Genomic DNA, 114,710 nt, shown 5'->3' with positions numbered 1-114,710 from the left:
CGCTTCCCCCATTTCCCCCCATTTCCCCCATTGCCAGCCAAGGCCACCCCGCGCTAGCCTGCCCTTATGTTCACGATCGAGCACGACTTCGACGCCACTGTGATCACCCTCATCGATGAGGGGCATGAAGGCCTGATGGAAGACATCACCATCCTCGCCTTCGATGATTGCGTGACCTTGGAACAGCTTGACCCGATGACCGAAGAACCGGTCCGCATCACCCTGTCGATGACGCAATTGCGCGACCTTGCCGCGGCACTTGACCTGCCCGAAGGCAGCTACCGGATTGACGCAAGGCCCCCCAAGGGCTGATCCACCGCGTCAGTCCAGCCGAAACCGCTTGTCCCGCGACGCGGCCCCCCGCACCAGAACCAGCCGCCCCTTCGCCACGCCCAAGGCATGGGCCAAGGCTTCCGCTACCGCCGCCGTGGCGCGGCCCTCTTCCGGCGGGGCGTTCACCGCGATCCGCCAGACACCCCCCTCCAACACGCAAGAGGAAACCCGCGCGCGCGGCGTGGCCTTCACCACGAATTCCGCCCCCGGCACCGCCAGCGCCGCATATTCGCCCTTCTTCATCGCCTCTGGCCCTTCGCAGCCCCAGCGCCTAACCTGACGCCAAATCCCCCCACCCGAAAGCCCCCCGAAAGCCCCGCATGACCACCGCCTTCTATTCCGACGAACGCTGCTTCTGGCACCATGGCGGCAACTATGCCCTCACCCTGCCCGTCGGCGGGCCGATGGGCGGCCTCGTCCAGCCCGGCGCGGGCCTGCCGGAAAACCCCGAAACCAAACGCCGCCTGAAAAACCTGTTAGAGGTGACGGGGCTTCTCGCCTCCCTCGCCAGCCGCAGCGCGGCCCCCGCCACCCGCGAAGACCTGCTCCGCGTCCACCCCGCAAGCTATATCGACCGCTTCCACGCCCTCTCGCAGGATCAGGGCGGCGAGCTTGGCCCCCGCGCGCCCTTCGGCAGGGGCGGCTATGACATCGCCACCCTCTCGGCCGGCCTCGCGCAACAGGCGCTTTTGGACATCCTGTCGGGCGCGGTGACCAATGCCTATGCCCTCACCCGCCCGCCGGGGCATCATTGCCTGCCCGACCGCCCCAATGGCTTTTGCCTTCTGGCCAATATCGCCATCGCCATCCGCACGGCACAGGCGAAAACCCCCTTCCGCCGCTTTGCCGTGATCGACTGGGATGTCCATCACGGCAACGGGACCGAGGCGATCTTCCTTGACGACCCCGAGGTGCTGACCATCTCGCTGCATCAGGACCGCAACTATCCCACCGATACCGGCGGGGCCGAGGTGCGGGGAAGCGGCGCGGGCTTTGGCACGAACCTCAACATCCCGCTCCCCCCCGGCACGGGGCACAAAGGCTATCTGGAGGCTTTCACCCGCCTCGTCCTGCCCGCCCTCCACGCCCACAGACCTGACGCCATCATCATCGCCTGCGGCTTTGACGCCGCCGCCCTTGATCCCTTGGGCCGGATGCTCGCCACCGCCGATACCTTCCGCCAGATGACCCGCCTCACAAGACAGGCCGCCGAAACGCTCTGCGCGGGCCGTCTTCTGGCCGTCCACGAAGGCGGCTATTCCGAGGCCTATGTCCCCTTCTGCGGCCATGCCACCATCGCCGAACTGGCCCAAAGCCCGATCGACGCGCCCGACCCCTTGGCCGCCACATTGGCCGCCCGGCAACCTGACGCCCGTTTCGATGCCTTCCTATCCGCATGGATCGACGATCTCGACCGCCTCTTCACCTCTGCCTGATCCCTCCGAAACACCCCTTGCCCCTTCATCTTGGCCCAAATACTCAAAAACGATCCGAGCCGGCGCGCGGCACGCGCGAAGGCGAGACAAAAGGAATGCGGGCCGCATGGCCCGCGCCGCAAAATAACCCCGTTTCCCCCCGCGCCACGCCCGGGAAAGAGGCCCCATGACCCAAGACGCCTTCGCCTTCCTGTCCATGCGCCAATCCTACCCGTCCAAGGCGCTGCAAGCCCCCACCCCCGACCGCGCCGCGCTGGAACCCATCCTGCGCGCCGCCTTGCGCGTGCCCGATCACGGCAATCTGCAACCGTGGCGGCTGGTCGTGGGCTATCGCGACGCCCTTTCCATCTGGGCCGATCTGGGCGAGGCGCGGGCCCGCGAATTGGGCGATGACCCCCTCCGCATCGAAAAAGGGCGCGGGCAATTCGACCGCTCGCATTGCGCCGTGGTGGTGATCGCCGCGCCCAAACCCGCCGAGAAAGTGCCCGACATCGAACAGACCCTTTCGGCAGGCGCCCTCTGCGCGGGCCTCGTCAATGCCGCAACGGCGGCCGGATGGGGCGCGCAATGGCTGACCGGATGGGTCAGCCATGACCGCCCCTTCATCACCCGCGCCTTCGACTGCGCCCCGCAGGAATGGGTGGCCGGGATCATCCATATCGGCAGCAAAGGCGCCCCCGCGCCCGACCGCCCGCGCCCGGACATCGCGCAGGTCGTGCGATGGGCCTGATCCTTTCCTCCTTCACCGCCGCATTGGCGCAATGGTCAGACGCCCGTTTCCGCCGCGTGGTCGTCATCGCCGTGGCGCTGACATTGGCCCTGCTCATCGCGCTTTACGCGCTGATGCTGGGCGCGATCCAATGGTTCATCCCCGACACGACCACCCTGCCGATCCTCGGCCCGGTGGGCGGCCTTGATACGCTTTTGTCGATCGGATCGATCCTTCTGATGCTTGCGGCATCGGTTTTTCTGATGGTTCCTGTCGCCTCGGCCTTCACGGGGCTGTTTCTGGAAGATGTGGTGGATGCGGTCGAAGACCGCCATTTCCCGACCCTGCCGCCCGCCCGCGCGCAGACCTTCGCCGAAGGCCTGATCGGTGCGGTGAATTTCTTCGGCATCGCCCTTGTGGCGAATATCCTCGCCCTCTTCCTTTGGCCCTTCGCGGGGCCGCTGGTGCCGGTCCTGTTCTGGTCGCTCAACGGCTATCTTCTGGGGCGGGAATATTTCACCCTCGTTTCCCAGCGCCGAATCGGGCGGGGCGAGGCCAAGGCGCTCTGGCGCGCGAACCGGGCGCGGATTTGGGGCGCGGGCATCCTGATGGCGGCCCCTCTGTCGATCCCCCTCGTCAACCTTTTGATCCCCGTCTTCGGCGTGGCGACCTTCACCCACCTCTTTCACCGCCTGAACCATCGGTGATCCAGCGGAGCGGCCTGCGCCGCAAGCCTTTTGGCGTCGTCGTCGCGTGCCGCGCCTCCTCCGGGGTTAGGGGGCCTTCTGCCCCCTCTTGGCCATTCGGCCAATTCACCCCCGAGAGTATTTTTTGCCAAGATGAAGGGGCAAGGGCAGGCCGTTAAGGTTAACGCGCTGATTTTTATGCAGTTTCTGTCTTCAGATTTCCGCAAGAGGGGACAGAACGGCCCCGGACCCCGGAGGAGGCGCAGCACGCAACGACGACGCCAAAAGGACTGCGCGCAGCGCGCCGCTGTGTTTGCGGCGGTCCCGTCAGTCGGTCATCACGCCGCGCCAATCGATATCGCGCACCGAAATGACGCCGGAGGTGATGATCCCCGCCAGCGCCAGCCAGACCAAAGCCGCGATCCAGGTCGTCATCTTTGCCTTGCGCGCCACGATATGGGTGGCCGGTGCGCCTGCGGGCGTGCCGGGGACCACGCTGCCGGCATCGCCTTGGCTCACAAAGCGGATCGGCAGCACGATGAAAAAGACCATGAACCAGCTGACGGCATAAAGGACGATGGCCGAGGTGATGCTCATGGCGTCAGACCTGTTCCAGTTCGACAAGGCAGCCGTTGAAATCCTTGGGATGCAGGAACAGCACGGGCTTGCCATGCGCGCCGATCTTCGGCTCTCCGCTTCCCAGCACGCGCGCGCCTGCGGCCTTTAGCCGGTCGCGGGCGGCAAGGATATCGTCCACCTCATAGCAGATGTGGTGGATGCCCCCGGCGGGGTTCTTTTCAAGGAAACCCGCGATGGGGGAATTTTCGCCCAAGGGATAGAGGAGTTCGATTTTCGTATTGGGCAATTCGATGAAGACCACCGTCACCCCGTGATCGGGTTCGTCCTGCGCTGCGCCGACCTTGGCGCCCAGCGTGCCACGATATTGCTCGGCCGCGGCGGTCAGGTCCGGCACGGCGATGGCCACATGGTTCAGGCGTCCGATCATCTGTCACTCTCCCGCTGCGTCGCTTGATTTGGGTTATGGGTGCGAGGGGCGCGGGGTGCAAGGGGCGCTTGGGTCGCAGGGGGGGGGGCTTTACGGCATCTTAAGGGCTGTGTCGCAGGCTGGCCCTCTGCCCCAAGGAAGGAGAACCGCCATGCAGATGACACCCCCACCGCCCCTGCCGCCATCGCCCGTTTCCCTGCCCTTGCGGGATGCCGTCAATCAAAGGCTGGTCACGCTTTATCCCGGATAGGGTGGCCTAGAGCGCGGGGTCCGATGCTACGCGCACCAGACGCGACAGGTCGGACAGCCGTTCCTTCTGCCGTCCGGCGGCGTCGAAATTCGCAGGCGACAGCCAGGCGGCAAAGGCCTCGCGCAGGGCGGGCCAATCGCCATCCGTCACCGCAAACCATGCGGAATCGCGGTTCCTACCCTTGATCACCATATGGTTGCGGAACACCCCTTCGAAGGAAAAGCCAAGCCGCTGCGCCGCGCGCCGGGACGGCAAGTTCAGCGCGTTGCATTTCCATTCATAGCGGCGATAGCCATGGGAAAAGGCCCAATCCATCATCAGGAACATCGCCTCGGTCGCCGCGCGGCCACGCTGCAAAGACGGCGACAGGCAGATATGCCCCACCTCGATCGTCCCATGGTCAGGGGTGATGCGCAGGAAAGAGGCCACGCCCGCCGGATGGGCCGCCCCTTCCGGCGTGATCGCCCAAAAGACCGGGTCGCGGCCTGCCGTCGCCTCTTTCGCCCAGCGGTGATAGGCGGCGGCGGAATGGAAGGGGCCATAGGGCATGTAATCCCACAGCGCATCATGCCCTGCGAAAGCGGAAAAAAGATCGGCGGCATGGGCATCAGCATCCAGCCGGTCCAGCCGCACATGGCGCCCGATGAGGGCGGCTGCATCCGGCCAAGCGGCCGGTGTCCAGCCTGCAAGAATGTCACCTGTCATGATATGCCCCCCACCCGCGGGGCCACTCTGCCCCGCCATGCGGGCGGGCCGCAAGATCAGAACGCAAAGCCTTCGGGATAGTGGTGGAAGCCGTCGAAATCCGCCTTGCCCAAGGGCAGGCCTGCCGCGCGCAGGCTGGCATAGCCCATGGTGACGTGGAACAGGAAATTGGGCATCCCGAACAGATGCAGGAAGCTGACCCCATCCTGTTCCAGATCGGCGAAACCCGCGCAATGGGCGATCACCCGCGCCTCGGCCCCTGCGAATTCATCCGGGCGCATCGCGCCCAAAGTGGCGCGCGCCACGGCCAGACGGGGACCCAGCGCCGTGGGCAGGCCCGGCACTTCGCGCCCGGCAAGGGGGCAGGCCACGCGCAGGGCAAAGCCCGCGGCGGTGGCGAAATGCTGGCGGGCGGGAAAGCTGTCGGCGATAGGGTGGTCCAGCGCCGCGCCCGCGCCTTCGGCCATTCGCGCCACCCGGTCAAGGTAATGCCGAAAGACGGGCACGGAGGCGGTGTAAAGCGGGGGATGGGGCGACATCGGCAACCTCATGAGCGACGGTTGCCAGACTGTCAGGGAATGCGCCCTTTGGCGAGGGCGGCGTCGCCCTAGCCACCGCGCAAGGGTGGGGTTCGACCCCACCCGCCGGCGAAAGATCACTGATCCTTCGGCACCACGCGCAGGCGCAGCTCGCGCAGCTGCTCGTTGGTCGGTTCCGACGGCGCGCCCATCAGCAGGTCCTCGGCGCGCTGGTTCATCGGGAACATGATGACCTCGCGGATGTTCTGTTCATCAGCCAAGAGCATCACCGCCCGGTCAATCCCCATCGCGCAGCCGCCATGCGGGGGCGCCCCATATTTGAACGCCTTCACCATGCCGCCAAAACGCTTGTCCACCTCGGAATTCGGGTAGCCGGCCAGTTCAAAGGCCTTGTACATGATCTCCGGCTTGTGGTTGCGGATGCCGCCCGAGATCAGCTCATAGCCGTTGCAGGCAAGGTCATATTGATAGGCATGAACGGTCAGCGGATCGCCCATCAGCGCCTCCATCCCGCCCTGCGGCATGGAGAAGGGATTGTGCGAGAAGTCGATCTTCCCGTCATCGGTTTTCTCATACATCGGGAAATCGACGATCCAGGCGAAACGGAAGGTATCCGTCTCGGCCAGCCCCAACTCGCGCCCGATTTCGTTCCGCGCGCGGCCTGCAAAGGCCTCGAACTGCTCGGGCTTGCCGCCAAGGAAGAAGGCCGCATCGCCAAGACCAAGGCCAAGCTGCGCGCGGACAGCCTCGGTCCGTTCGGGGCCGATATTCTTGGCCAGCGGCCCCGCCGCCTCCATCCCCGACCCATCCTCGGCCTCACGCCAGAAGATGTAACCCATCCCCGGCAGGCCTTCCTTCTGGGCATAGGCATTCATCCGGTCACAGAACTTGCGGCTGCCGCCCGTGGGCGCGGGGATGGCGCGGATTTCGGTGCCTTCGTTTTCCAAAAGCTTGGCAAAGACGGCAAAACCGGACCCGCGGAAATGCTCGCTTACCACCTGCATCTTGATCGGGTTCCTGAGGTCTGGCTTGTCAGACCCATACCACAAGAGCGCGTCCTTATAGGCGATGCGCGGCCAGTCGGCGGGCACCTTGCAATCGGGGCGGAATTCTTCGAACAGGCCTTGGATCACGGGCTGGACGGCGGCAAAGACATCCTCCTGCTCCACAAAGCTCATCTCGATGTCCAGCTGGTAGAAATCGGTGGGCGACCGGTCCGCGCGGGGGTCTTCATCGCGGAAACAGGGGGCGATCTGGAAATAGCGGTCAAAGCCCGCCACCATGATCAACTGTTTGAACTGCTGCGGCGCCTGCGGCAGGGCATAGAACTTGCCCGGATGCAGGCGGCTTGGCACCAGAAAATCCCGTGCCCCTTCCGGAGACGAGGCCGTGATGATCGGCGTCTGAAATTCGTTGAAGCCCTGATCCCACATGCGGTTGCGCAAGCTGCGCACCACATTCGACCGCAGCATCATGTTGCGATGCAGCTTTTCCCGCCGCAGGTCGAGGAAGCGATAGGTCAGGCGGGTTTCTTCGGGATAATCCACCTCACCAAAGACCGGCATCGGCAATTCGTCGGCGGCCCCCAGCACCTCAAGCCCGGTGACATAAACCTCAACCTCACCGGTGGGGATCTTGGGGTTCACCAGCGCCGCATCGCGTGCCTTCACGCGGCCATCGATGCGGATCACCCATTCGGCCCGCACCTTTTCCACGGCGGCAAAGGCCGGGCTGTCGCTATCGGCCAAAACCTGCGTGATCCCATAATGGTCGCGCAGGTCGATGAACAACACGCCGCCATGGTCGCGCACGCGATGCACCCAACCCGACAGGCGGACCGTCTGGCCCACATGGGCTTTGTTCAACTCGGCGCAGGTGTGGCTGCGATAGGCGTGCATCATATGTCCCCTGACGAGGCTTGTGTGGATCATCGCGCCGATACACCCCTTGGCGCGCACGAAGTCAAGGCCCGCACGGGGTTGGGGGGCATTCCGTGCAGGATTGCACAAGTCCCGCGCGCCCCTGCCCGCTTTCCGCAACCGCGCACCTGCCCCATATAAGGGGCAACCGCAATTCATCCCGAAAGGGCAATGCCATGACCAAGATACCCGGCCTTCACCACGTCACCGCCATCTCTGGCCCACCGCAAGAGAATGTGGATTTCTACGCAGGCCTTCTGAAACAGCGGCTGGTGAAAAAGACGGTGAATTTCGACGCGCCCGACACCTATCACCTCTATTACGGTGACAAGGCAGGCAGCCCCGGCACGATCCTGACCTTCTTTCCCTTTGCCGAAGCAGGCCCCGGACGGGCCGGCCCCGGCATGGCCTCGGCCTATGCCTATGCGATCCCCAAGGGAGAGTTCGACGCCCTGATCGACGATCTCTCGGCAGGCGACCGCCATATCCCAGCGGCGGCCGAACGCTTTGGCCAGCGCGTCATCACCCTGCGCGACCCCGATGGCGCCCCCGTGGAACTGATCGAAACAGAGGGGGCGACCGACCGGCACGGTTTTCATTCCGTGACACTCTGGGAACGCGACCCCGATCCGACGGCGCGCCTTCTGACCGAGGCGTTCGGCTATGAGGTCGTGGGAACCGAACGCGGCGCAGGCGGCGAAAGGCTGCGGCTGAAGGCACCGGGCAGTGATCGCGCGAATATCATCGACATCTGGCGCGCCGATATCCAGACCGCCCCACGCCCCGGCAAGGGGACGATCCATCACGTGGCCTTCCGCGCCAAGACGCAAGAGGATCAGCATCACTGGCAAGACGCGCTGTTGAAATTCGGCCACCGCACGACGCCGGTGATCGACCGGCAATATTTCAACGCGATCTATTTCCGCGAACCGGGCGGCGTGCTGTTCGAAATCGCGACCGACCCGCCGGGTTTTGCCGTGGATGAACCCGTCGAAACGATGGGGTCTTCCTTGATGCTGCCGCCCCAGCATGAACGCCTGCGCGATCGGATCGAGTCGATCCTGCCGCCGCTGAAGGTGCCGGCATGAGGCGCGCAGGTCCTTCGACAGGGGCGGCGACGGGCATCGTGCTGCTGCATGGGCGCGGCGGGTCGGCGGCAGATATCCTGTCGCTGATGGACCATGCCGCGCTGCCCGACGTGGCCGCCATCGCGCCCGAGGCGGCGGGGAACAGCTGGTGGCCCACCAGCTTCCTCGCCCCCAGCGCGCAGATGGCCCCTTTCGTGACCGCGGCGCTGGCGCAGGTCGATCAGGCCATCGCCACGCTGACGGCCGCAGGCATCCCCCCGAACCGCATCTGGCTTGCAGGCTTCTCGCAAGGCGCCTGCCTCGCCACCGAAGCCTATGCCCGACAGGGCGACCGCCTTGCCGGGCTCTTGGCCTTTTCGGGTGCTCTTGTCGGGACAGGCGATGCCGAAGGCGGTCCACAACCGGCCCTTTACGGCCATGGCCCCAAAAGTTTTGACTATTCCGGTCAACGCCCCGGCAAGGTCTGGCTCTCGGTCCACGACCGCGACCCCCATATCCCGCGCCTGCGGGTCGAGGAAACGGCCCGCACCCTCACCACACTTGGCGCTACGGTGGAAACAAGGGTCTACCCCGGCGCGGGCCATGGGATCATGCGCGACGATCTGACAGCCCTGCGCCGTTTCCTGACGTCCTAAACCAGTGCGTTAACCTTAACGGCCCGCCCTTCCCCTTCATCTTGGCGAAAAATACTCTCGGGGGTGAATTGGCCGAATGGCCAAGAGGGGGCAGAAGGCCCCCTAAACCCGGAGGAGGCGCGGCACGCGGCCTCCGACGCCAAAAGGCTTGCGGCGCAGGCCGCTCCGCTTAGGTCCCCACCCAGACCGCAGGGATCAACCCCCGCAGCGCGTTGCCGACCCATAGCCGCACCCGTGGCAGATCATCGGCCATCAGCATCTCTTCCGGCACCGCCATCTCGGCGCGCAAAACCCCTGGCAAAAGCCCCGATGACAGGGGCGGCGTCCGCATCCCCTGCCCCCGGTCGAAAAAGACCGTGGTGATCGTGCCGTCGCAAACCTCGCCCCGTTCGTTCAGGAACACCACCTCGTCCAGCCCCGCAGTCAGTCTGGCCCGCGCCGCGTCATAGGCCGCGCGCTGCGTGGTCTTGACCCGCAACCATGGGTCGGACGATGACAGCCGCTCAGACGCCAACCCGACCCGCCATTCTGCCTTGGCGGGCGGAAGGTCGGCCACCGTGACCTCCACATCGCCCCGCCAACCCAGCGTCAGCCGCACCCGCATTGACCGCTGCTCTTCCACCGCGTCGCGCAAGGCGGCCACCACCGCCCCACGGTCGCAGGCAAAGCCCAATTCCCCCGCCCCCGCCGCCAGCCGCGCCAGATGCAGCGGCAGCCGGGGGAACCGCGCCCCGTCCCAAAGCAGCGTCTCGATCAGCCGGACGTCGCCAGCCGCTCCGCGTAACGGGCTTTCCACAGCGCCTCCTCCCATTCGCCCTCGGCCGTGCTGTCCTGCACCACGCCACCGCCCACGTTCAACGCCACCCGCCCGCCGGGAAACAGCGACAGCGTGCGGATCGCCACATTCCAGACCGCATCGCCACCGGGGGCCATCCAGCCCATCGCCCCGCAATAGACGCCGCGCGCGCGCCCCTCGACCTCGTGGATGATCTCCATCGCGCGGATCTTCGGTGCCCCGGTGATCGATCCGCAGGGAAACAACGCCCCCATCAGCCCCGCCAGATCGGCCCCCGCCACCAGCCGCCCCGTCACCGTCGAGCTCATCTGATGGACAGTCGCGAAGGGTTCCACCGCATAAAGCTCAGGCACCTTGACCGATCCCACCTCGGCGATCCGCGCGATATCGTTGCGCAGAAGATCGACGATCATCAGGTTCTCCGCCCGCGCCTTTTCCGATGCAAAAAGCTCTGCCGCCAGTGCCGCATCCCGCGCGGGGTCTGCATCGCGCGGCGCGGTCCCCTTCATGGGCCGGGCCGAGATCACGCCATCCCTCACCCGAAAAAACAGCTCCGGGCTGCGCGACATGACCACAGGGCCAACCCCCAGATCGCAGAACACCCCATAGCCCACCGCCTGCCGCGCCCGCAACGCGCCGTAAAGGCCCAGCGCCGTGCCCGCCTCCAGCCGCGCCGAAAGGGGAAAGGTCAGGTTGATCTGATAGCAATCACCCGCCGCGATATAGCCCGCCACCTTGGCAAAGGCCGCCCCATAGGCTGCGCGGCTGATCCCGCGGCGCAGCCGCGACAGCCGCGCCTCCCCGGCCTCCTCTGCCGCCCGCACCAGCACGGGCGCGGCCGCCTCATGCCCGTCAAAGACCCCCAGCGCAAGCAAAGGCCCCGGCCGCCGTCGCGGCAGAAGCGGACGAAGCTTCGGCTCCAGCGCATAGCCCGCCTCATAGGCGACATAGCCCGCAACCCATGCCCCGGCTGCCCGCGCGCGATCCGCCCGCGCCAAGGCGGCGCGCAGCTGGTCCGCACGCCGCGCGACGATCACCTCGCGCGGGCGGTCGAAAAGCGCGGGCAGCCCGCCCGGACCATGTTCGAAAAGGATCACGCGCCGCCTCATTAGCCGTCCGAGGGGCCGAGATAGCACCGCCCCCCTGCCCCGACCAGCCCAAGCGCGACACCCTGCCGCCCCGAACCGCCGCCACCACCGCCGAGGACGCATTTTCTGACGCAGAAAATGCCGCGAAATCTGACGCAGATTTCGCCATGCATCGTCTGTCGCCACGCCTGCCACAAAATTCTGCGTCAGAATTTTGTGCGATTTTTGCGTCAAAAATCGCCGATACCCACAACCGCTTGCGCCCCGCGCCCCACTCCCCTAAACCCCCGTCAATTTGCGCGAAGCACGAATCCTCCATCCGCGGCCCCAGTGGCTCGGGATGGCACATGCGGGACAGGACCATGCCGAAAAGAACCGATATCTCCTCCATCATGATCATCGGCGCAGGTCCCATCGTCATCGGACAGGCCTGCGAATTTGACTATTCCGGCGCGCAGGCCTGCAAGGCCCTGCGCGAAGAGGGGTACCGGGTGATCCTCGTCAACTCCAACCCCGCCACGATCATGACCGATCCGGGGCTCGCCGACGCCACCTATATCGAACCGATCACCCCCGAAGTGGTGGCCAAGATCATCGAAAAGGAACGCCCCGATGCGCTTTTGCCCACGATGGGCGGGCAGACGGGCCTGAACACCGCCCTCGCCCTTGCCGATCTGGGCGTCCTTGAAAAATTCGGCGTCGAACTCATCGGCGCGAACCGGCAGGCCATCGAAATGGCCGAAGACCGCAAACTCTTCCGCGAAGCGATGGACAGGATCGGGCTGGAAAACCCCAAGGCCACCATCGTTGCCGCCCCGAAACTCCCCTCTGGTAAATATGACATCGCCTCCGGCGTGGCCGAGGCGATGGCCGCCTTGGAATATGTGGGCCTGCCCGCCATCATCCGCCCCGCCTTCACCCTTGGCGGCACCGGGGGCGGCGTCGCCTATAACCGCGACGATTACGAGGCCATCGTGAAATCGGGGCTTGAGGCCAGCCCGGTCGCGCAGGTCCTTGTCGATGAATCCCTCCTCGGCTGGAAGGAATACGAGATGGAGGTGGTGCGCGACCGCGCCGACAACGCCATCATCGTCTGTTCCATCGAAAACGTCGATCCGATGGGCGTGCATACGGGGGACAGCATCACCGTCGCCCCGGCCCTTACGCTGACCGACAAGGAATACCAAATCATGCGCAACGGCTCGATCGCCGTCCTGCGCGAGATCGGGGTGGAAACCGGCGGCTCCAACGTGCAATGGGCGATCAACCCGGAAGATGGCCGCATGGTCGTCATCGAGATGAACCCCCGTGTCAGCCGCTCCTCCGCGCTGGCCTCCAAGGCCACGGGGTTCCCCATTGCCAAAATCGCCGCGAAACTCGCCGTCGGCTACACGCTGGACGAGCTGGACAATGACATCACCAAGGTCACGCCCGCCAGTTTCGAACCCTCGATCGACTATGTCGTCACGAAAATCCCGCGCTTTGCCTTCGAGAAATTCCCCGGATCGGAACCCAACCTCACCACCGCGATGAAATCGGTAGGCGAGGCCATGGCCATTGGCCGCACCATCCACGAATCCATGCAAAAGGCGCTGGCCTCCCTCGAAACCGGCCTGACGGGCTTTGACGAAATCGCAATCCCGGGTGCCCCCGACAAGGCCGCCATCATCAAGGCCCTGTCGCAGCAGACGCCCGACCGCCTGCGCGTCATCGCCCAAGCCATGCGCCACGGCCTGACGGATGACGAGATTCAGGCCGCCACCGCCTTTGACCCATGGTTCCTTGCCCGCATCCGCGAAATCATCGACACCGAAGCCGCCATCCGCAAGGACGGCCTGCCCGTCACCGCCGATGGCCTGCGCCGCCTCAAGATGCTGGGCTTCACCGATGCCCGCCTTGCCAAGCTCACGGGCCGCGACGAAGGTCAGGTCCGCCGCGCCCGCCGCAACCTCGGCGTCACCGCCGTCTTCAAGCGCATCGACACCTGCGCCGCCGAATTCGAGGCGCAGACCCCCTATATGTATTCCACCTATGAATCCCCCGTCATGGGCGATGTGGAATGCGAGGCAAGGCCCTCCGCCGCGAAAAAGGTCGTCATCCTTGGCGGCGGCCCCAACCGCATCGGGCAGGGGATCGAATTCGACTATTGCTGCTGCCACGCCTGCTATGCGCTGACGGGCGCGGGCTATGAAACCATCATGGTCAATTGCAACCCGGAAACGGTCTCGACCGATTATGACACGTCGGACCGGCTGTATTTCGAACCGCTCACGCTGGAACATGTCCTTGAAATCCTGCGCGTCGAACAGGAAAACGGCACGCTGCATGGCGTCATTGTGCAATTTGGCGGCCAGACGCCGCTGAAACTGGCGAATGCCCTGCATGAAGAGGGCATCCCGATCCTTGGCACCACGCCCGATGCCATCGACCTTGCCGAAGATCGCGAGCGGTTCCAGAAATTGCTGAACGATCTTGGCCTGAAGCAGCCCGTCAACGGCACGGCCCGGTCGCGCGATGAGGCCTTCGCCATTGCCGCCCAAGTGGGCTATCCGCTGGTGATCCGCCCCTCCTTCGTCCTTGGCGGACGCGCCATGGAAATCGTGCGCTCCGACGAACAGCTGGAACGCTATATCACGACCGCCGTGCAAGTGTCCGGCGACAGCCCGGTGCTGCTGGACAGCTATCTGTCCGGCGCGGTCGAGGTGGATGTCGATGCCCTCTCGGATGGCCAGAACGTCCATGTCGCGGGCATCATGGAACATATCGAAGAGGCGGGCGTCCATTCGGGCGACTCGGCCTGCTGCCTGCCGCCCCACCAGCTTTCCGCCGAAACGGTCGAAGAGTTGAAGCGCCAGACCGTCATCATGGCCCGCGCCCTGAATGTGGTGGGCTTGATGAACGTGCAATTCGCCATCAAGGACGGGGTGATCTATGTGCTGGAGGTGAACCCCCGCGCCTCCCGCACCGTGCCCTTCGTGGCCAAGGCAACCGACAGCGCCATCGCCTCTATCGCCGCGCGTCTGATGGCGGGCGAACCCCTGTCCACCTTCCCGCCCCGCGCGCCCTATCCGGCTGGCGTCGGCCCGGATACCGACCTGCCGCTGGCCGATCCGCTGACGCTCGCCAACCCGCAGACCCCTTGGTTCAGCGTGAAAGAGGCCGTCCTGCCCTTCGCCCGCTTCCCCGGCGTCGATCCCCTGCTCGGCCCCGAAATGCGCTCTACGGGTGAGGTGATGGGCTGGGACCGCACCTTCCCCTTGGCCTTCCTCAAGGCCCAGATGGGCGCAGGCACGATGCTGCCAGAGTCGGGCCGGGTGTTCCTATCGGTCAAGGACATGGACAAGACGGCCGTGCTAGCCGACGCGGCCCGCGACCTCGTGGCCATGGGGTTCGAGATCGTGGCCACCCGCGGCACCGCCGATTGGCTGAAGGCCCAAGGGGTCAAGGCGGAAAGCGTGGCCAAGGTCTATGAAGGCCGCCCGAACATCGTGGATCGGCTGAAGAACGGCGACATCGCGCTGGTGATGAACACGACCGAAGGCACGCAAGCCGTGTCCGACAGCCGCGACATCCGCCGCGTGGCCCTGATGGACAAGATCCCTTATTTCACCACCGCCGCCGCCAGCATCGCCGCCGTCGCCGCGATGAAGGCGCGGGGTGAGGGGTATGGCGTGCGGACGTTGCAGGGCTGACGCCCCGTAGGATGGGCAATATTGCCCATCCTACCCAAGCCCCCTCCCCCTTACCCGCTCCTCCGCCCGCACCCGCGCCTCGACCGCGCGCTCGGCCGCATCCGGCCCCTCGCCCGCGCCGAAACTTGCCGCCGTCTCCCCCCAAAGCGGCCTTTCCCCGGCCAATTCCACGCGGAATTGCGGCGCCGTCTCTGCCCCCCGGATCACCCCCGCCAGCCGCGCATGCATATAGGCCCGCAGCACCCGGTTGATGCGCGGCCCATAGCCCAGACCCATCGACCGGAAGAACTTCACCACATCCCTGTCCAGCCGGATGGCCAGCCGCTCCGTCCCGACCCGCGGCTCTTCTTCCGCGATCTCATGCCATTCCGGCGGGATGCGCCCCGTCGCCGCGATCTGGTGATGCAGGTCCCATTCCAGCCGCCGCATGGCATCCGCCATGTAATGGTAATGCACCGCCTGCTTCCCCCGCATCCGCCCCGGTTCCATCGCCGCCTCCCGCGCCCTGACCATCGCCCGACCCTGCGGGACCTCCCTTAACAACCCATTTCCCCACCGCCCGCTGCGTGGCCACAAACCGCTGCACAAAACCCGGCACAAAACAGGGCACATTGACTTTGCGCCGCAAAACCCCCATCTCCCCCGCACGCCCGCCCTCCGCTGCCGCGTGAGCAGCCCGTTTACGGAGCCGGACCGGGCACCAGGTTCCCACCATCACGCAGGGGTTCCGCGTCGTGCAATCGGCGCACCCACTGCCACTGGCTGCCCCAAGGCGCGGCCCCCTTTGGCCTTTTTGAAAGAAGGCCGGAAAGACAAGAAACATGACCACCTTCGCCGATCTCGGCCTTTCGCCCAAGCTTCTGAAAGCGCTTGAAAAAACCACTCTTAAAGACCCGACGCCTATTCAGGTGCAGGCCATCCCCCATGTGATGAAGGGCCGCGATCTGATGGGTCTTGCCCAGACCGGCACGGGCAAGACGGCGGCCTTCGGCCTGCCGTTGCTGCACCGCCTGCTGGACATCGGCCATCCGCCGGGACCGCGCAACGTGCGCGCCCTGATCCTTGCGCCGACGCGGGAACTCGTCACGCAAATCTCTGATAACCTTACGATTTTCACCAAGGGCACGCCTGTCAAAGTGCTCACGGTCGTGGGTGGCGCCTCGCTCAACCGTCAGGCCATGGCGCTGGCGCGGGGGGCGGATGTGCTGGTTGCCACCCCCGGCCGTCTGATCGATCTCTTGGAACGCGGCGATGTCTCGCTTCAGGCCACGGGTTACCTCGTGCTGGATGAGGCGGACCATATGCTCGACATGGGTTTTATCCATGCGCTGCGCAAAATCGCCAAGCACATCCCCCTGAAAAGACAGACACTTCTCTTCTCGGCCACGATGCCCAAGGATATCGAGGAGATCGCCGGAACCTATCTGCGCGACCCGGTCCGCGTGCAGGTGGCCCCCCCGGGCAAGCCCGCCGAAAAGATCGTGCAGGGCGTGCATTTCATCCCCAATGGCGACAAGGCCAAGCTGCTCGAAGACTATCTGAAGAAACACCCGGGCGAGCAGGCGCTTGTTTTCGGCCGGACCAAGCACGGTTCAGAGAAACTTAGCAAATTGCTGGCACAATGGGGATTCAAGGTCGGCTCGATTCACGGCAACAAAAGCCAGAACCAGCGCGACCGCACCTTGACAGAGTTTCGCAATGGCGAACTCGATGTCCTTGTGGCGACGGATGTCGCAGCGCGCGGGATCGATATTCCCGGCGTGCGGCATGTCTATAACTATGATCTGCCCAATGTGCCGGAAAACTATGTCCACCGCATCGGCCGCACGGCCCGCGCGGGGGCCGAAGGCAACGCCGTTGCCTTCTGCGCCCCGGCCGAGATGGGGGAACTTCAAGCCATTGAAAAGGTTCTGAAAAAACAGATTCCGGTGATTGGCGGCGCGCCTTGGGCCGCCGATGTCGTCGCCGCTGCGCCCAAGCCCGGCCAAAACCGCGGGCAAAGGCAGGGCCAAAACCGTGGCCAGAACCAAGGCCCGCGCCCCGGCAAGCCCGGCGGCGCCAAACCGCAATCCCGCCCCGAACACGCCTCGCAGGCCCCCAAGCCGCAACCCCGAACCGGCGCGAAACCTGCCCGCCCGATGGGCGGCGGCCAATCCCCCACCCGCCCCGGCGGCACGGGCAAACCCCGCCGCCAAGGCAACCGTCGCCCCGCCTGATCCTGACCCGACGTTATCGGCGCTTTTCTGCGCTGCCGTTGCAAAAGGTTACTGGAAAAACCCGTGAACCTGTCGCAGGCTGCGCGCAGGGCAATAGCTCGCATTTGATGACCAAATGGCAATCGGTAGACGGTCCGGGTTTTCCCGGCAGGAGGGTGTGATCATGTCGACAACGGTTCGCGAAGACGCTGAAAAGGTTCTGGCCGAGGTGGAGACGGTCACCTCTGCCCTCCTGCCCGCGCCAGTGGCCGACATCGTGCCCCTCGATGCTGCCCCCGCCGACCGTGCCGCCGAAATTCGCCAGCGTATGCAAGAAGTTGACCTGACCAACACGCAATCGATCATCTCTTTCGGATCGGGCGCGCAGGCCGAATTGCAGGTCATCTCGCAAGACATGCTGGCGGGCGTGAAAAACAAAGATGTCGGCCCCGCGGGCGATGCCCTGCGCGAGATCGTAACCACCATCCGCGGCTTTTCCACCGATGAACTGGACCTGTCGCGCGAACGCAGCTGGTGGGACAAGCTGACAGGTCAGGCCGCCCCCATCGCGAAATTCGTCGCCCGCTACGAAGAGGTGCAGGGGCAGATCGACCGCATCACGGAAAACCTTTTGAAGCATGAACATACGCTGTTGAAGGACATCAAGGCGCTGGATCTGCTCTATGAAAAGACCCTACGCTTTTACGACGAACTCGCCCTCTACATTGCGGCGGGCGAAGCGAAGTTGACTGAAACCGACCAGATCACCATCCCCGCCAAAGAGGCCGAGGTTGCCGCCGCCCCCGAATCTGATCAGGTGAAACGGGCGCAGGAACTGCGCGACCTGCGCGCCGCGCGGGACGATCTGGAACGCCGGGTGCATGACCTGAAACTGACCCGTCAGGTCACGATGCAATCCCTGCCCTCGATCCGTCTGGTGCAGGAAAACGACAAAAGCCTTGTCACCAAGATCAACTCCACCCTCGTTAACACCGTGCCGCTTTGGGAAACCCAATTGGCGCAGGCCGTGACGATCCAGCGCAGCAAAGAAACCGCCGAGGCGGTGCGCGAAGCCAATGATTTGACGAATGAATTGCTGAAGTCGAACGCCGAGAACCTGCAACAGGCCAACCGCGTGGTGCGCGAAGAAATGGAACGCGGCGTCTTTGATATTGAATCCGTGCGCGCCGCCAATGAAACCCTGATCGCCACGATCGAGGAAAGCCTCCGCATCGCCGATGAAGGCAAGGCCCGCCGTGCCGCCGCGGAAACCGAGCTTGTGAAAATGGAGGGCGATCTGCGCGACACCCTCTCTGCCGCCCGCGCCCGCACCACGGGCGCGCCCCCGCCCGCCTGACCCTTTTCCCACCCCCTCCCCTCCAGCCGAAGCCCGAAACCGCATCATGAAGCCCTTTACGCCCCTCGCCGCGCTTGCGCTGGCAGGGCTGACCGCCTGTATATCCACCACCCCACCGGGGCCGACCCGTCAGGTCACCCCCGCCGTCAACGTCACCGCCCCCAATGGCGTCAGCGCGGCCTCGGCGGCGGCCGCGGCGCATTACGGGCGCGTGCAGGCGCAACTCTTGTCGCAGGGCCTTCTGCGCACCGATGGCGGCGGGCCCGACACCCCCTTTACCGACAGGATGCTGGCGGAAAACTTCATCCGCATCGCGCTTTTTGACGAATATACCCGCACCGCGGGCGGCCCCGTACAGCGCGTCACCGAAAGCCGCATCCGCAAATGGGCGGCTCCGGTCCGCGTCGGCCTGCGCTTTGGCGCCTCGGTCCCGCCCGACCGCCGCGCCGCCGATACCGCGCGCGTGGCGTCCTTCCTCAGTCGCCTGTCCTCGATCACCGGTCATCCCATCGCCTTGGACGACCGCGCACCGAATTTCTTTGTCCAGATCGTGTCTGAAGACGAACGCCGCGCGCTGGGGCCGCAGATTCGCGCCGCCCTTCCCGGCCTGTCAGCGCCTGAGGTGGCGGCCATCACCGATATGCCCCGCTCCACCTATTGCCTTGTCTATGCGATGTCGGCGGGGGATGGCGCGACCTATACCCGCGCCTTCGCGGTGATCCGCGCCGAACATCCCGATCTTCTGCGCCTCTCCTGCCTGCATGAGGAAATCACCCAAGGCCTTGGCCTGGCCAATGACAGCCCCTCGGCCCGCCCCTCCATCTTCAACGATGACGAGGAATTCGCCCTTCTGACCCGGCAGGACGAGCTGATGCTCAAGATGCTCTATAACCCCGCCCTGCGCCCCGGCATGACCCAGACCGAGGCGCGCCCCATCGTGGAATCGCTTGCGACCCGGCTTCTGGGCGGCGAAACTTGACTCGGTTCCGGGGCAGGGCCAAGCGACCGGCAAGGAGGCTGTAAGATGGTTTTCGATTTCCTGAAGGGTGAATTCATCGACGTCATCGACTGGACCGATGACACCCGCGATACGATGGTCTGGCGGTTCGAACGGCGCGGCAATGCGATCAAATACGGCGCCAAGCTGACCGTCCGCGAAGGGCAGGCCGCCGTCTTCATCCATGAAGGGCAATTGGCCGATGTCTTCGGCCCCGGTCTTTACATGTTGGAAACCAACAACATGCCGGTGATGACCACGCTGCAGCATTGGGATCACGGCTTCAACTCGCCCTTCAAGGCCGAGGTCTATTTCATCTCCACCACCCGCTTCAATGATCTGAAATGGGGCACCAAGAACCCCATCATGGCGCGCGACCCGGAATTCGGCCCGGTCCGCCTGCGCGCCTTCGGCACCTATTCCATGCGCGTCGCGGACCCGGCGAAATTCATGCAGGAAATCGTCGGCACCGATGGCGAATTCACCGCGGATGAGATCAGCTTCCAGATCCGCAACATCATCGTGCAGGAATTTTCCCGCGTCATCGCCAGCGCGGGCATCCCCGTCCTCGACATGGCCGCCAACACCGCCGATCTGGGCAAGCTGGTCACCACAGCCATCGCCCCGCAGGTCGGCGAATACGGCCTGACCCTGCCGGAATTCTATATCGAAAACATCTCCCTGCCCGAAGAGGTGGAAAAGGCGCTAGACAAGCGCACCTCGGTCGGCATCGCCGGGGACCTTAACAAATACATGCAGTTTTCCGCCGCCGAGGCGATGGGCAAACCCGGATCGGCGGGCGATGCGATGACCGCCGGCATGGGCGCCGCGATGGGCATGGCCATGGCACAGAATATGGGGCCTTGGGGCGCGCCCGCCCCGGCTGCTGCGGCCCCGCCGCCGCCGCCTCCCCCCCCCGCCGCGCGCCAATGGCACATTGCCGAAAATGGCGCGACCAAAGGACCTTTCTCAGAGGCCGACCTTGCCGCGATGGTGGCCAATGGCAGCCTGACCCGTGCCACACAGGTCTGGGCAGCGGGGATGGAGGGCTGGAAACCCGCCGCCGAAACCGATCTCGCGCGGATTTTCACCCAAGTCCCGCCCCCGCCGCCGCCCGGGGCCTGATCCATGCCGGATGATCGTCAGAACTGGCCCTGCAATCAATGCGGGGCCGATCTTCGCTATGAACCGGGCGCGACCGATCTCGTCTGCGACCATTGCGGCGCGCGGCAGCCCATCCCCGAGGCTCCGGGTGCCCGTATCCGGGCGCTGAACGAGATCGACCTTGCCCTTGGTCTGTCGGATGACGTTCCGCCCGCACAGATGGAAGAGGTCCGCATCACCCCCTGCCCCTCTTGCGGGGCACAGGTGGAATTTCAAGGCGCGGCCCATGCCCGCGAATGCCCCTTTTGCGCCACCCCTGTCGCCATCGGCACGGGCGAGGAACGCCGCATCAAACCGCAGGCTGTGTTGCCCTTCGTCCTGAATGAAGTACAGGCCCGGCAAGCCATGACGAATTGGCTGGGCAGCCTCTGGTTCGCGCCGAATGGGCTTCAGGAATATGCCCGCAAGGGGCGGGCGATGAACGGCCTTTATGTCCCCTATTGGACCTTCGACGCCGCCACCCGGTCGCATTACGCAGGCGCGCGCGGTGATCATTACTATGAAACCCGCACCGTCATGCGCAATGGCAAGCGGGAAACCGAACAGGTCCGCCGCACCCGTTGGTCCCCCCGTTCCGGCTGGGTCGCACGGCGTTTTGATGACGTGCTGATCCTTGCCAGCAAAAGCCTGCCGCGCGGCTATACCGACAACCTTGCCCCTTGGGACCTATCGGCCCTGCAACCCTTCCGTGGCGATTTCCTCGCCGGTTTCACCGCCGAGGGCTATACTGTTCCCCTCGCCGATGGCCACGCCACGGGGCGCGAGGTGATGGAGGGCATCATCCGTCAGGACATCCGCGCCGATATCGGCGGCGATGAACAACGCATCGACAGGGTGGAGACGGATTGGAAAGAGGAAACCTTCAAGCACATCCTTCTGCCGATCTGGATGGCCGCCTACAAATATAACGGCAAAAGCTACCGCTTCGTGGTGAACGGTCAAACCGGCAAGGTGCAGGGCGAACGGCCATGGAGCGCGTGGAAGATCGCCTTCGCGGTTCTCGCCGCGCTGATCGTCGGCGGTATCGTGCTGGCAGTGACCCAATCGCGATAGGGGCGGAAACTGACGCAGTTTCCGCGCCGATTTTTGCGCGCAAAAATCGGATGGCACCGTAGTCCTCAATCTGAAACTGCGTCAATTTCCGGCGCGATTTCTGTGTCAGAAATCGGATGGCACCGTCCATCCCCAATCGGAAATTGCATCAATTTCCGCAGCGATTTCTGAATCAGAAATCGGATGGCACCGTCCGTCCCCAATCAGAACTTGCGTCAATTTCCGCAGCGATTTCTGAATCAGAAATCGGATGGCACCGTCCGTCCCCAATCGGAAATTGCGTCAATTTCCGCAGCGATTTCTGTGTCAGAAATCGCCCCCGACTCATCAAATGGTTAATGCACGAGAACGCCACCGTGCGTGGCCACAGAATGCTGCACAAAACCCGGCACAAAACAGGGCACAACCGTTTTCCCCCTTCTCCCCGAATTAATTCAGCGTTCTCGGGCACTTGGACCAGAACCCAAAGCCCCGCTTGACACGCCCCCGCCCCCGCCCCATCACCGCCCCGACGACTGCAACGGGGGCCCCCATGATCGACCTCACCCGCACCCTGACCGAGGCGCGTATTCCCGAACTCCCCAACCCCTATTTCGGGAAGGTCCGCGATTGCTATGATCTACCCGATGGCACCCGTATCCTGATCTCCTCCGATCGCATCTCGGCCTTCGACCGCATCCTTGCGGCCATCCCCTTCAAGGGCCAAGTTCTTACGCAGACAGCAAAATTCTGGTTCGAAGCGACCGCAGACATCTGCCCAAATCATGTGATCTCTTACCCCGATCCGAATGTGGTGATCGGGCAGAGGCTTACCATTCTGCCCGTTGAAATCGTGGTGCGCGGCTATCTGGCCGGAACCACCGGCACCTCGATCCTGACGCTCTACAAACAAGGGCAGCGCGCCATGTATGGTCACACCCTGCCCGATGGCCTGCGCGACAATCAGGCCCTGCCCGCCCCTATCATCACCCCGACATCCAAGGCCTTTGACGGCGGCCATGACGAACCGCTCACCGCGCAAGATATTGTTTCTCAAGGACTTCTCACGCAGTCTCAATGGGATGAGGTGTCGGAAAAAGCCCTCGCCCTCTTCGCCCGGGGGCAGGAAATGGCCGCCAAACGCGGCCTGATCCTTGTCGATACCAAATACGAATTCGGCACGGATGGAGAAGGCCGCATTCTTCTGGCCGACGAAATCCACACCCCCGATTCCAGCCGCTATTGGCTGGCCTCCGGCTATGCCGAGGCCTGCGAAAACGGCAGCCGCCCCCCGTCCTTTGACAAGGATGTCATCCGTGCCTGGGTGGCCGCACGCTGCGACCCCTACAAGGACGAAATCCCTGAAATTCCAGAAGAAATGATTGAACATACGGCGCAGGTCTATATCGACGCGTACGAGGCGATCACGGGTCAAACCTTCCTCCCCGACACCTCAGGCGACACCCCCCTCGCTCGCATCCGCGCCAACCTCGCCCCTTGGTTCACCACCTGATTGTTTGCGCTAACATCGCGCGATCCGCTATGGTCCGCGCCACGGATAGGAGGCCCGAATGATTCTCAGCTGTGGCGAAGCCCTGATCGACATGCTGCCCCGCACCACGACGCTGGGCGAACCCGCCTTTTCCCCCTATGCCGGGGGCGCGGTGTTCAACACCGCCATCGCACTGGGCCGACTTGGTGCCCCGTCAGCGTTTTTTTCCGGCATTTCCAATGACATGCTGGGCCAGATCCTGACCGAAACGCTCGAGGCATCGAAGGTTGATACGGGACATTGTGCCCGATCGGACCGCCCCACGACCGTGGCCTTCGTCAAGCTGGTTGATGGTCAGGCGACCTATGCCTTCTATGACGAAAACACCGCCGGTCGCCTTCTGTCGCAGGACCAGCTTCCTACCCTGCCCGACAGCATCTCTACCCTCTTCTTCGGCGGCATTTCCCTTGTGAACGACCCCGCCGCCTCGACCTATGAGGCGCTACAGACTCGCGAGGCGCCGACCCGCGTCACCATGATCGACCCCAATATCCGCCCCGGATTCATCGCAGGAAAAGAGGCCGAGTATCGCGCCCGGATAGAACGGATGATCGGGCGAGCCGATATCGTGAAACTGTCGGATGAGGATCTGCACTGGCTGATGGGCGCCGGCGATGTCTCGACCCTTGCCCGCCAAGTGCTTGAAAAGGGGCCGAAACTTGTCTTCATCACCGAAGGGGCCGCAGGCGCGCGGGCCATCACCGCGACGCAGAACCGCTTTGTCGCCGCAACGCGCGTTACGGTGGCCGATACCGTCGGGGCGGGCGACACGTTCAATGCAGGCGCACTGACCGCCCTGCATGAGGCGGGCGTTTTGACGAAATCCGCCCTTACCGCGATCCCCGATGCCACCCTTGATGCGGCCCTGACCCTTGGCACAAAAGCCGCCGCCGTCACGGTATCGCGCCCCGGTGCCAACCCACCTTGGCGGGACGAGCTGTGAAGGCCGTCCTGCAACGCGTGTCGCGCGCCTCGGTCACGGTTGACGGCAAGGTGACAGGTGAGATCGGCGCAGGCCTTCTGATCCTTGTCTGCGCGATGGACGGGGATACGGATGCGAAGGCCGATCAACTGGCCGCGAAGATCGCCAAGATGCGGATTTTCAAGGATGATCAGGGCAAGATGAACCTGTCCATCCGCGACGTGGGCGGCTCTGCGCTGATCGTTTCGCAATTCACCCTTGCCGCTGATCTGCGCGGCAACCGCCCCGGTTTTTCCACCGCAGCCAAGCCGGAGGAGGGGAAACGGCTCTACGAATACTTCAGCGCAAAGATGCAGGCCGAAGGCATCCCCACGGCCAATGGCATCTTCGGGGCTGACATGGATGTCAGCCTGAACAATGACGGCCCCGTCACGATTTGGATGGATGTCTGACGGCCCTTACTCCGTCCAATCCCAAGACCCGGTAAAGCCGCCCAGCACCTCTTGCACCCGCGCTTGATCGACTGGGCCGCTGCGCGAAAGCCGCGCCACCAGCCCTCGCTTCTTGTCCTCCACCACCTCGGCCACACGTGCCGCGATCCCCGCCTCGGCCAGTGCGGCATCATAGATGCGGGTGATGGCCATGCGGCGAAGGTCGGGCTTGAACACCTTGCCGACTGCCGTTTTCGGCAATTCGGGAAGGATTTCAATGTGTTTTGGCACGGCCGCGCGTTCATGGATATGGGTCTGGGCATAGGCGATCAGCTCATCCACCCCCACCTCTTTGCCCTTCACCAGTTCCACATAAGCACAGGGCAATTCGCCCGAATGCGCATCCGGCTGGCCGATCGCACCAACAAAGGCCACGGCCTCATGCTTCATCAGCCCTTCTTCGATCACCGCCGGGTCGATATTGTGCCCGCCCCGGATGATCAGATCCTTCGCGCGTCCGGTGATAAACAGATATCCATCCCCGTCGATGCGCCCCAAATCGCCCGTCCGCAGGAAGCGCCCTTCGGCAAAGAGATCGCGGTTCTTGTCCACCTCGGTATAGGTCGACCCCTCGAACACACCGGGATTGGCGACGCAAATTTCGCCCACCTCATCCACCGCACAATCACGGAACCCTTCGCCCGTCTTCTGCAGAATGCGCACATGGGTATGCGGGAAGGGCAGTCCGACCGACCCGATCTTCTTCGTCCCCCCCGGCGGGTTGACAGAGACGAGGCAGGTGCATTCCGTCAGGCCGTAACCTTCGACAATCTCGACCCCCGTTGCCTTGAAGAAGCGATTATACAGTTCCACCGGAAGGGGGGCGGACCCGGAAAAGGCGTTCTTCAGGCTGGAGATATCGGCGTCGATGGGCCGTTGCATCAGCGCGGCCAGCGCGGTGGGCACCGTGATCAGATAGGTGCAGCGCCAGCGTTCGATCAGCTTCCAAAGATTGTCGAACACCCCCTCGCCCCGGTATCCGGCAGGCGTTGGAAAGACCACATGCGCGCCCGACGCAATCATCGACATCAGGACCGGATAAGCAGCAAAGACATGAAAGAGCGGCAGGGGGCACATCACGCAATCGGTTTCCTTGAACAAAAGCCGCTGCCCCAGCCAGCCATTATAGACCATGCCAGAAACCTTGTGCTGCGCCACTTTGGGCATCCCCGTGGTGCCGCCGGTGTGGAAATAGGCCGCCACCCGATCGGTCGGATCGTCGGCAAAGGTCAGACGATCGGCAGGATGACGCGCACGTTCGACGTTGAAATTCAACACATTGGCCGTATGGCTGATCGGGTTCTTGGGCCGGATCAGTGGCACGATCCACGATTTCGGCGGGGCGAGGTAGCGGACCAGATCCACCTCTAGCACCGTCTTGACGGATGGGGCGTGCTTCACAGCCTCGGCCACCTTTTGCGGGACATCGGTCTTGGGAAAGGCCTTGAGCGTGACCACGACCTTGGCCTTTGTTTCGCGCAGGATAGCGCTGATCTGTTCCGCCTCCAACAGCGGGTTGATCGGGTTGACGATCCCCGCCACCGCGCCGCCCAGCAAGGTGATCGCCGTTTCTAGGCAGTTTGGCAGGACATAGGCCACGACATCCCGTTCCCCGATCCCAAGGCTGCGGAACAGGTTCGCCGCCTGCGTCACCTGCGCATGCAGGTCGTTCCACGTGAGGGTTTCGGCCTTTTCCTTGGAGCCTGACAGGATTTGATAGCTGATGGCTGGCCGAGTGCCATGCGCGGCCTTCGCGCGGCTAAGGAATTCATGCATCGTGCGCGCAGTGTCGCGCTTTTCCCAAGGCAGTTCCGCCTCGATAGCCTTGACATCCGCAAGCGTGGCGAATTCACCCATCCCATCCTCCCCGTCTCGCCCCCTTGGTTCCTCCCCGGGGGTTTCACATGACTTTGACGGGTCGCCGTCTTCGCAGCAAGGCCGCAGCAAGGGTGAAACGCAACGTCAGACTTGGGTCAGCCCTGACCATCGGTGAATTGCAGCCGCGCGAGACGGGCGTAAAGGCCGCCTTCTGCCACCAGCGCCTCATGCGTTCCGGTGGCGACGATGCGGCCCTGATCAAAGACCACGATGCGGTCTGCCCGTTTCACAGTGGCCAGACGGTGCGCCACGACCAAAACGCTGCGCCCTTCCGACAGGATTTCCACCGCCGCCTGAACGGCCCGTTCCGATTCCGCATCCAAGGCCGAGGTCGCCTCGTCCAGAAGCAGCACGCGCGCATCGCGCAGGATGGCGCGGGCAATCGCCACGCGTTGCTTCTGCCCGCCCGACAGCATGACGCCCCGCTCACCCAGCCAAGTGTCATAGCCCTGCGGCAAGGCAGTCAGGAAATCATGCGCCGCTGCGGCGCGGGCTGCGGCCTCGACCTCGGCATCCGTGGCATCTGGGCGGCCAAAGCGGATGTTTTCGCGGGCCGAAGTGGCAAAGATCACCGGGTCCTGCGGGACAAGGGCGATGGCGCGACGGAAATCGGACCGCGCCATATCGCGCAGGTCCACGCCATCCAGCCGAACCGCGCCCGATTGCGGATCATAAAAGCGCATCAGAAGTTGCAGGATCGTCGTCTTCCCAGCCCCTGAGGGACCGACAAGGGCCACGGTCTCGCCGGGTTGAACGCTCAGGGATACCCCGTTCAAGGCAGAAACATCGGGGCGGGCCGGGTAGCGGAAGGTGACATCATCAAACACCACTTCACCCCGCACCGGACGCGGCAGCGCCTTGGGTTGGGCCGCATCCTGCACGGAATCCTCGGCATTCAGCAGTTCCACCAGCCGCTCTGTCGCGCCCGCCGCGCGCTGCAACTCGCCCCAGATTTCCGACAGCGCGCCGACGGACCCCGCCACCATCACCGCATAGATGACGAACTGCACCAGTTCGCCCGGCGTCATCGCCCCTGCCCGCACATCACGCGCGCCGATCCACAGCACGCCGACGATCCCGGTAAAGACAAGGAAGATCACAATGACAGTCATCAGCGCCCGCACCCGTGTGCGGGTCTGCGCCACGGTAAAGGATTTCTCTGTCACATCGGCGAATTGCGCGCGGGTAAGGCCTTCATGGGTGAATGCCTGAACTGTCTGCACGGAACCCAGCGCCTCGGATGCCGCGCCCGAAGAATTGGCGATCCAATCCTGCGATTCCCGGCTGAGTCCCCGCAAGCGACGGCCCAGAACGATGATCGGCACCACCACAGCGGGCACGATCAAAAGAACCAGACCCGTCAACTTGGGCGAGGTGAGCGACAGCAGAATAAGTCCGCCGATCAGCATCAGCAGATTTCGCAGCGCGACCGAAACCGATGACCCGATCAGCGACAGGATCAGCGTCGTGTCCGTGGTGATGCGGCTGACCACTTCGCCGGTCATCAGCCTTTCGAAGAAGGCCGGGCTCATGCCCATGACGCGATCAAAAACGGCGCGGCGGATATCGGCCACCACCCGTTCACCCAATTTCGTCACGAAGTAATAGCGCACCCCCGTCCCGATCGCGAGAAGCGCGGCAATCGCCAGCGCGGCGCCGAAATACTGGTCAAGGATGGCCACATCCTCGTTGAACCCATCCACCACCCGGCGCACGGCCAGCGGCAGAAGTAGGCTCATCCCGGCCGTGATCACCAGCGCCGCCAGCGCCAGCAAAGTCATCCCGCGATAGGGGAACATAAAGGGGGCCAGCCCCCGCAGCGCGCCCACTTTCTTAGAGCTTGCCCGGGCCTCTGCCTTGTCGTCTTTCGCCATCTGTCATTCCTGTTGCGCGCGACGGGTTTAGGAAAACTATCGCCGGGCGGCAAGCGCCGCGAAGGTCGCGCCCCCCCTTACACCGCCCGAAGGGCTGTGCCAGACTGGTATACGAGGGGAATAGCATGGCACTCACGACCGTTGTTTTCGATGCCTATGGCACGCTGTTTGACGTCACCGCTGCCGCACGCAGGGCGGGGGCAGGAAATGCCGCTTTGGCGCAGAGCTGGCCTGCGCTGGCCGAGAACTGGCGCAGAAAACAGCTGGAATACAGCTGGTTGCGGACGATCAGCGGGGCCTATGCCGACTTCGCCACCGTGACGGCCGATGCGCTGGATTGGGCGATGGAGGCGCAGGGTCTGAACGACCCTGATCTGCGGGAAGAATTGCTGGCGCTGTATGACGCGCTTGATCCCTTTCCTGAGGTGGCCGAAACCTTGGCGCGCCTTAGCGAAAGGGGGATGCGACTTGCCATCCTGTCGAATGGATCGCCCGCCATGCTTGCCTCGGCCGTAAATGCAGCGGGTTTGTCCGGGGCTTTTGAGGCGGTTCTGTCGGTCGACTCCTTGCGCATGTTCAAGCCGCAAGCGGCAGTCTACGCCCTTGTGGGCGCGCGTCTGGGCACCGCACCGCAACAGGTTCTTTTCGCCTCATCCAACGGATGGGACATCGCCGGGGCGGCCCGTTTTGGCTTTCATACCGCTTGGGTGAACCGCGCGGCTGCCCCGCAAGACCGGCTGCCGCAGCGCCCAATGCATGAAATACCTGACCTCACCCACCTGCCCCGGCTGATCCCATGACAAACAGTTTTACCGCCCGTGACGGTGCACGCCTTGCCTATGCTGACGAAGGCGAAGGGCTGCCCCTCCTCTGTCTACCCGGCCTGACGAGGACGATGGCGGATTTCGATTATCTGCGCCCACATCTACCGCCCTGCCGCCTGATCCGAATGGATTATCGTGGCCGGGGGGCCAGCGAATGGACAGGGGCGGCCAGCTATACCGTCCCGCAAGAGGGGCAGGATGCGCTTGCGCTGCTGGATCATTTGGGGGTGGGGCGTGCTGCCATCCTTGGCACCTCGCGCGGGGGGCTGATCGGCATGCTGCTGGCCGCCGTGGCGAAGGATCGAATGATCGGCCTGTGCCTGAACGATATCGGGCCTGAAATCCATCGCCCTGGCCTCACCCGCATCTTCGATTACGTGGGCCGCAATCCGGCGGCAAAGACGCATCAGGCACTGGCCGATGCCATGCCCCGCAACATGCCCGGTTTCGCCAATGTTCCGCCGGACCGGTGGCTGGCCGAGGCGCGGCTGCATTACACGGCCACCGAAACCGGGCTAAAGATCACCTATGATCCGGCCCTGCGCGATGCCTTCCTCGCGGCCTTTGAAGGCCCGCCCGCCGATCTTTGGCCGCTTTACGATGCCTGCGCGGGCTTGCCGCTTGCCCTGATCCGGGGCGCGAATTCCGATCTGCTGACAGAGGAAACCGCAGCCGAAATGCGCCGTCGCCGCCCCGACCTGATCTTCGCCGAGGTGCCAGACCGCGCCCATATCCCCTTTCTGGATGAAGGCGAAAGCCTTGCTGCCATACACGCCTTTCTGAAAGCCTGCACATGACCGATCTCACGATGATCCGCGCCGCCGCCGCCCGACTGGCCGGCCATGCCCGCGTGACACCCTTGCTGCATGCGCCGCTGCTTGATGCCGTGGCGGGGCGGCGCATCCTTTTGAAAGCGGAATGCCTACAACTGACGGGGTCTTTCAAGTTTCGCGGGGGGTGGTCGGCCATTTCGGCCCTTGATCCGGCCACGCGTGCAAAAGGCGTGTTGGCCTATTCGTCAGGCAATCATGCACAGGGCGTGGCATTGGCGGCTGCGCGGCATGGCGGTCCTGCAGTGATCTTGATGCCATCGGACGCGCCCGCTGTGAAGGTCGCCAATACCCGCACCTATGGGGCCGAGGTTATCCTTTATGACCGCGAGACCGAGGATCGCGATGCCCTTGGCGCAAAATTGACGGCAGAGCGGGGGTTGACGCTGATCAGGCCCTTCGATGACCCTCAGGTAATCGCCGGACAGGGCACGGCGGGGCTGGAAATCGCCGAACAGGCCCGCGCGGCAGGGGTGACCGAGGCAACTGTCATCACCTGTTGCGGAGGCGGTGGGTTGTCGGCAGGCATCGCGCTTGCACTTGAGGCAGAGGCACCGGGGATGACGGTGCGCACAGCTGAACCCGAAGGTTTCGACGATGTAGCCCGGTCGCTGCGCGCGGGTCGGATCGAACGCAACGCTAAGGCGACGGGATCGATCTGTGACGCGATCCTTACCCCTTCCCCCGGCGTGCTGACCTTTCCCATCCTTAACCGCCTTTGTGGCCCAGGCCTTGTTGTCAGCGACGATCAGGCCTTGCGCGCGATGGCCCTTGCCTTCACACATTTGCGGATCGTGCTGGAACCCGGCGGTGCAGTCGCCTTGGCCGCAGCCCTCTTTTCGCCCGACCTGCCCGATACGGTGATCTGCACGGCTTCTGGTGGCAATGTAGATCCAGATACCTTCCGCGTGGCGCTAGATCAGTATTTAACCAGATGACACTTTCAAACATAACCCCTCGAAAGTGGGTCACCAAGCAGCAGAAAATTTACCTTTCCGAACATGGCCCCCATATTTCTTCCTGACTTGCGCCTGAATGCTGAAATCTCTGGTCCTCATGGGGGGCCGGCGCTTGTGCTGATCCACGCGCTTGGTACCAGCCTTGCGATCTGGGATGAACTCTTGCCGCTGCTCCCTAAGTCCCTCTGCGTTCTCCGCTTGGACCTGCGGGGGCATGGGCAATCTGACACGCCCGCCGGCCCCTATGCTATGGGGGCGCTTATCCGCGATGTGGAACGGCTGATGGACCATTTCGCGCTGAAAGAGGCCGTGGTTCTTGGCCTGTCCATCGGCGGACTGGTGGCGCAGGGACTGGCGGTAAAGCGGCTTGATCTTGTTCGCGGGATGATCCTGTCGAACAGCGCCGCCAAGATCGGTCGTCCGGAACACTGGCAGGACCGCATCGCCGCTGTGCAGTCCGGAGGAATGGCCGCCCTGCATGATGCCACGATGGAACGGTGGCTGGGGCGGAAATGGAAGGAAAACCAGTCACTTCCGCGTCTGAGTTCAGGCTTTCTCGCAACTGCCCCCGAAGGCTGGATGGGCTGCGCCGCCGCCATCGCAGGCACAGATTTCTACGAAACCACCGCCACCCTGACCCTGCCCACGCTGGCCATCGCCGGGGCGAATGACGGCTCGACCCCGCCCGATCTGGTGCGCGAGACGGCCGACCTGATCCGAGGTCACCGCTTTGCCTTGATGCGGGGGGCGGGCCATATTCCACCGGTGGAAAAACCTGCCGAATATGCCGCCTTGCTGACGCAATTCCTGACGGAGATCGGCCATGCCTAACATCCTTCTTGTCCACGGGGCCGCCCATGGGGCTTGGTGCTGGCACCGTGTGATCCCGGCTTTGCAGGCCTTGGGGCACCGCGCCCGCGCCATCGATCTGCCGTCACATGGAGATGATCGAACAGATCCGGCCACGGTTACGCTGAACAGCTATTCCGAGGCGATCTTGAAGGCCATGGATGGTCCCACCGTTCTTGTCGGCCACAGCATGGGCGGCTTTCCCATCACCGCCGCCGCCGAAGCCGCACCCGACCGCATCGTGGCGCTGATCTATGTCTGCGCATATCTGCCAAGACCCGGACAATCCCTTGCCGAGATGCGCCGCGCCGGGCCGCGCCAACCGCTCGCGGGGGCTTTCCAGATCGACGAAAGCCGCACGACATTCACTTTTGACCCGGAAAAGGCGCCTGCCCTCTTCTATCATGATTGCCCTGCAGAAGACCTCGCCCTTGCTCAACGCCGCCTTTGCCCCCAACCGATCGCCCCGCAGGAAACACCGATCCCCAACACGGGAAAGGCAGAAAGCTTGCCGCGCTTCTACATCCGCTGCACCGAAGACAGGGTGATCCCGCCCGAATATCAGGAAACAATGGCGCAAGGCCTGCCGCCCGACTGCATAAGCATCCTGCCCTGCGGCCATTCCCCCTTCTTCGCTGCGCCAGACGCACTGGCGCAACGGATCGATGCAATCTTGCGGCTTCCCCCTGTCAACTTTGCCTGACAGGCGCTAGCTTCCAGCATGTCATTGGGCAAGGAACCCTGCATGTCCGACCGCCGCGAGAAGCTTGCCCTTGCCTTCATCCTGATCACGATCACCATCGATGCGATTGGCATCGGCCTGATCTTCCCCGTCATGCCCGACCTGATCGAAAGCGTGACGGGCGGAACCCTGTCGCAGGCAGCCGTCTGGGGAGGCATCCTGTCCACCTCTTATGCGGTGATGCAATTCCTGTTCGGACCGATCATTGGCTCACTGTCAGACCGATATGGCAGACGCCCGATCCTGCTGATCTCACTTTTGGTGATGTCGCTTGACTATTTGGTTATGGCGATGGCCCCGACGATCTGGCTGCTCTTGGCGGCCCGGGTCGTGGCCGGGATCACCGCCGCGACCTATTCCACCGCCACCGCCTATATCGCCGATATCACCCCACCGGAAAAACGCGGGGCCCGATTTGGGCTGATCGGGGCCTGTTTTGGGATCGGCTTTGTCGCGGGCCCCTTGATCGGGGGGCTTTTGGCAGCCGTCGATCTGCACGCCCCTTTCTATGCTGCCGCCGCACTGGCCTTGGCCAATATGATCTTTGGTTATTTCGTCCTGCCCGAAACTGTGACCGATGCCACCCGCCGCCCCTTCAGCCTAGGCCGCGCCAATCCTCTGGGTGCGCTGCGCGCCGTGTCGCGCTTGCCGGGATTAAAGCGGGTGCTGACATGTTTCCTAATCCTTGGCATCGCGATGAACGTTTATCCTGCAATCTGGGCCTATTACGGTCAGGCCCGTTTTGGCTGGGACAGCACGATGGTGGGCCTGTCACTGGCCCTTTACGGGATCAGCTTCGCGGCGGGGCAGGCCCTACTGGTGGGGCCATTGATCAAGCGTTTTGGCGAACATCGCGCCGTCCATTACGGCATGTGGGTCGATGTCACCACACTGGCGGCTCTTGGCCTTGTTACGCAAGGGACGCATGCCCTTCTCATCACACCGATCACCGCGCTTGGCGGCGTTGTCACACCTGCCCTGCAAGCCTTGGCCAGCCGAGCCGCCCCTGCCGACGCGCAAGGAGAGCTTCAAGGGGTTCTCGCCTCGCTCAACGCCATTGCGATGATTAGCTCCCCCCTTCTGATGACCAACACTTTCGCCCTGTTTACCGCGCCAGATGCCCCCATCTTTTCGCCCGGCGCGCCTTTCCTTCTGGCCTCAGCGCTTATGGTGGTCTGCCTGATCCTACATGTCTCAGGTCGAGCCAAAGCCTGAAAGCGTCATCAAACAGTCGCAAATCCCCACGCCTTGCCTTCAACCTGCCCCTAGCTTCATCTTGGCAAAAATACTCTGCGGGGGTCCGGGGGTGCAAAACCCCCGGTTCGCCGCCAGAAAAGGGCGGGACATCGTTATGAAACTCAAGGATCTGGAAATCTTCGTTGTGGCCCCTCCCTTTCCCGGTTGGGGCGGGCGCTATTGGATTTTCCCGAAACTGACGACCGATAATGGCATCGTGGGTTATGGCGAATGCTATGCCTCGACCGTTGGCCCCACGGCCATGAAGGCGGTGATCGAGGATGTTTTTTCCCGCCATATGCAGGGCGAGAATCCGGAAAACATCGAATTGATGTTCCGCCGCGCGTATTCGGCGGGTTTCACTCAACGGCCCGATCCCACCGTGATGGGCGCTTTCGCAGGGCTGGAGATCGCCTGCTGGGACATCCTCGGCAAGGCGCGCAATCGGCCGGTCTATGCCTTGCTTGGCGGCAAGATGAATGACCGCATCCGCAGCTATACCTATCTTTACCCCGAACCCGGCAAGGAAAGCGCCGAATTCTGGGTGGACCCCAATGCGGCGGCCGAGGCAGCATTGCGTTTCGTGAGCATGGGTTTCACGGCTGTGAAATTCGATCCTGCGGGCCCCTATACGATCCGGGGCGGCCATGAACCGGCCATGTCCGACATCAGCCGATCGGTCGCTTTCTGCAAGGCGATCCGCGAGGCGGTGGGGGATCGGGCCGACCTTCTTTTCGGGACACATGGCCAGTTCACCACGCCCGGCGCGATCCGCATGGGGCGCGAGTTGGAACCCTACAACCCGCTTTGGTATGAGGAACCAATCCCGCCGGATAACCTTTTGGAATTCGCCGAAGTGGCGAAATCCGTGCGCATTCCCCTCGCCACCGGCGAACGGATGACGACAAAGGCCGAGTTTGGCACTTTGCTGCGCGCGGGCGGAGTGAAGATCTTGCAACCGGCCCTAGGCCGTGTGGGCGGGATCTGGGAGGCAAAGAAGATTGCCGCCATGGCCGAAATCTTTAACGCCGAGATGGCCCCCCACCTTTATGCAGGTCCGGTGGAATGGGCGGCGAATGTGCATTTCGCGGCCTCTATCCCAAACCTTCTGATTGCGGAAACCATCGAAACGGGCGGCGCATTCCATCAGAAGCTGATCAAGAATTCGATCAAATGGGAGGATGGGTATATCCTGCCCCCCGAAGCACCCGGCTTGGGGATCGACTTCGACGAAGATGTCGCCCGCGCCCATCCCTTTACCGGCAGCGGTCTTCATCTGCAGATGCAAGAGGCGCCTTGCGACTATCGCCACGGCAACCGCTTCGAAGGCGGTGCGCCCTCGACGCTGCCGCATAAGACCTGAACCGCGACGTCAGTGCTGGGGCCGCTCTGCCCATCCGGCGAAGATGCGCTCCAGCACCAGAACGGCGTAGTAAAGCAGGATGCCAAGGGCGGCCAAGGCGATAAGGACGGCGAACATCAGGGGGTAATCCCCGTTCGTTTCACCCGACTTGAACAGCGCGCCAAGGCCGCGTCCATGCGGGCTGACGATCTCGACCAGATTGGTGCCGATGAAAGCGAGCGTCACCGAAACCTTCAACGCGCCAAAGAATTCCGGCAGGGTCTTCGGCAATGCGATCTTGCGGAAGATGGTCAACCGCGACGCACCCAAGGACCGCAGGATATCGCGATATTCCGGTTCCAGAGTGGACAGGCCAATCCCGACCGACACGGCGATGGGGAAAAAGCTGATGAGGAAGGCCATCAGCACCGTGTTGAAATCATGCTGCCCGATGAAGATCAGCGCAATCACCGGCACCAACGTGGCCTTGGGAATGGCGTTGAACCCGACGAGCAGAGGATAAAGCCCATCCCGTGCCATGCGGGAAAAACCCATGATCATGCCCAAAAGCGTGCCAAACAGAACCGCAAGGCAAAGGCCGAGGACCGTGCGCCACAGGGTCTGCCATCCCATCTCTAGAAACAGCCATTTGAACTTCCAGAAGGCGGGCGGAAGGTCCGAGGGCGAGGCCATCTTGTAATTGGGCCAGTCGTTGACCCAGACAAGCGCCTCCCACAGGCCAAGGAAAATGAGCACGGCGGCTACCGGGACGGCGATCTTTTGAACGGTTTCCATCAATGCCCCCCGTCCCGGCCCTGCGCGATGCGGATCTGGTCGCGCAAGAGATGCAGCATGTCCTGTGCTTCCTTTGTGTACAGGCTGTCGAGCGTGCGATCCGCTGGCAGATCGACCGTCAGGATATGCTGAGTGCGCGCGGGGCGGCCCGAAAGAACCACCACTTGGTCGCCCAGAAAGACACTTTCGCGCAGATCATGGGTGATCAGGACGCAGGTGAAGGGCTCCTTCGCGCGCAGGTCCCGCATCGTCTGCCACAGATCCTCACGCGTGAAATTGTCAAGCGCACCGAAAGGTTCGTCCATGATCAGGACATCGGGTTTATGCACGATGGCGCGGCACAGGCTCGCCCTTTGGCGCATGCCTCCCGAAAGCTGGCTTGGCCGCTTGTTCTCAAACCCTGCCAGACCCACCAGTTCCAGCAGCGCCATTGCACGCTCCACCCTTTTCGCACGGGACATGCGGGGGGCCACAATTTCCAACGGCAGGATCACGTTCTCAAGGATCGTGCGCCATTCCAGCATGACGGGGTTCTGAAAGGCCATGCCCACCGTGCTGCGCGGGCTTTTCACCCGTTCGCCATGCAGCCATACTTCGCCCTCATCGGGCATCATAAGGCCCGCGACCAGCCGCGTCAGCGTAGACTTGCCACAGCCCGAGGGGCCGACGACGGCGCAGAACTCGCCCTCCGGGACCGACACATCCAGCCCATCAAGCACAGGCAGCGGGCCAGCCTTGGTGCGATAAGCGTGCCGCACCCCCTTTATTTCGATCAGGTTTGTCATTGTTCAGGGCAGGGTCCACGCGAGAACGCAAAAGCGACAGCCGCCCGGCACAAGGGCGGGCGGCTGCGTGTCAGTCTTTATTGGAGCGAAAGGCTGCCATCCGTGGGCAGATAGCTTGCATCGAAATACAGCGCTCCGTCCGGTTCCGTCGTGAAGGCATAGACGGACTTCGTTTGTTCGATCGCCTTGGCAAAGCGCGCGGCATCCACGCCGCCCATGCCATTTGCCTTGACCCAGTCGGTCAGCACGTTGTCGCGGATGGCCAGGCCCAGACGTTCCACTTCCAACGCCTTGTCGGCAGCAGGGTTGCGGGCGATGAGACTGTCCACAGCCGCCTCAGGATCGGCAATCGTGTCTTTCCAACCCATCGCCACGGCGCGCAGGAAGCCCGTCACCGCCGCCGGATTGGCATTGGCAAAATCCGTGTTCACGATGATCGCATTGCCATAAAGGGCCACGCCATGATCGGCCATCAGGATGACCGACAGGTCATCAGCGGGCACGCCCAGACGTTTGGCGTTGATGCTTGAGGTAAAGGAAAAGCCTGTCACAGCTGCAACCTTGCCTTCCGCGAGCATCGGTTCGCGCACAGGAAAGCCCACCGGGTCGACCGTGACGGTTGCCATGTCGATGCCGTTCTCGGCCGCGAAGATCGGGAATTGCGCCCATGCGCCATCCGGCGGCGGCGCGCCCAGCACCTTGCCGGCGATATCACCGGGGCCTTCGATACCCAGCGACTTGCGCCCGATCATTGCGAAGGGCGGCTTGTCATAGACCATCATCACCGCCGTCACCGGGGCACCGGGGTTCTGGTCAAGGAATTTCATCAGACTGTTGATATCGGCAAAGCCCACGGGAAAGGCGCCTGTGGCGACTTTTGGAATGGCGTCCAACGACCCAGCCCCTTCGCTGATCTCGACGCTCAGGCCTTCGGCAGTGAAATAGCCCTTGTCCAGTGCCACGAAATAGGGCGCAGCCGGACCTTCGAACTTCCAGTCCAGCGTGAAGGGCATCGGGGTTTCCGCCATCGCGGCGGTGCTTGTGACGGTCACGGCGGCCACGGCCGCTAGCAGCTTTTTCAGCATCATACTCTCCTCGCTGTTGTCGCCTGACCCTGCCCGAAGCGGCGGCAGGGTCCACGGGCCGCCTCCATTCAATGGCAGAGGCTGGCCCCCTATCCCCGGCAGCTTGCACAAGATTCGGGCATAATCCAACGATTCTGCACGCCATGCAGGCATTTTACGAGGCGAAGTCGTGCAACAGGGAACGATGGCGATCCCGGGAGGATTCGAACCCCCGACCCGCCGCTTAGAAGGCGGCTGCTCTATCCAACTGAGCTACGGGACCGTTGCCCCCTTTTGGCCGACCTCGCCCTTTCAGGCAAGAGATCACGACAGGGGAAGTCACAGGACCTTTGTCATGAAGACGGAATTGGGGTCATCCCAATAGCCTTCGAAAGGCGGGCATTCTGTGAAACCCGCCTTGGCATAAAGCGCGCGAGCCGCGATGAAGGTGGGCTGCACGCCGGTTTCAAGGCTGAGACGGCGATAGCCCATCACACGCGCCTCATCGACCAGATGATCCAGCATCCGGCGCGACAGGCCCCTGCCCCGCATTTCGGTCAGTACATGCATCGATTTGATTTCGGCATGCTCATCGTCGATCCGCTTGAATGCGCCCATCCCGACGGGCATCCCCACATCGCGCATCACGAAGAACCGCACCTCAGGGATGGCCAACTCGGCCGAGTCCATCATATGGATCGACTCGGGCGGCGTGTCGGCATGCATATCGGCGGTGTGCCGTTCGAACAGCAACTTTAGATCGGCCCCTGTCGGGCTTTCCTCGGTGATGGTGACCGACATAGTCGTCAGTGCGTCCAAGCCCCGCGCCGGTCGGTCGCGAAATTCTCACCATAGCCGCGCGCACGGATCACCGGCTTGCGGGCCTTCGGCTCAATCACCTCGAATTCGATCCCTTTGGAGGTGGCATAGGCCTCGGCCGCTTCGCGCGTGTCAAACCGCAATTTGACCTGCGCCTGCGTGTCGTCGCTGGACGTCCAGCCCATCAAAGGGTCCACTTCGCGGGCCGAGGCCGGGGCGAATTCCAAGACCCAACCCTTGGCCTTTGCCGTGCCGGACTGCATGGCGGTCTTTGCGGGCTGATAGATGCGGGCGCGCATGGACGAACTCCTGATCAAGCAGGGGTGTTTTGGCGAAAAGGCGGGACGGATGCAAGCGGCAGGATGACCCATGGCCCTGAAAGCAAGGACTGTCGGTCGGCCACGGGGAGTGTGGGTGGGGTGTGTGCAACCGACCGACAGCTTTGCTGCTTGCCAAACCAGCATCCCCGATTTTCGCATGTTATGCAATCTATGGATGATTCATTTTCGGCAAAACTCCGGAAAATTGATCCGACTTTCTTCACCTTTCAGCAATCTTTCCGCAGCGCCGCTTGCAGGGGAACAAAAACGGATCAAATCTGTCTGGCCAGACCGGCAGCGAGGGAATCGCCGATGCCCCATAACAACGCAAATGCCCTGACCGAACGCCCAGAGGTCCTGACCCGTCCCAAACTGGAAGGTGGGCGGCGCTTTGTCATGCAGACGCCGTTTCAACCGGCCGGTGATCAGCCGACAGCGATCCGGGAACTGACGGCGGGTGTTTTGGCGGGTGAGCGCGACCAGGTGCTTTTGGGGGCGACGGGCACGGGCAAAACCTTCACCATGGCCAAGGTGATCGAAGAAACCCAGCGCCCTGCCATCATCCTTGCCCCGAACAAGACACTGGCCGCGCAGCTTTACGGGGAATTCAAGGGCTTCTTCCCCGACAATGCCGTGGAATACTTTGTCAGCTATTACGACTATTACCAGCCCGAGGCCTACGTGCCCCGGTCTGACACCTATATCGAGAAGGAATCCCAGATCAACGAACAGATCGATCGGATGCGCCATTCGGCCACCCGCGCGCTTCTGGAACGGGATGACGTGATCATCATCGCTTCTGTGTCCTGCATCTATGGCATCGGGTCGGTGGAGACGTATTCCGCCATGACCCAAGATCTGATCACGGGGCAGATGTATGACCAGCGCAAGGTGATGGCCGAACTTGTGGCCCAGCAATATCGCCGCAACGATCAGGCCTTTGCGCGCGGGTCATTCCGCGTGCGCGGCGACAGTCTAGAAGTCTGGCCCGCCCACCTTGAGGATCGGGCATGGCGCTTTTCCTTCTTTGGCGAGGAATTGGAATCCATCACCGAATTCGACCCGCTCACCGGGGCCAAGACCGACACCTTCAAACAGATCCGCATTTACGCAAACAGCCATTACGTGACGCCGCGTCCGACGATGCAGCAGGCAATCAAGGGGATAAAGGCAGAATTGGCGGTCCGCCTTGACCACCTGGTGAAAGAAGGCAAGCTGCTTGAGGCGCAGCGTCTGGAACAACGCACCCAGTTTGATCTGGAAATGCTAGAGGCGACGGGTGTCTGCAACGGGATCGAGAACTATTCCCGCTATCTGACGGGGCGCGCTCCGGGCGAACCACCGCCTACGCTTTTCGAGTTCATCCCTGATAACGCGATCGTCTTTGCCGATGAGTCGCATGTCTCCGTTCCCCAGATCGGCGGCATGTATCGCGGCGACTATCGGCGCAAGTTCACGCTGGCGGAACATGGGTTCCGCCTTCCCTCCTGCATGGACAACCGCCCCCTGAAGTTCGAGGAATGGGATGCCATGCGGCCCCAATCCGTCTTCGTCTCCGCCACCCCTGCGGCGTGGGAGTTGGAACAGACGGGCGGCGTCTTTACCGAACAGGTCATCCGCCCCACTGGCCTTGTCGACCCGCAGGTCGAAATCCGCCCGGTCGAAATGCAGGTCGATGATCTGCTGGACGAGGTGCGCAAAGTTTCCGCCGCCGGATATCGGACCCTTGTCACCACCCTGACCAAGCGGATGGCCGAAGACCTGACCGAATACCTGCATGAACAGGGCGTGCGCGTGCGCTACATGCACAGCGATATCGACACGATCGAACGGATCGAGATTTTACGCGACCTGCGCCTTGGCGCCTTTGATGTGCTGGTGGGGATCAACCTCCTGCGTGAGGGGTTGGATATCCCAGAATGCGGGCTGGTCGCCATCCTCGATGCCGATAAGGAAGGGTTCCTGCGCTCGGAAACCTCGCTTATCCAGACGATCGGGCGGGCGGCGCGGAATGCCGAAGGCCGCGTCATCATGTATGCCGACCGGATCACCGGATCGATGGAGCGCGCGATAGCGGAAACCAACCGCCGCCGCGAAAAACAGACGGCCTATAACCTTGAACATGGCATCACGCCCACGACCGTGAAGAAAAATGTCGAGGATGTGTTGGCGGGCCTTTGGCAGGGCGATACCGATCAGTCCCGCGTCACGGCCAAGGTCGACAAGCCAATGGTGGGGTCGAACCTTGCCGCCCATCTGGATGCGCTGCGTGCCCAGATGCGCAAGGCGGCGGAAAACCTTGAATTTGAAGAGGCCGCCCGCCTGCGGGATGAGGTGAAGCGGCTTGAGGCCGTGGAACTTGCCGTGGCCGACGATCCGCTTGCGCGCCAATCTGCCGTGGAGGAGGCGGCAGAAGCGGCGGTCAAGATGTCGGGCCGGTCCACCGCTGGGCGCGCAGGCCAGCGTGGCGGGAACAAACGGCGGCGCTGATCGGCCTTTGATCTGTGGAAAAGGACCCGGATCGGGTCATTTCGTCGTGGCGCTTGCTGCCAAGGCCGACAACTGATCGGACAGCCAGCGGCGCCGCGCATCCCCATCATTACGCCGGTGCCAATAGGCCGAGACGGCAAAGCGGCGTACCGCCAATGGCGGTTCGGCAAGCTGCAGGCCGAAACCGGGCGCAAAGGCCGTGGCGATCCGTGCGGGCAAAGTGACCAGCGCACCCGATTGCGCCACCGCCGCCAGAGCAGGCAAGAAGGCGGGAAGGCCAAGAATGATGCGCCTTTGCCGCCCCATCCGTTCCAATTGGTCATCCACCACGCCGCGCAGATCACCGCCGGGCGAGACCAGCACGTGATCAGCGGCGCAATAGGTATCCAGACCAATCGACGGTGCATCGGCCAATGCGGCAGGCAGCCCTGCGACCAGATATCCCTCGTCATACAGCACCCGACCCGAAATGGCGTCGGGCGGATCGGGAATAAGGCCAAGGGCTAGGTCGACGCGGCCTTCGGTCAAAGCCTCTACCGCTGCCGCCCGACCCAGAGGCAGAACCGAAAGCGTTAAACCGGGCGCCGCTTGCCGAAGACACGCCGCCAGCCTTGGCACCAGTGCTGCCTGTTCGGCGTCCAGCGCCGCGATCCGCACCACGCCCTCAGCCGCCGCCGGATCGAAGGCCCGCACCGCGCCCAGCGCACCGCGCAGCATCTCGACCGCCTGCCCGACCGGTGTCTCCAACGCCAGCGCCGCAGCTGTCGGCTCCATTCCATGCGGGCGTCGGAGGAACAGTTCGTCCCCGAATACGTCGCGCAGTCGCCGCAGCGCCTGACTGATCGCTGATTGGGTCAGGCCCAATTCCCCCGCCACAAGGGTCGCTTTGCGATGTCGCAAAAGGCCGAGAAAGACCAAGAGCAGGGTCAGGTCCAGCCGACGCAATTCATTCTGACTTAACTCAGACATTAGACGTATTCGTTTTTGTTTTAGTCAGTCCCTGCATATCCCTTGGTCCACAGCTTGAGCAAGAGGAAGACGCAGATGAAAATCGCCATCGTTGGAACGGGGAATGTTGGCGCGGCCATAGCACGGGGCCTTGCAGGAAAAGGCCATGACGTGTCCCTCGGCGCGCGCGATCCCAAGACCTCGGCCGTCACCCGACTTGCCGTCGAAACCGGGGCAACCCTTGCCACCCCATGGGCGGCGGCTCAGGCGGGCGATATTGTCCTGCTCGCCCTGCCATGGGCCGCCGCGGCCGCGGCCATCGCCGATCTTGGCCCGCTTGCGGGCAAGGTTGTGATCGACTGCATGAACCCGCTTGGCATGGTCGACGGCGTGCTTGGCCTGCTGGTCGGCCACAGCTCCAGCGGCGCCGAGCTGGTACAATCCCTGCTGCCGGAGGCGCGGGTTGTGAAAACGCTCAACCAAGTTGGGGCCGAGATCATGGCGGATACTTCCCGCCTGCCCCACCGCCCCGCGCAATTCATGGCGGGCGACGATGGTGCGGCAAAGGCGATGGTGGCCAACCTTCTGCGCGATCTTGGCTTTGATCCCATGGATGCGGGCGGGCTGACCAAAGCGCGCCTTCTGGAACCCCTCGCAATGGTCTGGATCAATCAGGCCCTCTTGCGCGGCAAAGGCCGCGACTGGGTCTTCGCCGCTGTTACCGCCTCGCAACGCTGACCCTTAGGGAGAATGCCATGACCGACATCCTACATGCCTCGTGCCATTGCGGGCGGGTTCAGATCGATCTTCCCGCCACCTCTGCCGGGGTTCTGGCGTGCCATTGCGGTGACTGCCAAAAAATGCATGGAAACTTTAACGCCTTCTTAGCCACCTCAATCAACGACGTCGTCCTTTCGGGGGCGGATGCGCTGGTCTGGTATCAATCTTCCGATGACTCACGCCGCGCCTTTTGCGGCACCTGTGGGGCGCGGGTTCTGAAGGAAGTTACAGCTGCGGGGCGCTGGCTGATCTCAGCCGGATTGATCGATGGCCCCAGTGGCAAGCGCATCATTAAGAACCTGTGGGATCAGTCCGCGCCCGATTGGTACGTCCTGCCGCAGGTGTCCCCATGACCGAGGCGGTTACGATCCTTGTCCGCCGCCGGGTCAAAGCGGGGCGTGAGGCGGAATATGAAGCGTGGCTCACCCGTCTGACAGAAGGGGTCGCGCGCGCGTTCCCCGGCTATCTGGGGGCGGAATTCCACCGCCCCGTCAGGCCAGGTGACGCCTATCGCAGCCTTTTCCGGTTCGACAGCCTCACGCATCTGGAGGCCTTCGAGACATCCGATTTCCGCGCGCGGATGCTAGAGGAAGGGGCCGACCTTTTTGCCGCCAACGCGGTCTGGGACCGCATGACCGGCCTTGAATTCTGGTTCGATCCACCCGTTGGCACCCAGGTCCCGCAACCCAGCCCACACCGCATGGCGCTGGTTCTCATCGGGGTGGTTTTCACGCTGGTCCTGCTTTTGAACCTGACGCTCGGCCCCGTGATGCAGGTTTGGCCTTTACCACTGCGGGTGCTGGCGACCGTCACGATCCAAATCGGATTGATGACCTATGTGATCATGCCCCGCCTCACCCCTCGCATTGCGCGCTTCATTTACCCCAGATCGTCATCCTCCGAACCGTCAACCCATTGAAAGGTGTTCACAATGTCTGCATCCATCGACACACACGGCACGAAGAAAGTGCTGATGATCGCCGCCAATCCCGGCACCTCCCCGACGACAGGCTGGCCCATCGGTTTTTGGTGGGCGGAACTTACCCATCCCTATTGGACCTTTGCCGAAGCGGGGTATCAAATCGATATCGCAAGTCCCAAAGGGGGCGACCTGATGGCTGATGGCTATTCCGACCCCGAAGATGCCAGCGGCTATTCTGCCCATGACATCCTTTCGCTGGGCTTCAAGAAATCCGCCACGCACGCAGCTTTGCTGACGGGGACAAAGTCCATCGCCGAAGTGGATGTCGAAGGCTATGACGCGATCTTTGTTGCAGGCGGCCAGTCGCCCATGGTCACCATGATCGACGACACCGCCCTCCACGCCTTTGTCGCCCGCGCCTATGAGGCGGGAAAGATTGTCGCCATCGTCTGTCACGGCACCTGCATCCTGCTGAAGACCCGCCTGTCGAACGGAGACCTGCTGGTGAAGGGAAAGACATGGACGGGCTTCGCCGATAGCGAAGAAGCCTTCGCCGATGCCTTCGTCGGCATGCGGATACAGCCCTTCTGGATCGAGGAAGAGGCGAAAAAGATCGAAGGAACGAACTTCGTCACCGCCAATATGTTCAAGCCTTTCGCTTTGCGCGACGGCAACCTCATCACCGGGCAGCAACAATATTCCGGCGCGGCAGCGGCGGAACTGGTGGTGCAGGCCTTGGGTCGGTGAACGCGCCCTGATCGAAAAACAGGCAAAGTGGCGGGAAAACAGGCGGGGCGCAGGCAAGCCCCCCCACTCGACCCGCCGCTTTCATTTGCAGCCCTGCCTTGGCCTGCTACTGCTGGACCAAACAGGGAGCCTCAATGTCCATCAAGGCCAGCATTCACCATCTCACCCATTACATCTATGACCGCCCGGTCACCTTAGGGCCACAGATCATCCGCCTGCGCCCTGCCCCGCACAGCCGGACTAGGGTTCTTTCGCATTCCCTTAAGGTTCACCCGTCCAATCATTTCGTGAACCTACAGCAAGACCCATATGGCAACTGGCTGGCCCGTTTCGTCTTTCCCGAACCGGTGACCGAGTTGAAGATCGAGGTGGACCTTGTTGCCGACATGACGGTCTACAACCCCTTCGACTTCTTTGTCGAAGACAGCGCCGAAGACTGGCCCTTCGACTATCCCGCCGATCTGACCGATGATCTTGTTATCTATCGCCGCGCCGATCCCGTAGGGCCAAGGCTTCAGGCTTTTCTGGATGCGACGCCGCGTGACCGCATCCGCACGGTGGATTTCGTCGTAGCCCTGAATGCCCGCATCGCGCGTGAGGTCAATTACACCATCCGCATGGAACCGGGCGTCCAGACGCCTGAAGAAACACTGGGCAAGGCCATCGGGTCCTGCCGCGATTCCTCATGGCTTTTGGTGCAGGCGTTGCGCCATTTCGGTTTTGCCGCGCGGTTCGTGTCGGGCTACCTGATCCAGCTGAAGCCGGATCTCAAGGCGCTGGACGGACCTTCGGGGACCGAGGTCGATTTCACCGACCTTCATGCCTGGTGCGAGGTCTATATCCCCGGCGCGGGCTGGATCGGGCTTGACCCGACATCCGGCCTTTTGACCGGGGAAAGCCATATCCCACTGGCCGCCACCCCCCATTACCGCCATGCCGCCCCCATCGCGGGTGGATTCTCGGCGGTGGGCGTGCCTGAGGTGGACTTCCGCTTTGACATGCAAGTGGCGCGCGTGGCCGAACACCCGCGCATCACCAAACCCTTTTCCGAAGAAAGCTGGCAGGCCTTGGATGCCCTTGGCCGCAAGGTCGATCAGGTTCTGGCGGAAAACGATGTGCGCCTGACGATGGGGGGCGAACCCACCTTCGTGTCCACCGACGATTTCGAAAGCGCGGAATGGAATACCGCCGCTGTGGGGCCAACCAAACGCGCCCTTGCCGACCGCCTGATCCGACGATTGCGCAACCGCTTTGCCCCCGGTGGTTTTCTGCATTACGGGCAGGGCAAGTGGTATCCGGGCGAGACGCTACCCCGCTGGACCTTCTCACTTTACTGGCGCACCGATGGCCAGCCGATTTGGCGGAACCCCGACCTGATTGCCGAAGAAGGCATCGATCAGGGTGCAACCGCCATGCAGGCCGAGGCCTTGATGCAGGAAATCGCAGGCGAGCTGGACATCCCCGCCGATCACGTCCTGCCCGCCTTTGAAGACCCCGCGGAATGGCTTGTGAAAGAGGCGAACCTTCCCGCCAATGTCACGCCCGAGAATTCGGAACTCGAAGACCCCGAAGCCCGCCATCGCATCGCGCAGGTCTTTTCGCGCGGCCTGACGCAACCGGTGGGTTTTGTCCTGCCCGTTCAGCCATGGCAGGGAAAAAGCGGGCGCCGAAAATGGAACTCTGAACGCTGGCGTCTGCGGCGCGGAAAGCTTTTGCTGGTGCCCGGTGACAGCCCCGTGGGCTATCGCCTGCCTTTGGCCAGCCTGCCCTACCTCACGCCCGCGCAATACCCCTATGTCAACCCGATGGACCCGACCATTGACCGCGCGCCCCTGCCTGCCCCGCCACCGCTTGACCCTGCCCCGAAGGCACAGGCACGGGCAAGTTTCGTGGCTGATGGCGCGGCCCAGTCGCGGGTAGAGCAGATCACCACGGAAATCGACGGCCATGTCCGCACCGCTTTGTCGGCCGAGGCGCGGGATGGGCGGCTTTGCGTCTTCATGCCGCCCATGTCGGCACTTGAGGATTACCTCGACCTTCTCAACGTGGCCGAGGCGGCGGCGCTGCGGCTAGGGTTGAAGCTGCATATCGAAGGCTACGCGCCTCCGCATGATCCGCGCCTAAACGTGATCCGCGTCGCCCCCGACCCCGGCGTGATCGAGGTAAACGTCCACCCCGCAGAAAGCTGGGAGGACTGCGTCGCCATCACCACGGGTGTTTATGAAGAGGCACGCCTTACGCGCCTTGGCGCGGACAAATTCATGATCGACGGCAAGCATTGCGGCACCGGCGGTGGTAACCACGTCGTCGTGGGCGGGCGCACCACACTCGACAGCCCCTTCCTGCGCAGGCCGGACCTCTTGGCCAGCCTAATCCTGCATTGGAACCGACACCCTTCGCTGTCCTATCTGTTCTCGGGCCTGTTCATAGGTCCCACAAGTCAGGCCCCCCGCATCGACGAAGCCCGCCATGACGCGCTTTACGAAATGGAGATCGCGCTTGCGCAGATCCCTCCACCCGGCCCTTCGCTGCCGCCGCAGCCTTGGCTGGTGGACCGGTTGCTCCGTAACCTTCTGACCGATTCAACTGGGAACACCCACCGGGCCGAGATCTGTATCGACAAGCTTTATTCCCCCGACGGCCCCACTGGGCGGCTGGGTCTGGTGGAATTCCGGGGCTTTGAGATGCCCCCTGACGCGCGTATGAGCCTTGCCCAGCAAGTGCTGATCCGGGCCCTGATCGCGCGCTTCTGGGTCAGCCCGGCGCAGGGCACCCTCACCCGCTGGGGCACTGCGCTGCATGATCGTTTCATGCTGCCCGAAATGGTCTGGCAGGATTTTCGCGACGTGTTGGCCGATCTGCGCCAGCATGGCTTTGACCTGCGAGAGGAATGGTTCACCGCGCAGGCCGAATTCCGGTTCCCCTTCTGTGGCGAGGTTGAGGTGGAGGGCGCGCATCTGGAACTGCGGCAGGCGCTGGAACCCTGGCATGTATTGGGCGAGACCGGGGCCATCGGCGGCACCGTGCGCTATACAGACAGTTCCACCGAAAGGTTGCAGGTCAAGCTTACAGCCGCCGATCCATCGCGCTATCGCATCCTCTGCAATGGACGCACCGCACCTTTGGTGCCGATCGGGGGCGGCGCGGCCGTGGCGGGCGTGCGCTACAAGGCGTGGCAGCCCGCTTTGGCCATGCATCCGGCCATCCCTGTCCAGGCCCCGCTGACCTTTTCGATCTTTGATACTTGGTCAAACCGTGCGCTGGGGGGCTGCGTCTATCACGTCGCTCATCCCGGCGGGCGCAACTATGACACCTTCCCCGTCAACGGGAATGAGGCCGAGGCGCGGCGTCTGGCCCGGTTCCAACCCTTTGGCTACGGTACCGCGCAAGGCCAGGCGCCACTGCCCGAGGCAGCCTCTGCGGAATTCCCGATGACGCTTGACCTGCGCCGCCCCGTCGGCCTCTAGTCGGGCGATGGATCGCAGTCCGGCACAGCCAATGGCCAGCACCCCCCCGAATGCCGCGGCACTTGGGATGGCGGCCTATAGGCCCCCGCCGGGCATGCAGGATGAGATGATGGATGCCGAAGGGCGCATCCGCCCGCTTTGGCAACCACTTCTCGCTCATCTCCAAGGGATGACGGACGAGGCGCGCGTCCATGCCCTGTCGCGCGCCGATCAGTATCTTAGGGATTCCGGCGTCTTCTATCGCCAATACGGCGCGGGCCAATCGACCGAGCGGGCATGGCCCCTGTCGCATATGCCCGTCCTGATCGCGGAAGAGGAATGGGACAGCATCTGCGCCGCGCTGGCCCAGCGTGCCGATCTTCTGGAACGGTTGATGGCTGATCTGTATGGCCCCAACCGCCTGGTGGCCGAGGGGCATCTGCCCCCTGCCTTGATCGCCGCCAATCCCGAATGGTTGCGCCCGATGGTGGGCATTCAGCCGCGTTCTGGCCATTTCCTGCATTTCCTTGCTTTCGAGATCGGGCGCGGCCCGGATGGCAAATGGTGGGTGCTGGCCGATCGCACGCAGGCCCCATCTGGCGCGGGCTTCGCTCTGGAAAACCGGGTGGCGACAAGCCGCGCCTTTTCCGATGTCTATCAGACGCTGAACATCCATCGTCTCGCCGGTTTTTTCCGACTGTTCCGGGATGCGCTTTTGGACCTGCGCCCCGACCCGGGTGGGCGCGTCGCGATCCTGACGCCGGGACCGTTGAATGAAACCTATTACGAACAGGCATGGATCGCGCGTTATCTTGGCGTGACCCTTGTTCAAGGCGAAGATCTTGTGGTCAGCGATGGGCGGCTCATGGTGCGGACAGTGTCAGGCCTGCGATCCGTCGATGTGCTTTGGCGCAGGCTTGATTCGGCCTATGCCGACCCTTTGGAATTGAACCCGGCCAGCAGGATCGGAACACCGGGTATGGTGTCGGCGCTGCGCGATCAGGGGCTGACCATGGTCAACGCCCTTGGGTCCGGTGTCCTTGAAACCCGCGCATTGATGGCCTTCATGCCCAAACTGGCGCTACGCTTGCTTGGCAGCGAATTGATGATGCCCAATATCGCGACATGGTGGTGCGGAAGTGCAGCGGAACGCAGTCGGGTGTTTAGCGATCCGTCAGGGTTGGTGCTGAGTGCCGCCTTGGGCACAGGCCTGCCCTATGACCGGCAAGAAGACCCCGTTCTCGCCGCGCGACTTGCCCCCGATGAACTGACCCGCATCCTTGAAACACAAGGCGCAGACCACGTGGCGCAAGAGATCGTATCGCTCTCCACAACGCCTGCGCTGGTGAAGGGCAGGCTGGAACCCCGCCCCCTCTCTCTGCGCGTGTTCCTCGCGCGGACCGCCCAAGGTTGGCAGGCGATGCCCGGCGGATTCGCCCGGATCGGCGCCTCGCAAGACCCCACCGCCTTGGCGATGCAACGCGGGGGAAGTGCGGCAGATGTCTGGATCCTTAGCCCGCGAGAGGTCGCTTCCGACACGCTGGTTGAACCCCGCGCGGGGGCCTATGCCCGCCCCGAGCCCGGTGCCCTTCCCTCGCGCGCTGCCGATAACCTGTTCTGGCTGGGCCGCTATGTCGAACGAACCGAGGCGATCATCCGCCTTCTGCGCGCGCGCAACATACGTCTTGCCGAAAGCGGCCAAGCTGCACGGCCGCTTCTTTCGGCGATGGACCGTCTGCTTGCCTCTTACGATGTCGATCCCGCCAGTGGAATTCCGAAGGGACTGCTCAACGTCCTCGACAGCGCTGTGGCAAGTGCCGCGCAGGTCCGCGACCGATTTTCGCCGGATGGATGGAACGCGCTGGCCGATCTGTCGAAATCGATGCGCCGATTGGGCGGCCATCTGCAACCGGGCGACGACGCGGCACGGGCGCATTCCATCCTTTTGCGCAAGTTGGCCGGTTTCTCCGGCCTCGTGCATGAAAACATGTATCGCTTTCTGGGCTGGCGCTTCCTTACGATCGGTCGCTTGCTGGAACGCGGCATGGGCATTTCTGCCATCCTCGCCGACCTGTCCGATCCGGACGCGCCGCCCGGTGCGCTGGACCTCTGCATCGAACTTGGCGACAGCATCCTGACCCATCGCCGCCGCTTTACCGTCGCCGCCTCGCGAGAGACGGTGATCGACCTTCTCGCCCTTGATCCGATGAACCCTCGGTCGATCCGCAACCAGATCGACGGCATGGCCGAACAGGTGGACATGTTGCCGGGCGCGGGGCGGTCGGGAATCCTCTCCCCCTTGGCCCGAGCCATGCTGCGCCTTCAGACCGAGGTGGCGACCAGCCAGCCAGAGACCTTATCCAGCGCAGCGCTTCTGTCGTTGCGTACCGATATGGCCGCCCTCTCGGACCTCGTGACGGAGACCTATCTTCGGTGACGACCTATGATCTGACCTTGAACATCCGATATGCCTTTTCGCCCCCTGCGGGTGGAGGTCGGCAACATCTGCGCATCCTTCCCGCCGCACTTCCCTTGCAACAGGAGGTGCGGAATATACAGCTCGCCATCACGCCGCCCCCGCAGGATCGTCGTGATTTCACGGATTTCTTTGGCACCCGCGTGATCGAGATCGCGCTGCCCGGCGGGCTGACGGATTTTACCCTGACCCTGACCGCCGAGGTGGACCGCCGTCTTCCGGCGCCAAGTCTGGACGTTTCGCCCGCGCTGACCGATCTGGGGGCCGAGATTTCGGCCCATGGCGGGCTCGATGCCGGAGCACCGCATCATTTTCTCGCTGCCTCACCCCGTATCCCGCCAGACCCGGCCATCGCGGAATTCGCCCGGCAAGCCACCCAAGGGGCAGCCACCGTGCGCGCTGCCATCATTGCCCTTGGCGAGGCGCTGCATCAGGCCATGACCTTCGATGCCGCCGCTACCGAGGTGGATACGCAGCCCGACCAAGCCTTTGCCCAACGCCGTGGTGTCTGCCAAGACTTCGCCCAGATCATGATCGCAGGCCTTAGGGCGTTAGGAATTCCGGCGGCCTATGTGTCGGGTTATCTGCGCACCGATCCGTTTCCAGGTCAGCCACGGCTTGTCGGGGCCGATGCCATGCATGCCTGGGTGCAGGTTTGGACCGGGCTGGATGGCGGCTGGCTGGATTACGACCCCACCAATGCCTGCCTTGCCGGGGAGGGCCATATCCGCATCGGCTTTGGCCGCGACTATGGCGATATAGCGCCCGTGTCTGGCATGCTGCGCCTTGGTGGCGGTCAGACAGGTGGCCACAACGTCGATCTGGTCGAAATCGTGCGACCCGCCTGACGCAAGGGTGGGCCACTACGACCAGAGGAGACATGGCCACACGGGCAATCCTGAAATAACATGCAACCCGGACCCGCCCATCGCGAAGGACATTGCCCCATGCGCCATCTTGCAATGATCGCCTCCATGGCCCTTGCCCTGCCCGCAATCGGCTGGGCGGATGAAACACTTGGCACCCTTAATCCCGATGAGATGAGTCTAGACCATGCCATGCGCGAGGCTGTGGAAGGCCGCACCTCCATGACGGTCTGCGCTTCGGGTTACTTGATGACCAAATCAGGCCAGCATGGGATGGCGCGGAACGTCTTTGAAAACTGCGCCGATGACGGCTGGACCGGTGCCATGACATGGATGTCTTACCTTGAGGATAACGGCTTTGGCGGGCCAATGGACCCGGATGCCGCCGCCGATTACGACCGCCGCGCCGCCGAGGCAGGCGACCCGATCGGAATGTTCAACTACGGCCTAGACAAGTTGCGTGGCCGCGGAACGGCGGAAGACATCGCCGAAGGTCGCGCGCTGATTGATCGGGCCGCCGCCTTGGGCCTTGCCGATGCGCGCCGCCTTCAGGGTGCGGATTACGATGTCGAGGAAGTCACCCCCGACGCGGATCGGTGGAAATACGCACCACTTTACTGACCCTAGGTCACCGGAACAGCCGGGGACCCATCAAGGCGCAGGATGCGCTGCGCCAAACGCGCAGCTTCGACCGGAGCATGAGTGACAAGGATCGCGCCGAACCCGTGCCGATCCCGCAGCCCGGCAACAAGGTCCATCATCCCTTCAACCAAGTCTTCGTCCAAAGACACGAAAGGCTCATCCAAGAGCAGCAAATCCGGCCGCGCCGCCACAGCTCGCGCCAGTGACAGCCGCCGCTGCTGCCCCAAGGACAGCCGGTTCGGCGTGTCGCCCCCCCGCCCCTCTAGCCCCACTTCGGCCAAATGCGCCTCTGCGTCTTTTGCTGAACATCCCGCCAGAAGGCGGATATTATCCAAGGCATTGCGCCATGGCAGCAGGGTCGGTTCCTGAAAGACCATGGCCAAACGCCCGTTTACCCGCCGATGGCCTCGGAATTCCGCGTGCAGTCCCGCGATGATCCGCAATAGCGTGCTTTTCCCTACGCCGGACGGGCCGCAGACAGCCAGCACCTCGCCCCTGTCTACATGCAGGTCAAAGGCCCCCAGCACCTGCCGGGGGCCATGAAAGGCCGCATCGATCTGCAGATCAAGAACGGGGGGCATCCCTTTACCAGAACACTCCGGATGGCAAGGCCGACAGATCGCCGACCAATTCCTCCCCCCCCAACTCGGCCATCAAGGCAAGCATCTTTGCCGCCGCCGCCTCATCCACTGGACCAGGGGCGGGAATACCCGCGCGGAAGCCTGCCTTTAGCGCTGCAAACTGCGCATCGGATTTGGCGTTCATGATCGGACGCAGACTGTCCCATGCCGCATCGTCTGAGGCGAGCACATCTTTTGCCGCCCGACTGGCCGCCGCAAGCCCCGCGACCAGCTCTGGTTTTTCACGCGCCAGCGCACCGGGAAGGACATAGCCCAAAAGCGGCGTGTCGGGATCAAGACCCAGCGCGGCACCCGCCTCGGCCACCGTGATCAGGGGGCGCATGCCTGCGGCCTCCATTTTCGCGCCGAAATGCCAGAAGTTCACGGCCCCGGCCAGATCGCCGGACATCGCCGTTTCAAAGATCAGGGGCGGCGCACCAAAGACCTGTTCGGTCTCGGCCTGCAGGTCCATCCCAAGTTCCGCCTGCGCATAGGCACGCAGGATCAACCAGCTTTTATCCACCGGTCCGCCTGCAATGCCGATCTGGCCGCCCTTCAGATCGGCGAGCGTCTGCGCGGTGCTGTCGGCCGGCACATGCAAGGCCCCCACGGCGCGGCTATAGGGAATGAAGATGTAATCTGCCCCTTCCGCCCGCTGCCGGGCCACCCACAGCCAGTCTGACACGATGGCGTCCACCTCGCCCGCCTGAAGCGCCACCTGTGCGGCAGGTCCTGCGGCCACATCCTGTACATCCATGACAAAGCCATTTGCGCGATCAAAGCCGCGCTCGCGGATCGTGGTCAGTTCCCAATTGACGGTGCCCGACACCTGCGTGGCGATCCGAAGCACCGTTTCTTCGGCCTGAGCCGCGACGGATGAAAGCGCAAGCAGTGCCGCAACAGCAGCGTGACGCATGTTCAACATGACGATTCCTCCTAAACTCAGGGTCAGGATAACAGCCCGCCACGGCCCGCCTATTCGACCAAAGGTGAAGACGGAGGCGGCAACTACGACCATTTGGCAAGTCCGGGTTTGACCTGCATCAACGCCTCTCCCCCCTTGGCTTGCCGATCCTGAGGGCGGAAAACGCGCTTACCATCAGGACATGGACATGACCCTCCGAACCACAACCCTCGCCACCCTGCTGGCGCTTGTCGCCGCACCAACTTTCGCCGAAAGCTCGGCGGTCACGGGTATCAAACTTGCAGCAGGCCAGAAGTTCTTTGATGCCGAATGCCACCGCTGCCACGCGATCGACGCGACCGACAAAAGCTATGGCCCCCCACTGGAAGGCGTGATCGGTCGCCGCGCCGGGTCCGTCGAGGGCTATCCCTATTCAGAGGCTTTGAAATCTGCGGGTTTCTTCTGGACGGAACCCGCTCTCAAGGCATGGATGGAAGACAATAAAGGGCTCGTTCCCGGAACCAAAATGCGCCATGTCGGCATCACCGACCCGGTGGAGCAAGAGTTCATCCTGACCTGGCTGCGCCAAGCGGCAAAGGCGAACTGAACCGTGAAGGAGAGCCCGACGCAGGAGGGTGCGTCGGCCTCTCTGTGGCCATCCCCACAGACACTAAATCCCTATGCACCCGGCATCGCCCCCCCCCAAACGCTTAGGGGCGTTTGCCGTGCGCGCGACATCTCCCCGCCGCCACCACCCCGCCAAAAACTGCGACGCCATGCCGCAGCAGGCGCGCCCTTGAAAAAAAGCCCTACGACCATGGTGCAATTTCACGGCCACGGGACTGGTCCGATGATACCCAACAGACCTTTGATGCGCAGGAGGGGGCGGATCTGTCGGTCTCACATGACACCTATGGGAGGTAACAGATGAACCGCTTTATCCTGGCCGTGACGGCCGCCTTCTTGGCGGCATCGCCCGTCATGGCAGGCGTCACCGAGGAGGATCTGGCCAATGATGCCCAGTCCACCGGCGACGTCCTGACCAACGGCATGGGCCGTGAGTTGCAGCGCTTCAGCCCGCTCGCCACGATCAATAAGGACAACGTCAAGAACATGATGCCCGTCTGGGCCTTCAGCTTCGGCGGCGAAAAGCAGCGCGGGCAGGAAACCCAGCCGCTCATCCATGACGGCATGATGTATGTGACCGCTTCCTATTCGCGGCTCTATGCCGTCGACCTGAAGACGGGCCGCGAAGTCTGGCAGTATGACGCCCGCCTGCCCGAAGGCATCCTGCCCTGCTGCGACGTCATCAACCGCGGTGCCGCGATCTATGGCGACAATATCTATTTCGGCACACTCGATGCCCGCATCGTGGCGCTGAACCTCAAGACCGGCGATGTGGTCTGGAACAAGAAGATCGCAGATTACAAGGAAGGCTACAGCTACACCGCTGCGCCGCTGATCGTGAACGGTCTTGTCATCACTGGCAATTCCGGCGGCGAATTCGGCATCGTGGGCGAAGTGCAGGCCCGCGACGCGCTTACCGGCGAAACGGTCTGGACCCGCCCGGTGATCGAAGGCCACATGGGCACGCTGAACGGTCAGGAATCCACCATGACCGGCACGCTAAACGCAACGTGGCCGGGCGATTTGTGGAAGACGGGCGGCGGCGCTACCTGGCTTGGCGGTTCTTATGATATCGAGACGAACACCCTTGTCTTCGGTGCAGGCAACCCCGCCCCGTGGAACAGCCACCTGCGCAATGCGGGCACGCCGACCGACGGCAATGTGGGTGACAACCTTTATGCGGCCAGCCGCCTTGGCATCGATCCGGCGACAGGCGAGATCAAATGGCACTTCCAGACCACGCCCCGCGAAGGCTGGGACTATGACGGCGTGAACGAAGTCGTGGCCTTCACCGACAAGGACGGCAACAAGAAATTCGCCACCGCCGACCGCAATGGGTTCTTCTACGTCCTGAACCGTGAGGACGGGAAGTTCCTGAATGCATGGCCCTTCGTGAAGGACATCAGCTGGGCCACCGGCATCGATGAGAACGGCCGGCCGATCTACGTCGAAGAAAACCGTCCCGGCGATCCGTCCAAGGCCGCCGATGGTGCGAAGGGCGAAATGGTCTTCGCCTCGCCGTCCTTCCTTGGGGGCAAGAACTGGATGCCCATGGCCTTTAGCCAGAATACGGGCCTGTTCTATGTTCCTTCGAACGAATGGGGCATGGATATCTGGAACGAACCCGTCACCTACAAGAAGGGTGCCGCCTATCTTGGGTCCGGCTTTACCATCAAGCCGAACTATGAAGACCATATCGGTTCGCTCAAGGCCATCGACCCGATGACCGGCGAATGGAAATGGGAATTCAAGAACGAGGCCCCGCTCTGGGGTGGCGTGATGACCACCGCTGGCGGTCTGGTATTCTTCGGCACGCCCGAGGGCGAGTTCATGGCGCTCGATGACAGCACGGGCGAGGTTCTCTGGTCCTTCCAAACCGGTTCTGGCATCGTCGGCCAACCGGTGACGTGGGAAGCGGATGGCGAACAATATGTCTCGGTCGTGTCGGGCTGGGGCGGTGCCGTTCCGCTTTGGGGTGGCGAGGTCGCCAAGAAAGTGAACTACCTCAACCAAGGTGGCATGGTCTGGACGTTCAAGCTTCCTAAGCAGCTTGCCATGGCGGACTGACCCCCTCCGGTCAGGACGCAAGCAGGACGCGTCACCCGCAAGGGTGGCGCGTTTTGCATTGCCTTCTGCACGAAGATTTGGGCCGAGCGTTGGGCGGTTTCTGTCGGAGACGGGGGGTCACACCCCGCGCCCCCCTTTGGATAGGTTCCAACAGACAATGAAAAGAACCCGGATCAAGGCAAAGACAGCGGCGCAATCCGTTTAACCGGAGTGCCTGCGCCCATTCAGGCCTTCTTCGCCTGCATCCCCCGTGCGGGATCATAACCCCGCACCGCCGCCGCGGCGAAAATGGCAAAGGCAAGCACCGTCCAGCCCAGTGCGGGCAAGTTCAACTGACCGTAAAGCGCAAAGCGGATTGCCTCTACCGCATGGGTGAAAGGGTTGAAGCTGCAGAGTTGCGCCAGAAACGGGCTGCCTTCCTTCATCTTCCACAGGGGATAAAGTGCCGATGACAGGAAGAACATCGGGAAGATTACGAAATTCATCACGCCGGCGAAATTCTCCAACTGCCGGATGACCGACGACAGCATCAGCCCCAACGCTCCCAGCATCAGCCCCGCCAACAAAATCGCCGGAAGGACTGCGACATAGCCAACAGCCGGCGGCCGCACGCCCCAAAGCGCTGCAATGCCAAGAAACAACAAGCATTGCAGAACCGAAACCAGTGTCCCGGCGAGAAGTTTGGAAAACAAAAGCCACCAACGCGGCAAGGGTGCGGTCAAGAGAAGCCGCATCGACCCCATCTCGCGGTCATAAACGAGCGATAAGGAGGATTGCATCCCGTTGAACAGGCAGATCATCCCTAGAAGGCCCGGCACGATATAGGTCTCGTAGGTGATATAGGTCTGATAGGGCGGAATGATCGACAGGCCCAGCGCCGCGCGGAACCCCGCCGCAAAGATGAACAGCCAGACCAGTGGACGCACCAGCGCCGCGACCAATCGCCCACGCTGACCTACAAAGCGCAACGCTTCACGGTGAAGGATCGCCACCAAGGCGCGCAGCCAGATCATGCGGCCCCCTCCGCCGTCATCTTCAAGAACATCTCGCGCAAAGGTTGGTCCCCGCGCAGATCGCCCGCCCTGCCCTGCGCCAGCATTCGGCCGCGATGCAAGATCGCCAGGTCGTCATCGTCGCGCACCTCATCGGTCAGATGCGTGGCCCAGAGAACGGCCATCCCATCTGCCGCCAAAGTATGGACGTGATCCGTGATCGCAGCGCGGGAAGCGGCATCCAGGCCCACGGTCGGCTCGTCCAACAGCAGGACCGCGGGCCGATGGATCAGCGCGCGCGCCAGTTCCATCCGCCGCCGATGCCCGCCGTTCAGCGCGCGCACCTTTTCGCCAGCACGTTCTGCCATCCCCAGCCGATCCAGTGCCTCGGTGGCCCGCTTTTCCGCCTCGCGGCCATCAATCCCGTGCAGAGCCGCGAAATAAAGAAGGTTACGCCGCACCGTCAGGTCGGCATCCAGCGTCGGTTGCTGAAACACCACGCCCATGCGCGCCAACGCAGCAAGCGGGGCCTGTGAAAGGTCATGGCCTGCTACAACAATCCGCCCGCTCGGTGTCGTGAACAGCCGTGTCAGGAGCGCGAAAAGCGTCGATTTCCCTGCCCCGTTCGGGCCAAGCAGGGCGCAAAAGCGCCCCGCCGGAACCTCCAATGCGATATCGACCAGCGCCTCGCGCGGGCCATAGCGATAGCCGACCCCTGCAATCGAAAGCCCGCTTGTCACTCTATGGTGATCTCCAACTTCTGGCTGTCTCCCGTCGTTCCTGGCACCCGCATCACATAGCTGCCAGGCTTTATGGCGATGAAGCCGATCTCCATTGTACCAGCCTCATCGAATTCCACCGAATCAAGTCCCAGGGGACGAATTTCTAGCCCTTCGACCACAATCTCGTCGATCCAGATCGCCCGAAAGAATTCGGGGGCCACCAGCCCCAATTCCTGACTGCCATCCCCTTCGATCTCGAATTCATAATAGGTGCCGGATTTCAGCACCCAAGGTGCTGCTGCCAAAGGCGCGCCCGCCGACAGGATGATCGGCGGTAAATCCTGCTTGTTCCCCGCTGACAGAAGGCCAGCCAGACCAAGGCTGACCTCATCATCATCTTCTTCCGCAATCGCAGGAACAGCCAGCGCAAAGGCAGCCAGACATGCCACAATGAATCTTGTCATCTTAAATCCTCCCATATCTCAGGGCCGAACGGCCGCACCCCAAGGAAAACGCCCGACCTTGATCGACTTGACCGCTTCTTCGCGCGCGACGTCGATCACCGTCACATCGCCCGATACCCCGTTCGTCGTGAACAAGAGGCTGTTGTCCGGCGAAAAGGCCATATGCCAGACCCGCCGCCCGACAAGGATGTATTTCTCGACCTCCAGCGTGGCGGCATTCACCACCGCCACATGATTCGAAGGCCCCAAGGCGACAAACACCTTCGCCCCATCGGGGGAAAACCGGAAACCGACGGGCTGGATCAGGTCCTTGTTCACACCATCCATGGCAAAGCGTACCTTGCCGATCTCGGTTTGGTCGGCCACCGAAAAGACGGTGATCGTGCCGCCGATCTCGGCACTGACCCAAAGCTGGGTGCCATCTGCGGTGAATTCGGCGTGGCGCGGGCGGCTATCGACCAGCGTATTGGCAAAAAGCGCATGGGTCGAAGTGTCGATCCAATGCGCCATATTGGTCGTCTCGGATGTGGTGATGGCGATCTTTCCATCCGGGCTGACGGCCATACCTTCGGGTTCGATCCCGACATTGATCTGCGCCACAACCCGCCGCGTTTCGGTATCCACAACGGTGGTAACCGCGTCATCTTCATTTGCGATGTAAAGATGCCGATCATCGGGATGCAGCACGAATTGCTCTGGATCCTCGCCCGATGGCAGATCATGCAAAATCTCGCCCGTGTCTGGGTCCATCACCTGCACCGTGTCACTGTCACTGGCGCAGATGTAGAGCCGCTTGAAATCCTTTGAAAAAGTCACCCCACGCGGCCTTTCCCCTGTGGGATAGGTCTTGATCACCTCCAACGTCTCGATATCGATCACGCTGACTGTGTCGTCCTTTTCATTGGTCACCCAAACTTCGCCCGCCAAAGCGGCGGCAGGCAGCAAGGCCACAGCCAGAAGGGCGGCCATCATCTTTCGCATCGTCACTCTCCTCCGAAGGCCGCGCAGGCGCTCTCAGACGCATCAAGGCCAAGACTGTCCATCTCATTGCGCTGATGCAGGAACCCCTCCACCGGCGCGAGTGTCACCAAAGCGCGGTCATTCACCACGGCGATGGGTTGCCGTAACTGCCCGTTCCATGCCCGAAAACTCAGGCCTCGCCCCTTGAAGCCGTCCAGTTGAAAATCCGTTGAAAGCATGAATTCCCGCAACACCGCAGGGTCAGCTGAATTGGTGCGCGTGACTGCCTCACCGATCGCGCGGATCGCCACCCATGCCGCGTAATCGCGTGACCGCATCGGCCGTGCTGCTTTATCTTCAAAACGGTTTTGCAACTGCACCGCCCCCCAAGCCTCGATCACCGAGGCCCAACCTTCAGGGTGCAGCCCATGCGTTCCCGCCACAGGGCGAGGAAGCCATGTGTTGTGCATCACATAGCGCCCAAAATCATCTGTCGGGTCCGCCACCAGCAGCACATCATGATCCGGAAAATCCTGCGTGAAGCGCGGCACCTCGCTCATGGTTGACTCGCGCAGATCGGTGTCGAAGGTCCATGCCTTTTCGGCATCAATGGTCAGCCCAAACTTGGCCGCCGATCTTCGCAGCGCCTCGGCATAGGCCTGATCCTCGGCCTTCGGCCCAACGATCATGGCAAGGTCCGTCCACTGCTTGGCCACCAGAACCTGCATCAGCGCATCGGTCCGCGCCGCATCTTCGGGAATGGTGTGCAGCAAATTGGCCCGGCAATCCTCTGACCGCAGCCGAGCCGCGCCTGAGCCAACGTTAAAGATCACCGCCCCTGCAGCCTCGGGCAAATCTGCCACCGCCAGCGCCTGCTCCGCGCTGCCATCGAAAAGCACCAATTGCGCATCGGCCAGAACGGCACGCGCCGCCGCAACAAGGTCCCCATCCGGAGGAACGGAAACCGTGGAAAGCCCGTAGACATGCCCCAGAAAACCGCCCGTCGTCATATTGTCACGCAGCGCGAGTTCCGCGCCAGCGAGGCCCAGATCCTCGGGCACCGGATCAAGATTGGACAGCACGGGGGGAAGATCGACCTCGGCCCGAAGGTAGGCGATGTTCACGGGCAATTCCGCCTGTGCGGCCCCGGCAGCAACCAGCATCATGCCGGACAAGATAAACCTGCGAAACATAGACCCGCCTCCCTTGCGGCAAGTGTTTGTCAGGCGATGATCGGTGAAAATACGACCATGGTCGCGGGTCGGGATGGCTCGTTTCACACCATGGTCGAATGGCGGCACCGGGGTGTCGGAGGCTATCCCCTATCCAATCTGATGTTGGAGGAGAGACCACAGATGACCGATACCCGCATTCGCATGCCCATCGTGACGGCAGCGGGCCTCGCCCTCGTGGCTGGCCTCGTCTGGGGTGGGTTGGCCAACGCCCATGGCGACGTTGCCCCGCAACCCGTGAACACCGATGCTCTGCCTGATGTGGGCGAGGAATGGCTGATCGAAAACCCCTATCGTGCCGAAGCGGCAGGAGAAGAGGTTTGGGCCAAGGCCGTGGAAATTGGCGATAGCGCCTACAATCAAAACTGCGCCCGGTGCCATGGTCTGGGCGTTGTGTCTGGCGGCCTTGCACCCGACCTCCGCTTCCTTGAGGCTGCGGAATATGGCGACGAATGGTTCATGGAACGCTTCCAGTTCGGCTACACGCAGGACGGCACCACCAAGATGCCCGCCTTTGGCGAAGTGCTGGGCCAGAAGGCCGCATGGGCGATCCGCACCTATATTGAAACCCGCCCCGAAGATGGCGCGCTTGACGGCCATGCCGACCGGCTGGTGCAGATCCGCGACGAACTGGCGGCAGGCAGCGGCGACATCGACGCCCTCAAGACCGAACTTCTGGGCATTTCAGCCGAGGTAAAGACGGCCTCCGGCGCCCCTGTGTCGGACAGTGCCGTCCGGCGCGCTATACTTGTCCTTGACGGGTCGGAGACAGGCAGCAAGCACGCCGCCGATGCCCTGACGATTGGTCTTTCGGCAGCACATTGACCATGCAGCGGCGGTCTGCACTTTTGGCCGCGCTGGCGGCGGGGGCTTTGTCCCTCGCCGCGCTCCCTGTTTTTGCGCGCTGCGAGAACGTGGCCCCCGGCCCCAAACCGCAGAACACCACCCGCGAATTCGTCGGCCAGACGATGGACGAAATCATCGATCGTGGCAGCCTGAACATTGCGGTTTACGACGACTTTCCTCCCTATAGCTGGCTGGATGGCGATACCCCGCGCGGCGTGGATGTTGAGGTTGGCCGCATCCTTGCCGAGGCACTTGGCGTCACGCCAGAGTACCGTTTCGTGCAGGCAGGGGAAAATCTTCAGACCGACCTCATGGCCTATATCTGGCGCGGTACGGTGCAGAAAGAACCTGTGTCGAATGTGATGATGCGTGTCCCCTATGACAGCGAATTCACTTGCCTTGTGGAACAGGTGGTCTTCACCGGCCAATATGCCGCCGAGGAAATCGCCATCGCCTATCGCCGCGATGCCTATCCGGATGCCGTGGAAGGCGATGACCCGCGCCACGAAGGCGCGCCCGTCCCGGCCTATTTCCGCTTCGATACCGTGGCGGTCGAGAATGACTCGATAGCCGACTTCTATCTGACCTCCTTCCCCGGCGGTCAGATCGGCGACAGCATCCACCGCTTCAAGTCCATGGCACAGGCTATGGAGGCCCTATCGGCCGGAGAAACCATGGCAGCCATGGGCCCGCGTGCGCAATTGCAGTTTAGCGCGACCGACGGCGTTGCCGTGCATCAGCCTCCGCTACCGGGCTTTGCCCGGGCACGCTGGACGGTCGGCATAGCAATACATACAAGCCACCGCGACCTTGCTTATACCCTTGATGATGCGATTGCAGCGGCCTTGGCCGATGGGCGGATTGCGGAGGCCTATGCTGTTTATGGCCTGACCTTCGGCCCACCGGATCGCTAGATCAGGCTGATCCCCCCTGCCCTGTCGCCCAGCCAAACGCGGCGCACGCCGGGTGCTGCCGACCGTATTGCCTTGGCCTGTTCGACATCGGCCAAGGCCAGCGCCGTGGACAGGGCATCGGCGATGGCCGCAGTTTCTGCCTCCACCGCAACCACGTCCCAACGCGGAACGCCGCCCGCCGGATGCAGAATATGCGCCTGCCCCCCCACCTGCATTGCCCCCGGCTGACTGACCGCCAGCGCCGTCCCGCGCAGCGTCACATCACCCAGATCGTCCAACCCCAGCCGGAACGGCCCGCCCAGCGCGGCCATCTCGCCCATATCCACCATCGCTTGCGCAAAGCCCCGCGCCGCCAGCCAGTCGCGCACCAGATCGGCTGCGAACCCCTGCGCCATACCGTTGAGCGTCAGCGCTTGACCCACCTCAAGCCGCACGTCGCCGGGACGCCGCGCGACACGGTCCCAGCCGATCAACGCGCTGGCCTCGCCCACATCGCCCCCCTCGGCGAGTGCGCGCCACAAGGGCTGCACCGTCGGGTCAAAAAGCCCCCCACTTAGCCCATGCACAAGGTCGCATACGGCCAGAGCCCGCGCCATCCAATCTGACGGCTTCCCACCACCCGCCGCGTTGATGCGCCGCAATTCCGATGGCGCATAAAGCGAGAATGTCGCCTCGATCCGCGCCAGCATCCCCGGCAGGTCGGCCAGCGCCGCATCGGCCCCCGGTCCGGTCAGGCGCACCGCAACATCTGCGCCCAGCGCCACGCCGCACCATTCCGCCGCCGCGGCAGGCCGCCATGGCCCGACAACCACCGCCGCCGCCAAAACCTGCAGGAACCGCCGTCGCTTGATCATGCGCCCGCCTCCGCCTTAGCAGCCAGCCTCCGCCCGCGTGCTGCCAGAACAAGCGGCACGCAGGTCTGCGCATCATTATGGATCGTCACGCAGTCAAGGCATTGGAAACATTCCGAATATCCCACCTTCCCATCTGCCGCGATTGCGCCGTACTTGCATCGCACCTTGCACAAGTGACAGGGCGACCCGCATTCAGCCCGCCGTGCGATCCAATCCCGGCCGCGCAGCAGTCCGCCAATCGCCATCAGCGCCCCCAAGGGGCAGACCCAGCGGCAAAACCCCTTGAACGTGATTGTGCCAAGGATCAGCCAGAAGGCCGCATAGATGACAAAGACCGCATCCCGCAGGAAATAGGTGGTGATGGCGGTCTTGAAGGGCTCCACCTCGGCGACGGCATCCACCCGATCGGGTGCCACGAAGACCGTCGCCACCAATCCAGCCAGCAGTACGTATTTCAGCCCCTTCAACCGCCCGTCCCAACGCGCCGAAGGCTCCCACACCGGCAGCCGAAACAGACGGCCCAGCTTGTGCGCAAACTCCTGCAACGCGCCAAACGGGCAGAGCCAGCCACAGAACAACCCGCGCCCCCACAGCACAAAGCCAAGGATGGCCACTACCCAGATGACCAGCGAGAAGGGATCATAAAGCAGATAGGCGAAAGACCCGCCCTCCAGCGCCGTCCGCAGAACGGCCAGCGGCGTCACGATGGACAACTGCCCCTGCCCCCACCATCCTATAAAACCCGTTACCCCCGCCAGAACCGCCAGCCGGATCGCCCCGAATTGCGGATGCCCCGCCAACCGATCCATCCCCGGCCCCAGCGCGAGCAGCAACACAGGCAGGGCCAGCACCAGTGCCACAAGGTCCCACATCCGGCCCCGCAACGCCTCAAGCCATGCAGGCAGTGCGGCCGCCACCTCGGCCCGAACAAAGAACCGCTCGGGCGTGGCATGGGTCAGGGTGAATGTCGCACTGCCGATCTCCGGCTGGAACATGCCATGCGCCCGGAGCGCCTTGACCTGCAAATCCCAATCCCGCGCGGGATCGAACCCCAACCGCCGATCCACGCGCAAAATCATCGCCACGCCTTCGGGTACGTCCGGTTCCGTGGCAAAGATCATGTCGGCATCGCGCAATTCCATCGGCAGACCGTCCTGCATGGCCCCGAGCAGGTCCGGCGCGGTGTTGCGCACGAAATCGGCCGTCACCAACCCGTGCCGGCCTGCCTCGATCACCAAGAGCGGTTCGGCATCCGGTGACAGACGCAGGAAGCGGGCCAACTCGGCCTCCGCCTCGTCGTCCAGCACGGCGCGCGCGATCGACGGCGGACCGATATCAACCAGCCACAGGTCAAGAAACGTTCCCTCTGGGTCGGCTGCCGCCTCAGCATCGTCATCGGCCCAGACCGTGCCCGCGAAAGCACCGTCCACCTCGGCATTGCTGACCTTCAGGTTCCGCGCGATGCCCTGCTCCACCAATGCCGCCCAATCCAGCGCCTCGTCATGGTCGGGGTCGGGATGGGCGGGAGGGGCCGAATGCACACCCTGCATCTTTTCGCGCGCCACAGCCAACGTGGCGGCGAGAATGCTTTCATGAGCGATACGCACAGATGCAGTGGCTTTCTGAACCCCGTCCAGATAGGTCACCCCATTGCCGCCCGCGCCTTCGCCATAAGGCACGCCCACCACCATCAGCGTGTTGATCGACAGGCCCCGATATTGTTCCAGAAACTTGCGGAACGGCGCCTCGCCCAGACCTGACACAAAGATCGGCTCGTTATGCGAAATCAGCCGCACCTCGATGAAGCGGCCTTCCAGATCCAGCATCACCAGCATATCGATCGGCGCACCGGAAAAGCCCGGCAACGGGGCCAGTGGCCCCGTCTCGAACACATATCCCGCCTCGGCACCGCCGGAATTCAAAAGGCTCCAAACCCCTTGGTCATTCACCGGATCGCCCAGCGCGTAAGGCGGGATGATGAACCCCTCCACTTCGGCACGCGACAAGGGTGCCGCAGCAAGGGCCACCGCCGAACTTAGCCAGAACAGGATCATCACCACAAAGCGCATGGGCCGAACCCTACGCCCGTGGCTCCGGACCATGGAATTGGACCATGGTCGCAGCGCGCGCGCCCCTCGTCATCCGCTATTCTGTCGCCATGTCGCCGCCTGCTGCACCCACATTTAGGGATCGTCTGATCCTGCTCGCCTCCTTGGCGGGTTTTGTGGCCTTTTGGTGGGCGCTCGCGGCGGCAAAGGCCGATCCGCGCCTACTCCCCCCGCCTCCCACCGTCTTTGCCGATTTTCTGACTGAACTTTCCTCAGGCCGCCTTTTGCACCACCTCTGGGCCACGCTCCTCCGCGTGGCGCTAGCCTTCGGCTTGGCCATGGTGATCGGCACCATTCTAGGGGTAACTTTGGGGCGGATGCCCCGGCTCAATCGCTGGCTCGACCCTTGGGTTCTGATCTTTCTCAACCTGCCCGCGCTGGTTCTGATCGTGCTGTGTTATCTCTGGATCGGTCTGAATGAGGTCGCGGCCATCGCGGCGGTCACCTTGAACAAGACAGCGATGGTCTTGGTGACCATGCGCGAAGGCGCCCGCGCGCTTGCACCCGAACTGGACGACCTTGCGCGCGCCTTCGCCCTACCTCCCGCACAACGCCTGCGCCATATCGTCTTGCCACAACTGGCCCCCTTCTTCGCCGTCAGCGCCCGTGCTGGTCTTGCGGTGATCTGGAAAATCGTTTTGGTGGTGGAATTTCTTGGCCGCTCAAACGGTATAGGCTTTCAGATTCATCTGAAATTCCAGCTTTTCGATATCAGCGGCGTCCTTGTCTATGCACTGGCCTTTGTGGCCGTGATGCTGGTGATTGACCTCGCCCTGATCCAACCCGCCGAACGCCGGGCGAACCGCTGGCGGCGGTGACCGGACTGCGTGATCTCGCCTCAGGGGCGCAAGAGACACGCGCTGGCTGCAATGGGCCCAAGATCCATCTCGGTATAGCACCCCCCCTCATCTGGGCTTGCACCTTCCACCTACTCGGTCATCCTAAGGGCTGCGCAAAGGCAAAGGAGAGGCGGATGCCTTCCGAACGCTTCATCATACGGGGTGACCTCGGGGCCGCGACTTTCGTGCCATGGGTTTTGCGCCATATGGCAAAGCTTGGCTTGACGGGTGGTTTCGGCACGACAGAGGCGATGCAGGCGGAACTCCATGTCGCTGGCCCATCGGACCTGATCGACGCGCTGGAAATGGGTGTTTCTCTGGGTCCGATCGAATCTTGGGTTGAGTCGATTGAGCGCAGCCCGCTGAACCGCGCGGCCTAAGACATCAGCCCCACTCCTTTTGCGCCATTTTTTTGGGCAAAAATGTCTAGGCTTTAAGCACGCGATCCATTTACTGTTCATAGCACTGCACCGCCCCTGCCTTCCGATGACATAGAAGGACTGCGGAATCTAACGTCGGCGCAGATGGGGGTGGGTGGCGTGATGTCCACGACGTGGAAGCCAGTAGCATTGGCGCAGGATCTGCCGCCGCTTGTCGTGATGCCCGTAACGGTTGACGGGCAAGACCTTGCTCTATGGCGCAGCGCAACGGGGCGCTTGGCTGCTTGGGCGGATCGTTGCCCTCATCGCGGCATGCGCCTGTCGCACGGTTTTGTCCGGGGCGAGGCGCTGTCCTGCATCTATCACGGCTGGAGCTATGGAAGCAGCGGCACCTGTCTGCGCATCCCCGCCCATCCCGATCTTGAGCCCCCCGAAACGATCCGCGTGCCGATCCATGCAGTGGCCGAGGCAGGCGGTCTGATCTGGGTCGCTCTCTCTGATCCACAGACGCCGCCCCCCGACCTCGGTACCCTCATGCCCTTGCGGTCCCTTACCGTCGAGGCATCGGCCAAGACCCTGGCCGCCCTCTCTGGATTGACCGGGACAGAGGTGCTGCGCGGCACCTTGGCCGATGTGGAGGTGACGGTCGTCCTGCATCCGGTCACACCCAAGCGCTCTGTCCTGCATGTGCTGACTGCCGATGCGCCGCCTGAAGCGCGGATTACCGTTTCCCGAAGGATTGAGGCCCTGCGCAGGCAAGCCGAAAGCGAAGGACTGGCAGCATGAGCGGCGATCCGATCCATGACGAATGGTATCCCGTTGCCCTTGCCAGCCAATTGCCGGCAACCGGGCGCGAGACGCGCCTTCTGGGCGAGGCGATCCGTGTCGCTTGGGCCGGCGATCAGCCCGAAGTGACCGGCGCTGACGGGCGCAAACTTCCGACCCGCCTGCGCTATGGCCATGTCTGGGCATGCCCTGGCACGCCTGCACGTGAACTTTTTGACATACCCGAAGCCGATCAGCCGGGTCGCCGCCTTGTCGACGTTGGGCTGGTCCGCGTGAAATGTTCCCCTTTACGCGCCGTGGAAAACTTCCTCGACATCGCGCATTTCCCCTTTGTCCATACGGATATTCTTGGCGCAGAACCACATACCGAGGTGGGTCGCTATGACGTCGAGATCCGCGACGAAGTGGATGAGGTTTGGGCCACCAAGGTGCATTTCTACCAACCGCAGGCCGCCAAATCCGCCTCCGGCGGGATCACCACCCAATACATGTATCGCGTGCCTGCGCCGACCGTATCCATTCTTTACAAGACCTGCCCGCCCCGCCCGGGCGAATGGGACGTGATCACGCTATTCGTCCAGCCTCTGGATGAAGAAACCTGCGAGGTCTGGCCTTGGATGGCGCTGTTTGACGACACCACCTCCATGACCGACTTGATCCACTTTCAGCAGACGATCTTTCTTCAGGACAGGTCGATCCTTGAAAACCAACTCCCGCGCCTTCTGCCGCTGGATCCGGGGATGGAAATTCCGACACGTGCCGATCTCACATCCATCGCCTATCGGCGTTGGCTGAAAAGGCGCGGCTACACCTATGGCGCGCAACTGGTGGCGGCATGATCCTTTACGACTATGTGCTTAGCCCCGATTGCTACAAGGTGCGGCTGCTGGCGGCGCTGACCGGGGCAAATATCACCCTGCGGCCGGTTGATTTCCACCCCGGCGCGGAACATCGCAAGCCCGAATTCCTGATGCTAAATCCGGCAGGCACCATTCCTGTGATGCAGGATGGAGGCCTGATCCTGACCGACTCATCGGCCATCCTTACCTATGTTGCGGCGAAGGCGGGGCCAGAATGGCTGGGCGATGATGATGCCGTGATGCGCGCGCGCGTGGCGCAATGGCTGGCATTCGCGCAGCGCCTTTCGGCCAGCATCGGCAAGGCACGCACCCATGACATGCTTCAAAAGCCCGCCGATATCGACGCCTGCCGCGCCGCCGGTATTCAATGCCTGCGCGAAATCGAAGAATCTCTGGTAGAACAGGGCCTAAGGGACGCGCACTTTCTGGCCGGCAATCGCCCGACCTTGGCCGATATCGCCTGTTTCCCGCATGCGATGCTGGCCCCCGATGGTGGCATCAGCGTCGACCCCTATCCATCGATCCGCCTATGGACGCGCAGGCTACGCGCCTTGCCCGGTTTCATCGAAATGCCGGGTATCCACCGCCTGCACGATCTGAAACCGGAACCGACAGGCAAAGGGGAATAGGCGATGGCGGGCTATCTGTTCAGGAACTGCGCAGCAATCGTCACCGATGCAGGCACGGCCGACGGCGTCCCGCGCGATACGGACCTGCTGATCGAAGGCGCGGCGATCACCGCAATCGGCAAGGGCCTTGCCGCCCCTGAGGGGGTCGAGGTGATCGATGCGCGGGGCTGGTTCCTTTACCCCGGTCTGGTGAACACGCATCATCATTTCTTCCAGACTTTCGTGCGCAATCGCGCCGAACTTGATTGGACCAAGCTGTCGGTGATCGAATGGCTGGATCTGATCTATCCCATCTTCTCACGCCTGACCGAGGATTGCTTCTATCACTCCTCCCTCACCGCGATGGCGGAACTGGTCAAACACGGCTGCACAACGGCCTTTGACCATCAATACAACTTCCCCCGCCATGCCGGAAAACGGATCGTAGATCGGCAATTCGAGGCCGCGGAAAAGATCGGCATCCGCTTTCATGCCGGTCGCGGCGGAAACACCCTGCCAAAGTCCGAAGGATCCACGATCCCGGATGAGATGCTGGAAACCACGGATGAATTCATCGCCGATTGCGCCCGGCTGATCGACACCTATCACGACAGAGGTCAGTTCAGCATGCGGCAGGTGGTGGTGTCACCCTGCCAGCCCGTCAATTGCTATATCGACACCTTCACCGAGTCGGTGGCCCTTGCCCGTGACCGGGGCGTCCTTCTTCACAGCCATGTGGGCGAAGGCGAGAGTGAGGTCATCAAGGCCCGTCACGGTATGCGAACCGTGGACTATCTGGAAAAGATCGGCTTCGTCGGCCCCGACACCTTCTACGCCCATTGCTGGGAATTGACCGACGCCGAACTGCGCCAGCTTGCCGCCAGCGGCACGGGCGTCGCCCATTGCCCTGAACCCGTCTATCTGGTGGGCGCCGAAGTGACCGATATCCCCGCCATGGCGGCACATGGCGTCCGCATCGGGCTTGGCTGCGATGGGGCGGCATCGAACGACAATTCGAACCTCATGCACTGCGTCCATTCGGCCTATATGCTCCAATGCCTCGTGGCCTCGCGCCGGACGCATCCCGTGCCTGACCCGCGCGCCTTCCTTGCCTATGCCACGACGGGCGGCGCGTCGCTTCTGGGCCGGACGGATATCGGACGGCTGGCCGTGGGCATGGCCGCGGACCTTTTCGCCATCGACACCCGGCGGATGGATTACGTAGGCACCCGCCACGACCCTGCCAGCCTGATCGCCAAGGTGGGGGTGGGCAGCCCCGTGGACCTGACCATGATCAATGGCCGCATCGTCTGGGCCAAGGGCGAATTCCCCGGTCTGGACGAGGCGCAAATGGCCGCCGAGGCCGAGGCCACGTTGTCCACCATAGAATTCTGACACAATGAGAACCGACCAACAGGAGAGACAGATGAACACGATCGCAAGACGGACCTTCCTTCAGACCTCGGCCCTTGCCGCTATCGCGGCGGCGGTTGGGGCGCGGGGGGCAAATGCGCAAGAACCGCTTGGCATCGCCCTCGTGCTGCCTTCGCCGCTTGGCGATGTGGGCTGGTCGCATACGCTCGCTGCGGGGCTTGACCCGGTCAAGGCCGCCTATGGCGATGCGGTGAAGATCACGCTGTTGGAAAACATCGCTGAAGGGCCGGATGCCGACCGCATCATGAACAAGGCGGTGGCCGACGGGAACAAGTTCCTGATCGCCGGGTCCTTTGGCTATCAGAACGGCGCGATGCAGATCGCAAAGCGTGACCCGTCCGTGACGGTGCTGCATGCCTCGGGCTTCATGGTGGCCCCCAACTTCTCGCCCTTCGCGGCAAAGTATTTCCAAGGCACCTACCTGCTCGGCATGGCAGCGGCGGCACTGTCCAAGACGGGCAAGCTCGGCTCCGTTTCGGCCTTCGCGATCCCGGAATTGATCACCTCGGTCAATGCCTTCACGCTGGGGGCACAGGCGGTGAACCCCGATGTGGAAGTCTCCGTCGTCTGGGTGAACACATGGTTCGACCCCGCCAAGGAACAAGAGGCCGCCAAGGCGCTGATCGCGCAAGGTTGCGACGTGATCTTCTCGAACGCGCAGGACACCCCCTCCGTCATCGCCGCTTGCGAAGAGGCGGGCATCTACGCCTTCAACCTGAACTCCTCGATGAAATCCTATGCCCCGACCAAATATCTGGGCTGCGTGGCCACCGATTGGTCGCCGTTCTTCAAGGCATCGGTCGACGCGCACCTGGCGGGCAATTTCGTCGGGGCAAACGCCTTCCTCGGCGTGGCCGATCAGGTGGTCGAAGTGGTGGACTGGTCGCCCGACATCCCCGCCGACATCATGGCCAAAATCACTGAAGCCGAAGCAAAGATCGCCGATGGCAGCTTCACCCCCTTCACTGGCCCGATCACCAAAGCCGATGACAGCGAAGGTGTCGCGGCAGGCGTCTCCCTTGGCGATGGCGAAATCGTTGCGATGGACTGGCATGTGAAGGGCGTCGTCACGCCTCTTCCGCAATAAGCGCAACAGATGTCCGCGCCGCTTTTGTCTTTGCGGGGGATGACCAAGGGCTACGGTCCGGTCAAGGCCAATCAGGCCATCGATCTGGACGTGGCCCCCAACTCCATCCACGCGATCCTTGGCGAAAACGGCGCGGGCAAATCCACGCTGATGAAGCTTATCTACGGGGTCGAGGCACCCGATGCGGGCGAGGTGTTCTGGAACGGCGCCCCCGTGCAGCTTCACTCACCGGGCGAGGCACGCCGACTTGGCATCGGCATGGTGTTTCAGCATTTCTCGCTCTTTGAAACCCTGACGGTGGTTGAAAATATCTCGCTTATCGTGCCGGGCAAAAAGGCGGCGCTGGCCACGCGCATCCGCGATCTGGGCCGCGACTTTGGCCTAGAGGTTGACCCTTTCGCCGAAGTCCATGCCCTCTCCGTCGGTGAATTGCAGCGCGTAGAGATCATCCGCTGCCTCATGACGGAACCGCGCCTTCTGATCCTTGACGAACCCACTTCCGTCTTGCCGCCGCAGGCCGTGGGGCTTCTGTTCGACACGCTGCGCCGCCTACGTGACAGTGGGGTGTCGATCCTTTTCATCTCGCACAAGCTGGACGAGATTCAAGCCATCTGCGACCGCGCAACCATCCTGCGGGCAGGCCGCGTGACAGGGAATGTCGATCCCCGCAACCACGATGCCCATGACCTTGCCCGCATGATGATCGGGCGCGACATGCCGCCCCCGCTCCACCCCGCCCAGGTAACACCCGGCGAGGTGCGTCTGGAATTGTCGGGGTTGGACCATCAGCCCGACGATCCTTTCGGCGTCGCCCTGCACGGCATCAGCCTGTCGCTTCGTGCGGGCGAGGTGCTGGGAATTGCAGGCATTTCGGGCAATGGGCAGGCGGAACTGTCGCGACTGATTTCGGGCGAGGCGCGCCTGCCCCGCAGCCGTCGCGACGAGATACGCATGCTCGGCCAAGGCGTGGGCCACATGGACCCCGGCGCGCGGCGGGCCTTGGGTTTTGCCTTCGTGCCCGAAGAACGGCTGGGCCGCGGCGCGGTGCCGGAAATGACGCTGTCGGACAACAGCCTACTGACCGCCCATCGTCTGGGCATGCTGCGCCACGGTTTCATCGACCGCGGGCGCGAGGCGGAATTTACCGCAGCTTGCATCCGCGACTTCGACGTGCGCACACCCGGACCGGATGCCGAGGCAGGCTCCCTTTCAGGAGGCAACCTGCAAAAGTTCATCATGGGGCGCGAGATTTCGCTTGGCCCGAAACTCCTCTTCGTCGCGCAACCGACATGGGGGGTCGATGTAGGGGCGGCGGCTGCAATTCGGCAAAGGCTGATCGACCTGCGCAACGACGGCGTGGCGGTGCTTATCATCTCTGAAGAACTGGAAGAACTGTTCGAAGTCTGCGACCGCATCCAAGTCATGCATAAGGGTCGGCTATCCGCGTCACTCGACGCCCGCATCACCCGCGCCGAAGACGTGGGTCGCCTGATGATCGGCAGCGATGGGGTGGCGGCATGACCTTTCGACTGATCCGACGCGAAAAGGCATCGACCCGGATGGCCATTCTGGCCCCGCTGTTGGCCCTGCTCACGGCCATGGTCCTTAACCTGATGATCTTCCTTGCGATGGGCAAAGACCCGTTTGCAGTCTTTCACGCCATGCTTTTGGAACCCTTCCTCAGCTGGTCGGGCTTTTCCGAAGTCTTGCTCAAGACCGGACCACTGCTGTTGATCGCGCAGGGGCTTGCCATTGGGTTTCGTGCCAAGGTCTTCAATATCGGGGCCGAAGGGCAATTCATCCTCGGCGCCATCTTCGCCTCGGCCATTCCGGTCTATTTCCCACAGGCAACGGGGGGATGGATATGGCCTGCCATGCTTGTCCTTGGGGCCTTGGGCGGGGCCCTATGGGCCGTCGTTCCTGCCTTTTGGCGCGTGCGGCTGAACGCGAATGAAATCCTTGTCACCTTGATGATGAGCCTGATCGCCATTCAGGTTTTGAACTATCTGCTGCTCGGCCCTTGGAAGGACCCGATGGGGTTCAATTTCCCCCAATCGGTGATGTTCCAGTACGATGCGATGATCCCAATCCTGATCCCTGGCACGCGGGTCAATGTCTCGCTGCTGCTCGCACTGCTGTCAGCGGTGCTGGCTTGGGCCTATATGCAGCGCAGCTTTGGCGGTTATCAATTCCTCGTCGGCGGGCTGGCACCAAGGGCGGCTGGCTATGCCGGTTTCTCTGAATCGCGGGCGATCTGGCTTTCGCTTTTGATCGGCGGTTTCGCAGCTGGACTTGCCGGCGCGGCCGAGGTGGCAGGTCCGATCGGCCAACTCCAACGCTCGATCTCGACAGGCTATGGCTATGCCGCAATCATCGTGGCCTATCTGGGCGGCCTGCATCCGCTGGGGATCGTGGCCTCCTCACTTCTGATGGCAGTGCTTTATATCGGCGGCGACAATGCGATGGTGTCAGCCGATCTTCCTGTGGCGGCGGTGCGGGTGTTCCAAGGGACGCTTCTGGTTTGCTATCTGGCTGCGGTGACCTTTGTGAGGTTCCGCATCGACTGGGGCCGCACAGCGCAGGGAGGCGGGGCATGAGCGGGCTTTCCTTCATCCTTGCAGGCATGCTTGCTGCAGCAACGCCATTTCTCTTGGCAGCGCTTGGCGAATTGGTGGTGGAACGGACCGGGGTTTTGAACCTCGGGCTCGAAGGGATCATGGCGTTGGGGGCCGTGATTGCCTTCATCATCGTCTATCACGGCGGCGGTCACATGCTGGCCTTCATGGCCGCGGCTCTGGCCGGTCTGGCGCTGTCTTTGATCTTTGGGCTTTTGGCCCTTGGCGTGAAGGCCAATCAGGTCGCCGCCGGGCTGGCCGTTGGGATATTGGGTCAGGGACTGTCCTCCCTGATCGGCAAAAGCTACGAAAGCCTGACGATCACCGGCCTTGCCAAATGGGCGGTGCCGGGGCTGTCTGACCTGCCCGTTCTTGGCGGGCTCTTCGTGCAGGATATCGTGGTCTGGCTCTCGCTTCTGGCGACAGCGGCAATCTGGGGGATGTTCCGGTTTTCGAAACTCGGGCTGGTCCTGCGGGCGGTCGGGGAAAATCCGCATGCCGCGCGCGCCATCGGTTATCCTGTCCTAGCCATTCGCTACGGCGCCGTGGCCTTTGGCGGGGCGATGGCGGGCGTGGCAGGGGCCTATGCTTCGACCGTCTACACCCCCCTTTGGGCAGACGGGATGATCGCAGGGCGCGGCTGGATCGCGCTTGCGCTTGTGGTGTTCGGGACGTGGCTTACGGGGCGCATCTTCTTTGGCGCGCTTCTGTTCGGGGCCGTATCTCTGGCCAGCCTCGTAGCGCAGACTGAAGGCTGGGCCATCCCCTCGCAACTCTTGTCCAGCCTGCCCTATATCGTCACGATCGTCGTCCTTGGGATCATCGCATCCAACAAACGCCTGCTGAAAGTGAACGGTGTGGCATCGCTGGGCGAGCCGTTCTGAGAACGCAGACCTCACACGGGATTTTTCCTCCGGCTGCAATGTGAGCCTGGCCTGTGGCATAAGGCTCCGGTCGCACTTGGATGAAAGACCGCTGGCAGGTCATGGTGGCTTCAGCCAATTCTGACGGAAACCCTTATAATTCATAAGTAAATGGCGGAGGGGATGGGTCTGCGGCCCAACCTTCTCCACCCCAATGCGGCCCTAATCCTTTGCTTTCATTGAAAACACAAATGGGAGAGCGGCGGGATCAGAGAGACATTGAACGAGGACCGGTGGTTGCATCCCAAAATCTTCGCCGCCGTGGTCCTGACTGTCCAGTATAGCGATGTCCGTGAGCGGCCCAAATGTCTTGTCGATGAAGGCAAAATCCGAAGAATGGAACGCAAAGGTTTCTAAAGCTCGAACGTACTGCGGAAGCTCATGGCGCCAAGGGTATTCAACCGTCAGCAGGACAACCGGAGAACCGCAGTAACGCATTGAGGCTAGCTGAAACGGGCGGGGATCGCTGGCACCTTCACCATCGAACTCGTACTGGCGCTCCAAACCGGTTTGCTTGTTGTGCAACGTGATCGCAAAGCGGACATCCTCATCGACCGGTTCCAGTACGATCAGAAGGTCAGCGGTCTCGACAGATTGTTCGGCCAGTGTTGAGCGGTAGACCACCTCTTGAGCGGCGACGGCGAAAGAGGAAACTGCCCATGCGAAAATCGTCAGGAGCGTCCTTCTCATTTCGCGTCCTCGAACCTTGGGCGGGAAACGGAGAAGCGGCAGATGCCGTCAAATTGTCCAACATCTCGGATCGAAGCCATGTGTTGCCGTCGCTCTCCATAGCTGTCGGTGTCACGGTTGACGCGCTCCGTTATCGCATCTGTAGCGTTGTCGGTGAGCCCTTGGTCTGCAAATGCTGCAAGGCCGCGTTCAAGCCAAAAGAACACTGCCGACCTGACGGCATAAACGGGTTCGGCAGCGCGGTCCGGGTCGGCTTCGAAGTCGATACCGCCGCCAAGATTGTTCTCGTGCCAGACAGTGAACTCCCGATAGTTGGCGCGGCCTGTCGGTTGAAAAAGCCCACGGCCGCGAAAGGTCCAGCCGTCACCACTGGCAGCGTCACCATTGCCGTTTCGATTGGCGAGCGCCAAGTTTGCAATCGAAACTTGGTCGGCGGGATGTCCCTCGGTGCGTCCGAACCGTTCTGCGTCGTCAGGATTTTCCCTGAAGTAGCGGTAGGTCGCGATCAGCCCGCGCACACTGTAGTTGAAGCCTTCCACAAGTCGAGCACTGCTTCCGGCTTCTTGGCGCATCTGCGCGAGGAAGTGAACCAGACGTTCTCTTGTATCTAGCTGCCCGGAAACGACGCGAAGGTCCAACTCTTTTGCGATCTCGGCGAGCTTGTTCTCCGGCGCTTCAGGAAACACCACTGACAGTCTGTCAGCACTCAGAATATTGCAGACCGCGCCTTCAGGAATGGCTTGGGGATCAAGGAGAGGCTCCGCCGTGCATCGGCAGTTCCAATCCTGGCCAGAATGACCACCTGCAGGTGGTGCTGACCATGCGAATACTTGATCGTCGTTTGCAGCATGGGCGGCGCGAACGCGCCTGTCGTCCGCACTGCGCCAAACATAGTTTTCGAGTCGGAGCGCGTCTCTCTGGAAAAAGCCGCTCAGCGCTTCCACGTACCGCGCGAGGATCGCGTTGATGACTGGATCGTTGGCATTGACTGCAACACCGGTTTCGGTCAGCCGATCCGCAACTGAGCTGCGCAGCTGATCCCTGATCGCGGTGAGGTCGACTGATGTGATGTCAATGCTTACACCTGCGGGGAGAAAGCCATTCAATCGGGCAAGGCTTGTGGCCAGCGCATCGTCGATGATGCTGTCCAGCAGCCTGTCGGGGACAACCGAGAACTTGCCGTCCGGTGCCCTATCCGAACCAAGCGGCAAGACGAAAACGCTGTTGCCGCCTGACCTGATCCAGGCCGCAAACTTGCTTTCGTGCCGCATCGGTTCCTCCGTGTCGTTCCCCAGTAGCAGTATCGGGCTAGGATTAAGGTTGCATAAACCCTGCGACCGCTCCGTTGCGTGGAGCGAAGGTTGGATTTGGGGGGCGTTCGGATGGCGGAGGAGGTGTCTGCATAACTTTCCTCGCTACTCATTGTTATTACGTCGTTTTACTAATAAGATAACTGCAACATACCACATATTGTACCACGCGAGTTTCATTGAATAGGCAAGTAACAGGAACCTACATTCATCCGCTGTCAGCGTAGCTCCGGGTTTGAGGTTTGCATGTTTAGGCGGGTTGGACAACGAGGGCTGGCGCGGAGCTTAGCGGGTTGCGTAGCGTCAGACTCCGTTGCGAAGTGACGGACTGGGCGGAAAGCGGTCGTTCATCGCCAAGGCTTTACTTGCAATGCCGAATGGCGGATCTGACCTTGAAGCAGCCCGCTACCAGGCGGCTTCGCAAAGTCGTTGAACTGATCTTAAGGCTTTGATTTGGTGGAGCGTTTCCGCTAAATGTTCCGCGTAGCGATCGGGCAATTTAACGGCTTTATTCATGTTCCAGAGCAGTTGGAGCAAGGAGAAACGCCCGCACTTCTTCGGCGGTCTTCAGTGAGCGAAGTTGTGCGCGATCCGTCAGTATCTCGGCATAGTAGGGGATGTTCAGAAGGCGCTCTTCCAGCGTCTCAGTGATCTGCATCGCATTGTAACCGGCCTGGTGGAAGTAGGTGACGCGGGCCCGGATAAGTGCTTCGTGGCCCTCGAAACCCAAGGCCGCGAAAACGCCGCGCAGTTGGTTGATGCGGAAGACTTCGATCTCACGCAGCACATCCGCGGTTCGCTTGTCGCCGTGCGCCCAGTCCCGGATGGCGTTGTCGTAGCGCGGATTGAACTCTCCCCCAAGGACAAGTGTGCGCACGTAAGCGATGTACTGGTGCATGCCCGAAGGTCCGGCCTCCGAGATGGCGCGGGTGAAAGGCACGGTGTTCCGTTCTGCCCAGTCCTGACGGACATCCTCTAAAAGCTCTTCTAGGTTACGGTACTGCCAGTAGAAGGCACCCGTCGTTGCACCAAGCGACTCGGACAGAGCGCGCAGCTTAATGCCACCTACTCCTTTGTCGATCAGCACCTGTCGCGCAGCCGAAATCCAGTCTTGCCGGATCAGGACCCGCTGTTCCAGCTCTCGTTCCGGCTTTCTCGTATCACCCTTGGTCATACTGAGGTTTCATAGAGATTTTTGTTGACAGAGGAAGAGCATAACATACGTTATCTTGCAACATAACAAACGTTATGTTGTAGGGGTCAGATTGACCCAAGCACAACAAGGAGGCGAAGAATGCTTGGAAAATTCCTTTCAACTTCGGCACTTGCGTTGGGTCTGATGGCCTTACCCGCGCTTGCCGAGATCGAACTGAAGATCGCAACTGACTCGGGCGATCGCGAGTCGCCATCGGGGCAAGCTATTGCGAACTGGGCAAAGGCCATCGAAGAGGGCTCAAATGGCGAGATCAAGACCCGCGTCTTCTTCCAAAACGAACTTGGCGGCCAGTTGGAGGTGTTTGACCTGTTTGTGGCCGGTGAAGTTGACCTGATGCTTTCTTGGCCGTCGACATCCTATGACAAGCGGATCGGCATCCTGAACACGCCCTATATGGTGACGTCGTGGGACGAAGCCTTCGAGGCTTACAAGCCAGGTGGGTGGGTAAACGGCGCGCTGAACGTCGTATTCAACGACATCGGGCTGAAGTACTTCGGGGCTTGGCCCGAAGGGTTCAGCGGGGTCGCGACCCGTGGTGCCTATGCTACCGATCTTGCCGGTGCTTCAAATATTAAGGTGCGCACGCCGCCCTTGTTCCCCTTCCCGCAAATCCTGGAATCGATGGGCTACCAGACCGCCGCGATTGATTGGGGCGAGGTCTACACCTCGATCCAGACCGGGGTCGTCGATGGCGACGCGGGCAACGTGATCTACTGGGATTACGAATACTTCCGCGACGTGCTGGATTACTATGTCCGCACCAAGCACACCTTTGTGACAGGCAACCTGTTGGCCAATCTGGAGAGCTACAACGAACTGTCACCCGACCACCAGAAGTTGATCGAGGATGCCGCTGTTGCCGAAATGACCAAGCAGTTCACTGACGCACAGGCGACCGACCAGAAATACGTCGATCTGGCTGTCGCCGGGGGCATGGAATATTTCGAACTGACCGACGAACAGATCGCCCCGATCGCCGCAAAGGTGCGCGCCGAAGTCTGGACTCAGATGGAGCCGGACGTCGGCAAAGAGATCATGGACCTGATCCGCGCCAACGCGAACTGATCGCTTCCCCGGGCTGCCCCTCTGGTTGGGGTGGCCCTTTTTCATTGAAGGGAGAGCACCCGATGACTGCGCTATTTCATCGGCTCGACGGGGCTATCATGTGGGCGATGGGCCTTGTGGTCATCATGACCAATCTGGCGGTGACGGTCCTGATCCTGTTTCTGGTGCTGGCCCGCTTCGTCCTTGGCTGGTCGGTCGTGGGGGTGCTGGAATTGGCAACCCTATCGGCGATGTGGCTTTACATGTGCGGGGCGGTGATTGCTGCGCGCAACCGGCAACATCTCGTGGTCGACTTTCTGTCCCAGGCGTTGCCGACCCCGCGCGCCAAGGCCCTGCATGATCTGGCCGTGTCGATCATCATGGTGGTCCTTAGCCTGTTTTTCATGGGCCTAGCTCGTGACATGGTGGACTGGTCGATTGCCCGACCGCAAACGACAGCCGCGCTCAGCCTACCGCTGATGATCCCACAGTCGGCCATCGTTTTGGCGTCTGCGCTATTCATCATCTACGCCTTTCGCGATCTGGTCATCGCCGCCAGGGTCGTTCTGGGCATCTCCTCGCGCGAAGCCGGGGAGCTCTGAGCCATGGAAGCGATATATGCAATCGGACTTCTAATGGCGTTGATGATCTTTGGCGTTCCGGTCGCATGGTCCTTTGCCGGGGTGCTGATGTTTCTGGTCTGGGCCTATGACGTGAACACGACGACCCTGCTATTGCAGGGGTTCCGCTCACTCGACTCTGTCATCCTGCTGGCGCTGCCGCTCTTTGTGTTGGCCGGTTACCTGATGCAATCGGGCGGCGTGGCCGAGCGTTTGATCCGCTTCATGGCGTTGGTCTTGCGTGGTCGCAAGGGCGGCATGGGCGGCGCAATGATCGCGACCTCCGGCGTCTTTGGTGCGATTTCTGGCACCGCGACTGCGGCGGTTGCATCGATCGGCACGATCATGATCGACCCACTGACCGAACGCGGCTATCCGCGCGGCTATAGTTCGGCGCTGCTTGGCATGTCGTCCTTGCTAGGCATCCTGATCCCGCCCTCGATCACGCTGATCCTGTTCGGGGTGGTTACCAAACAATCAATCACCGCGCTTTTCGCGGCAACCGTCGTTCCAGGCCTTCTGCTGATGCTGGGCTTGATGATCTTCAACAAGATCATCACCCGGCGATTGCTGAAGGATACGCCCGAACGCACCGCGGCCCTGCAGCGGCAAAGAAGTGGCGACAGCGCGTCGCGGCTAACGCTGAGCGCCCTGCCGGCTCTGATGATGCCGCTCATCATTTTGGGCGGCATCTATGGCGGCATCTTCACCCCTACCGAGGCAGCTGCCGTGGCGTTGTTCATGGCCATACTGATCGGCTTTTTCATCTATCGCGATTTGACCTTGGCGCGCTTCCGTCAAAGCCTGCTCGAGGCCGGCGAGACGACCGGAACCATCATCCTGATCCTGCTGTTTTCTTTCATGATTGGCCGGATCATGGTCGCCGAAGGCGTGCCGCAGGACCTGACCGAAGCAGCCACAAAAGTCACCGACAACACGATTTTGATACTGCTTCTGGTCAATGCCTTTCTGATCTTTGTCGGCATGATTATGGACGACCTTTCAGTAACCGTTGTGATCGCCCCGTTGATGATGCCGCTGGTGGTTTCGCATGGGGTTGACCCGATCCACTACGCTTCGATTGTGGCCTGCTCTGTGGTCATCGGTGCCAACAGCCCGCCGGTCGCACCAATCCTCTACATGGCCTGCCGGATTGGCAAAGTGTCGATCCATTATGCCGTCGTACCAGCGTTGCAACTGATTGCCTTCGTCGCTTTGCCGGTGATGTTGCTGGTCACCTTCGTGCCAGAGCTCTCGTTATTCCTTCCGCGCCTTCTCGGCTTCTGAAGGGCTGAGTGACATGACGGAAGTGAAACTTGCCCTCTGGCAGCGGGCGCCCGTCGAACCATCCCGGGAAGGTTTTCTTGAGGCCCTGGACAAGGCTATGGCGCGAACTCGGGCTGATGTCCTGATTACTCCCGAGTTGTGCTGGCCGGGCTATGGCGACGTGATGTTATCTCGCGCGGAAGCAGTCGACCAGCGAGGTCCCTTTATCGCCTGTGTTCGGGCGCTGGCTGTCCGCCATTGCAAAGCCATTGTCCTTGGTTATGCCGAAGCCGATAGCGGGCGCATCTTTAACAGCGCGATCTGCATTGGTGCCGATGGCGCTGTTCTGGCCAATTACCGCAAACAAACTACCGCCAATGACTACGAGCGCGAGTGTTTCACCAAAGGCGGCCCTGCGCCGGTCTTTGAGATCAAAGGCATACCCATAGCCCTCTTGATCTGCCTCGACGCCGAGTTCCCAGAGCTTGTCCGTCGGGCCAGTCTGGAAGGGGCACTGCTTTTGATCGTGCCCACCGCGCTTAGCCCGAAATGGCGGGTCATCCCTGACGCGGTTATCCCAACCCGCGCCTGCGAGAACGGCATCTTCGTCGCCTATTGCAACTATGCCGGTGACGACGAAGCCGCGCCCTTTTGCGGACGCAGCCTTGTCGTGGGTCCGGATGGCCGCACGATGGCAAACGCCCTGACGGTCGAATGTCTGTTAGACGTGACCATCAAGTCCGATGATGTCATCAAGGCTCGCGATCAATTAGATTATCTTGGTCACCTTGGGCATTTGCTGCGTTCCTGAGCCCGTCCGGCAATCGCAAATTGGGTTGTACGGTATGAACAGTCGGCGGGAAGACATGCCAAAAAAGGTGAGTGTTACCAATCGTCCTGCTATGTCACTTCTAGCGCTCATCAATAGTGCTCTGACAAATGTCTGTTGATTTCCACTAAGAGCCGACCCGGGTTTTCCATCGAGAAGTGACCCACTGTTGGTTATGGCTTTTGGGTCATGCGTGGGTCAATGCACGGTTTCATTCCTTCTTCTTTCGGGCTGCTGCGGCTGAACTTGCCTTGAAGCGGAAGCTGTCGTTTCCGGTCTCCAAGATGTGGCAGCGGTGGGTTAGGCGGTCGAGCAGGGCCGTGGTCATCTTGGCGTCGCCGAAGACCGTGGCCCATTCGCTGAAGCTGAGGTTGGTAGTGATGGCGACGCTGGTGCGCTCGTAAAGCTTGCTGAGCAGGTGGAACAGCAACGCCCCGCCCGAGGCACTGAACGGCAGGTATCCAAGCTCGTCGAGGATCACGAGGTCGAGGCGGGTCAGGCTTTCGGCAATCTGCCCCGCCTTGCCCTTGGCCTTTTCCTGTTCGAGGGCGTTGACCAGTTCGATTGTGGAGAAGAAGCGGACCTTGCGGCGGTGATGCTCTATTGCCTGGATACCAAGAGCCGTCGCGACATGTGTCTTGCCGGTGCCCGGCCCGCCGATCAGGACGACATTCTGAGCGCCGTCGAGGAACTCGCAGCGATGCAGCGTCCGGACAGTGACCTCGTTGATCTCGCTGGCGGCGAAGTCGAAGCCCGAGAGGTCCTTGTAGGCTGGGAAGCGCGCCGCCTTCATGTGATAGGCGATGGAGCGCACCTCCCGTTCGGCCAATTCGGCCTTCAGCAGTTGCGACAGAATTGGGATGGCGGCTTCAAATGCAGGTGCGCCCTGTTCGATGAGATCTTCAACGGCTTGGGCCATGCCATACATCTTCAAGCTGCGAAGCATGATGACGATGGCACCTGCGGCAGGGTCATGACGCATGGCGGCCTCCTGCAGCGATCTGGCTGCGCAGAGCGTCATAGCGTTCGACATTTGCCTTGGGTTCATGCCTCAGGATCAACGCTTGCGGAGTATCCAGCGGTGGCCCACCGATCACCTTGCCGTCGACAAGGCGGTGTAGGAGGTTCAGCACATGGGTCTTGGTCGGCACACCCTCTGTCAGTGCCAATTCCACGGCGGTCAGCACGGCCTGCTCATCGTGCTGCAAGACGAGCGCAAGGATATCCACCATCTCACGATCACCACCGGGCTTACGGAGCATCTGATCCTGCAACTGCCTGAAGGCAGGTGGCAGTTCGAGGAAGGGTGCGCCATTGCGAAGAGCACCGGGCTTGCGTTGCACGACCGCCAGATAGTGCCGCCAGTCATAGATCGTCTGCGGGGGCAACTTGTGACTGCGCTGGATCAGGCGGACATGTTCGCACAGGATGTTGCCCTCCGCCGCCACCACCAATCGGTCGGGATAGACCCGCAGACTGACGGGCCGGTTCGCAAATGATGCCGGAACGCTGTAGCGATTGCGCTCGAAGCTGATCAGGCAGGTGGGTGAGACACGCTTGCTCACCTCGACAAAGCCGTCAAACGCCACAGGCAGAGGCATCAAGGTCCTACGTTCCTCTGCCCAGACATCGGCGATGGTTCCGGGCAGAGTGCCATGGGCGGTCTCATGCCACAGCGCGATGCAGCGCCTCTCCAGCCAAGCGTTCAGCGCGGCAAGATCAGGAAAGTTCGGCATGCCGTGCAGCATCTGATGGCGGGCGTCACGGACATTCTTCTCGACCTGTCCCTTCTCCCACCCTGCCGCCGGATTGCAGAACTCGGGCTCGAAGACATAATGGTTCGCCATAGCGAGGAAGCGGATATTGACCTCACGGGCCTTTCCGCGGCCCACACGATCCACCGCCGTCTTCATATTGTCGTAGATGCCCCGTTCCGGCACGCCCCCGAAGACCCGGAACGCGTGCCAATGGGCATCGAACAGCATCTCATGGGTCTGCAAAGGATAGGCGCGCAGGAGAAAGGCCCGACTGTGCGACAGCTTGATATGGACGACCTGAAGCTTCGTGCGCTCACCGCCAACGACCACGAAGTCCTCGCTCCAGTCGAACTGGAACGCTTCGCCAGCACGGAAGGCCAGCGGAACGAACGTCCCTCGACCTGTCGTTTGCTGCTCACGCTGCCGATCTGCTCGCCATTCTCGCGCGAAAGCCGCCACACGATTGTAAGAGCCAGTGAAGCCGAGCGTCACCAGATCGGCATGCATCTTCGTCAGCGTCTGCCGTTCTTTGCGCGGCTTCCCAGCATTGTTCTTCAGCCAGCCCGCCAGCTTCTCGGCAAAGGGATCAAGCTTGCTCGGGCGCTCCGGCGTCGCAAAATGCGGCTCGATCACATCCGCCTTCAGATACTTCTTGATGGTGTTGCGTGACAGTCCAGTGCGCCGCGCGATCTCGCGGATCGGCAAACCCTGTCGAAGGCGCAGCTTACGGATCACGTTCAATAGTCCCATGTCGATCACTCCGTTGACCCCCTCGCGCTTCGCTCGGGGGAGGGTCACATGGGTCAAATCTCAATGGAAATCCGGGGCCGAACCGGGTCAGCTCTCAGTGGAAATCAACACTTAGCCTCGTTGATGGAAGGATAGTCCTTGTGCAGCACCTGCACGGCAGATGCCAAGACCGCCTTAGGCAGTTTCAGGTACCCTTGCAGATCCTTTGGAAGGCCTTTGAACCCGTCCTGCTTCACCAGCCAGTCAAAGAACGCTGATAGGTACGAAACAAAATGCTTGATCGAGGAAGCGGACAAACAATCGGTAGAGTCTGGTTCCGCGCGCCTCTTTAGATCGTCTCTGACTTTGGCAACATCGTCACGGGTCAGTTTGCTGAAGTGCTTTCCCGCCACTAGATCTTCAAAATATCGGATCGCCGAAAGGTGCCGATCCACGGTCTTCACGTCGTACCGTCCGGCATAGGTAAGCCACTCGTGAATGATCCTGTCATTGGCTGTGTGGAGGCCTTCCAATCCGAATGTGCCAGTAATCCCAATATCAACAGGCACTGACTCGTCTTCTTCGCGGGGCCAAGACAAGGAAGGGTGAGCCATGCCGCAATAACAGCGAAAGCGGTAAGCGGCGCTGCAAGTTTCACGGCGGGATGAGCACAGGGCCTAGGACGGAGGAAGGGCGCGCAAGGATAGCCGAGGCACAGCGGGCCAGATGGGGGAAGGGGCTATTGAAGAAAGAACAGATCGCCAAGACAAAACTGAGCTAGTGTGCAGCTTGATTTGCACAGAGTGCGCACCTACCAATGTCCGGCGCATTCAGACGAGCAAGCAACCATGATGACAATTTCAGATTGTCTTACGAGAGAGAACAACTTTAACTTGTTGCGTATGATTGCGGCCACAGGGGTGCTCGTGTCGCACGCTTTTCCGCTCAGTCTGGGCGGGAACGCGCTGGAACCATTTGAGGTAGCTCTGAAAGGCGAAAACCTGGGCAGAGCCTGCGTGTTTGTGTTCTTTGCCATATCTGGGTTTTTCATAACCTCAAGCTATTCGAACCATCCCAACGCCCTGAGTTTCTTAACGGCGCGCGCACTGCGCATTTTGCCGGGCCTTTTCGTCATGCTACTTGCTACGGTTGCTTTGGCGGCATTGGTTAAGGTCGGTGTTGATAGTTCTACATTTTGGTCAGCTGTGCCCGGGTATCTCTTGAGTCAGGCCACTATGGGTATGGGCGCACTTCTGGGTGTTGCGCCGTCTGTTGGTAGCCTCCCCGGTGTGTTCGTCCAGAATCCCCTTGAGAACGCCATAAACGGCTCGCTTTGGTCACTACCCCTAGAGGTAATTTGCTATGCCGGTGTGCTATCCTGCGGCTTGCTGGGCATCCTCAGGCGATCAAAGCTATTTGGAGCAATAGTCATCGTTTGCACGGCAGGATACATTGTTCGGCTAGTGGCTCTAGACCAAGGCCTCAAGCTTCCATTTCTTCCGCAAATACTTGTTTACGTTGGGTTTCCCTTTGTCATTGGGATGGCGTTCTTCGTCTGGTCTGACAGGGTCATCCTATCGAAATGGATAGCTTTAGGGTTGGTGGCTTTTGCAGGCTTGGCTTGGCCTACTCCAGCCTTCTTACTCGCATTCGTGGTCGCACTATCTTACGGCGCTTTCCTCTTTGGTTTCGCCAACCTTCCTATCTTGGCACGCTACAATAAGCTCGGTGACTATTCCTACGGTGTCTACATCTATGCCTTTCCTATACAGCAAGCCGTTGCGATGGCTGGAATTGAGGAGCCGCTCATCAACATTCTAGTGGCGACCCCGCTCGTGTTCGCATGTGGGATTTTTTCTTGGCATGTAGTCGAGAAACCTTTCCTGAAGCTCAAGACGGCAAGGCGAGGCCTGTCAATCAGCAGTCCCCCTAGCGCAACCTAATGAAATCCAATTGGGGGACGGCGTGGGGGATGAATCACGTTATCCGAAAAAATTTCACTATTATATCAATGACTTATGGCGCATATGTGGCGGAGGAGGTGGGATTCGAACCCACGGTGGGGTTCCCCCCACGTCGGTTTTCAAGACCGGTGCCTTAAACCTCTCGGCCACTCCTCCGACGCTTGGCTACCTAGACGCACCGAACCGATTCTGAAAGGCCACGATGGCGTGAGTTTTCCGCCCATCTCCTCCCCCCGGCCTTTCCACCCGTCAGACCAGCCTGTATGATCCCGCTGTTCGCACTTTGCGCTATTTCGCGGCAAGGTCGGACTTTGGGCAGGAAAGACAACCGACAGGCCCGCAACGGGCCGGAACCACGCGCGGCAGGAACGTGCGGGCAATGGGGCAAGGAATGGCAGGATTTTCGCAGATGCGCAGCGCGCTTCTTCTTTCAACCGTCCTTATGCTGGCCGCCTGCCAGCCGGGGCAGAACCCCTTCGCGCGCAAAGCGGATGACAGCGGCGCCGCGACTGACGCCGCCGCCCCCGCGCGCTCCGTCACCTTGGTGGACCGCGATGTCGAGGCGCCAGAGGTGTTTCAAGTCACCGATCAGGCGCTTTGGGATGGCCGCCCCTCCTTGGGCGGCGTCTGGGTTGCCTCGCCAGATGCGACCGATCCCGAACGCGTCATCCTGCGCAACCCTGCCAATGGCAAATTCGTCATCGGCGCGCTCTTCAAGCGTGAAGCGTTCAATCCCGGCCCAAAACTGCAAATCTCCTCTGACGCAGCAGATGCGCTGGGTCTTCTGGCGGGCCAGCCCGGCACGCTCTCTGTCACCGCCCTTCGGCGTGAGGAAGTGCCCGCCGAAACCGATGCAACCCGGCCCCTTCTGGATGCCAATGAACCGGTGACGGCCACCGCAGCCGCCGAAGCTGCCCCTGCCGCACCCGCTGCACCAGGTTCCGTCTCGGTCGCCGCAATCGCCGCCAACGCCATCGACAAGGCCGAGGCCGCCCAGCCTGCCGCCCCTGTCATCTCATCCGCCCCTACAGGCACCGCGCCCGCCCCTGCCGCAGGCGCGATCACCGTCCAGATCGGTATCTTCTCGCAAGAGCCCAACGCCAACCGCGCCGTCCAGACGCTTCAGAAAGCGGGGATCAGCGCCACCTCCCGCAAGGAAACCACGCAGGGTAAAACATGGTGGAGCGTGACCGCCACCGGCACCGGCGGGCGTGAGGCGCTTTTGACCAAAGTGCGCGGGCTGGGCTTCTCCGATGCCTATGTGATCCGCCGCTGACCCCTAGAAAGGACCGCCGCCGCATGTTCCGCCTGCCCCGTGCCGCCGCCCGCCTTGCCGCCCTTATCGTGCTCTTTCTGATCGCGGCTCTGCCGGCCCGCGCCTTCGAAACGCGCGCCACGGCGGCCTGGGTCTATGACGTAACCACGCAGACCGTCCTTTTGGACAAGAACGCCGATACCCCCCTGCCCCCGGCTTCCATGTCCAAATTGATGACGATCAACATGCTGTTCGAGGCGCTGCGCGATGGCCGCGTCACGCCGGAAACCACATTCTCCGTATCGTCGCGCGCGCGGGCGATGGGCGGCTCGACCATGTTCCTCAATGAAACCGATCGCCCCACGGTGTTGGACCTTGTCCGTGGGATGATCATAAACTCCGGCAACGACGCCTGTGTCGTCGTAGCCGAAGGCCTGTCAGGCACCGAAGAGGCCTTCGCCCGCCTGATGACGGAACGCGGGCGTGCCTTGGGGATGACGAATGCCGTCTTCAAGAATTCCTCTGGCTGGCCCGATCCCGGCCACCGCATGTCGATGCGCGATCTGGGCATCCTTGCCAAGCGGCTGATCCTCGAATTCCCCGAATACTATCCGATCTTCGCCGAGACCGAATTCAACTATAAAGACCGCGCCCCGGCCAATGCCAACAACCGCAATCCCCTTCTGCGCATCGCCGCCGCTGATTGGCAGGCCGATGGCCTGAAAACTGGCCACACCTCCGAAGCGGGCTATGGCCTTGTGGGCTCCGCCACCATGGGCGAACGCCGTGTGATCTTCGTCATCACAGGCCTCGCCTCCGACAAGGACCGTGCCGAGGAATCCGAAGCCATCGTAAACTGGGCATTCCGCCAGTTTGCCGAAAAAACGGTCGTCACCGCAGGCACCCGCGTGGCCGAGGCACCGGTCTGGATGGGCGCAACCGAAACCGTGGGTCTGGTGCCTTCGGCGGATGTGCGCCTTCTTGTCCCGGCCCTTGTGCAAGACAGCATGACCGCCGAGGTCGTCTTTACCAGCCCGGTCAAGGCCCCCGTCACGGCAGGCCAGCCGATGGGCGAATTGATCGTGCATGTCCCTGACCTGCCCGATGCCCGCATCCCATTGGTGGCCGAAGCCGATGTCGCCACAGGCGGCTTCGTCAAGCGGCTGACCACCGCCGCGCAGGTGCTGATGCAGCGATACCTGTCGGATAGCGCGACCCCGGCCTCCTGATGCCCGGCCTCTTCCTCAGTTTCGAAGGAATCGACGGGTCCGGCAAATCCACACAGGCCCGCCGCTTGGCCGAAACCCTGCGCGCCAAAGGCCATGCCGTCACCCTAACCCGCGAACCGGGCGGATCACCGGGGGCAGAAGAAATCCGCCGCCTTGTGCTTGAAGGCGACCCCGACCGCTGGTCGGCCGAGACTGAGATCCTCCTCTTCACCGCCGCCCGGCGCGACCATCTGGAAAAGACCATCCGCCCGGCGCTGGCACGCGGCGAGATCGTCATCACCGATCGCTTCGCCGACTCGACCCGCATCTATCAGGGCATCACGCGCGGCGATCTGGTGGCGACGGTGGACCGCCTGCATGACCTGATGATCGGCACCGAACCCGACCTCACGATCCTTGTCGACATCGACCCTGCCGTCGGTCTGTCCCGCGCCCGCGCCCGCGCCGGCACTGAATTGCGGTTCGAGGATATGGGGCTGGACACCCAGACCCGCATGCGTGCGGGCTTTCTTGCGCTGGCCGCCCACCATCCCCGCTTTCGGCTGATCGACGGCGCGCGTGACGCAGATGCCGTCGCCGCCGATATCCGCGCCACCGTCCTGCGGCATCTGGGCTGACCGATGGCCACCACCGCCCCCGAAGACATCCCCGAACCCGACCGCATCGAAGGCGCACCCCACCCGCGCGACACGGCCCACCTCTTTGGCCATGACGCCGCCGAGGCGACCTTCCTATCCGCCTTCAATTCCGGCCGCCTGCATCATGGCTGGCTCATTTCCGGCCCGCGAGGCGTGGGAAAGGCCACGCTCGCCTGGCGCATCGCGCGGTTCTTGCTGGATGCGCCCGTCGATGACGGCGGCCTTTTCGGCGCCCCACCCCCACCCGAAACCCTCGACACGCCAAACGACACGCCCCTCGCCCGTCGCCTTCATGCCCTATCGGAACCGCGCCTCTTTCTCCTGCGCCGCCCATGGGATGACAAGAACAGCCGCCTGCGCCAGGAAATCACGGTGGAAGAGGCGCGCGCGCTCAAATCCTTCTTCGCCATGTCCGCCGCCGATGGCGGCCGCCGCGTCGCCATCATCGACGCCGCCGACGAGCTTAACACTTCGGCCGCCAATGCCGTGCTGAAACTTCTCGAGGAACCGCCCGCAGGGGCAACCTTTCTGCTGATCGCCCATCAACCCCACCGCCTTCTGCCCACCATCCGCTCCCGCTGCCGCGAGTTGCGCCTGTCCGCCCTGCCGCCCGACGCATTGGCAAAGGCCCTGACCGCCGCCGGGGGTGAGGTGGCCGATGATCAGGCCCAGCCCCTTGCCGAACTCGCCGGGGGCAGCGTGGGCGAAGCCTTCCGCCTGACCAATCTCGACGGGTTGAAACTATACGCCCTGCTGATCGATCTCTTCTCCTCCCTCCCCCGCCTTGATCGCCCCCGCGCCCTTGCACTGGCCGAACTTGGCGCCGGCCGGGGGGCCGAGGCGCAGTTTGACCTCATCCTCACCCTGATCGACCTTTTCCTGACCCGTCTCGCCCGCGCCGCCGCCACCCGCCAACTTCCACCCGAGGCGGCAAAGGGCGAATCCGCCCTCCTCACCCGGCTTGCCGACGCCCCCGATGCCGCCCGCCTTTGGGCTGAGATTGCCCAATCGCTCGCCCAGCGCGCGCGCCGTGGCAAGGCGGTGAACCTTGACCCTGCCGCACTTCTCATGGATATGGTTCTGACCCTTGAAAAGACGGCGGGAACGCTCGCCCAGAGGTGAGCATCCATGCCCTCCGATACACCGCCCGAACTTGTCGACAGCCATTGCCATCTCGATTTTCCCGACCTGATCGGGGAACTGCCCGATGTGATCGCCCGCGCCCGTGCCGCAGGTGTGACGCGCATGGTCACCATCTGCACAAGACTGAAGAACGAACCCACCGTCCGCGCGATTGCCGAGGCGCATGACGGCGTCTTCTACGCCGCTGGCACCCACCCGATGAGCGCCGCTGAAGAACCCCTCGCCACGGTGGAGCAACTTATCGCCCTGTCGCGCCATCCGAAATTCGTGGGCATCGGCGAGACGGGCCTTGACTACCACTACACCGCCGACAGCGCCGAGGTGCAAAAGACCTCGCTCCGCCTGCACATCACGGCGGCGCAAGAGACGGGCCTGCCCCTCATCATCCATTCACGCGCAGCGGATGACGACATGGCCGCGATCCTGACCGAAGGCTTCCGCGAAGGCCCCTACACCTGCGTCATGCATTGCTTCTCCTCCGGTGCGGCACTGGCCAAGGCCGCGCTCGACCTTGGCTTCTATTTGTCCATGTCCGGCATCGCGACCTTCCCGAAATCGCAGGAACTCCGCGATATCTTCGCTGCCGCACCCGTGGACCGCATCCTTCTGGAAACCGATAGCCCCTACCTTGCCCCGATCCCTTATCGCGGCAAAAGGAATGAACCCGCCTATACCGCCTTCACCGCCAAGACAGGTGCCGCACTGTACGGGATGAGCGAGGCAGAGTTCGCTGCGCAGACGACGGCGAATTTCGACCGCCTCTTCCCCCGCGCCGCGCGCAAGGCAAAGGCCGCCTAACATGGCCACCCTGCGCTTTACCATCCTTGGCTGCGGGTCTTCGGGCGGTGTGCCCCGCCTCGGCCCACCCGGCGGCGACTGGGGGGCCTGCGATCCGGCAAACCCCAAGAACCGCCGTCGCCGCTGTTCCTTGCTGGTGGAACGCGAAACCGCCGACGGCACCACCCGCGTGCTGATCGACACCACGCCCGACATGCGCGAACAACTGCTGGATGCCGGGATCGGCACGCTGGATGCGGTGATCTACACCCATTCCCATGCCGACCATGTCCACGGCCTTGATGATCTGCGCCAGATCGTCTTCAACCTGCGCCGCCGCCTCCCCGTCTGGGCCGATGGCCCCACGCAGGATGCGCTGATCGCCCGCTTCGGCTATGCCTTCGTGCAACCCGCGGGCAGCCCCTACCCGCCCATCCTCGACCTCAACCTGATCGAGGGCGATGTTCATATCGCAGGCGCAGGCGGCACGCTGACCTTCACCCCCTTCACCGCCCATCACGGCAGCATGGACGCGCTTGGCTTCCGCATCGGTCCCCTCGCCTATCTGCCCGACGCGGTGGATATCCCCGAAACCAGCTGGCCCCACCTCACAGACCTTGATTGCTGGATCGTCGATGCCCTGCGCCGCAAACCGCATCCGACCCATGCCCATCTTGCCCTGACACTCGACTGGATCGCCCGCGCCCGCCCTGCGCGCGCCGTCATCACCAACATGCATCACGACCTCGACTTCGCAGAATTGGAGGCAGAGCTTCCCCCCCATATCCGCCCCGCCCATGATGGCATGGTGATCGAATACGGCAATCAGGCCTGATCCCGTGAACGCCCTCCTTGACGTCATCCTGCCGGTTTTCCTTGTCATCGGCATGGGCTATGCCGCCGCCCGCGCCCGCCTCTTCGGGGCCGATGCGGTGGATGCCCTGATGCGCTACGCGCAAAACTTCGCGGCCCCCACCCTTCTGTTTTCCTCCATCGCGCGGCTTGACCTTGCCGCAACCTTCCAGCCCGCGCTCTTCCTCTCCTTCTACCTTGCCGCCTTCACGTCCTTTTTCACGGCCTTCACGGCGGCGATCCTGTTCTTCCGCCGACCCGTCACCGATGCCACCGCGATCGGCTTCGTCGCACTCTTTTCAAATTCGCTCCTTCTGGGCGTGCCAATCACCGAACGCGCCTATGGGACTGCGGCTTTGGCCGGCAACTTCGCCATCATCTCGATCCATGCGCCGATCTTCTACGCCTTCGGCATCACCGTGATGGAATGGGCGCGCACGCGCGGTCAGGGCCTGTCGGGCCTTGCCCTTATCCGCCAGATCGTTAGGGCGATCTTTTCCCAACCCCTCGTCCTAGGCATCGCGGCAGGCTTCGCGGTGAACCTATCCGGCCTGCCCTTGCCGACCGTGGCTTGGTCCGCCATCGGCATGGTGGCCGGAACGGCCATCCCGACCGCCCTTTTCGGCCTTGGTGGCGTCCTTCTGCGCTACAGACCCGATGGGGATTTCCGGATCATCGCCATGCTCACGGCCTGTTCGCTCATCCTGCATCCGGCCCTGACTTATGGCCTTGGCCGCTTCGTCTTCGGCCTTGGAACGGATGGCCTCCGCTCGGCAGTGATGACCGCCGCCATGGCACCGGGCGTCAACGCCTACCTTTTCGCCAATCTCTACGGCGTGGGAAAGCGCGTGGCCGCGTCGACGGTCCTTATCGCAACGGCCCTCTCCATCGGCACCATCTGGCTTTGGTTGCACATCTTGCCCTGACGCGGGCGGGATCGCACCTCAATGCGGCGTCACGCCCCGCAACCGCTCCGACCGCCGCCGCAGCAGTTCCACCGTCGCAAGCAGCGCGATGGAGATCACGACAAGGATCGTCGCCACCGCAAGAATGGCCGGGCTGATCGCCTCGCGGATGCCGTTCCACATCTGCCGCGGGATGGTCTGTTGGTCCGGGCCTGCGATGAACAGCACCGCCACCACCTCATCGAACGAGGTGACAAAGGCAAACAACGCCCCCGACACCACCCCCGGCAGGATCAAGGGCATGATGACCTTGAAAAAGGTCCGCGACGGCGATGCCCCAAGACTGGCCGACGCGCGGATCAGCGATTGGTCAAAACCGGACAGCGTCGCCGTCACCGTGATGATCACAAAGGGGATGCCCAGCGTGGTATGGGCAAGGATCACCCCCAGATAGGTGCTGGTCAGCCGCCCGCATGACATCCCGATGATGGAACAGGGGTTGGAGTAGAAAAAGAACAGCCCCGTGGCGATGATGATGATCGGCACGATCATCGGGCTGATCAGGATGGCCATCACCACACGCCGATACGGCATCTCAGGCCGCGACAGGCCCAGCGCCGCCAGCGTGCCCAGAACCGTGGCAAGGATCGTCGCCCAGAACCCCACGATGATCGAATTCTTCGCCGCCCGCACCCATGTGGAATTCTGCCACATGTCGCTCCACCACGCGCCATCGCGCAATGCTTCCGGCGTCTGCATCCCCAAGGTCAGCAGCGCATCATACCAGCGCAACGAATAGCCCACCGGATCGAAGGTCAGCATCGCCTCGGTAAAGGTGAAATAGGGCTCCGCATTGAACGAAAGCGGGATCACCACAAGGATGGGCGAGATCAGGAAAATGAAGATCGCCGTGCACAGGACCAGATAGGTATAGTGCCAGATCCGCTCCAAGGGGCTTGCATAGATGGGCAGGGCCATGATCGCGCCTCCTTAGCCGAGTTTCAGGTTATCAATGCCGATCAGGCGATCATAAAGCCAGTACAGCACCAGCACCCCCGCCAGCAGCATCGCCGACAGCGCCGCCGCCATGGACCAGTTCGAATTCTTCATGTGAAAGTCGATCAGGTTCGAAATCAGCTGACCATCCGCCCCGCCAACCAGCGCGGGCGTGATGAAATAACCCACGGCAAGGATGAACACGAGCAGCGCCCCCGCTCCGATCCCCGGCAGGGTCTGCGGCAGATAGATGCGCCGGAAGGTGGTCCAGCTCGTGGCCCCAAGGCTGCGCGCGGCCCGGGCATAGCTGGGCGGGATCACCCGCATCACCGAATAAAGCGGCAGGATCATGAAGGGCAGAAGCACATGGGTCATCACGATGATCGTGCCGGTCTGGTTGTAGATCATCTTCAACCGCCCATCATCGCCGATAAAGCCAAGCGAGATCATCAGATCGTTGATCACCCCCTCGCCCTGCAACAGCACGATCCAACTTGTCGTCCGCACCAGAAGCGACGTCCAGAAGGGCAGCAGCACAAGGATCATCAGAAGATTCGCCTTGGCCATCGGCAACGTGGCCAGAAGATGCGCGACGGGGAAGGCCAGAAGGAGGCAGATGAACGTGATCAGGGCCGAGATGAGGAAAGTCTTGACGAAAAGATAGACATATATCCGGCTGTTCTCCGGCACGCGCTGGATGCTGCCATCCTCTGCCCGCTCCAGATCAAGCGCGGCCAAGTAGAAATCCGAAGTATAGGCCGTCGAAGACGACCGCATCGCCTGCCAGACGGCCGGATCATCCCAGCGATCATCGATGGCAAGAAACGCCTCCTTATAAGGAGGGGCAAGATCATCGGCATTGCGCGCCGTCTTGGTGATCAAAGACCGCGTCTCGGGCAGGGTGTAATTGACCCGTGTCCCCGCCTCGCCCGCTGTCTTGTTTTCCTTCATGGATCGGAAATCTTCGGCCAGCGCGGCAAAAGCCACCTCGTCCGGCTCCGTTCCCGAAGGCGTTGATGCGAACCACGCCGATACGGCAGGCGCGTTCTTCGAAAAACCGTCATGGTGGAAAGACCGGTCCAGCATCTGCCCGATCGGGATGATGAAGGTCAGCACGACAAAGGCCAAAAGCGGCGCGACCAGCAGGAAGGCGCGACGCTTCGCCCGCGCCTGCGCCTGCGCCAGTGCCGCCTTCAGGGGACGGCCATCCGATGTCGTCAGGGTCCCCGCTTTCTGCGGGCCCGTCATCGGTGCGGAAGCGGTCACATCGGCCATTGTCTGTCTCTCACGGAAAAGAAAAGGGGCGCGGATTGCCCGCGCCCCCGGTCGTCAGATCACTGCGCAAGCCAAGCGTTGAAACGCTCGTTCAGTTCCGCATTCCGGTCCACCCAGAACTCGGCCGAGGTTTCCAGCGCATTGCCCATGTTCTCCGGCGCGGTCGGCAGATGCGGACCCATGACGGTCTTGCCGTCCTTGTAGATCAGCTCTTCCTTCAGCGCCGACTTCCGGGCCGGACCGTAGGAGATGTACTGCGCCTGTGCGCGCAGACCTTCGGTCGAGGTGGCATACTTGATGAACTCAAGCGCCTGATCCTTGTTCGGCGCGCCCTTCGGGATCGCGTACATTTCGTTCTCGTAGAGCTGGCCGTCCCACACGATGACAAAGGGCTTGTTCTCGGCGATGGCCGCGTTGAAGATCCGCCCGTTATAAGCGGTGGTCATGACCACTTCACCATCGGCGAGGAGTTGCGGGGCCTGCGAACCGGCTTCCCACCACACCACTTCCGACTTGATCGTGTCCAGCTTGGCAAAGGCACGATCCACGCCTTCCGGGGTGGACAGAACGTCATAGACTTCCGCCGCCGGGACGCCATCCGCCATCAGCGCCACTTCGAGAACAGCCTTGGCGCCCTTGCGGATGCCGCGCTTACCCGGGAACTTCTCCAGATCGAAAAGGTCGGCCACGGTCGACGGCTTTTCGCCCGGGAACTTGGTGTCGTCATAGGCAAAGACCGTCGACCAGATGTCGGTCGACACGCCGCATTCCGTCACAGCGCCGGCCAGGAAGTCATCGGCAGCCGGGGTGCCATCGGCACCAGCGGGCAGCGAGGCAATGTCGATCGGCTCCAGCATGCCTTCGTCGCACAGACGGATCGCGTCGGCGTATTCCAGCGAGGCCACGTCGATGGTCACGTTGCCCGCTTCGACCATCGCCTTGATCGGGGTCGCCGGGTTGTCGCTATCCACCATCTTGGCAGCAAAGCCCGAGGCAGCCGCCCACGGCTTCACATGTGCCTCAGTCTGGGCTTCGCCATAAGCGCCGCCCCAGCTCATCACCGTCAGTTCCTGCGCGGATGCCGAAACGGCAAAGCCGGTCAGGGCGGTGGTCAGGATCAGGATTTTCTTCATCTTTGGTTAGCTCCCATGTTGAACAGAACTGCTCTCTTGTCATTGGCCCGCCCTTTCGGGCAGGGCAGTGTGTCAGACCGGGTCAAGCGCGCGCGCATCCTGCGGCGCCCAGCCGATCTTGATCTTCTCGCCGGGGGTCAGCACCCGCTGGCCCAGCGTGTTGCGGCTCTTGATGACAAAGTCATCATGGCCCGCCACTTTCAGAACGGTGCGGAACAGGTCACCCATATAGATAACTTCGATCACCTCAGCCTCGATCAGATGCGCATCCGCAGGCAGCAGGTCGGTCTTGAACTCCACCCTCTCAGGCCGGATCGACACCAGCGTCTTCTGCCCCACGGACTGCACGTTCACAGGCGTCGCGTCGATCACCTCGCCCGTCGCCAGCTTCACCAGCGCGCGCCCGTCGCGAATCTCCTCAACCGTGCCTTCCAGCCGATTGTTCTCGCCAATGAACTGCGCCACGAAACTGTTGTCGGGCCGCTCATAAAGGTCGGCTGGCGGGGCCAGCTGCTGGATGCGCCCATCGTTGAACACGGCGATCCGGTCCGACATCGTCAGCGCCTCGCCCTGATCATGGGTCACATAGACCACGGTGATCCCAAGGCTTTCATGCAGATGCTTGATCTCGAACTGCATATGTTCGCGCAGCTGCTTGTCCAAAGCGCCAAGGGGTTCGTCCATCAGCACAAGCTTCGGGTCAAAAACCAGCGCGCGCGCCAGCGCGATCCGCTGCTGCTGCCCACCCGAAAGCTGGGCAGGACGACGGTTGGCAAAGGCCCCCATCTGCACCATGTCCAGCGCGCGCTTGATCTTATCCTCGCGCTCGGACTTGCCCATCCCCCGCACTTCCAAGGGGAAGGCAAGGTTCTCTCCCACAGTCATATGCGGAAACAGCGCATAGTTCTGGAACACCATCCCGATCCCGCGCTTATGCGGCGGAACCTGATTGATCGGGCGACCATCCAGCAGAATCTCGCCATTCGTGGCCGTCTCAAACCCGGCCAGCATCATCAGGCAGGTCGTCTTGCCGCTGCCCGACGGGCCAAGCATGGTCAGGAACTCGCCCTTGCCGATGGTCAGGTTCAAATCCTTCACGACAAGCGAAACGCCGTCATAGCTCTTTTGAACATGGTCAAATACGACGAAACCGTCGTTCAGGCGCGTGGCGGCCAATGGCATCTCCCCGGTCTTGTCGGCGGGTTCCCCGCTCGTCTTCTTATGACTAAAGCCAATGCCTAGGCGCATTGCAACCGGCTTGTCATGCTTCGGGCCTATCATCCGCGATTGCGGGACAACAGGCCAATTTGCGACCTCTTCGCCATCCAATGCGGCAGTTTCATCGCGTTGGGCGGGAAAATCGCCTTCTGGCCTGCCCACCAGCACCAGCCTCTCGCCGCGCCGCAGCAAGGATCGGGACGATTTGCCTCAGGCCGCGGAGCGCAGCCCCCCTCGATCTGCCCGAAAAATCATCCTCCGCTTGGCCACAGGTCGTGCCCGCTGACCATACAGGGCTTCCGCCTCCACCACCCCGGCCAGCACGGGCGCCAAAAGCGGAAAGGCCGCCGCTATCTCGGCTGCGACCTGCGGCCCCAGCGCGGCCACCGCCATCGGACCGGGATACAATGTCTCGGTCGCCATGCCTTGCGCAAAGACGATGCCATGGCGCTCCAACAGCAGATGGTGATAGCCCACTTCCCGCCGCCCTTTGGCGATGCGGAAGCGCGGATCGCCCATCTCGGCCAGATGCTTGGCGCGCACCAGCATCTCGCGCCCCTCCACCTCGGCCAGAACCGCATGATTCGGCGACACAATCACATCGCCCCGGTTCCCCATCGCCCCATCGCGGATCAACACCGGGCGCAACAACGGCTCCGCCTCCAGCGCGGCGCGGTCCAGATGCCGCCCGCCCGCCCAGATCACCGGCTGCAACCCGTGGTCCAGCGTCATCACCCGATCCCCCGCCCGGATCGCCTCCACCGGAACCTCGCCACGGTCCGTCAGGATCAAGGTCCCCGTCCCGAAACAGGGCACGCCCAGCGAAACAAGCGCAGGTTTTGTCGAAATCAGCGCAGGGTCGATCCCCACAAGGCGGATAACTTCGCCACCGGGGAAGGTGACAAGCGCCCCGCCCGCCCCATCCGAGGTGACAACCGCATCCGCCCAGTTGACCGGATTGCCCTGCGCATCGACCAAGGCCGACACATCGATCCGGTCCGTGAACTGCCCGTCGACAAGCGTCAGGTCCAGATCGTTGATCTGATCCGTTCCACCGCCACCGGAAAAGACAAAGACGTCGCGCCCCTCCCCCCCGGCCAGCGTGTCATTCCCGGCCCCGCCGACGATCGTGTCATTGCCGGCCCCGCCAAAGACGCTGTCATTGCCCGCATCGCCGAACAGGATGTCTTGGCCATCCCCGCCTTCGACCGTGTCATTACCGTCGCCGCCAAGAACCGTGTCATTGTCAGCGCCGCCAAACAGCGCGTCGCTGCCGCCGCGACCTTCGATCAGGTCGTTCCCGGCCCCGCCGTCAAAGATGTTGTAATAAAAGTCGGAAGGGTTCGAACTCTCATCGTCAAAGCCGATGATCGTATCGTCAAAGGCTGACCCGATCACCCCATCCACACCGGCCAGCACGTCGCCCTGCGCATCTCCGCCCAGCGCCGTCCATGTCCGCAGATTGATGCTAACCGCCGCATCCGACGCGGAATAGTCGATGATATCAAGCCCACGCCCACCGAACAGGGTATCGATCCCCGCTCCGCCGATCAGCGTGTCATTGCCATCCCCGCCTTCCAGCCGGTCGCGCCCATCCCCGCCAAACAGGCTATCCGCACCGCCGCCGCCGAAGATCTGGTCATTGCCCGCCCCGGCAAAGACCGTATCCGCCCCCGATCCCCCGTTGATCGTGTCATTGCCTGACCCGGTCTCAAGGATTTCCATCTCGGAAAAGAACGTCGTGCCCGCGCTGCTCGAGACAGAACCAGCCCCCGCCCCCGAGAAATTCGCCGTCACCGCCGTGGTGAAACCACTGAAATCAAGCGTGTCATTCCCGGTCCCGCCAAACAGCGTGTCCGACCCGTCGCTTGACCTTATAACGAAACGATCATCGCCCTCATCGCCAAAAAGGGAATCGCTTCCCGTCCCGCCGATCAGCGTGTCGTCCCCATCCCCGCCATAAAGCGTGTCGCTGCTTGATCCGCCATCGACCAGATCATTGCCGCCCCCGGCAAAGAACGTGTCAGACCCGCCCCCGCCGAACAGGCTGTCCGTGCCGTCGCCGGTCTCTACGTAATCCGCCCCGGTTCCGCCAAAGATCGTGTCATCGCCACTGCCTGTCACCGCCCTTTCAATCGAAGACATGCTGGCCGATGTCCCGGCCGCCGTGAACGTCCCCGACCCGGTGAAAGTATAATTGATCGTCACGCCCGATGTGATCAGCGTGGTGTCGATCGTATCAGTGCCGCTCCCGCCGATCAGCGTGTCGCGACCGCCGTTCTCTTCCATGAGAAAGCGGTCATTTCCTGCCTGACCCAAGAGCGAGTCATCGCCCAGACCACCCTGGATCGTGTCATTCTGCGACCCGCCATCCAAGAGGTCGTCACCGGCCCCGCCATCCAGAACATCCGCGCCGTTCCCGCCATAAAGCGAGTCCGCGTCGTCGCCCCCGTCCAGAACATCGGCCCCGTCCCCGGCAAAGAGGCTGTCACTGCCCGCGCCGCCGACCAAGATGTCATCGCCGGTCGACGCTTCCAACCGGTCATCCCCGGCCCCGCCGAACAGAATATTGTCACCCGTCCCGCCGAACAGGCGGTCCGACCCGTCGCCCCCATCGATCAGGTCCGCCCCGGCATTCCCAAGGATCGAGTCGTCATCCGCACCGCCGAACAGGGCATCCGCCCCGCCCCCGCCGGTGATCGTATCCGCCCCGCCATTCCCCGAAAGCGTGACATCGCCCCCGCTCGACGCGGCATTCAGCGTGTCGTTGAACCCGCTGCCTTCGATCCCCTCGATCCCGGTAAAGGCAACCGCCCCAACCCCAACAAGCGCCTGCGTCCCGTTCCCCGTCCCGCTGAACTGGACATTCACCCCGACTGAAGCGGTGGCAAAACTGATCGTATCGTTCCCAGCGCCGCCAAAGATGGAATCGACGCCGCTGCCATCGGTCACGATGAATGTGTCGTCGCCATCTTCGCCCAGCAGGCTGTCGGTTCCCGCCCCGCCCGTGATCACGTCATTGCCGGACCCGCCAAGGATCGTGTCATTCCCCGCGCCACCGTCCAGCGTATCGTTGCCCGCTCCCCCGGACAGCGAGTCATTGCCGCTTCCGCCAGTCAGGGCATTGTCGGCCGCCTGTTCATGATCAAGCATCGCAAGGCTGCCATAGGGCACGCCTGCCGCGGTGGTCGCCGTGACCGACCCGACCGTATACATCACCCCCGGCTGCAACGGGGCCGAGGCGACATAGCCCACCACCGTCCCGCCAACGATCACCTGATAAAGCGTGACCGCCCCCGCCACCGGATCGCTGACGGCAAAGCCATTCCCCAGCCGGATCGTCCCCGATGCCAGCGTCGCGCCCGAAGCCGTCACCACAACCCCGGTCTGGCTTCCATCCAGAACAGCCGCCGCCGATCCCGAAAAGCCCGTATCGTCATCCGTGACGGTAATGGTCAGCGCCGCAGTAGACGCCGACCAATTCGGGTCCAACCGAAAGGTTGACCCGGCAACGGGGGTGCCTCCCCCCGTGACTGCAATGGCACCGACGGCATAGCCGTCGATCACATAAGTGGCCATTCTACCGCTCGCGCCACGCCACCCGATCTTTCGCCGGGCTGGACAAATCCCGGGCTACCGCCGGGTTAACCTATTCTTAGGGGTGCTAAATATGGCCGAATTGTGGCAATTATGACCAAAAGTATGGGAAATGCCGCCTTTGGCAGTGATCCGGCCCCATCCCCGCCGCAGGAGTGAACGCCAAACCGCGGCACCGCACGCGGTGCGGCTTGGTCTGCTTAATGTCTGGGAAGGGGATTTCTAGCTGCCGATCAGGCCGTTCAACCAGCCGGATGGTGCGGATGAAAGGACTCGAACCTTCACGGGAGTTACCCCACAGCGACCTCAACGCTGCGCGTCTACCAATTCCGCCACATCCGCACGATCCAGCTTGGTGGCGGCTGTTTAGCGAAGCGCCAAGGGGAAGGAAAGAGGAAAAATCAGCCCCCCTTCAGCGCCCCGCCGGGGCGCCTCAATCACGCCCCATCAGCCGCTTCAGACTGCGTTCCAGATCGGCCGCGGCGGCATCGGCGATGGCGCGATGCGTCTTCATCCGCTGCCCAGACCGCGCCTCGCGCAGCCGCGCCGTCATCGTCCGCAGGAACCGGCCCAGCGCCGTCCCATCCTCTGGCTCCGGCAGGCGGCGGGCATTATGCGCCCGCATCGCCTCGCGCATCCGGTCGGCATTGGCGATCAGCGCCTGATCCGGCTGCACCCCGCCCTCGCCCGCCGTAAAGAACCCCACGCAACGCCCCGCGCACCGCGCCGCCGTCTCGGGCAGTTCCACCAACCCCGCCCGCGCCGCCACATGGCGCAATGTCACTGGGTTGTAATTGTAGATATGCCCGAAATGGAACATCCGGCCCTGCAACTTGTTGCGTGCCTCGGCCTCAATATTGGGCACCTCGATATACAGAACGCCACCGGGCCGCAGCCAGCCGCGCAGGGTGGTCAAAGACGCCACCGGATCGCGCATATGTTCCAAAACATGGCTCAGCCGGATCAGGTCGAAACGGCCTTCGGGGAAATCGCATTCCTCCAGCGTCCGCCCCGCCACATCCAGATCCAGTTTTTCCCGGCAATAGGCGGCATAGCCTTCATGCGGCTCCACAGCCGTCATCTCCGCGCCCAGATGCTTGCCCAGAAAGGTGAACTCCCCGCTCCCCGATCCCAGATCAAGCCAGTCACCGCCGCGCGAATAGATGTCGCGGAATTCGATGAAATGAACCTTCAGCCGCTCCAGATTGCGCCAGACCTGCCGCAGGCGCGGCTCTGTCGCCCCTTTATAGCTTTCGCGGTAATCCTTCCGGTAAAACCGATCCAGCTCCTCCGGCGTCGGCACTGGGTCGTTCCGCAGCACACCACAGCCGGAACACAGCACGGTCATCAGGGGTTGCCCATGGCGATCCGTTCGGGAAACCACCTCTGTTCCCTTCGCCCCGCACAGCACGCAGCCCGATGACATGGCCGCCCCCCTTCGTTTCGTCCCATTCCTGCCCGCCATCTGCGCCAGCTTTCCGCCCGGCACAAGAGAGAATACACCCACTGCACCCTGCGCCCCGCCCCGCATTGCCCCGTGACACCGACGGCAAGCCCCCATATCTATAAGGCCAAGTCAAAGGAGGGGGCCGTCCCGCCCCATCGCATTATGGTCGAATGGACCCATCTTCCGGGCCTAAGCCCCTATCTGCCCACCCTCGCCGCGATGGAGGCGCGCGTGGCCGAAATCGCCCAAGGCACCGCGCCCGAGGCGATCTGGCTTCTGGAACACCCCCCGCTCTACACTGCCGGAACCTCGGCCAAACGTGCCGATCTCGTCGATCCCGATCGTTTTCCCGTGCATGAAACAGGGCGCGGTGGGCAATATACCTATCACGGCCCCGGTCAGCGGGTGATCTATTGCATGCTCGACGTCGGCGCGCGCGGGCGCGATGTGCGCTGCTTCGTCCGAGCCTTGGAAAACTGGGTCATCGCAACCCTTGCCGAATTCAACGTGAAAGGGGAAATCCGCCCCGGCCGCGTCGGGGTCTGGGTCACCCGCCCCGACCGCGCGCCCAATGCCGACGGCACACCCGCCGAAGACAAGATCGCGGCCATCGGCGTAAAACTTCGCCGCTGGATCAGCTTTCACGGCATTTCCATCAATGTGGAACCCGACCTGTCGCATTTTTCCGGCATCATTCCCTGCGGGATCGCCGATCATGGCGTGACAAGCCTTGTCGATCTGGGCCTTCCCGTCACCATGGCCGATCTTGACGCGGCCCTGATGGCCACCTTCCCCCGCTTTTTCCCCGAAGGCGCACCGCTGCAACCCGATGGCCGCGCCCCGGCCAGTTGCACAATAGGCTAATCCCGCTTGCACTTTCAGCGAGATTAATCACATGTAAACAACATGGAATCTGCATATGTTATCCTTCGGGACCGGCGCTTCTGGGCCGGCCTCACGGGTTTGGGCCTGGTTCTGGGCGTCGCGGGGCCCTTCGGAACGGTCACAAGCCTGCCCCTTCTTCCCCGCATCGCCTATTGGCTGTTCATGGTCTATCTGACTGGGCCATTTGGCCTGCTTTGTTCGCGGGCCTTTTCCGCAGGCCTGCGCCGCCTTGGCCTTTCCGATCTGCCCGCCGGGATGTTCGCCGGGGCGTTGACGGGCCTGCCAATCACCGTCCTTGTCCATGGCGCGAATGCCATCCTGCTGGCCCCCGGCGATCTCGCGCTTGATCCGATCCCCTTGTCGCTCTCGCTCATCGGAATCTCCATCGCCATCAGTTTCGCGGTCACCTTGGCCTTTCACAGGCTCCCCGAAACGCCGGCCCCCGCCGATACTGCCGCCACTGCGTCCGAGCCATCCCCCCGCCTTCTTGAACGCCTTCCCGCCGACCTTCGCGCCCCCCTGATCTCGCTTGAGGCGACCGACCATTACACCCGCGTCACCACCGATCAGGGCAGCGTGATGATCCTTCTGCGCTTCGCCGACGCCATCGCCGAGGCAGCGCCGACCCCCGGCCTGCGCGTGCATCGGTCGCACTGGGTGGCGCTTGATCGTATCGCCGCCGTGCGCCGCGACGGCCCCCGCGCCGTCGTCACAACCAGCGATGGCCGCGACATCCCTGTCAGCCGTGCGAATGTGCCCGCGCTTCAGGCAGCAGGCCGTCTCCCACAGGGCTGACCCGCACTCTGCCTTGCGCAAAAGCATAAAGTCCTTAAACTATCAGTCGGATAAACCTGACCAGTGCTCGCTCTCTCAGTGCTCGCTTTCCAAGTGCCTGCTTTGAACGACGCCGTCCCGCGACCGCCCGCATAAGGGCGGCATCGCAACAACGCCCGGACCCGGACCAAAAGACCGCCTGACACGACCATGGCCCTGATCCCCGCCCCGATCATCTCGACCTCGATGGACGAAATCCGTCCGATCCTGCGCAGCAAGGTCTTCTGGGTCTTTCTCTGCGCCCTCTCGGCGGTGCTGGCTCTGGCTGGCCCCTTCGGCACGGCGGCCAGCCTGTCCATTCCGCTCCGTCTGATCTACTGGCCCTTGATCGTGGTGACGACGGGCACTGTCGGCTTTGTCGTTGGCTTCGTCGGCTGCGACGTGATCCACGCCTATGGCGTGCCGAAATGGCTGGCCTCGCTCTTTTCGGGCGTGGTCTGCGGCCTGCCCGTGGCGGCCATCGTCTTCACCGTGAACGCCGTGTTCCTCTCGCCCGGCGACCTGTCGATTGAGGATGGCCCCCTCGCCCTCTCTATCCTCGCGATCTCGACGGTGATCTCTTTCGCAACCTATCTGGGCTTCTTCGCCGACCGCCCCACAGGCCCCGTCCTGCCGCCTTACACAGGCCGCCCCCGGCTTCTGGACCGGTTGCCCGAAGACCAGCGCGGCCCCCTCATCTCGCTCGAGGCGACGGACCATTACACCCGCGTCACCACAGATCAAGGCAGCGCAATGATCCTGTTGCGCTTTTCCGACGCGATTGCCGAGGCGGCACCCACCCCGGGCCTGCGCCTGCACAGGTCGCATTGGGTGGCGATTGACCGCATCGCCGCCACGCAACGCGATGGCCCCCGCGCCGTTGTCACCACGACCGATGGCCGGGAAATTCCCGTCAGCCGCGCCAATGTCCCCGCGCTGGAAGAGGCGGGCCTCCTGCCGCCCCGCTGATATGCGCGGGCGCGGCAAATGCGACCTTTGCACGGATTGCCTCCCATAGCGCCTCGGGCCACCTTGCGCACCGCATCATCCAACCGCCCTGCCAAGACCCTTGGTCGGGCGGCCCCAAGCCCAAAAGGAAGACCATGACCCGGACCCTCATCGCCGCCCTCACGCTCGCCACCCTCACCGCGCCCGCCTTCGCGCAGGATGCCGCGAAAGGCGAGGCCGATTTCAAGAAATGCAAGGCCTGCCACGCGATCATCGCCGCCGACGGGACCGAGATCGTCAAGGGCGGCAAGACCGGCCCCAATCTCTTCGGCATCCTGGGCCGCACCGTTGGCGGCCTTGAAGGCTACGCCTATGGCGACTCGATCGTCGCCGTCGGGGCCAGCGGCGCCGTCTGGGACGAGGCGATGATCGCCGCCTATCTCGTCGATCCGACCAAGTGGCTCAAGGAACAGACCGGCGACGCCGCCGCGAAATCCAAGATGTCTTTCAAACTGGCGAAGGGTGGCGAAGACATGGCCGCCTACCTTGCCACGCTGAAATAACAAGACCCTCAACAGACAGGAAAGGGGCGCGCGGCCAAGGCCACGCGCCCCTTTTCCATGCCACCCCTTCCCCCGGCCCTGCGACGTTTCATCTTGATCTGGATCAATTTCCTCCGTTGCCTCATCCCCGCGCGCGGGCTATCACCTGACCGTCGCCCCGACTCCGCCCTGCGGAGCCGGACGCAAGGGAACACGGCCGACGGGAAAACCCGCGGACAGCGCAAGAACGGGAGACGCCAATGGCGGACGCAGCCATTCATGGCCACGAACATGACGAGCGGGGCTTCTTCACCCGCTGGTTCATGTCGACGAACCACAAGGACATCGGGATCCTCTACCTCTTCACCGGCGGCATCGTCGGCCTGATCTCGGTCATCTTCACCGTCTACATGCGGATGGAGTTGATGAATCCCGGCGTCCAGTACATGTGCCAGGAAGGCCTGCGTCTGGTGGCCGATGCCGCCGCGACCTGCACGCCCAACGGCCATATCTGGAACGTAACGATCACCGCCCACGGCATCCTGATGATGTTCTTCGTGGTGATCCCCGCACTCTTCGGGGGCTTTGGCAACTACTTCATGCCGCTCCAGATCGGCGCGCCGGACATGGCTTTCCCGCGCATGAACAACCTGTCCTACTGGCTTTACGTCGCGGGCACCTCGCTCGCCGTGGCCTCGCTCTTCGCCCCCGGTGGCGGCGGCGAACTGGGGTCGGGCGCGGGCGTGGGCTGGGTTCTCTACCCGCCGCTCTCGACCACGGCCGAAGGCGGCTACGCCATGGACCTCGCCATCTTCGCGGTGCACCTGTCGGGTGCGTCCTCGATCCTCGGCGCGATCAACATGATCACCACCTTCCTGAACATGCGCGCGCCGGGCATGACGATGCACAAGGTGCCGCTCTTTGCCTGGTCGATCTTCGTCACCTCCTGGCTGATCCTTCTGGCCCTGCCGGTTCTGGCGGGCGCGATCACCATGCTGCTGACGGACCGGAACTTCGGCACCACCTTCTTCACGCCCTCGGGCGGCGGTGACCCGATCCTCTATCAGCACATCCTGTGGTTCTTCGGCCACCCGGAAGTCTACATCATCATCCTGCCCGCCTTCGGGATCATCTCCCAAGTCATCGCGACCTTCTCGCGCAAGCCGATCTTCGGCTACCTGCCGATGGTCTATGCGATGGTGGCGATCGGGGTGCTGGGCTTCGTCGTCTGGGCGCACCACATGTATACGGTGGGCATGTCGCTGCAGCAGCAGTCCTACTTCATGCTCGCCACGATGGTGATCGCGGTGCCCACCGGCATCAAGATCTTCTCGTGGATCGCGACGATGTGGGGCGGTTCGGTCAGCTTTGAAACCCCGATGCTCTGGGCCTTCGGCTTCCTCTTCCTCTTCACCGTCGGCGGCGTCACGGGCATCGTGCTGAGCCAGGCCGGTGTCGACCGCGCCTATCACGACACCTACTACGTCGTGGCGCACTTCCACTATGTGATGTCGCTCGGCGCCGTCTTCGGCATCTTCGCGGGCATCTACTACTGGATGGGCAAGATGTCGGGCCGCCAATACCCTGAATGGGCGGGCAAGCTGCACTTCTGGGCGATGTTCATCGGGTCGAACCTGACCTTCTTCCCGCAGCACTTCCTTGGCCGTCAGGGCATGCCGCGCCGCTACATCGACTACCCAGAGGCTTTTGCCTACTGGAACTGGTGGTCGTCCATCGGCGCGATGATCGCCTTCTCGTCCTTCGTCTTCTTCATCGGTGTGGTGTTCTACACCCTGAAGTTCGGCAAGCGGGTGACCGAGAACAACTACTGGAACGAACATGCCGACACGCTGGAATGGACCCTGTCCTCCCCGCCGCCGGAACACACGTTCGAAACGCTGCCCAAGCAATCGGATTGGGACAAGGGCCACGCCCACTAAGGCAAGACCCAAAGAACCGACAGGACGCAAAGAAGGCCCCAGAGAAATCCGGGGCCTTTTTCTTGACATGTAGGAATCACTGCGGCGTGGCAGGCGTCACCGGGGGGATGCGCGACCCCTCCCCCCCCGAGGATATCTTTCGACAGAAAACAAAGGGGCAAGGGCAGGAGGGTGCGGTGATTTCACCTTGGCCGCCCCGCGCCGCGCGCGTTAACAATAACGGGGTGTGTAGACCTGCCGCACCCCCCTTTTCTTCGCTAGAACCGACACTAAGCTGCCCTGCATGCCTTACGAATGGTTGCCTCCTTCCGCCGATGACACGCAGGCCCGCCTGCATCTCTGGCCTTACCGATCCCTGCCCCGAAAGGGTTTTGTCCTTTTCATTGGGGCGACCTGTGCGCTGATCCTTGTCCCCATGCTCTCGGTCCTTGGCTCCCCTGTCCTTTGGGGCATCCTGCCCTTTTTCGCGCTAGCGATCTGGGGAATGTGGGCCGCCCTCGCCCGGTCCTACAAGGATGCCGAGATTGTGGAGGACCTCACCCTCAGTCGCGACTCTGTCTCGCTCATTCGGCATGGGCCAAGGGGGCGCAGGCAGGATTGGCAGGCCAATCCCTATTGGGTCTCGGTCCAGCTGCATCTGACCGGGGGGCCGGTGCCGAATTACCTGACGCTCAAGGGCAACAGCCGCGAGGTAGAGTTGGGGGCCTTTCTGTCCGAGTCCGAACGCCTTTCCCTGCATGACGAATTGTCAGAACGGCTTGCCCGCCTCCGTTAGAAGCTGTTGGCATAACGCCGTAACGTCACTTGCTGCAAAAGGCGGGGGAACCCCCTTTCCAGACCGCCTGCCGATCCCCAAATTAACCAGTTGAAGCGGGCGCAGACCCGCCACTGAACGGCCCTTGGGAGGAGACAGACGTGACCATAGCATTGCGCCCCTGGGCGGGGGCCTATCCATCAGGCGTGCCCGCCGAAGTGACCGCCCCCCTCGCCCGAACCCTTGGCCAATTGGTGCGCGACACCGCCGCCCGCGAAGGTGACCGCACCGCCTATACCGTCGTCATGCCCAATGGCATGTATGGCGACCTCAGCTTTGCCGAGGTGGACCGTCTCTCTGACGCCTTCGCCGCTTGGCTGCGCGAGGTGGCGGGGGTCCAGACGGGGGATCGTGTCGCGCTGCAAACGCCCAATTCCCTGACCGTGCCGGTGGTGGCTTTCGGCGTGTTCAAGGCGGGCTGCGTGCTGGTCAACGTCAACCCGCTCTATACGGCAGCCGAGATGGCGCATCAGATCGCCGATGCCGGCCCCAAGGTGATCGTCATCACCGACATGTTCTGCGACAAGCTGGCCGAAGCGGGCCGCAGCGTCCCCCTGCCACGCGTCGTTGTCACCCGTGTGGCCGAGTTGATGCCGCGTCCCGTGCGCGGGGTGATCGGTCTGGTGCAAAAACATTGGGACCGCTCCATTCCCGCCATCCCCTTCGCGCATGAGCGTCTGCCCGAGGTGCTTGCTGAAGGGGCACGCCTGCCCCGCAAGGCCTATGATGCGGACCTTTCGGAAACCGCCATCGCCGTGCTGCAATATACCGGAGGCACCACGGGCGTGGCCAAGGGCGCGATCCTGACACATCGCAACCTCCTGATGAACATGGCGCAGGCCATGACCTTCATCAATCCGCATGTCGCGCCGGGCAAAGAGGTCGTCCTGACCGCCATCCCCACCTATCACATCCTTGCCTTTACCTTGAACCTTCTGGGCTTTTTCCATCTGGGGGCGCGGAACCTGCTGATCCCGAACCCCCGCCCTCTGTCGAACCTGAAACGGGCGTTCGAAAATTATCCGATCACCTGGATCATCGGGGTCAACACGCTCTTTAACGGGCTGATGAACGAGTATTGGTTCACCGACAATCCACCCCGCCACCTCAAGGCCTCCTTCGCGGGGGGCATGGCGCTGCATGGGGCCGTGGCCGACCGCTGGCACAGCCTGACCGGGACCGAGATCGTCGAAGGCTATGGCCTGACCGAAACCTCACCCGTCGCCACCGGCAACCCGATCGGCGCGGCACGGCGCGGCTCCATCGGCATCCCCATGCCCTCGACCGATGTCCGCCTGCTGGATGAAGATGGGCAAGACGTGCCCCCCGGCACCCCCGGCGAATTCGCCATCCGTGGCCCGCAGGTCATGCAGGGCTACTGGAACCGCCCGGATGAAACCTCCGCTGTCCTCTGCGCCAAGGGGTTCCTGCGCACCGGCGATATCGCGGTGATGGACGATGACGGCTATTTCCGCATCGTCGACCGCAAGAAGGACATGATCCTCGTTTCAGGCTTCAACGTCTACCCGAACGAGGTGGAGGATTGCCTCGCCCGCCACCCCGCCGTGCAGGAATGCGCCGTGATCGGCGTGCCCGATGGCGCGGCGGGCGAACTGGTCCGCGCCTATGTCGTCCTCCGCGACCCCGGCGTGACCGAGGCCGACCTGCGCGCGCATTGCAAGGAAAGCCTCACCGCCTACAAGGTGCCCCGCCAGATCCATTTCCGAGACGATCTGCCCAAGACCAATGTCGGCAAGATCCTGCGCCGCAGTCTGCGGGACGAGGCGCTTTCCCAGATGAAAGGGGCCTGAACCATGGTCGGACCGCTGGAACAGGCCATCCTCGCGCTGATGATCGCTGTCATCATGCTGGGCATGGGGGCCTCTCTCACCCCGCGCGATTTTACCTCGGCGCTCAAACGGCCCCAAGGGCTGTTCATTGGGCTGATGTCGCAATACGGCTTCATGCCGCTGATCGCCGTCACCCTCGCCCTGACCCTGCCGGTCAGCGAACCCGTCAAGATCGGCCTTCTCATCATGGGCTGCATGCCGGGGGGAACGACCTCGAACATCTTCACCTATTTCTCCAAGGGCAATCTGGCGCTTTCGGTGCTGATGACGGTGAATTCCACCCTGTTTGGCGTGCTTTTGATCCCCATCCTTCTGGTTGTCTATGCCGCCGGCCTGAATGTCGCCATCCCGGCGGAAAACATCATCGTCACCCTTGTCCTTTTGCTCGTGCCCGTGGCCATTGGCATGGCGCTCCGGCGCTGGAATGCCAATGTGGGGGCGCTGGTGGAACTCGGCGGCTCCGCGCTGGGGATCATCTTCATCCTTTTCCTGCTGGTGTCTTGGGTGCCGCGCAATTGGGGCTTTCTGCTGGGAACCCCCGCTTCGGTCTTCGTCGCCGCCATCGGCCTTGGGCTTTTTGGCTTTCTCTTCGGCTATGGCCTGTCGCGCCTCATGCGCCAGACACCGCGCGACGCGCGCACCGTGGCGATGGAGACGGGCATCCAGAACGGCCCCTTGGCCGTGGCTCTTGTCGTGCTGACCTTCGCAGGCACCGAACAGCAAGAGATCCTCGCCATCCCCGTGCTCTACTCCCTTTTCATCGTGATCAGTTCCAGCCTGCTGACCTTCTGGTTCCGCCGCATCGACGCACGGTCACAGCAAGCCTTGCCGAAATCGCTGCTCTAGGTCGGCAAATGAAAGGGGCGGGCGCCACCCGGCACCCGCCCCCCCATAAGATGAACCACAATCTCAGGCCAGCAGGTCCTTCACCTTCGGCCCCACCGCGCCAAAATCCATCTGGCCGGTATATTTTCCCTTCAGAACCGCCATCACGCGCCCCATGTCGCGGATGCCGCTGGCCCCCACTTCCCCAATCGCGGCCTTGATCGCCGCCTCCACCTCATCGGCGGTCAACTGACGCGGAAGGAATTCCTCGATCACCTTGATCTCGTTCATCTCTTTCTCGGCCAGTTCCAGCCGCCCGCCCTCTTCATAGGCGCGCACGCTTTCCTGACGTTGCTTGACCATCTTCCCCATGATGGCAAGAATCTCGGGATCGCCCACCTCCATCTCGGTGCCTTCGCCCCGGCTGGCGATCTCGCGATCCTTGATGGCGGCATTGATCAGGCGCAGCGTAGACAGCCGCTCCGCCTCTTTCGCCTTCATCGCCTCTTTCAGCGCGGCTTGCAGCCTTTCGCGCAAAGACATCGGTCACCTTTCCCCAAAGGTTGGCATGAAGCGCCACCATAGCCTGTCCCGCGCCGCGCCACAACTGCGCGCTTCCATAACAACCCATTGAAATTCATGCATATTCCTTTTGCCCCAAAGCCTTGACCCCGCCCCCCATCGCAACTAGTGTCCGCGCAATTTGCCGATAGGAGAGTCGCCCATGCCCGCTTCTGCGAAACCGACCGCATGTCTCGCTCTCTCGGACGGAACCATCTTCTACGGCAAGGGCTTCGGCGCGACCGGCGAAACGGTGGCCGAACTTGTGTTCAACACCGCGATGACCGGCTATCAGGAAATCATGACCGACCCTTCCTATGCTGGGCAGGTCGTGACCTTCACCTTCCCCCATGTCGGCAATGTCGGCGTCACCCCCGAGGATGACGAAACCGCCACCCCCGTCGCCGCCGGCATGGTGGTGAAATGGGACCCGACCGAACCGTCCAACTGGCGCGCCACGGGCGAATTGACCCAATGGCTGACCCAGAAAGGCCGCATCGGCATTGGCGGGATCGACACGCGTCGCCTGACCCGCGCCATTCGCCAGCAGGGCGCGCCCCATGTGGCACTGGCCCATGATCCCGAAGGCAATTTCGACATCGCCGCCCTTGTCGCCAAGGCGCGCGGCTGGAAAGGCCTTGTCGGCCTTGACCTTGCCAAGGATGTCACCTGCACCCAATCCTACCGCTGGAACGAAATGCGCTGGGCTTGGCCTGAAGGCTATACCGAACGCAAGGGTGATGGCTTCCGCGTTGTCGCCATCGACTATGGCGCGAAACGCAATATCCTGCGCTGCCTTGCCTCGGCCGGTTGTGACGTGACCGTCCTGCCCGCCACCGCGACGGCCGAAGATGTGCTGGCCCTCAACCCCGAAGGCGTGTTCCTGTCGAACGGCCCCGGCGACCCCGCCGCCACGGGCGAATATGCCGTCCCGATGATCCAAGGCGTTCTCGCCCGCGACCTGCCGCTGTTCGGCATCTGCCTTGGCCACCAGATGCTCGCCCTCGCGCTCGGGGCCAAGACCGTCAAGATGAACCACGGCCATCATGGCGCGAACCACCCCGTCAAGGACCTCACTACCGGCAAGGTGGAAATCACCTCGATGAACCACGGCTTCACCGTGGACAGCCAGACCTTGCCGAAAGGGGTAAGCGAGACGCATGTCTCTCTTTTCGATGGGTCCAATTGCGGCATCGCAGTGGATGGGAAGCCGATCTTCTCGGTCCAGTACCACCCCGAGGCCTCGCCCGGCCCGCAAGACAGCTATTACCTCTTCGAACGCTTCGCCGCCGCCCTGCGCGAAAGGCGCGCCGCCTGATCCGGGCAACGGTCTGGGATCGGATCGCAGAGCACAAGCCCTGCGCGAAAATCTTGTGGCGTTAAGCACGCTTTAACTGTGTTCCGTCAAATCTGGCCCCCACGCAGGAGCCAGACCAATGCCCCCCACACCTCCCGATCGTCCGATCGGCGCGGCACTTCCTCTGCGCCCGAAAGATGACGCCGTCCGCATCGCCCGTCGCCGCAGCGCAGGCCTTCCCGCCGTCGCGCCCGTGCGCCTGACCACGGGCCTTGCCCCCGGCCTTGCCCCCTTCGGCCCCGGCACCCCGTCGGACCGCAGCGCCACCGCCTCACCCCATGGCCTGGCCGAGGCGCCTGCCGCCTTCCTCCACCCCGCCGATCTGGCCCGCCCCCGCGCCTTTGCCCCCGTCTTCGACCCCGTCGCCGTCCCCCCGGACCAGAACCTGATCGCCCGCTACACCGCCCGCCTCTGCCTGCGCCACGGCCTTTTGCCATGGCAGGTCCGCGATGGGGAAACCCTCATCCTCACCGCCAGTCCCGCCGGTTTCGAAACCCACCGCACCGCGCTTGCCGCAGCCTTCGGCCCCGCCATCCGCCCCCTTCCCTGCCCCCGCGACCGGATCGAGGCAGCCCTGCTCGCCCATGCCAGCGACGCCCTGACCGAAGCCGCCGAATACAGCCTCGCCCCGCGTCACAGCGCCCGCAGCCTGAACCACCGCGCCATCGCGGTGGCCTTCGCACTCCTCTTCCTCGCCCTCGCCTCTGGCCTCGCCTTGGGCGCTGATCGCGCGCTGCCCGTCCTCTTTGCCCTTGCCATCCTGTCGCTCTACGCGCTCTTCCTGCTCAAGGCCGCAGCCTGCATCGCCACCCTTCGGCATGGCCCGGCCCTCCAGCCCCCGCCCCTGCCCGACGACCTTCTCCCTATCATCTCCGTCCTCATCCCCCTTTATGGCGAGGCCGAGATTGCCACCCGCCTCCTCAAACGCATCGCCCGGATCGACTATCCCGCCGACCGCCTCGACATCCTGATCCTGACCGAGGAAGACGACACCCCCACCCGCCTGACCCTCGCCTCGGCCCCCCTTCCGCAAGGCGTGCGCGTCCTCGCCGTGCCCAAAGGCCGTGTCCGCACCAAACCCCGCGCCCTCAATTTCGGCCTCGATTTCTGCCGGGGCAACATCATCGGGATCTGGGATGCCGAAGATGCCCCCGCCCCGGATCAACTGCGCAAGGTCGCCGCCGCCTTCGACGCCGCCCCGCCCGATCTGGCCTGCC

General features: G+C 62.7%; 107 protein-coding genes and 3 tRNA genes (1 of these 110 only partly in view). 68 read left to right on the top strand and 42 right to left on the bottom strand.

Annotated elements, in window-relative coordinates:
• The first annotated feature begins 66 nt into the window (after positions 1 to 66).
• Positions 67 to 312, top strand: coding sequence for a hypothetical protein (locus QF092_RS00820; RefSeq protein WP_281466678.1), 246 nt, complete (start codon positions 67 to 69; stop codon positions 310 to 312).
• Between the two features lie 9 nt (positions 313 to 321).
• On the opposite strand, the gene QF092_RS00815 is transcribed toward QF092_RS00820, so the two are convergent.
• Positions 322 to 576: a DUF167 domain-containing protein gene (locus QF092_RS00815; RefSeq protein ID WP_281466676.1), complete on the bottom strand. Its 255-nt coding sequence runs from the start codon at positions 574 to 576 to the stop codon at positions 322 to 324.
• Between the two features lie 77 nt (positions 577 to 653).
• Here QF092_RS00815 and QF092_RS00810 point away from each other — a divergent pair, with 77 nt between their 5' ends.
• The 3 genes from QF092_RS00810 to QF092_RS00800 all read left to right on the top strand — a co-directional run bounded on the left by QF092_RS00810 (position 654) and on the right by QF092_RS00800 (position 3,185).
• On the top strand, positions 654 to 1,769 hold the full coding sequence (locus QF092_RS00810) for a class II histone deacetylase (protein WP_281466674.1): 1,116 nt from the start codon (positions 654 to 656) through the stop codon (positions 1,767 to 1,769).
• 166 nt (positions 1,770 to 1,935) lie between these two features.
• Entirely contained in the window at positions 1,936 to 2,499 is a 564-nt protein-coding gene (locus QF092_RS00805) for a nitroreductase family protein (protein ID WP_281466672.1), read from the top strand.
• The gene (locus QF092_RS00800; protein WP_420026552.1) at positions 2,499 to 3,185 is read left to right on the top strand and encodes an EI24 domain-containing protein; all 687 of its coding nucleotides are present in this window, start codon (positions 2,499 to 2,501) and stop codon (positions 3,183 to 3,185) included. The genes QF092_RS00805 and QF092_RS00800 overlap by 1 nt, the downstream gene beginning before the upstream one ends.
• 306 nt (positions 3,186 to 3,491) lie before the next feature.
• Here QF092_RS00800 and QF092_RS00795 read toward each other — a convergent pair whose 3' ends face one another.
• The 5 genes from QF092_RS00795 to aspS form a co-directional block, all read right to left on the bottom strand.
• Positions 3,492 to 3,761 carry a DUF1467 family protein gene (locus tag QF092_RS00795; protein WP_281466669.1) on the bottom strand — a complete coding sequence of 90 codons (270 nt, stop codon included), beginning with the start codon at positions 3,759 to 3,761 and terminating at the stop codon, positions 3,492 to 3,494.
• 4 nt (positions 3,762 to 3,765) lie between these two features.
• Positions 3,766 to 4,170, bottom strand: coding sequence for a methylmalonyl-CoA epimerase (gene mce, locus QF092_RS00790; protein WP_281466667.1), 405 nt, complete (start codon positions 4,168 to 4,170; stop codon positions 3,766 to 3,768).
• A 256-nt stretch (positions 4,171 to 4,426) separates the two neighbouring features.
• Complete coding sequence (locus tag QF092_RS00785) at positions 4,427 to 5,125, bottom strand: GNAT family N-acetyltransferase (RefSeq protein ID WP_281466665.1); 699 nt, start codon at positions 5,123 to 5,125, stop codon at positions 4,427 to 4,429.
• A gap of 56 nt (positions 5,126 to 5,181) precedes the next feature.
• Complete coding sequence (locus QF092_RS00780; RefSeq protein ID WP_281466663.1) at positions 5,182 to 5,664, bottom strand: DUF1993 family protein; 483 nt, start codon at positions 5,662 to 5,664, stop codon at positions 5,182 to 5,184.
• Positions 5,665 to 5,780: 116 nt separating this feature from the next.
• Positions 5,781 to 7,562, bottom strand: coding sequence for an aspartate--tRNA ligase (gene aspS, locus QF092_RS00775; RefSeq protein ID WP_281470117.1), 1,782 nt, complete (start codon positions 7,560 to 7,562; stop codon positions 5,781 to 5,783).
• 197 nt (positions 7,563 to 7,759) lie between these two features.
• Here aspS and QF092_RS00770 point away from each other — a divergent pair, with 197 nt between their 5' ends.
• Both QF092_RS00770 and QF092_RS00765 read left to right on the top strand, forming a co-directional pair.
• A complete protein-coding gene (locus tag QF092_RS00770) occupies positions 7,760 to 8,671 on the top strand; it encodes a ring-cleaving dioxygenase (RefSeq protein ID WP_281466660.1) in 912 nt (303 codons plus the stop codon).
• On the top strand, positions 8,668 to 9,306 hold the full coding sequence (locus QF092_RS00765) for an alpha/beta hydrolase (RefSeq protein ID WP_281466658.1): 639 nt from the start codon (positions 8,668 to 8,670) through the stop codon (positions 9,304 to 9,306). The genes QF092_RS00770 and QF092_RS00765 overlap by 4 nt, the downstream gene beginning before the upstream one ends.
• A gap of 169 nt (positions 9,307 to 9,475) precedes the next feature.
• Here the strand turns inward: QF092_RS00765 and QF092_RS00760 are convergent, their stop codons facing one another.
• Entirely contained in the window at positions 9,476 to 10,102 is a 627-nt protein-coding gene (locus QF092_RS00760; RefSeq protein WP_281466656.1) for an aminotransferase class IV family protein, read from the bottom strand.
• A complete protein-coding gene (locus QF092_RS00755; protein ID WP_281466654.1) occupies positions 10,060 to 11,199 on the bottom strand; it encodes an aminodeoxychorismate synthase component I in 1,140 nt (379 codons plus the stop codon). The genes QF092_RS00760 and QF092_RS00755 overlap by 43 nt, the downstream gene beginning before the upstream one ends.
• 353 nt (positions 11,200 to 11,552) lie before the next feature.
• On the opposite strand from QF092_RS00755, the gene carB reads away from it, so the two are divergent.
• Positions 11,553 to 14,882: a carbamoyl-phosphate synthase large subunit gene (gene carB / locus QF092_RS00750; protein WP_281466652.1), complete on the top strand. Its 3,330-nt coding sequence runs from the start codon at positions 11,553 to 11,555 to the stop codon at positions 14,880 to 14,882.
• A 30-nt stretch (positions 14,883 to 14,912) separates the two neighbouring features.
• Here carB and QF092_RS00745 read toward each other — a convergent pair whose 3' ends face one another.
• Positions 14,913 to 15,395: a BrnA antitoxin family protein gene (locus QF092_RS00745; RefSeq protein WP_281466650.1), complete on the bottom strand. Its 483-nt coding sequence runs from the start codon at positions 15,393 to 15,395 to the stop codon at positions 14,913 to 14,915.
• A 308-nt stretch (positions 15,396 to 15,703) separates the two neighbouring features.
• Here QF092_RS00745 and QF092_RS00740 point away from each other — a divergent pair, with 308 nt between their 5' ends.
• From QF092_RS00740 to dtd, 8 genes are all read left to right on the top strand, one after another.
• Entirely contained in the window at positions 15,704 to 17,098 is a 1,395-nt protein-coding gene (locus QF092_RS00740; protein ID WP_281466648.1) for a DEAD/DEAH box helicase, read from the top strand.
• Positions 17,099 to 17,261: 163 nt separating this feature from the next.
• Positions 17,262 to 18,434 carry a toxic anion resistance protein gene (locus QF092_RS00735; protein WP_281466646.1) on the top strand — a complete coding sequence of 391 codons (1,173 nt, stop codon included), beginning with the start codon at positions 17,262 to 17,264 and terminating at the stop codon, positions 18,432 to 18,434.
• Positions 18,435 to 18,480: 46 nt separating this feature from the next.
• Positions 18,481 to 19,413 carry a DUF2927 domain-containing protein gene (locus QF092_RS00730; protein WP_281466644.1) on the top strand — a complete coding sequence of 311 codons (933 nt, stop codon included), beginning with the start codon at positions 18,481 to 18,483 and terminating at the stop codon, positions 19,411 to 19,413.
• 45 nt (positions 19,414 to 19,458) lie between these two features.
• A complete protein-coding gene (locus tag QF092_RS00725) occupies positions 19,459 to 20,556 on the top strand; it encodes an SPFH domain-containing protein (protein ID WP_281466642.1) in 1,098 nt (365 codons plus the stop codon).
• A gap of 3 nt (positions 20,557 to 20,559) precedes the next feature.
• Entirely contained in the window at positions 20,560 to 21,648 is a 1,089-nt protein-coding gene (locus tag QF092_RS00720; protein WP_281466641.1) for a TFIIB-type zinc ribbon-containing protein, read from the top strand.
• 532 nt (positions 21,649 to 22,180) lie between these two features.
• Entirely contained in the window at positions 22,181 to 23,140 is a 960-nt protein-coding gene (locus tag QF092_RS00715) for a phosphoribosylaminoimidazolesuccinocarboxamide synthase (protein ID WP_281466639.1), read from the top strand.
• Positions 23,141 to 23,198: 58 nt separating this feature from the next.
• Positions 23,199 to 24,122 carry a carbohydrate kinase family protein gene (locus QF092_RS00710; protein WP_281466637.1) on the top strand — a complete coding sequence of 308 codons (924 nt, stop codon included), beginning with the start codon at positions 23,199 to 23,201 and terminating at the stop codon, positions 24,120 to 24,122.
• The gene (gene dtd, locus QF092_RS00705) at positions 24,119 to 24,553 is read left to right on the top strand and encodes a D-aminoacyl-tRNA deacylase (RefSeq protein ID WP_281470116.1); all 435 of its coding nucleotides are present in this window, start codon (positions 24,119 to 24,121) and stop codon (positions 24,551 to 24,553) included. The genes QF092_RS00710 and dtd overlap by 4 nt, the downstream gene beginning before the upstream one ends.
• A gap of 6 nt (positions 24,554 to 24,559) precedes the next feature.
• On the opposite strand, the gene QF092_RS00700 is transcribed toward dtd, so the two are convergent.
• The gene (locus QF092_RS00700; RefSeq protein WP_281466635.1) at positions 24,560 to 26,449 is read right to left on the bottom strand and encodes an acyl-CoA synthetase; all 1,890 of its coding nucleotides are present in this window, start codon (positions 26,447 to 26,449) and stop codon (positions 24,560 to 24,562) included.
• Between the two features lie 116 nt (positions 26,450 to 26,565).
• On the bottom strand, positions 26,566 to 28,344 hold the full coding sequence (locus QF092_RS00695; RefSeq protein ID WP_281466633.1) for an ABC transporter transmembrane domain-containing protein: 1,779 nt from the start codon (positions 28,342 to 28,344) through the stop codon (positions 26,566 to 26,568).
• A 125-nt stretch (positions 28,345 to 28,469) separates the two neighbouring features.
• On the opposite strand from QF092_RS00695, the gene QF092_RS00690 reads away from it, so the two are divergent.
• From QF092_RS00690 to QF092_RS00660, 7 genes are all read left to right on the top strand, one after another.
• Positions 28,470 to 29,144, top strand: coding sequence for a haloacid dehalogenase type II (locus QF092_RS00690; RefSeq protein WP_281466631.1), 675 nt, complete (start codon positions 28,470 to 28,472; stop codon positions 29,142 to 29,144).
• Positions 29,141 to 29,965 (top strand): alpha/beta fold hydrolase, encoded by an 825-nt coding sequence (locus QF092_RS00685; RefSeq protein ID WP_281466629.1) that lies wholly within the window; start codon positions 29,141 to 29,143, stop codon positions 29,963 to 29,965. Before QF092_RS00690 ends, QF092_RS00685 begins: the two co-directional genes overlap by 4 nt.
• Complete coding sequence (locus tag QF092_RS00680; RefSeq protein ID WP_281466628.1) at positions 29,962 to 30,936, top strand: threonine ammonia-lyase; 975 nt, start codon at positions 29,962 to 29,964, stop codon at positions 30,934 to 30,936. The genes QF092_RS00685 and QF092_RS00680 overlap by 4 nt, the downstream gene beginning before the upstream one ends.
• Before the next feature lie 63 nt (positions 30,937 to 30,999).
• On the top strand, positions 31,000 to 31,788 hold the full coding sequence (gene pcaD, locus QF092_RS00675; RefSeq protein ID WP_281466626.1) for a 3-oxoadipate enol-lactonase: 789 nt from the start codon (positions 31,000 to 31,002) through the stop codon (positions 31,786 to 31,788).
• Positions 31,781 to 32,509 (top strand): alpha/beta fold hydrolase, encoded by a 729-nt coding sequence (locus QF092_RS00670; RefSeq protein WP_281466624.1) that lies wholly within the window; start codon positions 31,781 to 31,783, stop codon positions 32,507 to 32,509. Before pcaD ends, QF092_RS00670 begins: the two co-directional genes overlap by 8 nt.
• A gap of 42 nt (positions 32,510 to 32,551) precedes the next feature.
• Positions 32,552 to 33,763 carry a TCR/Tet family MFS transporter gene (locus QF092_RS00665; protein ID WP_281466622.1) on the top strand — a complete coding sequence of 404 codons (1,212 nt, stop codon included), beginning with the start codon at positions 32,552 to 32,554 and terminating at the stop codon, positions 33,761 to 33,763.
• Between the two features lie 136 nt (positions 33,764 to 33,899).
• Positions 33,900 to 35,147 carry a mandelate racemase/muconate lactonizing enzyme family protein gene (locus QF092_RS00660; RefSeq protein ID WP_281466620.1) on the top strand — a complete coding sequence of 416 codons (1,248 nt, stop codon included), beginning with the start codon at positions 33,900 to 33,902 and terminating at the stop codon, positions 35,145 to 35,147.
• Positions 35,148 to 35,156: 9 nt separating this feature from the next.
• On the opposite strand, the gene QF092_RS00655 is transcribed toward QF092_RS00660, so the two are convergent.
• The 6 genes from QF092_RS00655 to QF092_RS00630 form a co-directional block, all read right to left on the bottom strand.
• Positions 35,157 to 35,921: an ABC transporter permease gene (locus QF092_RS00655; RefSeq protein ID WP_281466618.1), complete on the bottom strand. Its 765-nt coding sequence runs from the start codon at positions 35,919 to 35,921 to the stop codon at positions 35,157 to 35,159.
• Complete coding sequence (locus QF092_RS00650) at positions 35,921 to 36,706, bottom strand: ABC transporter ATP-binding protein (protein WP_281466617.1); 786 nt, start codon at positions 36,704 to 36,706, stop codon at positions 35,921 to 35,923. Before QF092_RS00650 ends, QF092_RS00655 begins: the two co-directional genes overlap by 1 nt.
• Before the next feature lie 77 nt (positions 36,707 to 36,783).
• A complete protein-coding gene (locus QF092_RS00645) occupies positions 36,784 to 37,791 on the bottom strand; it encodes an ABC transporter substrate-binding protein (protein ID WP_281466614.1) in 1,008 nt (335 codons plus the stop codon).
• Between the two features lie 185 nt (positions 37,792 to 37,976).
• Positions 37,977 to 38,053 (bottom strand) — tRNA-Arg (locus tag QF092_RS00640).
• A 56-nt stretch (positions 38,054 to 38,109) separates the two neighbouring features.
• A complete protein-coding gene (locus tag QF092_RS00635; protein ID WP_420026551.1) occupies positions 38,110 to 38,580 on the bottom strand; it encodes a GNAT family N-acetyltransferase in 471 nt (156 codons plus the stop codon).
• Positions 38,577 to 38,888, bottom strand: a complete 312-nt coding sequence (locus tag QF092_RS00630) for an ETC complex I subunit (protein ID WP_281466610.1) — start codon at positions 38,886 to 38,888, stop codon at positions 38,577 to 38,579. Before QF092_RS00630 ends, QF092_RS00635 begins: the two co-directional genes overlap by 4 nt.
• A 333-nt stretch (positions 38,889 to 39,221) precedes the next feature.
• Between QF092_RS00630 and uvrB the strand changes: the two genes are divergently transcribed.
• Positions 39,222 to 41,399, top strand: coding sequence for an excinuclease ABC subunit UvrB (uvrB, locus tag QF092_RS00625; protein ID WP_281466608.1), 2,178 nt, complete (start codon positions 39,222 to 39,224; stop codon positions 41,397 to 41,399).
• A 36-nt stretch (positions 41,400 to 41,435) separates the two neighbouring features.
• On the opposite strand, the gene QF092_RS00620 is transcribed toward uvrB, so the two are convergent.
• Positions 41,436 to 42,368 (bottom strand): LysR family transcriptional regulator, encoded by a 933-nt coding sequence (locus QF092_RS00620; protein ID WP_281466606.1) that lies wholly within the window; start codon positions 42,366 to 42,368, stop codon positions 41,436 to 41,438.
• A 75-nt stretch (positions 42,369 to 42,443) separates the two neighbouring features.
• Here QF092_RS00620 and QF092_RS00615 point away from each other — a divergent pair, with 75 nt between their 5' ends.
• From QF092_RS00615 to QF092_RS00580, 8 genes are all read left to right on the top strand, one after another.
• Positions 42,444 to 43,085 (top strand): NADPH-dependent F420 reductase, encoded by a 642-nt coding sequence (locus QF092_RS00615; protein WP_281466604.1) that lies wholly within the window; start codon positions 42,444 to 42,446, stop codon positions 43,083 to 43,085.
• A gap of 17 nt (positions 43,086 to 43,102) precedes the next feature.
• Positions 43,103 to 43,480 carry a GFA family protein gene (locus QF092_RS00610; protein WP_281466602.1) on the top strand — a complete coding sequence of 126 codons (378 nt, stop codon included), beginning with the start codon at positions 43,103 to 43,105 and terminating at the stop codon, positions 43,478 to 43,480.
• Positions 43,477 to 44,046, top strand: a complete 570-nt coding sequence (locus QF092_RS00605; RefSeq protein ID WP_281466600.1) for an antibiotic biosynthesis monooxygenase — start codon at positions 43,477 to 43,479, stop codon at positions 44,044 to 44,046. The genes QF092_RS00610 and QF092_RS00605 overlap by 4 nt, the downstream gene beginning before the upstream one ends.
• Positions 44,047 to 44,058: 12 nt before the next feature.
• Complete coding sequence (locus tag QF092_RS00600; protein ID WP_281466598.1) at positions 44,059 to 44,796, top strand: type 1 glutamine amidotransferase domain-containing protein; 738 nt, start codon at positions 44,059 to 44,061, stop codon at positions 44,794 to 44,796.
• A 134-nt stretch (positions 44,797 to 44,930) separates the two neighbouring features.
• On the top strand, positions 44,931 to 48,263 hold the full coding sequence (locus QF092_RS00595; RefSeq protein ID WP_281466596.1) for a transglutaminase family protein: 3,333 nt from the start codon (positions 44,931 to 44,933) through the stop codon (positions 48,261 to 48,263).
• Between the two features lie 31 nt (positions 48,264 to 48,294).
• Positions 48,295 to 50,679 (top strand): circularly permuted type 2 ATP-grasp protein, encoded by a 2,385-nt coding sequence (locus QF092_RS00590; protein ID WP_281466594.1) that lies wholly within the window; start codon positions 48,295 to 48,297, stop codon positions 50,677 to 50,679.
• Positions 50,676 to 51,566 (top strand): transglutaminase family protein, encoded by an 891-nt coding sequence (locus QF092_RS00585; RefSeq protein WP_281466592.1) that lies wholly within the window; start codon positions 50,676 to 50,678, stop codon positions 51,564 to 51,566. Before QF092_RS00590 ends, QF092_RS00585 begins: the two co-directional genes overlap by 4 nt.
• 99 nt (positions 51,567 to 51,665) lie before the next feature.
• Positions 51,666 to 52,205: an SEL1-like repeat protein gene (locus QF092_RS00580; protein WP_281466589.1), complete on the top strand. Its 540-nt coding sequence runs from the start codon at positions 51,666 to 51,668 to the stop codon at positions 52,203 to 52,205.
• 2 nt (positions 52,206 to 52,207) lie between these two features.
• On the opposite strand, the gene QF092_RS00575 is transcribed toward QF092_RS00580, so the two are convergent.
• Positions 52,208 to 52,807 carry an ABC transporter ATP-binding protein gene (locus tag QF092_RS00575; protein WP_281466587.1) on the bottom strand — a complete coding sequence of 200 codons (600 nt, stop codon included), beginning with the start codon at positions 52,805 to 52,807 and terminating at the stop codon, positions 52,208 to 52,210.
• A gap of 4 nt (positions 52,808 to 52,811) precedes the next feature.
• Entirely contained in the window at positions 52,812 to 53,771 is a 960-nt protein-coding gene (locus QF092_RS00570) for an ABC transporter substrate-binding protein (RefSeq protein WP_281466585.1), read from the bottom strand.
• 187 nt (positions 53,772 to 53,958) lie between these two features.
• Here QF092_RS00570 and QF092_RS00565 point away from each other — a divergent pair, with 187 nt between their 5' ends.
• The gene (locus QF092_RS00565; RefSeq protein WP_281466584.1) at positions 53,959 to 54,357 is read left to right on the top strand and encodes a c-type cytochrome; all 399 of its coding nucleotides are present in this window, start codon (positions 53,959 to 53,961) and stop codon (positions 54,355 to 54,357) included.
• Positions 54,358 to 54,677: 320 nt separating this feature from the next.
• Positions 54,678 to 56,444 (top strand): PQQ-dependent methanol/ethanol family dehydrogenase, encoded by a 1,767-nt coding sequence (locus QF092_RS00560; protein WP_281466582.1) that lies wholly within the window; start codon positions 54,678 to 54,680, stop codon positions 56,442 to 56,444.
• 224 nt (positions 56,445 to 56,668) lie between these two features.
• On the opposite strand, the gene QF092_RS00555 is transcribed toward QF092_RS00560, so the two are convergent.
• The 5 genes from QF092_RS00555 to QF092_RS00535 are packed head-to-tail and all read right to left on the bottom strand — an operon-like array spanning position 56,669 to position 60,775.
• Positions 56,669 to 57,457, bottom strand: coding sequence for an ABC transporter permease (locus QF092_RS00555; protein WP_281466580.1), 789 nt, complete (start codon positions 57,455 to 57,457; stop codon positions 56,669 to 56,671).
• Positions 57,454 to 58,176 (bottom strand): ABC transporter ATP-binding protein, encoded by a 723-nt coding sequence (locus QF092_RS00550; protein ID WP_281466578.1) that lies wholly within the window; start codon positions 58,174 to 58,176, stop codon positions 57,454 to 57,456. Before QF092_RS00550 ends, QF092_RS00555 begins: the two co-directional genes overlap by 4 nt.
• Entirely contained in the window at positions 58,173 to 58,622 is a 450-nt protein-coding gene (locus QF092_RS00545; RefSeq protein ID WP_281466576.1) for a hypothetical protein, read from the bottom strand. Before QF092_RS00545 ends, QF092_RS00550 begins: the two co-directional genes overlap by 4 nt.
• Positions 58,623 to 58,640: 18 nt before the next feature.
• Positions 58,641 to 59,594, bottom strand: a complete 954-nt coding sequence (locus tag QF092_RS00540; RefSeq protein ID WP_281470114.1) for a YVTN family beta-propeller repeat protein — start codon at positions 59,592 to 59,594, stop codon at positions 58,641 to 58,643.
• 11 nt (positions 59,595 to 59,605) lie between these two features.
• Positions 59,606 to 60,775, bottom strand: coding sequence for an ABC transporter substrate-binding protein (locus QF092_RS00535; RefSeq protein ID WP_281466574.1), 1,170 nt, complete (start codon positions 60,773 to 60,775; stop codon positions 59,606 to 59,608).
• Between the two features lie 162 nt (positions 60,776 to 60,937).
• Here QF092_RS00535 and pedF point away from each other — a divergent pair, with 162 nt between their 5' ends.
• A complete protein-coding gene (pedF, locus tag QF092_RS00530) occupies positions 60,938 to 61,639 on the top strand; it encodes a cytochrome c-550 PedF (protein ID WP_281466572.1) in 702 nt (233 codons plus the stop codon).
• A 2-nt stretch (positions 61,640 to 61,641) separates the two neighbouring features.
• The gene (locus QF092_RS00525; protein ID WP_281466570.1) at positions 61,642 to 62,574 is read left to right on the top strand and encodes a substrate-binding periplasmic protein; all 933 of its coding nucleotides are present in this window, start codon (positions 61,642 to 61,644) and stop codon (positions 62,572 to 62,574) included.
• Here QF092_RS00525 and QF092_RS00520 read toward each other — a convergent pair.
• Together QF092_RS00520 and QF092_RS00515 are read right to left on the bottom strand one after the other, a co-directional pair.
• On the bottom strand, positions 62,571 to 63,428 hold the full coding sequence (locus QF092_RS00520) for an FAD:protein FMN transferase (RefSeq protein ID WP_281466568.1): 858 nt from the start codon (positions 63,426 to 63,428) through the stop codon (positions 62,571 to 62,573). The genes QF092_RS00525 and QF092_RS00520 overlap by 4 nt on opposite strands.
• A complete protein-coding gene (locus tag QF092_RS00515; protein WP_281466566.1) occupies positions 63,425 to 65,497 on the bottom strand; it encodes a 4Fe-4S binding protein in 2,073 nt (690 codons plus the stop codon). Before QF092_RS00515 ends, QF092_RS00520 begins: the two co-directional genes overlap by 4 nt.
• A gap of 44 nt (positions 65,498 to 65,541) precedes the next feature.
• Between QF092_RS00515 and QF092_RS00510 the strand changes: the two genes are divergently transcribed.
• From QF092_RS00510 to QF092_RS00465, 10 genes are all read left to right on the top strand, one after another.
• Complete coding sequence (locus QF092_RS00510) at positions 65,542 to 66,354, top strand: ABC transporter permease (protein ID WP_281466564.1); 813 nt, start codon at positions 65,542 to 65,544, stop codon at positions 66,352 to 66,354.
• Positions 66,355 to 66,509: 155 nt separating this feature from the next.
• Complete coding sequence (locus tag QF092_RS00505; protein ID WP_281466562.1) at positions 66,510 to 66,755, top strand: acylphosphatase; 246 nt, start codon at positions 66,510 to 66,512, stop codon at positions 66,753 to 66,755.
• Positions 66,756 to 66,917: 162 nt separating this feature from the next.
• On the top strand, positions 66,918 to 67,541 hold the full coding sequence (locus QF092_RS00500; protein WP_281466560.1) for a Rieske 2Fe-2S domain-containing protein: 624 nt from the start codon (positions 66,918 to 66,920) through the stop codon (positions 67,539 to 67,541).
• Complete coding sequence (locus QF092_RS00495; protein WP_281466558.1) at positions 67,538 to 68,380, top strand: aromatic ring-hydroxylating dioxygenase subunit alpha; 843 nt, start codon at positions 67,538 to 67,540, stop codon at positions 68,378 to 68,380. The genes QF092_RS00500 and QF092_RS00495 overlap by 4 nt, the downstream gene beginning before the upstream one ends.
• Complete coding sequence (locus tag QF092_RS00490; protein WP_281466556.1) at positions 68,377 to 69,030, top strand: glutathione S-transferase family protein; 654 nt, start codon at positions 68,377 to 68,379, stop codon at positions 69,028 to 69,030. The genes QF092_RS00495 and QF092_RS00490 overlap by 4 nt, the downstream gene beginning before the upstream one ends.
• 3 nt (positions 69,031 to 69,033) lie before the next feature.
• Positions 69,034 to 70,404: an amidohydrolase gene (locus QF092_RS00485; RefSeq protein ID WP_281466554.1), complete on the top strand. Its 1,371-nt coding sequence runs from the start codon at positions 69,034 to 69,036 to the stop codon at positions 70,402 to 70,404.
• Between the two features lie 31 nt (positions 70,405 to 70,435).
• Positions 70,436 to 71,530 (top strand): BMP family ABC transporter substrate-binding protein, encoded by a 1,095-nt coding sequence (locus QF092_RS00480; protein ID WP_281466552.1) that lies wholly within the window; start codon positions 70,436 to 70,438, stop codon positions 71,528 to 71,530.
• A gap of 9 nt (positions 71,531 to 71,539) precedes the next feature.
• A complete protein-coding gene (locus QF092_RS00475) occupies positions 71,540 to 73,051 on the top strand; it encodes an ABC transporter ATP-binding protein (RefSeq protein WP_281466550.1) in 1,512 nt (503 codons plus the stop codon).
• Positions 73,048 to 74,127, top strand: a complete 1,080-nt coding sequence (locus tag QF092_RS00470; protein WP_281466548.1) for an ABC transporter permease — start codon at positions 73,048 to 73,050, stop codon at positions 74,125 to 74,127. Before QF092_RS00475 ends, QF092_RS00470 begins: the two co-directional genes overlap by 4 nt.
• A complete protein-coding gene (locus QF092_RS00465) occupies positions 74,124 to 75,029 on the top strand; it encodes an ABC transporter permease (RefSeq protein ID WP_281466546.1) in 906 nt (301 codons plus the stop codon). Before QF092_RS00470 ends, QF092_RS00465 begins: the two co-directional genes overlap by 4 nt.
• 201 nt (positions 75,030 to 75,230) lie before the next feature.
• On the opposite strand, the gene QF092_RS00460 is transcribed toward QF092_RS00465, so the two are convergent.
• The 3 genes from QF092_RS00460 to QF092_RS00450 form a co-directional block, all read right to left on the bottom strand.
• Positions 75,231 to 75,758 carry a hypothetical protein gene (locus tag QF092_RS00460; RefSeq protein ID WP_281466544.1) on the bottom strand — a complete coding sequence of 176 codons (528 nt, stop codon included), beginning with the start codon at positions 75,756 to 75,758 and terminating at the stop codon, positions 75,231 to 75,233.
• Complete coding sequence (locus QF092_RS00455; RefSeq protein WP_281466542.1) at positions 75,755 to 77,029, bottom strand: phage minor head protein; 1,275 nt, start codon at positions 77,027 to 77,029, stop codon at positions 75,755 to 75,757. The genes QF092_RS00460 and QF092_RS00455 overlap by 4 nt, the downstream gene beginning before the upstream one ends.
• A 547-nt stretch (positions 77,030 to 77,576) precedes the next feature.
• The gene (locus tag QF092_RS00450; RefSeq protein WP_281466540.1) at positions 77,577 to 78,242 is read right to left on the bottom strand and encodes a TetR/AcrR family transcriptional regulator; all 666 of its coding nucleotides are present in this window, start codon (positions 78,240 to 78,242) and stop codon (positions 77,577 to 77,579) included.
• Positions 78,243 to 78,362: 120 nt separating this feature from the next.
• On the opposite strand from QF092_RS00450, the gene dctP reads away from it, so the two are divergent.
• The 4 genes from dctP (at position 78,363) to QF092_RS00430 (ending at position 82,025) form a co-directional block, all read left to right on the top strand.
• Entirely contained in the window at positions 78,363 to 79,349 is a 987-nt protein-coding gene (gene dctP / locus QF092_RS00445) for a TRAP transporter substrate-binding protein DctP (protein WP_281466537.1), read from the top strand.
• 62 nt (positions 79,350 to 79,411) lie between these two features.
• Complete coding sequence (locus QF092_RS00440) at positions 79,412 to 79,930, top strand: TRAP transporter small permease (protein ID WP_281466535.1); 519 nt, start codon at positions 79,412 to 79,414, stop codon at positions 79,928 to 79,930.
• 3 nt (positions 79,931 to 79,933) lie between these two features.
• Positions 79,934 to 81,235 (top strand): TRAP transporter large permease, encoded by a 1,302-nt coding sequence (locus QF092_RS00435; protein ID WP_281466533.1) that lies wholly within the window; start codon positions 79,934 to 79,936, stop codon positions 81,233 to 81,235.
• 13 nt (positions 81,236 to 81,248) lie between these two features.
• Positions 81,249 to 82,025 carry a nitrilase-related carbon-nitrogen hydrolase gene (locus tag QF092_RS00430; RefSeq protein WP_281466531.1) on the top strand — a complete coding sequence of 259 codons (777 nt, stop codon included), beginning with the start codon at positions 81,249 to 81,251 and terminating at the stop codon, positions 82,023 to 82,025.
• A gap of 229 nt (positions 82,026 to 82,254) precedes the next feature.
• On the opposite strand, the gene istB is transcribed toward QF092_RS00430, so the two are convergent.
• The 3 genes from istB to QF092_RS00415 all read right to left on the bottom strand — a co-directional run bounded on the left by istB (position 82,255) and on the right by QF092_RS00415 (position 85,098).
• Positions 82,255 to 83,025, bottom strand: coding sequence for an IS21-like element helper ATPase IstB (istB, locus tag QF092_RS00425; protein WP_281466530.1), 771 nt, complete (start codon positions 83,023 to 83,025; stop codon positions 82,255 to 82,257).
• Positions 83,015 to 84,550 (bottom strand): IS21 family transposase, encoded by a 1,536-nt coding sequence (gene istA, locus QF092_RS00420; protein WP_281466528.1) that lies wholly within the window; start codon positions 84,548 to 84,550, stop codon positions 83,015 to 83,017. Before istA ends, istB begins: the two co-directional genes overlap by 11 nt.
• A 104-nt stretch (positions 84,551 to 84,654) precedes the next feature.
• Positions 84,655 to 85,098: a phage integrase N-terminal SAM-like domain-containing protein gene (locus tag QF092_RS00415; RefSeq protein ID WP_281466526.1), complete on the bottom strand. Its 444-nt coding sequence runs from the start codon at positions 85,096 to 85,098 to the stop codon at positions 84,655 to 84,657.
• On the opposite strand from QF092_RS00415, the gene QF092_RS19975 reads away from it, so the two are divergent.
• On the top strand, positions 85,098 to 85,310 hold the full coding sequence (locus QF092_RS19975; protein WP_420026550.1) for an HGGxSTG domain-containing protein: 213 nt from the start codon (positions 85,098 to 85,100) through the stop codon (positions 85,308 to 85,310). The two genes, QF092_RS00415 and QF092_RS19975, sit on opposite strands and share 1 nt — an antisense overlap.
• Before the next feature lies 1 nt (position 85,311).
• The gene (locus tag QF092_RS00410) at positions 85,312 to 86,472 is read left to right on the top strand and encodes an acyltransferase family protein (RefSeq protein ID WP_281466523.1); all 1,161 of its coding nucleotides are present in this window, start codon (positions 85,312 to 85,314) and stop codon (positions 86,470 to 86,472) included.
• Between the two features lie 87 nt (positions 86,473 to 86,559).
• Here the strand turns inward: QF092_RS00410 and QF092_RS00405 are convergent.
• Positions 86,560 to 86,649 (bottom strand) — tRNA-Ser (locus QF092_RS00405).
• 235 nt (positions 86,650 to 86,884) lie between these two features.
• Here QF092_RS00405 and QF092_RS00400 point away from each other — a divergent pair.
• The 7 genes from QF092_RS00400 to QF092_RS00370 are packed head-to-tail and all read left to right on the top strand — an operon-like array spanning position 86,885 to position 93,313.
• Entirely contained in the window at positions 86,885 to 87,769 is an 885-nt protein-coding gene (locus tag QF092_RS00400) for an SPOR domain-containing protein (RefSeq protein WP_281466521.1), read from the top strand.
• A gap of 23 nt (positions 87,770 to 87,792) precedes the next feature.
• Positions 87,793 to 88,977 carry a D-alanyl-D-alanine carboxypeptidase family protein gene (locus tag QF092_RS00395; RefSeq protein ID WP_281466519.1) on the top strand — a complete coding sequence of 395 codons (1,185 nt, stop codon included), beginning with the start codon at positions 87,793 to 87,795 and terminating at the stop codon, positions 88,975 to 88,977.
• Positions 88,977 to 89,594 carry a dTMP kinase gene (gene tmk / locus QF092_RS00390; protein WP_281466517.1) on the top strand — a complete coding sequence of 206 codons (618 nt, stop codon included), beginning with the start codon at positions 88,977 to 88,979 and terminating at the stop codon, positions 89,592 to 89,594. Before QF092_RS00395 ends, tmk begins: the two co-directional genes overlap by 1 nt.
• A 3-nt stretch (positions 89,595 to 89,597) precedes the next feature.
• Positions 89,598 to 90,737, top strand: coding sequence for a DNA polymerase III subunit delta' (locus QF092_RS00385; RefSeq protein WP_281466515.1), 1,140 nt, complete (start codon positions 89,598 to 89,600; stop codon positions 90,735 to 90,737).
• Between the two features lie 6 nt (positions 90,738 to 90,743).
• Positions 90,744 to 91,556: a TatD family hydrolase gene (locus tag QF092_RS00380; protein ID WP_281466513.1), complete on the top strand. Its 813-nt coding sequence runs from the start codon at positions 90,744 to 90,746 to the stop codon at positions 91,554 to 91,556.
• 1 nt (position 91,557) lies between these two features.
• Positions 91,558 to 92,370, top strand: coding sequence for an MBL fold metallo-hydrolase (locus tag QF092_RS00375; RefSeq protein WP_281466512.1), 813 nt, complete (start codon positions 91,558 to 91,560; stop codon positions 92,368 to 92,370).
• A 4-nt stretch (positions 92,371 to 92,374) separates the two neighbouring features.
• Positions 92,375 to 93,313, top strand: a complete 939-nt coding sequence (locus QF092_RS00370; RefSeq protein WP_281466510.1) for an AEC family transporter — start codon at positions 92,375 to 92,377, stop codon at positions 93,311 to 93,313.
• 18 nt (positions 93,314 to 93,331) lie between these two features.
• On the opposite strand, the gene QF092_RS00365 is transcribed toward QF092_RS00370, so the two are convergent.
• From QF092_RS00365 to QF092_RS00335, 7 genes are all read right to left on the bottom strand, one after another.
• Entirely contained in the window at positions 93,332 to 94,270 is a 939-nt protein-coding gene (locus tag QF092_RS00365) for an ABC transporter permease (RefSeq protein WP_281466508.1), read from the bottom strand.
• A 12-nt stretch (positions 94,271 to 94,282) separates the two neighbouring features.
• On the bottom strand, positions 94,283 to 95,563 hold the full coding sequence (locus QF092_RS00360) for an ABC transporter permease (RefSeq protein WP_281466505.1): 1,281 nt from the start codon (positions 95,561 to 95,563) through the stop codon (positions 94,283 to 94,285).
• Positions 95,564 to 95,622: 59 nt separating this feature from the next.
• On the bottom strand, positions 95,623 to 96,696 hold the full coding sequence (locus QF092_RS00355; protein ID WP_281466504.1) for an ABC transporter substrate-binding protein: 1,074 nt from the start codon (positions 96,694 to 96,696) through the stop codon (positions 95,623 to 95,625).
• Positions 96,697 to 96,768: 72 nt separating this feature from the next.
• Positions 96,769 to 97,872 carry an ABC transporter ATP-binding protein gene (locus tag QF092_RS00350; RefSeq protein ID WP_420026485.1) on the bottom strand — a complete coding sequence of 368 codons (1,104 nt, stop codon included), beginning with the start codon at positions 97,870 to 97,872 and terminating at the stop codon, positions 96,769 to 96,771.
• 252 nt (positions 97,873 to 98,124) lie between these two features.
• Complete coding sequence (locus QF092_RS00345; protein ID WP_281466502.1) at positions 98,125 to 101,493, bottom strand: Hint domain-containing protein; 3,369 nt, start codon at positions 101,491 to 101,493, stop codon at positions 98,125 to 98,127.
• Positions 101,494 to 101,766: 273 nt separating this feature from the next.
• A tRNA-Leu gene (locus tag QF092_RS00340) sits at positions 101,767 to 101,853 on the bottom strand.
• Between the two features lie 91 nt (positions 101,854 to 101,944).
• Entirely contained in the window at positions 101,945 to 102,937 is a 993-nt protein-coding gene (locus QF092_RS00335; RefSeq protein WP_281466500.1) for a class I SAM-dependent methyltransferase, read from the bottom strand.
• Positions 102,938 to 103,120: 183 nt separating this feature from the next.
• Here QF092_RS00335 and lipB point away from each other — a divergent pair, with 183 nt between their 5' ends.
• The 8 genes from lipB to QF092_RS00295 all read left to right on the top strand — a co-directional run bounded on the left by lipB (position 103,121) and on the right by QF092_RS00295 (position 111,596).
• Positions 103,121 to 103,822 (top strand): lipoyl(octanoyl) transferase LipB, encoded by a 702-nt coding sequence (lipB, locus tag QF092_RS00330; protein ID WP_281466498.1) that lies wholly within the window; start codon positions 103,121 to 103,123, stop codon positions 103,820 to 103,822.
• Between the two features lie 42 nt (positions 103,823 to 103,864).
• Positions 103,865 to 104,638 (top strand): LytTR family DNA-binding domain-containing protein, encoded by a 774-nt coding sequence (locus tag QF092_RS00325; RefSeq protein ID WP_281466496.1) that lies wholly within the window; start codon positions 103,865 to 103,867, stop codon positions 104,636 to 104,638.
• A 189-nt stretch (positions 104,639 to 104,827) separates the two neighbouring features.
• Positions 104,828 to 105,625, top strand: a complete 798-nt coding sequence (locus QF092_RS00320; protein ID WP_281466494.1) for a LytTR family DNA-binding domain-containing protein — start codon at positions 104,828 to 104,830, stop codon at positions 105,623 to 105,625.
• A 134-nt stretch (positions 105,626 to 105,759) separates the two neighbouring features.
• Positions 105,760 to 106,167 (top strand): c-type cytochrome, encoded by a 408-nt coding sequence (locus tag QF092_RS00315; protein WP_281466492.1) that lies wholly within the window; start codon positions 105,760 to 105,762, stop codon positions 106,165 to 106,167.
• A 239-nt stretch (positions 106,168 to 106,406) separates the two neighbouring features.
• Positions 106,407 to 108,086 (top strand): cytochrome c oxidase subunit I, encoded by a 1,680-nt coding sequence (ctaD, locus tag QF092_RS00310; RefSeq protein WP_281466490.1) that lies wholly within the window; start codon positions 106,407 to 106,409, stop codon positions 108,084 to 108,086.
• Positions 108,087 to 108,369: 283 nt separating this feature from the next.
• Positions 108,370 to 108,861 carry a DUF2244 domain-containing protein gene (locus QF092_RS00305; RefSeq protein ID WP_281466489.1) on the top strand — a complete coding sequence of 164 codons (492 nt, stop codon included), beginning with the start codon at positions 108,370 to 108,372 and terminating at the stop codon, positions 108,859 to 108,861.
• A 140-nt stretch (positions 108,862 to 109,001) separates the two neighbouring features.
• Positions 109,002 to 110,711: an AMP-binding protein gene (locus tag QF092_RS00300; RefSeq protein WP_337250649.1), complete on the top strand. Its 1,710-nt coding sequence runs from the start codon at positions 109,002 to 109,004 to the stop codon at positions 110,709 to 110,711.
• A gap of 3 nt (positions 110,712 to 110,714) precedes the next feature.
• Positions 110,715 to 111,596 (top strand): bile acid:sodium symporter family protein, encoded by an 882-nt coding sequence (locus tag QF092_RS00295; protein WP_281466486.1) that lies wholly within the window; start codon positions 110,715 to 110,717, stop codon positions 111,594 to 111,596.
• Between the two features lie 63 nt (positions 111,597 to 111,659).
• Here the strand turns inward: QF092_RS00295 and QF092_RS00290 are convergent, their stop codons facing one another.
• Positions 111,660 to 112,118, bottom strand: coding sequence for a GatB/YqeY domain-containing protein (locus tag QF092_RS00290; RefSeq protein ID WP_281466485.1), 459 nt, complete (start codon positions 112,116 to 112,118; stop codon positions 111,660 to 111,662).
• 181 nt (positions 112,119 to 112,299) lie between these two features.
• On the opposite strand from QF092_RS00290, the gene carA reads away from it, so the two are divergent.
• Together carA and QF092_RS00280 are read left to right on the top strand one after the other, a co-directional pair.
• On the top strand, positions 112,300 to 113,454 hold the full coding sequence (gene carA, locus QF092_RS00285; protein ID WP_281466483.1) for a glutamine-hydrolyzing carbamoyl-phosphate synthase small subunit: 1,155 nt from the start codon (positions 112,300 to 112,302) through the stop codon (positions 113,452 to 113,454).
• A 118-nt stretch (positions 113,455 to 113,572) separates the two neighbouring features.
• On the top strand, positions 113,573 to 114,710 hold the 5' portion of the coding sequence (locus QF092_RS00280) for a glycosyltransferase (RefSeq protein WP_281466481.1). 839 nt of this gene lie beyond the right edge of the window; 1,138 of the gene's 1,977 nt are visible here — the first part of the coding sequence; its start codon is at positions 113,573 to 113,575; the stop codon falls past the right edge of the window.

The organism is Fuscovulum ytuae, assembly GCF_029953595.1.
Lineage (GTDB): Bacteria > Pseudomonadota > Alphaproteobacteria > Rhodobacterales > Rhodobacteraceae > Paragemmobacter > Paragemmobacter ytuae.
The sequence above is the reverse complement of the archived record's forward strand: the minus strand, read 5'-3'. Positions and strand labels throughout refer to the sequence as shown.

Coding starts and splice junctions, on each gene's coding strand:
- QF092_RS00820 (WP_281466678.1), top strand. CDS start 67: ATGTTCACGATCGAGCACGACTTCGACGCCACTGTGATCACCCTCATC.
- QF092_RS00815 (WP_281466676.1), bottom strand. CDS start 576: ATGAAGAAGGGCGAATATGCGGCGCTGGCGGTGCCGGGGGCGGAATTC.
- QF092_RS00810 (WP_281466674.1), top strand. CDS start 654: ATGACCACCGCCTTCTATTCCGACGAACGCTGCTTCTGGCACCATGGC.
- QF092_RS00805 (WP_281466672.1), top strand. CDS start 1,936: ATGACCCAAGACGCCTTCGCCTTCCTGTCCATGCGCCAATCCTACCCG.
- QF092_RS00795 (WP_281466669.1), bottom strand. CDS start 3,761: ATGAGCATCACCTCGGCCATCGTCCTTTATGCCGTCAGCTGGTTCATG.
- mce (WP_281466667.1), bottom strand. CDS start 4,170: ATGATCGGACGCCTGAACCATGTGGCCATCGCCGTGCCGGACCTGACC.
- QF092_RS00785 (WP_281466665.1), bottom strand. CDS start 5,125: ATGACAGGTGACATTCTTGCAGGCTGGACACCGGCCGCTTGGCCGGAT.
- QF092_RS00780 (WP_281466663.1), bottom strand. CDS start 5,664: ATGTCGCCCCATCCCCCGCTTTACACCGCCTCCGTGCCCGTCTTTCGG.
- aspS (WP_281470117.1), bottom strand. CDS start 7,562: ATGCACGCCTATCGCAGCCACACCTGCGCCGAGTTGAACAAAGCCCAT.
- QF092_RS00770 (WP_281466660.1), top strand. CDS start 7,760: ATGACCAAGATACCCGGCCTTCACCACGTCACCGCCATCTCTGGCCCA.
- QF092_RS00765 (WP_281466658.1), top strand. CDS start 8,668: ATGAGGCGCGCAGGTCCTTCGACAGGGGCGGCGACGGGCATCGTGCTG.
- carB (WP_281466652.1), top strand. CDS start 11,553: ATGCCGAAAAGAACCGATATCTCCTCCATCATGATCATCGGCGCAGGT.
- QF092_RS00745 (WP_281466650.1), bottom strand. CDS start 15,395: ATGGTCAGGGCGCGGGAGGCGGCGATGGAACCGGGGCGGATGCGGGGG.
- QF092_RS00740 (WP_281466648.1), top strand. CDS start 15,704: ATGACCACCTTCGCCGATCTCGGCCTTTCGCCCAAGCTTCTGAAAGCG.
- QF092_RS00735 (WP_281466646.1), top strand. CDS start 17,262: ATGTCGACAACGGTTCGCGAAGACGCTGAAAAGGTTCTGGCCGAGGTG.
- QF092_RS00730 (WP_281466644.1), top strand. CDS start 18,481: ATGAAGCCCTTTACGCCCCTCGCCGCGCTTGCGCTGGCAGGGCTGACC.
- QF092_RS00725 (WP_281466642.1), top strand. CDS start 19,459: ATGGTTTTCGATTTCCTGAAGGGTGAATTCATCGACGTCATCGACTGG.
- QF092_RS00720 (WP_281466641.1), top strand. CDS start 20,560: ATGCCGGATGATCGTCAGAACTGGCCCTGCAATCAATGCGGGGCCGAT.
- QF092_RS00715 (WP_281466639.1), top strand. CDS start 22,181: ATGATCGACCTCACCCGCACCCTGACCGAGGCGCGTATTCCCGAACTC.
- QF092_RS00710 (WP_281466637.1), top strand. CDS start 23,199: ATGATTCTCAGCTGTGGCGAAGCCCTGATCGACATGCTGCCCCGCACC.
- QF092_RS00700 (WP_281466635.1), bottom strand. CDS start 26,449: ATGGGTGAATTCGCCACGCTTGCGGATGTCAAGGCTATCGAGGCGGAA.
- QF092_RS00695 (WP_281466633.1), bottom strand. CDS start 28,344: ATGGCGAAAGACGACAAGGCAGAGGCCCGGGCAAGCTCTAAGAAAGTG.
- QF092_RS00690 (WP_281466631.1), top strand. CDS start 28,470: ATGGCACTCACGACCGTTGTTTTCGATGCCTATGGCACGCTGTTTGAC.
- QF092_RS00685 (WP_281466629.1), top strand. CDS start 29,141: ATGACAAACAGTTTTACCGCCCGTGACGGTGCACGCCTTGCCTATGCT.
- QF092_RS00680 (WP_281466628.1), top strand. CDS start 29,962: ATGACCGATCTCACGATGATCCGCGCCGCCGCCGCCCGACTGGCCGGC.
- pcaD (WP_281466626.1), top strand. CDS start 31,000: ATGGCCCCCATATTTCTTCCTGACTTGCGCCTGAATGCTGAAATCTCT.
- QF092_RS00670 (WP_281466624.1), top strand. CDS start 31,781: ATGCCTAACATCCTTCTTGTCCACGGGGCCGCCCATGGGGCTTGGTGC.
- QF092_RS00665 (WP_281466622.1), top strand. CDS start 32,552: ATGTCCGACCGCCGCGAGAAGCTTGCCCTTGCCTTCATCCTGATCACG.
- QF092_RS00660 (WP_281466620.1), top strand. CDS start 33,900: ATGAAACTCAAGGATCTGGAAATCTTCGTTGTGGCCCCTCCCTTTCCC.
- QF092_RS00655 (WP_281466618.1), bottom strand. CDS start 35,921: ATGGAAACCGTTCAAAAGATCGCCGTCCCGGTAGCCGCCGTGCTCATT.
- QF092_RS00650 (WP_281466617.1), bottom strand. CDS start 36,706: ATGACAAACCTGATCGAAATAAAGGGGGTGCGGCACGCTTATCGCACC.
- QF092_RS00645 (WP_281466614.1), bottom strand. CDS start 37,791: ATGCTGAAAAAGCTGCTAGCGGCCGTGGCCGCCGTGACCGTCACAAGC.
- QF092_RS00630 (WP_281466610.1), bottom strand. CDS start 38,888: ATGCGCGCCCGCATCTATCAGCCCGCAAAGACCGCCATGCAGTCCGGC.
- uvrB (WP_281466608.1), top strand. CDS start 39,222: ATGCCCCATAACAACGCAAATGCCCTGACCGAACGCCCAGAGGTCCTG.
- QF092_RS00620 (WP_281466606.1), bottom strand. CDS start 42,368: ATGTCTGAGTTAAGTCAGAATGAATTGCGTCGGCTGGACCTGACCCTG.
- QF092_RS00615 (WP_281466604.1), top strand. CDS start 42,444: ATGAAAATCGCCATCGTTGGAACGGGGAATGTTGGCGCGGCCATAGCA.
- QF092_RS00610 (WP_281466602.1), top strand. CDS start 43,103: ATGACCGACATCCTACATGCCTCGTGCCATTGCGGGCGGGTTCAGATC.
- QF092_RS00605 (WP_281466600.1), top strand. CDS start 43,477: ATGACCGAGGCGGTTACGATCCTTGTCCGCCGCCGGGTCAAAGCGGGG.
- QF092_RS00600 (WP_281466598.1), top strand. CDS start 44,059: ATGTCTGCATCCATCGACACACACGGCACGAAGAAAGTGCTGATGATC.
- QF092_RS00595 (WP_281466596.1), top strand. CDS start 44,931: ATGTCCATCAAGGCCAGCATTCACCATCTCACCCATTACATCTATGAC.
- QF092_RS00590 (WP_281466594.1), top strand. CDS start 48,295: ATGGCCAGCACCCCCCCGAATGCCGCGGCACTTGGGATGGCGGCCTAT.
- QF092_RS00580 (WP_281466589.1), top strand. CDS start 51,666: ATGCGCCATCTTGCAATGATCGCCTCCATGGCCCTTGCCCTGCCCGCA.
- QF092_RS00575 (WP_281466587.1), bottom strand. CDS start 52,807: ATGCCCCCCGTTCTTGATCTGCAGATCGATGCGGCCTTTCATGGCCCC.
- QF092_RS00570 (WP_281466585.1), bottom strand. CDS start 53,771: ATGTTGAACATGCGTCACGCTGCTGTTGCGGCACTGCTTGCGCTTTCA.
- QF092_RS00565 (WP_281466584.1), top strand. CDS start 53,959: ATGACCCTCCGAACCACAACCCTCGCCACCCTGCTGGCGCTTGTCGCC.
- QF092_RS00560 (WP_281466582.1), top strand. CDS start 54,678: ATGAACCGCTTTATCCTGGCCGTGACGGCCGCCTTCTTGGCGGCATCG.
- QF092_RS00555 (WP_281466580.1), bottom strand. CDS start 57,457: ATGATCTGGCTGCGCGCCTTGGTGGCGATCCTTCACCGTGAAGCGTTG.
- QF092_RS00545 (WP_281466576.1), bottom strand. CDS start 58,622: ATGACAAGATTCATTGTGGCATGTCTGGCTGCCTTTGCGCTGGCTGTT.
- QF092_RS00540 (WP_281470114.1), bottom strand. CDS start 59,594: ATGATGGCCGCCCTTCTGGCTGTGGCCTTGCTGCCTGCCGCCGCTTTG.
- QF092_RS00535 (WP_281466574.1), bottom strand. CDS start 60,775: ATGTTTCGCAGGTTTATCTTGTCCGGCATGATGCTGGTTGCTGCCGGG.
- pedF (WP_281466572.1), top strand. CDS start 60,938: ATGACCGATACCCGCATTCGCATGCCCATCGTGACGGCAGCGGGCCTC.
- QF092_RS00525 (WP_281466570.1), top strand. CDS start 61,642: ATGCAGCGGCGGTCTGCACTTTTGGCCGCGCTGGCGGCGGGGGCTTTG.
- QF092_RS00520 (WP_281466568.1), bottom strand. CDS start 63,428: ATGATCAAGCGACGGCGGTTCCTGCAGGTTTTGGCGGCGGCGGTGGTT.
- QF092_RS00515 (WP_281466566.1), bottom strand. CDS start 65,497: ATGCGCTTTGTGGTGATGATCCTGTTCTGGCTAAGTTCGGCGGTGGCC.
- QF092_RS00510 (WP_281466564.1), top strand. CDS start 65,542: ATGGTCGCAGCGCGCGCGCCCCTCGTCATCCGCTATTCTGTCGCCATG.
- QF092_RS00505 (WP_281466562.1), top strand. CDS start 66,510: ATGCCTTCCGAACGCTTCATCATACGGGGTGACCTCGGGGCCGCGACT.
- QF092_RS00500 (WP_281466560.1), top strand. CDS start 66,918: ATGTCCACGACGTGGAAGCCAGTAGCATTGGCGCAGGATCTGCCGCCG.
- QF092_RS00495 (WP_281466558.1), top strand. CDS start 67,538: ATGAGCGGCGATCCGATCCATGACGAATGGTATCCCGTTGCCCTTGCC.
- QF092_RS00490 (WP_281466556.1), top strand. CDS start 68,377: ATGATCCTTTACGACTATGTGCTTAGCCCCGATTGCTACAAGGTGCGG.
- QF092_RS00485 (WP_281466554.1), top strand. CDS start 69,034: ATGGCGGGCTATCTGTTCAGGAACTGCGCAGCAATCGTCACCGATGCA.
- QF092_RS00480 (WP_281466552.1), top strand. CDS start 70,436: ATGAACACGATCGCAAGACGGACCTTCCTTCAGACCTCGGCCCTTGCC.
- QF092_RS00475 (WP_281466550.1), top strand. CDS start 71,540: ATGTCCGCGCCGCTTTTGTCTTTGCGGGGGATGACCAAGGGCTACGGT.
- QF092_RS00470 (WP_281466548.1), top strand. CDS start 73,048: ATGACCTTTCGACTGATCCGACGCGAAAAGGCATCGACCCGGATGGCC.
- QF092_RS00465 (WP_281466546.1), top strand. CDS start 74,124: ATGAGCGGGCTTTCCTTCATCCTTGCAGGCATGCTTGCTGCAGCAACG.
- QF092_RS00460 (WP_281466544.1), bottom strand. CDS start 75,758: ATGAGAAGGACGCTCCTGACGATTTTCGCATGGGCAGTTTCCTCTTTC.
- QF092_RS00455 (WP_281466542.1), bottom strand. CDS start 77,029: ATGCGGCACGAAAGCAAGTTTGCGGCCTGGATCAGGTCAGGCGGCAAC.
- QF092_RS00450 (WP_281466540.1), bottom strand. CDS start 78,242: ATGACCAAGGGTGATACGAGAAAGCCGGAACGAGAGCTGGAACAGCGG.
- dctP (WP_281466537.1), top strand. CDS start 78,363: ATGCTTGGAAAATTCCTTTCAACTTCGGCACTTGCGTTGGGTCTGATG.
- QF092_RS00440 (WP_281466535.1), top strand. CDS start 79,412: ATGACTGCGCTATTTCATCGGCTCGACGGGGCTATCATGTGGGCGATG.
- QF092_RS00435 (WP_281466533.1), top strand. CDS start 79,934: ATGGAAGCGATATATGCAATCGGACTTCTAATGGCGTTGATGATCTTT.
- QF092_RS00430 (WP_281466531.1), top strand. CDS start 81,249: ATGACGGAAGTGAAACTTGCCCTCTGGCAGCGGGCGCCCGTCGAACCA.
- istB (WP_281466530.1), bottom strand. CDS start 83,025: ATGCGTCATGACCCTGCCGCAGGTGCCATCGTCATCATGCTTCGCAGC.
- istA (WP_281466528.1), bottom strand. CDS start 84,550: ATGGGACTATTGAACGTGATCCGTAAGCTGCGCCTTCGACAGGGTTTG.
- QF092_RS00400 (WP_281466521.1), top strand. CDS start 86,885: ATGGCAGGATTTTCGCAGATGCGCAGCGCGCTTCTTCTTTCAACCGTC.
- QF092_RS00395 (WP_281466519.1), top strand. CDS start 87,793: ATGTTCCGCCTGCCCCGTGCCGCCGCCCGCCTTGCCGCCCTTATCGTG.
- tmk (WP_281466517.1), top strand. CDS start 88,977: ATGCCCGGCCTCTTCCTCAGTTTCGAAGGAATCGACGGGTCCGGCAAA.
- QF092_RS00385 (WP_281466515.1), top strand. CDS start 89,598: ATGGCCACCACCGCCCCCGAAGACATCCCCGAACCCGACCGCATCGAA.
- QF092_RS00380 (WP_281466513.1), top strand. CDS start 90,744: ATGCCCTCCGATACACCGCCCGAACTTGTCGACAGCCATTGCCATCTC.
- QF092_RS00375 (WP_281466512.1), top strand. CDS start 91,558: ATGGCCACCCTGCGCTTTACCATCCTTGGCTGCGGGTCTTCGGGCGGT.
- QF092_RS00365 (WP_281466508.1), bottom strand. CDS start 94,270: ATGGCCCTGCCCATCTATGCAAGCCCCTTGGAGCGGATCTGGCACTAT.
- QF092_RS00360 (WP_281466505.1), bottom strand. CDS start 95,563: ATGGCCGATGTGACCGCTTCCGCACCGATGACGGGCCCGCAGAAAGCG.
- QF092_RS00355 (WP_281466504.1), bottom strand. CDS start 96,696: ATGAAGAAAATCCTGATCCTGACCACCGCCCTGACCGGCTTTGCCGTT.
- QF092_RS00345 (WP_281466502.1), bottom strand. CDS start 101,493: ATGGCCACTTATGTGATCGACGGCTATGCCGTCGGTGCCATTGCAGTC.
- QF092_RS00335 (WP_281466500.1), bottom strand. CDS start 102,937: ATGTCATCGGGCTGCGTGCTGTGCGGGGCGAAGGGAACAGAGGTGGTT.
- lipB (WP_281466498.1), top strand. CDS start 103,121: ATGGTCGAATGGACCCATCTTCCGGGCCTAAGCCCCTATCTGCCCACC.
- QF092_RS00325 (WP_281466496.1), top strand. CDS start 103,865: ATGGAATCTGCATATGTTATCCTTCGGGACCGGCGCTTCTGGGCCGGC.
- QF092_RS00320 (WP_281466494.1), top strand. CDS start 104,828: ATGGCCCTGATCCCCGCCCCGATCATCTCGACCTCGATGGACGAAATC.
- QF092_RS00315 (WP_281466492.1), top strand. CDS start 105,760: ATGACCCGGACCCTCATCGCCGCCCTCACGCTCGCCACCCTCACCGCG.
- ctaD (WP_281466490.1), top strand. CDS start 106,407: ATGGCGGACGCAGCCATTCATGGCCACGAACATGACGAGCGGGGCTTC.
- QF092_RS00305 (WP_281466489.1), top strand. CDS start 108,370: ATGCCTTACGAATGGTTGCCTCCTTCCGCCGATGACACGCAGGCCCGC.
- QF092_RS00295 (WP_281466486.1), top strand. CDS start 110,715: ATGGTCGGACCGCTGGAACAGGCCATCCTCGCGCTGATGATCGCTGTC.
- QF092_RS00290 (WP_281466485.1), bottom strand. CDS start 112,118: ATGTCTTTGCGCGAAAGGCTGCAAGCCGCGCTGAAAGAGGCGATGAAG.
- carA (WP_281466483.1), top strand. CDS start 112,300: ATGCCCGCTTCTGCGAAACCGACCGCATGTCTCGCTCTCTCGGACGGA.